A 115,343-nucleotide genomic window follows, 5' to 3' on the forward strand; every position below is an offset into this window, starting at 1 on the left:
ATGGCCCGCTGCAACCGGTGGCCCGGATTGGCCCGATCCGGCTCGGATCCTTGCCCGTTTAATGCTGATTTTTTATTTATAAGTCAATTGCAACATATTGTTTAATAAAGTTTATTATGAATTTATGTTAGGTCTTAACTTAGCCGATCTTTCTCAAGTTTTGCATTAAGGTAGAAATTCTCCTATTGTTGCTAACCCCAAGATGGTTGAGTAAGGAGAGGTTGAGATGAAACGTTGTGCGGGTATTTTTTCCATGGGTTTGATCCTGGTTGGTTTCATGGGTTCGGCAGCGGCTCAGGGGCCATCGGTGCTGGAGGAATTGCGGGCACAGGACGCCGAGCCGGTGCAGTTGGCCATGCGCTCGGGGGGGGTATCCCGCTCCGGCCGTTCCGGCGGCATCAAGGCCGTGATCGACCTGGAAGATCAGGAAATGAAGGTCTATGTAGGCGGTAGCCACGAGTACACCTGGAAGGTCTCCACCGGCAGGGGCGGCTATATCACCCCCAATGGCACCTTCAAGCCGCAGTGGCTCTCACGCATGCACTACTCGCGCAAGTATGATGACGCCCCCATGCCCTATTCGGTGTTCTTCCACAAGGGCTATGCGGTGCATGGCACCACCTCCATCTCCCGTCTCGGCCGCCCCGCCTCACACGGCTGCGTGCGCCTGCACCCGAACAACGCCAAGAAGTTTTTCAACCTGGTGCAAAGGCACGGCAAATCCAATGCCACCATCAGTATCGTAGGCCGGTCCCCGGCCAGCCGCGTGGTCAAGGTACGCGACAGCAGCGATTCACGCCGCTCCAGTCGTTCCAGCTCCAGCCGTTCCAGCGCCAGTAGCGGGCGCTGCCTGGGCTGTAGCAGCATGGCCAATTTCGGCAGCGTACCCAGCATTCACTGATCCAGCCGCGCCATCCCGATCTGCCGACAGGCTCCCAGGGTTTGTTGCCTGGGCTGATATCAAAGGCCAGGGGCCTGAGTGATCATGCAGGAAAATCAGATCTCGGATCAAAACAGCGCGGCGACGGTCTTGCTCGATGGGCATAGGCCCCTGGCGGATGGGCTGTTTATCCGCAGCGCTGGTTGTTTGTTGCGTATCCGCAGCAATTCACCGCCGCTCTTGCGGCGGCTGCGCGGTTACTTCCACTCGGTGTTGGGCGAGCCGGGGCCGGATGCCATGGAGGTGATTGCCATAGAGCGCGAGGCCGTGCAAACAGGCCTGGAGTTTCACCACTGGCGGCGTGAACCGGGCAAGACCGGGCGCAAGGACAGCTATGTGGATCTGCCCCAGGCGCGGTTGATACGCAAGGTCCGCACGGGCATGTTGTTCTTGCAGTGCCAGGATTCACCCATAGCCGCAGGCCCCTGTCTGCGCCACGACAATCAGCTGATCAACTTCATCAACAGCCAACTGATGAACTGGCTGCAACAGCGCCAGTGGCTGATCTGTCATGCCGCAGGCCTGGTCTGGCAGGGCCGGGCACTGGGCCTGGCCGGCCTCTCCGGTGGCGGCAAATCCACCCTGATGCTGCATTTGATGGACCGGCCGCAGATGCGTTATCTGACCAACGACCGCCTGTTTCTGCGTGCCGAATCAAGGCAGGTACAGGCACGGGGTATCCCCAAGCTGCCCAGGGTCAACCCCGGTACCCTGGTGGGCAATCCCCGCCTGAGGCAGTTGGTCCGCCCCGATCAGATCGCCGCCTGGCGGCGGTTGGCGGAGGACGATCTGTGGCAGTTGGAAGAAAAGCACGATGTGTTTCTGGATCGGATCTACGGGCCGGATTGTATCGCCGAGCAGGCCCCCCTGGCCGCCTTCATCGTGCTCAATTGGGATCGCCAGGACACCAGCCCCGTCCTTTTGCAGCAAGTAGAGCTAAACCGGCGGCCGGATTTGCTCGCTGCCCTGATGAAATCCCCCGGCCCCTTTTATCAGGACGCCAGTGGCCGGTTTTTGCAGGCTGATGACACCCAGCCTGCAGAGAAATATCTACAGGCCCTGGCCGGGGTGCCGGTTTATGAGGTGCGAGGGGGTCTGGATTTTCAGGGCCTGATCCCGCAATGTCTGGAGGTACTGGCGTCATGAGTCGAGAGCTGCTGCTGCTGCGTCACGGGAAATCCGACTGGAACAACGACCTGGAGGACTTTTACCGGCCGATCAAGGACCGTGGTAAACGCGGCGCGCAACGGGTAGGCGTCTGGCTGCAGCAACAGGGCCACATCCCGGCCTATGTCCTCAGTTCACCCGCCGTGCGCGCCCTGGAGACCGCGCGCAAATGTATCAAGGCCATGGGTGGGACGGCCGCCGACATTCGACAGGATTCGCGCATCTACGAGGCCAGCCGCGAGCAATTGCTGCAGGTACTGGCGGAGTGCCCGCCGGAGCCGCCCAGCCTGCTGTTGGTGGGGCACAACCCGGGCCTGGAAGAGCTGCTTGTCTGGCTGTTGGGCGATGACCTGCGCCTGCCGGAAGATGGCAAGCTGCTGCCCACCGCTACCCTGGCGCGGCTACAGCTGCCCGATGACTGGACCCGGCTCGGCCCCGGCAGCGCCAGCCTGCTCGACTGTATCCGCCCCCAAGGCCTGCCCAAGAAGTTTCCCTTTGTCACCGAGGCGGGCACCGAATACCGGGATCGTCCGGCCTACTATTACCGGCAATCGGCGGTGATCCCCTATCGCATCTGCAAGGACGGGGTGGAGATACTCCTGGTCAGCTCCAGCAGCGGCCGCCACTGGGTGGTGCCCAAGGGCATCCAGGAGCCGGGCATGAGCCCGCAGGACTCCGCCGCCAAGGAGGCCAGGGAAGAGGCCGGCATCCTCAGCGGCGAGCTGGGCCAACAGGCGTTGGGTGACTACAGCTACAGCAAGTGGGGCAGCCCCTGTCAGGTTCAGGTATATTCCATGCAGGTCAAGCAGATGGTGCCTGATTCGGATTGGGACAGCGGTTACCGTCGGCGCAAATGGGTGTCCAGCGACAAGGTGGCAGGCTTTCTCAAACAGCCGGAACTGGCCGAGCTGGCCCTCAGGCTGGCACGCCAGGTCGGGGTCTGAGGGTCGGGGAAGGATCAGGGCAGGCATTGACCCCGGATTACGCCCTTCGGCAGGTCCTTCGGCAGGCGCTCAGGACAGCGCTGCGCTCCATCCGGCTGACTGCTGATGGCTGACGGCTGATGGCTTTGACTAGGGCCTAAGCAGCCACAAATGTTCTTTTGTAACTATTCAGGGGCGCTTCAATAAAGTGCCCGTCAGAGCCAAGCCATAACTCTCCGAACCAAAAAATCACCTACATTTGCCCTTGACAGCATAGGAAGGCCCATCTATGCTGTGTTCCATCCTCTGTTTGAGAATGGGCTGTTCTCATGAGCAACTACTTTGGTTCCAAAGCGACTTCAGGTCTGTGTCAACCGATCATTGCCCTGATGCCGCCCCACGACACCTATATCGAGACCCATCTTGGCGGTGGCACCATCATGCAGCGCAAGCCACCGGCGCTGCGCAATATTGCCATTGATCTCGATCCGGCTGCACTGGCCCACTTTGAGTGTGACTATCCGATCGAGAAGGTCTGTGGCTGCGCCCATCAGTTTCTCCGCTCGTTCGACTTTCAGGGTCGGGAACTGATTTATTGCGATCCCCCTTATTTGCACCACACCCGCCGTTCCAAACGCCGTTATCGTTTCGAGTACGAGGAAAGTGATCATGTGCAATTGCTGGAACTGCTCAAGCAATTGCCTTGTGCGGTGATCCTCTCCGGCTATCCCTCGGCGCTCTACGACGATCTGCTGGGAGAGTGGCGTACCTTGGAACTGCAGGTGATGAATCAGGCCGGGGTCAGAACCGAGAAGCTGTGGTTCAACTTCACCCCGGACCGGGTGCACTGGCCGAGCTTTGCGGGGCGCAACTTCACGCACCGCCAGAGCATCAAACGCAAGGCACACAGTTGGGGGCGACGCTATCAGGCCATGCCTCCTGCCGAACGGCTGGCGGTACTGTCCTCGATCATGGCGGTGGAAGCCGGCGAAGTGTTCGAGTAGCCCGGCCCATGATAATCGACAACATCCCGGTCGAGCAGACCCTCGAGTCGGTCAGACGGCAGCTCGACGAGGAGAAAAACCTCTCACCGGCGCTGCGTGCATCGCTGGAGCTGCTGCTGACCCTGACCACGTTGCTGTTGAACCGACTGGGTCTCAATAGCCGCAACAGCTCCAAGCCCCCGTCCACTGACCCCAATCGCAAGAAGGCGGGGAAAAACGGCAACAACAATACCCCCGGTGCCCAGAAAGGCCATACGGGCCACCACCTGGAACTGGTCGATGATCCGGACCATGTCGAGTGGCTCCCGGTGGATCGTGCCACGCTTCCCACCGATGGCATCTTCCGGTGTATCGGCTATGAGCGCCGCCAGGTGTTCGATATCCACATTTCCCGGGTGGTCACGGAATATCGGGCCGAGATCCTGGCCGATGCACGGGAGCAACGCGTGGTCGCTCCCTTCCCGGATCATGTCAAGGTCAAGACCCAGTACGCCGCCGGGGTCAAAATCCACTCGGTTTACATGTCGCTGTTCCAACTGCTGCCCTACCAGCGCATCGAGGAGCACTTTGCCGATCAGTTCGGCCTTCCCTTGAGTGCCGGCAGCCTCTACAACTTCAACAAGGAGGTTTACGAAATGCTGGCCCCGTTTGAGGACTGGGCAAAGCGCGAGCTGTCGCGGGCGCTCCTGTTGCATGCCGACGAGACCGGGATCAACATCGGCGGAAAACGCAAATGGCTGCATGTGCTATGCAGTGCCACCCTGACCCTGCTGATGCCCCATGACAAACGCGGTGGCGAGGCCATAGCGGCGATGGGGGTCCTTCCCGGGTACACCGGCACCCTGGTACACGACCACTGGAAGCCCTACTACCAGCTTCTTTGTTACCACGCGTTGTGCAACGCTCACCACCTGCGGGAGCTGGAGCGCGCCTGGGAGCAGGATCAACAGCAGTGGGCCAAACAGGTGCAGGAACTGCTGCTGGAGATCAACAAAGCTGTCGATGAGGCGGGCGGTGTGTTGAACAGCACGCAGGCCGAGGCCTTCCGGGAACGATACCGACAACTGCTCAAAGCGGGACAGATCGAGTGTCCACCACCGGATGAGTCTCAGCGGAAATCGGGACAGCGGGGCCGGCTGAAACGATCCAAATCTCGAAACCTGCTGGAACGGTTGATTCAGTTCGAGACCGATGTCCTGCGCTTCATGGTGGAACGCGACGTGCCCTTTACCAACAATCAGGGAGAACGGGATCTGCGCATGAGCAAAGTTCAGCAGAAGATCTCCGGCTGTTTCCGTTCAGAGCTCGGGGCAAGAATCTTTGCACGCATCCGCAGCTATCTGTCCACCTGCCAGAAAAATGGGGTATCTTCCGAACAGGCATTGCGGCTCCTCTACGAGGGGCGGTGGCCCGATTTCATGGGGATGACCCCTGAATAGTTACGTTCTTTTTAGGATAATCGGCCCAATCTGGAATCCATAGGATGATCGCCGCCCTTATTCGTCACGCCGATTACCGGCAACTGGCAGACACCCCCAGCGCCCACCAGCCCTTTCCCCTGACCGAAAAGGGACGGGCCCAGGCGGCGGCGGCCGCCGGGCAGGTTCAGGCCCTGCTGCACCGGCATGGCTGGCGGCTGGAGCCGGTCATCGATAGCTCCTGCCTGCTGCGTGGTTGGCAGACGGCACAGATACTGGCCGAGCGGCTTGAACAGGAATACGGTTACAGGTGTCAGCTGGAGAGCTTTGAGGATCTGGCCGAGCGCGGCCTGGGCAGCGCCGCCAATCTCAGCCTGCGGCAGATCGAACAGGTGCTGGAGCAGGACCCGCGCTACCCGGTCCCGCCCGCCAACTGGAAGTCAGACAGCCACTATTGCCTGCCCCTTCAGGGTGCCGAATCCCTGCTTCAGGCCGGCCAGCGGGTGGCCCGTCACCTTGAGCAGCGCATGCGGCAACTGCCGCGGTCGGCCCATGATCAGGCCACCCTCAAGCTGTTTGTCGGCCACGGCGCGGCCTTTCGCCACGCCGCCTATCACCTGGGCCTGTTGCGTTTTGAGCAGATTGCCCAACTGAGCATGCATCACTGTCGGCCCCTGTGCCTGGAGTTCGGCCCCATGGGGTGCAGGCGGGTGGCCGGCGACTGGAAACAACGGGGGATAAGGGAGCAGGCACTGGATTAGCCCAGGGGCCGGCCGGGTTTGGTTTGGCTGGCCTACACCTGAACCCCCATTGGCCGTATCATTCCCGCCCATGAGATCCACCGCACCCCCGCTGTTCGGCGTCCTGGACCGCTACCTGATGAGCGAGGTCATCAAGACCCTGTTGGGTCTGCTCTCGGTGCTCATGCTGATCCTCGCCGCCAATACCTTTATCCGCTATCTGGAGCGCGGCACCGCCGGCAACATTGCCCAGGATACGATTTTGATCATGCTCGGCCTGGAGCTGGTCAAGGGCTTTGGCCTGTTGCTCACCACCAGCTTCTTCTTCGCCGTATTGATGACCCTGGGGCGCATGTACCGCGACAGTGAGATGACCGCCCTGCTGGCCGGCGGGGTGGGTCGGCTGCGCATCTTTCGCGCCTATGCCTGGGCCATAGTGCCGGCGATGCTGCTGGCCGGGGCCATGTCCCTGCTGGCCAGGCCCTGGGCCCATCATCAGCTGGCCGAGTACAAGGAACAGCAGAATGATCAGGCCGACATGCTCAATCTGGGGGCGGGCAAATTCAATGAATCCAGCCGTGGGGATCTGATCTTCTACGTCGAGGAGCTGGCCGATGACCGCACCCAGATGCGCAATATCTTCATCCAGCACCGCAACCCCCAGGATTTGGGCATAGTCCGCGCCCGCGACGGTTATCAATACACCGATGCCCAGACCGGCAGCCGCTACATGGTGCTGCGCCAGGGCTACAGATACGACGGCGAGCCGGGGCGGGCCGATTACCGCATCTCCCGCTTCGACAAATACGCCGTGCGCATCGCCGAGGCCGATCCCCAGGCGGTGCAGATGCAGCCCAAGCTGCGTCCCACCGCCGAGCTGTGGGGTTCACCCCAGCTGGCGGATCGCGCCGAGCTGCAGCAGCGCCTGTTCGCCCCCCTCTCGGTGCTGGTGTTCGCCGTGCTCAGCATCCCCCTGAGCCGGGCCCCGCCGCGCCAGGGCATGGGCGGACGCATGGTGCTGGCCCTGCTGGTGTTCTTTATCTATGCCAACCTCGAGGCCCTGTCCGGCAGCTGGATGATCAAGGGCGTCACCCCCGACTGGCTCGGGCGCTGGTGGATTCACCTGCTGATGCTGGCCCTGGCCGGGCTGTTGCTGCTGTTTGACTCCCTGTGGATGGCCGAGCGCAAGCGGAATCTCTCGACCCAGCTACGGGGCCTGCTGCAGGGAGCGCAGCGATGAGGGTACTGGATGGCTACATCGGCCGCCAGCTGCTGCTCGGCACCCTGATGTCCAGCCTGGTGCTGCTCATCCTACTGGGGGTGATGAACCTGTTCAACGAGCTGGAGGACGTGGGCAAGGGCCAATACAGCACCACGGCGGCCCTGATCTACACCCTGCTGACCCTGCCGCGCTACGCCTACGAGCTGTTCCCGGTGATGGTACTGATCGGCAGCCTGGGCGGCCTGGGCAGCCTGGCGGCCAACGCCGAGCTGACCGCCATGCGCTCGGCCGGTATCTCACTAGGGCGCATCATCGGCTCCATCATGCGCACCGGCCTGCTGCTCATGCTCGCCGCCGTGGCGCTGGGAGAGCTGATCGCCCCACCCAGCGAGCAATACGCCCAGCAGATGCGCGCCGACCTGCAGGCCGGTCAGATCACCCTGCGCAGCCAATACGGCTTCTGGGCGCGGGATGGCGCTACCTTCATCAACATCCGCAGCATACTGCCGGGCAACCAGCTGCGCGGCATCTTCATCTATGAGTTTGACCCCCAGGGGCGCCTGCTGCACGCCACCCAGGCCGAACAGGCCAGTTATGGCCAGGGGCTATGGCGGCTTGAGGGAATCCGCCGAACCCACCTGGATGAGACCGGCACCCGGATAGAGTTGCTGGATCAGGCCGACTGGGAATCCATCCTCGACCCCGGCCTGCTGGATGTGGTGGTGGTGCAGCCACACATATTGCCCATCTGGGGCCTGTATCGCTATATCCACTTCCTGCGCGACAACGGCCAGCAGGCACAGCCCTATGAGGTGGCCTTCTGGGGCAAGCTGATGAAGCCCCTGGTCACCCTGGCCATGCTGTTTCTATCGGTGCCCTTCCTGTTCGGCAGCCTGCGCAGCGTGGGCCTGGGGCGGCGCATCTTCGTCGGCACCCTGATCGGCCTGGCCTTTTACATGGGCAACAAGACCATCGCCTACATGGCGCTGGTGTACGGCTTCAACCCCATCCTGACCGCACTGGTCCCCGGCCTGGCGGTCATCGGCATCAGCCTGCTGGCCATGCGCCGGGTGCATTGAACCCTGGCCTCTGCCTGCGCCCCCTGGTTTTACAACCGGCCTGCTTACTCAAGGCCCTCATGCAGAGCCCTGTACTGTAAGATTATTTTTTCGTTGAGTTTTCGTTCTGTCTTTTCATCCAGGGGTGTGGTCGATAAAAGGGAATGGTCAGGCCGCTGACCAAGGCCCGTATTCAATACCGCGCCAGAGTGCATCCAATAGCCCTGAAAGGGAAAGATACGCAAGCCGAGGACGAGCCCCAGGACATCAGCCTCCTTGTAGCGGGGTAGGCTGGAGTCAAACACCAGGAATTCCTGGCCGATGACAAGGTCGTAGAAGCGCACACCCACATCGGGCACCAGCCCCTGCACGCGAAACAAGGAAAAGCGGGCCTTGGCCATCTGCGCCAGCAGGCGGCCTTGATCGGAGTCTGCTGGGTAGCGCTTGCTGTTGAGCATTCGTTGCACATAACTGAATTTGACCCCCTGCGGGCGGAACAGGTAGAGCAGGTAATCGCTGAAGGCATCCGATTCCTCCTCATAGGAAAAGATCAGGGTCTTACGGCCATTAATCTGTTGCAACATATCCAGCCGCTTGGCTGCCTCATGGAGTACCGTTTTGGGCACAAGCCGAAAGATTTCCATGTGCAAATCGCGCAATACCGCAAACAGGCGGCGATATTCCGCAGCCATAGCCTCAAAGTTCTGATTCATGCTCAGCCCTTGCCCTTCTGATACACCTTGCGCCGAAACAGGTCGGTTCGGCGGCTGACCACGCGGTCGATGAACAGCAGGCCGTCCAGGTGGTCCATCTCATGCTGCGCGGCGCGGGCCTCGAAGCCCTCCATGTCGAACTCCAGGGGCTCGCCAAAGGGGTCCTGGGCCTTGAGCTTGATCTGGGTGGCGCGAATGACATTGCCGGTGTAATCCGGCACAGACAGACAGCCCTCGCGCCCCACCTCGTAGCCCTCCCAATGGCTGATTTCCGGGTTGATCAGCACCAGATAACCGTGGTTGGGCACCGGCTTTTTCATTTTGGATACATCCAGAATCAGGATGCGCTGGAAGCGGTTGACCTGGGGCGCGGCTATGCCCACGGCACCGGGCCCGGCCTGGCGCGTCTCCTCCAGGTCGGCGATGAAGGCGCGTAGCTCGTCGTCGAAACGCTCCACCGGCGCCGACTCCTGTTTCAGCCGCTCGTCGGGGATGGTGAGAATCTCAAGAATGGCCATGGCTTATCCGATCAGGGTCTCGATGGGGCTGACATCCACATTCAGCTCGCCCAGGGCGGATACGGCGGCCTCCAGCTCCTCCACCGGGCATTCGCAGTAGCCCTGGATATAGAGGATGTACACCGGCCGCTCCTGGCTGCCGGCCACGTCGGATTCCAGTTCGAGAATATTGAAGCCCTGCTGCGCCAGGGCGCCGGTGACCTGGGCGACTATGCCGGCCCGGTCGGCGCCGTTGACCCGCACCTGCACATTGGGCGCCAGGTGGCGATGCAGGCTGCCACCGCAGGCGTAGCTGTGCAGGTGCAGGCCCATCTGCGCCGCCAGGGGCGCGAGCAGCTGCTCCACATCCCCCTCGCCACGCACCATGAGCATGATGGAGAAGTTGCCACCCAGGCGCATCATCGAGGCCTCGCCCAGGGCAAAGCCGTTTTCAAACAATCTTTGCGTGACCGCCGCCACTATCCCTGGGCGGTCTTCACCCACCAGGGTCAGCATTTGCCATTCGTTCATTGCATAGGCTCCTTAAATCTTGGGACGCAGAGAGCGCAGAGTAGCGCAGAGCACGCAGAGAAGCTAACCGCTCAGGCCATCAGGCCCCTCGCCCCTCAAGGGGAAAGGGAGTGGGCAGTTACACCCCGCGTTCTGTTGGTGTCGGCCGCACCGCGCCAGGGTTTGTCAATCAGGGCTCGATCCAGATCAATGTTGCCATACGCCCGCAGACGCCGTCACGCCGATAGGAGAAAAAATGCTCGGGGTCGCTGTAGGTACAGAGGCCACCGCCGCTGATCTGGTCTATGCCGAGCGTCTGCAGGCGCTGACGGGCAAGCAGAAAAATATCAGCGAAGTATTTGTTAACGGGACTCGGGGCTCGGGACTCGGGACTCGAACAGATAGCCTGGGTTGGGACGTCACCCCTCTCCCCAACCCCTCTCCCCCCAATACCTCTCACCAAGGAGGCGAGGGGCTTAGCCGCCTGTGCAGTTAGGTTTGTGCGACTCGCAGCGTTTTCGAGTCCCGAGTCCCGAGTCCCGAGTCCCGCTGGCACAAACGCCTCTGCCGCCACCGCATCCCGCCGCACAAAGGCCTCGCGCACCTCGGCGCCCACCTCGAAGGCCTGCGGGCCTATGGCCGGGCCGAGCCAGGCGAGCAGCTCCGCAGGTGGGGCGCTGAAGCGGGCTACCGCAGCCTCGATGACACCATCGCAGAGCCCGCGCCAGCCGGCGTGTACCGCCGCCACCTCGCTGCCTGTGCGATCACAGAGCAGCAGCGGCAGGCAGTCGGCGGTCATCACCGCGCAGACCGCGCCCGGATGATTGCTGTAGCTGGCATCGGCCTGGATAGGCAAAAACTCTCTCGGGGGCATTTCCAAGCAGGCCACCTCACAGCCGTGCACCTGCTCCAGCCAGAGGGGCGGGCCGGGCAGGGCCAGGGCCTGCTGCAACAGCGCCCGATTATCCGCCACGGATTGGGCATCATCACCCACATGGGTGGCCAGATTCAGGCCCGCGTAGGGGCCTTGGCTCAGTCCGCCCAGGCGGCTGGTGCTGGCGGCGCGCACCTGGGGCGGCGCGGGCCAGTCCGGTTGCAGCCAGGTCAAGCCCGTGCCCGGATCAGCGAACCCATTAGCGATGCCATTATCGATCAAGCTGGTTGTCGGCACGCAAGGTCTCCAGCAAGTGCTGCATATCCGCCGGGATCGGGCTTTGCCACTCCAGCCATTCACCGCTGAAGGGATGCGCCAGGCCGAGCTGGAAGGCGTGCAGGGCCTGTCGGCGAAAGCCGCGCAGCTGCTCGATCAGCTCAGGGCTGGCCCCGCCCGGCAGCTTGAGGCGGCCGCCATAGACCGGATCACCCAGCAGGGGGTGGCGGATGTGGGCCATGTGTACCCGGATCTGATGGGTGCGGCCGGTCTCAAGCCTAACCTGCAGGTAGCTGTGGGCACGAAAGCGCTCCAGCAGGCGGTAATGGGTGATGGCCGGCTTGCCGTTGGGCAACACCGTCATGCGCTTGCGCTGGCTGGGGTGCCGACCCATGGGCTGGTCGATGCTGCCACCGGTGATGATCTGGCCCTGGGCGATGGCGCGGTACTCGCGGTGGATCTCCCGCGCCTGCAGCTGGGCCACCAGATGGGTATGGGCCTCGGGGCTACGCGCCACCACCAACAGGCCACTGGTCTCCTTGTCGATGCGATGCACTATGCCGGCCCGGGGTACCCGCGCCAGGGCCGGGTCATGATGCAGCAGACCATTGAGCAGGGTGCCATCGGGATTGCCTGCCGCCGGATGCACCACCAGCCCTGGGGGCTTGTCGAGCACCAGAATGGCCTCATCCTCATGCAGGATATTCAACTCAATGGGCTGGGCCTGACAGGCCTCATCGACCTCGAACAGGGGCTCCAGCTGCACCTGCTCGCCGCCGAGCAGCTTATCCCTGGGCCGCAGGGTTTTGCCATCCACCCAGACGCGGCCCAGCCGCACCCATTGCTGGATGCGGCTGCGCGAGTGGTCGGGCAGGAGCTCGGCCAGGGCCTGATCCAGGCGGTGGCCGCCCAGCTCGGCGGGGACCTCCAGGTGAATGCGTTCCTCGGTCATTGGGTTATACTGCGCCCTTTTCAAGCGGATTTCATTATGCAGCGCTTCGTTTCATTCGCCCTTGTCGCACTGCTCCTTGCCGGGGCAATGTCCGGCTGTACCTCCCTGTTCGAGAAGGAGGAGGCAAAGACCCGCAACTGGAGCGCCAGCCAATTCTACAGCAAGGCCTCCAAGGCCCTGGCAGAGGGTGATTACGAGACCGCCATCAAATACTACGAGATGCTGGAGGCGCGTTACCCGTTCGGCAAGTATGCCATGCAGGCGCAGCTGGATGTGGCCTATGCCTATTATCGCGACAGCGAACCGGACGCCGCCATAGCGGCGGCCGATCGCTTCATCCGCATCCACCCCAGCGACCCCCATGTGGATTATGCCTACTACTTGAAGGGCCTGGCCAATTTCAACCGTAGCATCGACTTCATGACCCGCTTCCTGCCCACCGACCTGTCCCAACGGGATTCAGGCGCGGCGCTGGAGTCGTTCAACGACTTTGCCGAGCTGATCCGCCGCTTCCCCAACAGCCAATACGCCGCCGACTCACGCAAGCGTCTGATCTATCTGCGTAACCTGATTGCCCAGCAAGAGGTGCATGTGGCTCGCTACTACATGCGGCGCGGTGCCTACCTGGCCGCCGCCAACCGCTGCAAGGAAGTGGTGGAGAAATACCCGCGCACCCCGGCGGTGGAGCAGGCCCTGGAGCTGATGGTGGACGCCTACACCCGCCTGGAGCTGAAAGACCTGGCCGCCGACGCCCAGCGGGTGCTGGCCTACAACCGCGAGCAGGGGAATTTCAAACAGATGGACAAGCCGGGGGACCCTTCCATCGCCCGGGTGGTATGGGACTACCTGGGGCTGGACGAGAATTAAGGGTTTAGTGTTCCGGTTATCCCGAATGCCGTCCTTCGACAGGCTCCTAGATTCTAAGGCACCAAACCAGCATTCCCCGCCTCCTGCGGCAGATCGAACACCTCGCTCAGCTCGATGTTCAGGCCCTGGCACAGCCCCAGCTCCAGGGTCTCGCGGGCACCTATGATGCGCCCGGTATCGTACTGGCCGGAGGCCTGTAGATGGAACAGCTGGGCATACTGCTCCAGCGGGTCGATCACCAGGTAGCAGGCAACGCCGGCGCGTTGATAGAGGGCCTTTTTCTCGCGCAGGTCCTTGATTGCCGTGGCCGGTGAGAGCACCTCCACCACCAGCTCCGGGGCACCTTCGATGTGGGTCTCGGTGATCTTGTCCGGGTCGCAGACCAGCAACACGTCCGGCTGCACCACATCAAGGTCTGACAGGCGCACATCGGTAGGGGCAATGAAGGGCTGGCAGCCGCTGCCCTGGGTTCTTTGTCTTAACAGGGCAAACAGACTGCCGCTGACCTGCTGATGACGTATGCTTGGCGCAGGTGCCATGGAATAGGCCTGACCGGCAATCAACTCCCAGCGTTCGGAATCGGGCCAGTTCCTGTAGTCATGCCAGGTAAAGCCCTGCTGTTGCGCCAATTCTGCACTCATGTTCTGTTCTCCTGATGAAGGCTGCGCCCCTGAAAGCGCCTGTTTCACGCCAAGTCTAGGGGGATGCCCGGCCTCTGGCAAGAGCCAGCCTGGGCGGATTGGCAGAACCACTACCGGGCGACTTGAAAAACCCCCAAGGCAGCCTCAAATTGGGTATAACTTCAAGAATCCAGGAGCAATTTCCATGAGAATGGACCGTTTGACCAGTAAGTTCCAGATGGCCCTGGCCGATGCCCAGAGCATCGCCGTAGGGCGTGATCATCAATTCATCGAGCCTGCGCACCTGATGCTGGCCCTGCTGGACCAGGAGGGCAGCAGCGTGCGCGGCCTGCTGACCAAGGCTGGGGCCAATGTCAACCAGCTGCGCTCCAGCCTGGGCGAGGCGCTGGACCGCATGGCCGGGGTGCAGGGTGCCGGTGGCGACCTGCATATCTCCAACGAACTGAGCCGCCTGCTCAACCAGACCGACAAGCTGTCCCAGCAGCGCAAGGACCAGTACATCAGCTCCGAGCTGTTCGTGCTGGCGGCGGTGGAGGACAAGGGCGGCCTGGGGGATCTGCTGCGTGCCGCCGGCGCCAGCCAGGAGGCGGTGGCCCGCGCCATCGACGAGCTGCGCGGCGGCCAGTCGGTGGACGACCCCAATGCCGAGGAGCAGCGTCAGGCGCTGGAGAAGTACACCATCGATCTGACCGAGCGCGCCGAGCAGGGCCGCCTCGACCCGGTGATTGGCCGCGATGACGAGATCCGCCGCGCCATCCAGGTGCTCGCCCGGCGCACCAAGAACAACCCGGTGCTGATCGGCGAGCCGGGGGTGGGCAAGACCGCCATCGTCGAGGGCCTGGCCCAGCGCATCGTCAACCACGAGGTGCCCGAGGGGCTGAAGCACAAGCGCCTGCTGTCTCTGGATATGGCCGGGCTGATCGCCGGGGCCAAGTTTCGCGGCGAGTTCGAGGAGCGCCTCAAGGCGGTGCTCAACGACGTGGCCAAGCAGGAGGGTAACATCATTCTGTTCATCGACGAGCTGCACACCATGGTTGGCGCGGGCAAGGCCGAGGGCGCCATGGACGCCGGTAACATGCTTAAACCCGCCCTGGCCCGAGGTGAGCTGCACTGCATCGGCGCCACCACCCTGGACGAGTACCGCAAGTACATCGAAAAGGACGCGGCGCTGGAGCGGCGCTTCCAGAAGGTGCTGGTGGAGGAGCCCAATGTCGAGGACACCGTGGCTATTCTGCGCGGCCTCAAGGAGCGCTACGAGGTGCACCACGGCATCGAGATCACCGACCCGGCGATCATCGCCGCGGCCATGCTGTCGCACCGCTACATCACCGACCGCCAGCTGCCGGACAAGGCCATCGACCTGATCGATGAGGCCGCCTCGCAGATTCGCATGGAGATCGATTCCATGCCGGAGGAAATGGACCGGCTCAACCGCCGTCTGGTGCAGCTGAAGATCGAGCGCGAGGCGCTGAAGAAGGAGCACGACGAGGCGTCGAAAAAGCGTCTGGCCGACCTGCAGGAGCAGATCGACAAGGCCGAGCGTGAGTTCGCCGATCTGGAAGAGATCTGGAAGTCGGAAAAGGCGGCGGTGCAGGGCACCGCGCACATCAAGGAGGAGCTGGAGCGGGCGCGGCTGGAGTTCGACACCGCCCGCCGCGCCAACGATCTGGCGCGCATGTCCGAGTTGCAGTACGGCCGCATCCCCGAGCTGGAAAAGCAGCTGGATATGGCCGCCCAGGTGGAAATGCACGAGACCCGGCTGCTGCGCAACAAGGTCAGCGAGGAAGAAATCGCCCACATCGTCTCCAAATGGACCGGCATCCCGGTGAGCAAGATGCTCGAAGGCGAACGCGACAAACTGCTGCGCATGGAGGAGATGATCGGCCAGCGCGTGGTCGGCCAGACCGAGGCGGTCACCGCCGTGGCCAACGCCATTCGCCGCTCCCGCGCCGGCCTGTCCGACCCCAATCGGCCCAACGGCAGCTTCCTCTTCCTCGGCCCCACCGGGGTGGGCAAGACCGAGCTGTGCAAGGCCCTGGCGGAGTTTCTGTTCGACACCGAAGAGGCCATGGTGCGCATCGATATGTCCGAGTTCATGGAGAAGCACTCGGTGGCACGGCTGATCGGCGCGCCCCCCGGCTACGTTGGCTATGAGGAGGGCGGCTATCTTACCGAGGCGGTGCGGCGCAGGCCCTATGCGGTGATCCTGATGGACGAGGTGGAGAAGGCCCACCCGGACGTATTCAACGTGCTGTTGCAGGTGCTCGACGACGGTCGCCTGACCGACGGCCAGGGTCGCACGGTGGATTTCCGCAACTCGGTGGTGGTGATGACCTCCAACCTGGGCTCGGACCTGATCCAGACACTGGCCGGAGAGGAACGCTACGAGGACATGAAGATGGCGGTGATGGAGGTAGTGGGCAGCCACTTCCGCCCCGAGTTCATCAACCGGGTGGACGAGAGCGTGGTGTTTCATCCCCTGGGTCGCGAGCAAATCCGGCGCATTGCCGACATCCAGATCGGTTATCTGCGCCAGCGTCTGGCAGACAAGGATATTGGCCTTGAGATCAGTCTGCCGGCCCTGGATCGCCTGGGAGAGGCCGGCTTCGACCCGGTCTATGGTGCCCGGCCACTGAAGCGGGCGATCCAGACCCAGCTGGAAAACCCCCTGGCCCAGGCCCTGCTGCGCGGGGAGTTTGGCCCCGGTGACCGGATTTCGGTGGATGCCGGTGAAGCGGCGCTGGTGTTCGAGCGGTCCCAGGGGGGCGAGCGGGTCATCGAGGGCGAGTTGGTGGACTGAGCTGCCACCTTGCAATGGGCTTGGCCCTTCCCAGGCCTCGGCGTGGGAAGGGGCCAATTCAATCATGGCTGAAAGGCGGTTGACGGCGTCCTGGCGAGGTGGGTTGGCTGGCCTCAGCCGAAAGGATTCAGAACATCGATCCCCAGCGCCTTGAAGTCGGCCACATTGCGGGTCACGACTGTCAGTCGGTGTACTTCCGCTGTGGCTGCAATCATGGCGTCTTCGTACAGCGTATCCGATTTGCGGTGCATGAGCCGTGCCCAGGCCCGGAATGCGGGTACATCCATCGGTAATAGGTTATATGCCTCTGCGACCTGCTCCAGCCAGGATTCAATTTCGTTGGCCTTGGCCGCGTCCTGCTCTCGGGTCAGTTCAATGCCCGCCTGAATTTCACCAAGCGTCACGGCTGATAAATGGAGATGTGCATCGTCAATCGACTCAAGCCAGGCGACGATGCCAGCATGGGGCCTGGGTTTGCGCAACTCAGAGACAATGTTGGTATCCAGCAAATACATGGACTCAACCCAATGCCTGAACCTTGCGGCGTTTCAATTTGCTTCGTACCGGCAGCACCAGCTCGGCGCGGGCCTGGTCAGACAGTAGCAGCTGTTTAAGGCTAGGCTTGGCCATATGTTGCAGGTGTCGCCAGGTCTGAATGGGGACCAGTACGGCGGCCTCAGTACCGCGCTGGGTCACCAGTTGCGGACCCTCGGTCAGGCAGGTATCGAGGAATTCGCTGAAACGCGCTTTCGCGTCTTGAGCAGGCCATGTGTGCATTGTCATCCCCTTCAAACCCCTTGTCTGTCCAGATTGCCGATGGGCTTAGGTGTTGTCAAGACAGGCCTTGGTGATTTATTTCGGGCTGCCGCTGCGCCTTGCAATCCTCGGTAGGGACTACAGGGCCCTTCGCAACACCCTGACGGCCTTTTCTATCCTCTGAAAGGTCTGGTCATCGCCGCCCCGATCCGGGTGATGGCGCATGGCCAGGCGGCGGTAGCTTTGTTCAATCTGCTGGCTATCGGCAGCCTCTGTCAGGCCCAGGGCGCGTAGGGCCTGGTCGCGCTGCTCGTCGTTCATATAGCCAGACCAGAAGCGCCCGAGCAGGGTCTCGACGTCCTCCGCCGTGGTTTCCCGCAGTTGGCTCAGGTCCAGGTAATAGGCGCGCAGGGGGTCGGCCCTTGTCAGCCCCTCAAGGCCCTGTTGCCAGGGGTGCAGGCGGATGCGCAGGACGTGGATCTCCAGCTGGCCCTGACGCCGCTGCAACAGCTGGTCGTTGAGCTGGTAGAGGGCGTGAAACAGCAGGAAGTGGGCGCGAAACAGGCTGAGGTTATCGCGGAACAGGGCCGTATCGAACCCTTCCCCCTGGGCCTGCTGCAACCGGCGCAGCAGATCGAATTCCGTTAGGCCTTGGGGGTGCTGTCTGAGCAGCAGCTCCAGTTGTGTCAGCAGGGCCTCAGTCGGCATCGTCCAGCCTGGCCCCCAGGGTCAGCAGGCCGCCCAGGGGCAGGGTATCCCGCGCCGAGCGCACCACTGCCGCCAGGGCCGGGCGCAGTTGCGGATAGCGGAAGGCGAAGCCCGCCGGTTCCAGGCGTACCGAGCGCACGCACTGGCCCGAGCACATGACATCGGCCCCCTCGCCGAAGGCCAGGCGGAGCAGGGACGGCGGCACCGGCGGCAGGGCCGGGCGGCGCAGCACCTGGCCCAGCAGGCAGCTGAACTCGGCATTGCTCAGCGGGTTTGGGGCGCACAGGTGATAGACGCCCTGCATCTGCTCCTGCTTCAAGGCATGCAGGTAGGCGGTCACCAGGTCATCGATGTGGATCCAGGAGAAATGCTGGCTGCCGCTGCCCACCGGGCCACCCAGGCCGAGCATGAAGGGCGGCAGTAGTTGCTTCAGCAGGCCACCATCATGGCCCAGCACCAGGCCCAGGCGGAAGATTAGGGTGCGTACCCCCAGCGCCTCGGCGGCCAGGGCCTCGGCCTCCCAATCGCGGGATAGCTGGCCGAGAAAATCCTGTGCATCCGGGGCGTCTTCCTCGCTGTAGCAGCGCTGCTGGCGGAAGGCACCTATGGCCGAGGTGGAGATGAATAGCGCCGGCGGGGCATCCTTCATGGCCTGCACCAGGCTGCGCGTGGTATCCACCCGGCTGCTGATCATGCGCTGCTTGTAGGCCGCGCTCCAGCGCTTGCTGATCGGCTCGCCGGCCAGGTGGATGACCGCCTGGCAGCCCTGGATCCTGGCCGCCAGCGCCTGGCTGCCAGCGGCAAAATCGGCCCGTCCCAGGCGTATCAGCCGGTGGCCCGAGTCTTCCAGGGCGGAGGCGAGGTGGGAGCCAACGAAACCGCTGCTCCCGGAGAGTGCTATGTTCATGCCCCGATTCTAACCCGGTCGGGGCGGGATTACAGCAGATAATCGATGCTGATGCGGTCGGCGGCGTAGGGGCGGAACCAGGTGTCGGCGTATTCCACATGCAGGGGGTGGTCGCGGTAGCTGGCAATCACCGAGGGGCCGGTAAAGCGCACCAGCCAGCAGAGCTGGAACTGGGCATCCTGTTTTAGCGCCGTGCCGGTAAGCACACGGCGCACGCCGGGGATCTGGCTGAGCACCTTGCGCCCCTGGGCCATGATTTCCGCAGCGCGGGGCTCGGCCTCCAGCGACAGGTTGTAGATGATCAGATGTTCTACCGGCTGCATCAGCGGGCAGGCTCGGCGCAGGCCAGCGGCCTTGTCGGCCGCGCCACAGCCACGGATCCAATCACCGATTTGCGCCGTGCTGACGGCCAGGCCCATGCCGAGCAGGGCCAGCCCCTGTTGCACCAGCGGCGCTGGCTCCTGACCGCTGGCATCGCCCACCAGCAGGGGCCGCTGCCGGGTCCGGTCGGGCCTGATGCGGGTCGCTGCCGCAGCCTCAAGGGCGAGAAAATCCAGCCCCGCAGCGGCATCTGCATCGCGGTCCGGGTCCCAGCGACCACCCAGCGGGATATCACATCCCCGGGCCATCTCCACGGCGGCGGCAAGCTCGGCTGCATCGGCCTCCAGCAGCAGGCCGGTGCAGCCGAGGCGGATGGCCTCGATGGCCTCGGCCCGGCTCCGGGCCTGATCCAGCAGGATCGCCAGGGGCAGGACGGAGTCGGCCGCCGCCGCCTCAATGGCCGCCAGCAACAGGGTCAGGCCGGGAGGGCCGGCGCTGGCGGCATCGACCTGGAGGACCAGGGGTGCATCGCACTGGTCGGCGGCGCGCAGGGCGGCATCCAGGGTATTGAGATCGGTGACGCGGCAGGCGGGCAGGGCAAAGCCCTGGGCCTGGGCCTGGTGGAGCATGGGGCCGAGTTGTTGTAGAGGCATCTGGGTTACCTTGCAGGGTAGGGGTGTTGGCTGAGCCTAGCCGAAGTGAACCGCGCTGGCAAAAAAAGGCCGGGCATGTTCTCGCCATCGGCCCCTGAGCTGCTAATATGGCGGCCTTTTGATGTACGCAAAAACCATGTCGGTCGAGAATCTTACTCCACTGGAAAAACGCGCAGCCCTTGGCCTGGCCGGGGTCTTTGCCCTGCGCATGATGGGCCTGTTCCTGATCCTGCCGGTGTTCGCCCTGTTTGCCGACCGGCTGCAAGGGGCCACGCCGGTGCTCATCGGCCTGGCCGTAGGTGCCTATGGCCTGACCCAGGCGCTGTTGCAGATCCCCTTTGGCGTGCTGTCCGATCGCATCGGCCGCAAGCCGGTGATCATCGGCGGGCTGTTGTTGTTCGCCCTGGGCAGTGCCGTGGCGGCCCTGTCCACCACCATCGAGGGGGTCATCCTTGGCCGTTTTCTGCAGGGCGCGGGGGCCATAGCCGCCGCCATCATGGCCCTGGCGGCGGATTTGACCCGAGAGACCAGTCGCACCCGGGTGATGGGCATGATCGGTGCCAGCATCGGCATGGCCTTCATTGCCTCCCTGATCCTTGGCCCGCTGCTGGCGGTGAACCTGGGGATCGCGGGGATCTTCTGGATCACCGCCATCCTCGCCCTGGGCGGGGTGGCCATGGTCATCTGGTGGGTGCCCAAGCCGGATCACTGCTCCATCCACCGCGAGGCCGAGCCGATCCCGGCCATGCTCGGCCAGGCGATGACCCATCCCAGCCTGTTTCGCCTCAACTTTGGCGTATTCATCCTGCATCTGTGCCTGACGGCGGTGTTTCTGGTGGTGCCGCTGGAGTTGCGTGACCGCTTTGCCCTGGTCACCGCCGACCACTGGCAGCTGTATCTGCCGGTGATGGTGCTGGCCATGGGCCTGATGGTGCCCTTCATCATCATTGCCGAGAAGCGTCAGAAGATGAAGGAAATGCTGCTGCTGGCAATCGCGGTGGCCGGTTTGTCGCTGCTGGCCATGGGCCTGACCGATGGCGGCATCTGGCTGTTTGGCGGCATCATGCTGCTGTTTTTCGCAGCCTTCAATCTGGCCGAGGCGATTGGGCCTTCCTGGGTGTCCAAGGTGGCACCGGCAGAGATGCGCGGCACCGCCATGGGGGCGTTCGCCAGCAGCCAGTTCGCCGGGGCCTTTGTCGGCGGTCTGGGCGGCGGCTGGGTGCGGCACGAATTCGGTGATGCCGGGGTGTTTGTGTTCGCCGCCGGCATGATGCTCATCTGGCTGCTGTTGCTACTGGGCATCCAGCGGCCACGGCACCTGAGTAACTACCTGTTGCCCCTGCAGGGGCTGGACCTGAGCGACCTTGCGGCCCTGCAGCGGCGGTTGTTGGCGGTCCCTGGGGTGGCGGCGGCGCAGATCATCGTCGAAGATGGCGTTGCCTATATGAAAGTGGATAATGCGCAGTTCAATAGCAGCGACCTGGATGGCCTGGTCGGCGTTCAGGTCTGAATCTCAATAAGCGGAGGAGTCTTTATGTCCAAGGGTAGTGTTAATAAGGTCATTCTCATCGGCAATCTGGGCGCGGACCCCGACGTGCGCGCCATGCCCAACGGTAACTATGTGGCAAACATGAACCTTGCCACCACGGAGACCTGGAAGGATCGTAACACCGGCGAGAATCAGGACAAGACCGAATGGCACCGGGTGGTAATGTACCGGCGTCTGGCGGAGATAGCCCAGCAGTACCTGCGCAAGGGCTCGAAGATCTTTGTTGAAGGGCGGTTGCAGACGCGCAAATGGCAGGATCAGAACGGCCAGGATCGCTACATGACCGAGGTGATAGTGGACAACATGCAGATGCTAGACAGCCGAGGCGCGGGCGGCGGTATGCCCGCCAACCCAGGCCCGGCTGCCGCCAACCCCCCTGCATCCCAGTACCCGCCCCAGCAGTCATCCGCGCCCCAGGTGGCGGATCACCCCCAGAACGGCGGCTATGACGGGCCGGAGGACGATATTCCTTTCTAAACAAATCCCTGTATAGCGTCAGGCGTTGCGCAGTATGAGCTGGGCGAATTGATGGGTGCAGTCGTCCTGCAGCCGCTCTAGCAGGGCCTTTTTCTGGCCTTCAGGGTCCGCCAGGGGCGGGTTGAGCTGTTGCAGGGCCAGGTTTTTTACCCCGGCCCGTTGCAGGCTGTCGATCAGTCGGGGCAGGCGATTGTGGTGAAACAGACTGGCATCCAGGGTGATGCGGACCTCGTGCCCGGTCTGGCTGGCCAGCAGCAGCTCCAGGCTGGTCCAGGCGGCCGCGCCGCTGTGCGGCGTGGCGGTGAGATCGGGGTAGTCCTGGGGCAGGGACTTGATGTCCAGGCCGACCCAGTCCAGATAGGGCAGGGCGGCGGCCAGGCGTTCAGGATAGCAGCCGGCGCTGTGCAGGCCGGTTTTGAAGCCCATGGCTTGGATGGCTTGCAGGGCCGGCGTCAGGCCCGGTTGCAGGGTGGGCTCGCCGCCGGAGAAGACAATGGCATCGAGCAGGCCGCGGCGCTGGCCTAGAAAGGCCTCAAGGCCCGGCCAGTCCATGTAGGCATCGGCCTGGCGGGATTGCAGCTCGGGGTTGTGGCAGTAGCCGCAGCGCCAGGGGCAGCCCTGCAGAAACACCACGGCGGCCAGCTCACCGGGGTAGTCGATGCTGGAGAAGGCCTGCAGGCCGCCGATATGGAGGGTTGGGTGCATCTGCTCTGAATTGGATCGCAAAGGACGCAAAGTTTTCAGCTTATGCCAGTCGGGGCGCAGGTAGGAGGGAGCGGCACAGCCGTGACTCCGCTGGCTTTGGCGGCCTGCGCTGCGCCATCGCGACCAAGGTCGCTCCTACAGGGGGTGCTGGCAGGCTTCCGGGGCGCGGAAGTACTGGCGTTCCTGGTGTTCGGACTGCTTGCCGGGGTTCCAGCTGGAGACCGGGCGATGGTAGCCCATGACGCGGGTCCAGACTTCGCAGCGGGTGCGTTCGGCGTCTTTCAATAGGTTGTTTGCTTGTGACATTTCAGGCTCCTGAGATGGTTGATTTGACTTGAATGGATCGGCTGTCCCGGATTCCGCTGCGCTTCATCCGGGCTACATCGTTGCAACTTGTAAAAACTCTTTGCGGTTCTTTGCGTTCTTTGCGTTCCGCATTTTGTCTCCGGCTTCGCTAAGCAGCGCTGCGCTCGCCACCCTCCCGCTGTTTCTTCTCCAGCAACTCGGCATCGCAGCGCGGGCAGAATTCGTGCTCGCCGCTGAGGTAGCCGTGGGTCGGGCAGATGGAGAAGGTCGGCGTGATGGTGATGTAGGGCAGGCGGAAGTTCTCCAGCGAGCGGCGCACCAGGCGTTTGCAGGCATCGGCGCTGGATAGGCGCTCGCCCAGGTAGAGATGCAGCACGGTGCCGCCGGTGTATTTGGTCTGCAGCGCCTCCTGCATGGCCAGGGCCTGGAAGGGGTCGTCGGTGTGGCCCACCGGCAGTTGCGAGCTGTTGGTGTAATAGGGCGCCTCATCGCTGCCGGCCTGAAGAATGTTCGGCCAGCGCTTGCGGTCTTCCTTGGCGAAGCGGTAGGTGGTGCCCTCCGCCGGGGTGGCCTCCAGGTTGTAGAGATGGCCGGTTTCTTCCTGGAACTCGACCATGCGTGCGCGCAGGTGATCGAGAAAGTCCAGGGCGAAGCCGTGGCCCCAGTCCGAGGTGATGTCGTGCTGATCCTGGCTGAAGTTGCGGATCATCTCGTTGATGCCGTTGATGCCGATGGTGGAGAAGTGGTTGCGCAGGGTGCCCAGGTAGCGCTTGGTGTAGGGGAAGAGGCCGGCGTCCATGTGGCGCTGAATGACCTTGCGCTTCAACTCCAGGCTGTTGCGCGCCAGCTCCAGCAGGCGGTCGAGGGCGGCGTACAGCGCCTCCTGGTCACCCTGGTGGAGAAAGCCCAGGCGGGCGCAGTTGACCGTGACCACGCCGAGGGAGCCGGTCTGCTCGGCGGAGCCGAACAGGCCGTTACCGCGCTTGAGCAACTCGCGCAGGTCCAGCTGCAGGCGGCAGCACATGGAGCGCACCATGTTGGGCTTGAGTTCGGAGTTGAGGAAGTTCTGGAAGTAGGGCAGGCCGTACTTGGCGGTCATGGCGAACAGGCGCTCGGCGTTCTCGCTCTCCCAGGGGAAGTCCGGGGTCATGTTGTAGGTGGGGATGGGGAAGGTGAAGGCGCGGCCCTTGGCGTCGCCCTCGCTCATCACCTCGATGTAGGCGCGGTTGATCAGGTCCATCTCCGCTTGCAGCTCGCCGTAGCTGAAGGGCATTTCCACGCCGCCGATCACCGGGATCTGCTCGCGCAGGTCCTCCGGGCAGACCCAGTCGAAGGTCAGGTTGGTGAAGGGGGTCTGGGTGCCCCAGCGTGAGGGCACGTTGAGGTTGTAGATCAGCTCCTGGATGCACTGCTTGACCTGCTCATAATCGAGCCGGTCCTTGCGAATGAAGGGTGCCAGATAGGTGTCGAAGGAGCTGAACGCCTGGGCCCCGGCCCATTCGTTCTGCAGGGTACCGAGGAAGTTGACGATCTGGCCCACGGCGCTGGACAGGTGCTTGGGTGGCGCCGCCTCCACCTTGCCGGGTACGCCGTTGAGGCCCTCGTGCAGCAGGGTGCGCAGGGACCAGCCGGCGCAGTAGCCGGCCAGCATGTCCAGGTCGTGGATGTGGATATCACCCTCGCGGTGGGCCTGGCCGATCTCCGGCGCATAGACGTGGGATAGCCAGTAGTTGGCGATCATTTTGCCCGAGCTGTTGAGGATCAGCCCGCCCAGGGAATAGCCCTGATTGGCGTTGGCCTGCACCCGCCAGTCGGCCCGCTCCAGGTATTCGTTGATCGAGCTGGCCACATCCACCAGGGTGCGGCTGTCGTCGCGCAGGCGTTTGTGCTGGTCGCGATAGGCGATGTAGGCGCGTGCGGTGGCCAGGTGGTTGGCGGCGATCAGGCTCTGCTCGACGATGTCCTGCACCTGCTCGATATCGGCCACGGCATCGGGAAAACGGCGGTGGGTGAGTACCTTGATCACCTGGGCGGCGATCAGGCCAGCCTCGTCGGCACCGAATTCACCACTGGCCTGACCGGCGCGGAGCAGGGCGGATTCGATGCGGCGGCGGTCAAAGTCGGCCAGTTGGCCGTTGCGGCGGCGCACCGCCAGGGGAAGCTGCAGCAGGGGCTGACATGCTGAATTCATCGGCTACTCCGTGTGTTTGCTGAAACCAGACCGGCCAAACCGGGCCGCTGGGGCGACCCGGTCTGGCGGGCGGTTTGATTGGGGAAACACAATATGTTGTGTCTGGGCGGTGATTAGAGCACCACATCTAGTGTTGATCCATTGATGCAGATCAAGTTGGCGGGGTTTTTTTGGGGCTTCGGCTTCGCTCAGCCAGCGCACTGTGCTCAGCCAGCGGCTTGCGCTCGGCCAGCGGATTGTGCTTAGTGGGTGGCCTGGATCAGCTGTTCCAGCTGGGTCAGCAGCTGGTCGCGGCTGTGTTTCAGTTGGGGCAGGAGGTCCTCTGCCTGCTGGCGTTGGCCGATGCTGGCCAGTTGGCAGATCTGTTGGCCCAGATCATGTAGTTGGTGGTGGGATGCCTGGGTGGCCTGGAAGCTGTCCAGGGCCGAGAAATGCTCGCGTCCGTCGCGTTCCACCCATTCCTGGAAGGGGCAGTCCTGCGCGTGCAGGCTGGGGGGCTTGCCGCCGCTGGCGATGTAGTCCTGCACCTGTCTGACCCAGGCGCGGTGGCGGATGGCGGCGGCCAGCAGGGGCTGGTTGAGGCGGTTGACCGGGCGGATGTCGCGCCACTCCGGGTTGGGTCGCCAGGCCTTGACCCAGTCGGCCAGTTGCTCGGCGGGTAGGGGGCGGCTGATGCCATGGCCCTGGGCCAGCTCGCAGTCCAGGCGCAACAGCATGCTGCAATGGGCCTGGGTCTCCGCCCCCTCGGCCACCGCCTCGCGGCCGAAGGCGCTGGCCAGGCCGAGTACGCCCTCCAATACGGAAAGGGCGTCGGGGTCATCCAGCATGTCGCGGACAAAGCCCTGGTCGATCTTCAGGGTGTCGGCGGAGAGGCGCTTGAGGTAGGTGAGGGAGGAGTAGCCGGTGCCGAAGTCGTCCAGGGCAAAGCCTACGTCGATGGCCCGGCATTGCTCGATCAGGCGGGCGGCCTGGTGTATGTCCTCCAGGGCCAGGCCCTCTTCTATCTCGATCTCCAGCCAGCGGCCGACGATGCCGGCCTCCTGCAGCAGATTGGCGACGCGGTGGACGAAGTCGTCCTGCTGCAACAGCTGGGCCCCGACGTTGACGCTCAGGCGCAGACGCAGCCCGGCCTGGTGCCAAAGGGCCAGCTGGGCCAGGGCGGTGCGCATGACCCAGAGGTCGATGTCGATGGCCAGCGGCTGCTCGCGGGCGATGGCAAGAAAGGCATCCGGCAGCAGCAGGCCGCGCTGGGGGTGTTGCCAACGCAGCAGGGCCTCCACGCCGAGCACCTTGCCGGTGTAGAGATTGACCTTGGGTTGGTAGTGCAGCAGCAGTTCCCGCTGCTTCAGGGCCTGATGGATGCGGGACAGGGGTTCGTGGCGTCCCTGCAGGTGGCGGTCTCGCTCGGCGTCGAACAGGCGATAGCGGTTTTTGCCGGATTGTTTGGCCAGATACATGGCGCTATCGGCCTGTTTGAGCAGTTGTTCGGCGCTCACCGGCTGGCCCTGGGGGTAGAAGCTGACGCCCAGGCTGGCGGATACCTGGAGTATCTTCCGGCCCAGGTGGACCGGTTGCGCCGCAGCCGCCAACAGCCGATCCAGCAGGGGTTCCACGTCGCGCTTGCCATGGATGTCGATCAGCAGGGCAACAAATTCATCACCACCGAGGCGGGCCAGGCTGTCGCCCTCGCGTACCGCATCGTGCAGCCGCCGGGAGAGGGTGATTAGCAGTTCGTCACCGGCCTCGTGGCCGTGCTGGTCGTTGATCTCCTTGAACCCGTCCAGGTCGAGAAATACCACCGCCAGCAGGTCATTGCGGCGCTGCGTCTGTAGCATGGCCTGCTGCATGCGGTCGGCCAGCAGGGTGCGGTTGGGTAGGCCGGTGAGGGCATCGTAATGGGCGATGCGCTCCAGCTTATCCTGATGTTCCCTGGCCTGGGTGACATCGGAAAACAGGCCGACATAGTGGTGCAATTGCTGCTCATGGTCGTACACGGCGCTGATGCTCAGCAGTTCGACGAAGATCTCGCCGCTCTTGCGCCGGTTCCAGATCTCGCCGGTCCAGTGGCCCAGCTCCAGCAGGTCGGCCCACATGGCCTTGTAGAACAGGGGGTCGTGGCGGCCGGACTTGAGCAGGCGCGGGTTTTCGCCGATGACATCGCTGCGTTGGTAGCCGGTGATGCGACAGAAGGCCTGGTTGACATCGAGGATGCGGGCATCCGGGTCGGTGATGACTATGCCCTCGCTGGCGTGGGAGAAGACGCTGGCGGCCAGTTGCAGCTGTTTTTGCAGTTGCCGCTCCTGGGTCAGGTCGTTGAACACCAGCAGGGAGAAGCCGTGCTGGCGGCTCATGCTCAGCTCGACGATGCGCTTGCTGCCATCGGCGCACTGGGCCTTGCTGATGATCGGCGTGGTGCGCGGGTCGTCCCCCGCCGCCAGCTGATCCAACCGTTGCAGGGCCTCATGCCAGCGCCCCTGGACCTGACGGCGCTTGTCCGCGTCGGGATAGGCCTGCTGCCACCAGTCATCCAGGGTACGGATCTGGCTGGCGGGGTAGCCGAACAGCTCGCTGAAGCGGTGATTGACCAGGCCGATGTGGCCGACCGCGCTGTCGTCCATCACCAGCATGGCCAGGCTGGAGCTTTGCACCAGGGCGCGGAAGCGCTGTTCGCTGGCGAGCAGGTCCTGCTCCCGTTGCTGGCGCAGTTGCATCTCCCCGTTCAGGGTGCGGGCAAAGCGTCGGCCGAGCAGGTGGGTGGCTGTCCCGCCCAGGGCCACCAGGGCCAGCAACAGCAGGCCCAGGCGCCAGCTTTGCCGATTGGCCAGCCGGTACAGCTGCCCCTCGGGGATGCCGACGTGCAGGCTCAGGCCGTTATCGCCGATGGCGAAGCGGGTGCTGTGCAGGCCGTCGGGCGCTTGCGGGGATGCGCCCAGATCAAACAGGGCGGTGGTGCCATGCAGCAGGCGCAGCTGGCCCTGGGGGAGGTCTTGCAGTGCCTGACGCAGGCCCTCCTCCAGGCCCTGGCCGCTGAACAGCACCAGGTCGTTGCCCACCCGGTTCTGCTCCCGGTCCTGAATCGGCGCGTCCACCAGCACCTGCAGCGGCCCCTGCTCCGGCCTGAAACCGAGCAGTTGCGGTCCCTGGGTGGCGCGGGGGGCCTGGCTCAGCTGCGGCGGCAGGGCCAGGCCGATGCCGGCCAGGGGTCGGCCCCTGGCGTCGAAGCGCCAGACGCCGAGCACCTGGGCGGAGCGCCGTGGTACGTCGCTGAGGATATCGTTGAGCGCCGCGCGGGCGCTGTCCCGGTCCAGCTCGCCTTGGTTGTAACGCATCAGCAGGGCACGCGCCTGGGTGCGGCTGGTGACCTGCACGGCTAGATCCTGCATGCCCCGTATCTGGCTGTGCAGGTGCGCGGCTATGGCCTCGCCCTGGCCCTGAAAATGCGCCAGGGCCTGGCCGCGCAGATTCTGGTGGAAGGGATAGATGATGATGCCGCCGATCAGGCTGGCGAGCAGCGCCAGGCCGATCAGGGTGGTCTTCATTGCCTTGCGATAAAGGCAGACTATGGGGTCATTCCTGAACATATAGTGGGAGGTTAAACGCTTATCGATTCTGGGGGCAAGCGGTTTTCTGATCGATCTGCCGGGAGGCCGCACGGCGGGTCATGCCGAGGCGATAGATCAAGGGTACCAGGCCCAGGGTGAGTACCGTGGAGAAGGCTAGACCCCAGACGATGGCGGTGGCCACCGGGCCCCAGATCAGCGACTTACCGCCCAGCCCGGCGGCCAGGGAGAACAGCCCGGCGATGGTGCTCAGGGAGGTGATCAGAATCGGGATCACCCGCCGCCGTGCGGCATAAAGGGTGGCGTGCAGCAGGCTCATGCCCGCCTCCAGGCGCTGATTGGCGGCGGAGATCAGCACTATGGCCGAGTTTACCGCGATGCCGGCCAGGGCCACCACGCCGTACAGGGTATAGAGGCTCATCGGGTTGCGCGTGACCAACAGCCCCAGCACCACGCCGGTGAAGGCCATGGGCACGGTGCTGAGGATCATCAGCGGCTGCCAGTAGCTCTTGAACTGGGTGCCCAGAACCAGATACATCAGCCCGAGGCCGAACAGGAACAAAAGGCCAATGCTGTCCAGCGCCTCGTAGATGTCGTCCAGCTCGCCGGAGAAGTCCAGATCCAGATTGGGGAACTGCGCCTTCTCCGCCTGCCAGCGCTGTTGCACCAGGCGATTGGCCTGCACTGTGTCCAGCTGCTCCTTGTCCAGGTCGGCCTCGACGGTGATGGCGCGGCGGAAGTTGTAGTGGCGGATATTGCCCAGGGCCTTGCCGCGTTCTTGCTGTAACAGCTGGTTCAGGGGGATGGCCGAGCCATCCGATCCATCTGAGCCATGCGCCAGGGGCAGGCGAAAGGCCAGCAGTTGGTCCAGATCGCGCAGGCTGTCGGGACGGGCGCGTACCCGCACCCAAAGCTCCTCGCCATCGGCGCGCATGCTGGCCGCCAGCTCACCATCGGCCAGCAGGCGCAGGCTGCGGCTTACTTCGATGGGGCTCAGCCCGGCGCGCCGGATGCGGTCATTGTCCAGACTCAGGCGCAGCTCGAAGCTACCGGCGGCGGCATCGTCGGCTATGTCCTTGACGCCGGGGATGGAGGCCAGGATCTGGCGCAGCCGGGCGGCACCCGCGCTGATTTCGTCATAATTATCGCCGCGTACCTTGATCTGGATCGGCTTGGCCGTGGGCGGGCCGCTGTCCAGGCGCAGAAAGGAGATCTCCAGCGGCCCCGGCACCGAGGTGACATCGGCACGCATGGCCTCGATCATCTCATCCACCTCGCGCAGGCCCGCTCGTTTCGGGTTCAGCCCCACCAGGATCTGCCCCAGGTGATCCCCCAGCAGGGGTTCGGTCTCGGTGAACATGTTGCCGCTGTAGCCCACCAGGCTGCGTACCTCGCCTTGGCGCAGGTGGCGGCGCAGTTGCCGCTCCACCTCGCCCACCTTCGCCAGGGTGGCCTGCAGCGGCGTTTCCGCCGGCATTTCGATGTTCACATAAAACAGCCGCATGCTGTCGCTGGCAAAGAAGTCCATGCGCACCAGCCCGGCGCTCAGCCCGGCCAGGGCCAGCAGAAACATGCCAAGCCCGGCACCCAACGCCAGCCGGGGCCAGCGCAGGGCGCGGATCAGCAGGTGCAGGTAGCGGATCTGGATGCGGTGGGTCAGGCGCTGGCGCAGGCGGTGCGCGCGGCTGGGGCGGGCAAAGCCCACCTTGAGGGCGAGGATGTGGGTGGGCAGCATCCAAAAGGCCTCCACCAGACTGACCGCCAGGGCCAGGCTGACCACCATGGGGATCACCTGCATGAACTGGCCGAGGATGCCCGGCAGCAGCATCAGCGGCAGAAAGGCGGCAATGGTGGTGAGTACCGCCGCCAGCACCGGCCGTCCCACCTCGCTCAGGGAATCAAGGCAGGCGGCCAGGGTCTGGCTGCCGCGCTGCAGCCGGTAATAGATGGACTCCACCACCACCACGGCATCATCCACCAACATGCCCAGCACTATGACCACCGCCAGCAGCACGGTGACATTCAGGGTCTCGCCTAGGGCGGCGAGGATCCAGAAGGTGCCGGCCAGGATGAAGGGTATGCCCATGGCGGTGAGCAGGGCGATGCGCGCGCCGAGAAAGGCCCAGCACACCAGAAGCACCAGCAGCAGGCCGATCAGGGCGTTGTTCTGCATCAGCTGGATGGATTCACGGGTGGTGGTGGTCTGGTCGTTGATCAGGGTCAGGCGCACCCCGGTCTGGGCCTCCAGCCGGTTGCGCCCGGCCATGTAGTCCTTAAGCCGTTCCACCAGTTGCAGCATGTTGGCGTTTTCCTGCTTCATCACCGCCAGGGTCACCGCCGGACGGCCCTCGTGCAGGGCCAGAGTGGAGGGCAGTTCGCGCCCGCGTTGCACCTGGGCCACCCGCCCCAGGGGGATCTCCTGGCCAAGGCCCAGAATCGGCCGCCGGGCCAGCTCGGCCGGGTCGGCGCTGGTGCCCAGCAGGCGCACCAGCCAGCTCTGCTGGCCCAGCTGGCGGCTACCGGCGGCCAGATCCTGAAAGAAGGCGGCCACGCTGTCGGCCACCTGGCTGGGTGAGAGGCCGTGGCGCTCCAGGGCCTCGGGATCGAAGTCCACCTGCAACTCGGGCTCGGCCAGGCCCACCGGATCGACCCGATCCACCCCGCTCAGGCGTTCTATGTCCTTTTCGATATTGCGCGCCTGCTGGCGCAGGGTCTCGTCATTGGCCGCGCCACTGACGGCGATCAGGGCCGAGGGGAAGGCATTGGCGCTGGTGATCTCCAGGATCAGCGGGTCTTCCGCCTGGCTCGGCAGCTCGGACTCGGCGTTCTGGATCTCCCGGCGCAGGTCGGCGATGCGCTTGTCGAACTGGCGTTCACCCATGTCCTGAAAGCGCACCAGGATGCTGGAGATGTTCTCGCGGCTGTTGCTGGAGGTGAACTTGATGTCGCGTACCCGGCGGATGGCGTCCTCCAGCGGGTCGGTGACCTTCTGCTCCACATCCAGCGCCCCGGTACCGGGCAGCACCGTGGTGATGATGATCCAATTGAAGTTGATGCTGGGGTCCTGCTGGCGCGGCAGGTTCAGATAGCTGAAGCTGCCCATGGCCAGCACCAGGGCAAAGGTCAGATTGGCCAGGACGTGATTTTGCAGGAATTGAGCGAACATTATTCTGCTGGTTTCGGGCTTGAATCCAGCACCGCATCGCCATCCGTCAAACCCTGGCGGCCCTGGTCGATGAGCAGGCTGTCGCCGGGCAGGTCGATGGCCGCCGGTCTGCCCTCCAAAGCCCCCGGTAACGGCTCAAAGTGGGCCTTGCCTTGCTGGTAGATAAACACCCCGAGTTGCTCGCCACGCCGTTGCAGATAATCGGCCGGCAGATGGGGCTGAGTCAGGCGTCGCAGCAGCCGGCCGCTGGCACCGGGCGGCGGCAGGGGGGGCTTGCCGCTGAAGCTCAGCCGCAGCCGGGTCAGACCGGTTCGCGGGTCGATACTGACAAAGCGCCGCGCTAGCGCCACCGGGTAATCCCGCTGCTGGTGGCTAAAGTGCAGCTCCATAGGTCGATCCAGGAGTTGGTCCTCACCGACCTGGGGCAGGACCTGGGCCTCCAGCTCCAGCTGATCCAGCTGCAACAGCTCGATCAGCGGCGTGCCGGGGCTGGCCAGCTCCGCCTCCGAGGCCAGCCGGGCGGTGACCTGACCGGCAAAGGGGGCCTTGAGCTGGCAGCGCTGCACATTGCGCCGTTGTTGTTCAATGGCGGCCTGCTGGGCTCGGGCCTGGGCGCTCAGGCTATCCAATTCGGTATTTCTCGCCTCGATCTCCTCCTCGGCGATGTTCTGCTGGGATGACAGATTACGCGCCCGGCGCAGACGCTGCTCGGCCCGGGCGATCTGCGTCTGTAACCGTTCCAGCTCGGCCTGCTGCTGCGCCAGGCGCGAGCGGTGATCCCGGCAGTCCAGCTCTACCAGCAGGTCACCTGCGGCCACCTGATCACCCGCGCGCACGGCGATGCGCTCGATGCGGGCGCTGATCTCGGCGGCCAGGCGCGAGCGATTCAGCGCCACCACCTCGGCGGGGTCGGACTGCTCGGGCAGAAACCAGACCGAGGCCAGGGGTAGGGTGGTAACATGCACCCCGTTTCCGTCCCCGGCCAGGACCAGGGGGGCAAACAGAATCAGCAGCAGATAGCGCATGGCAGCGGTTCTCGGATCAAGGGCGGCGCAAGGGTGCAATTCTACCGGCAAACCCAGAGGCCGACACCCTTGTCTTGGCCGCTGTCTATCGGCGCGGGCCAGCCGCGCACTGAGCCCAGCGGAAGCGCCCCAATACCCAGAGCAAACCCATGAGCAGAACCCGCGTCAAGATCTGTGGCATCACCCGTGTCGAGGACGGGCTGGCGGCAGTAGCCGCGGGCGCTGATGCCATCGGCCTGGTGTTCTACCCCCCCAGCCCGCGCTGCGTGACTAGGGATCAGGCCGCTGCCATTGCCCGGGCGATGCCGGCCTTTGTCAGCCTCACCGCCCTGTTTGTCAATGCCGAGGCGGAGTTCATCCGTGAGGTCCTGGCGCAGGCACCGATCGATCTGTTGCAGTTCCACGGTCAGGAATGCCCGGAGTACTGTGCCGGTTTTGGCCGGCCCTACATCCGCGCCCTGAGCATGCAGCCGGGGCTGGATTTATTGGAGCAGCAGCGCCGCTTTGCTGGCGCCCGCGGCCTGTTGCTGGACAGCTACAAGCCCGGCGTGCCCGGCGGCACCGGCGAGACCTTCGACTGGCACCTGATCCCCAAGGCCCTGGCGGGCCAGATCATTCTCGCCGGCGGCCTGACGGCAGAGAACGTCGCCCAGGCCATTGCCGAGGTAAAACCCTACGCAGTGGATGTCAGCGGCGGCGTGGAAGCGGCCAAAGGCATCAAGGATTCTGCTAAGATTGACCGCTTCATGACAGCCGTGCGAGGACCATCCAGCCATGACTGAAGGCATCATCGGTCAGTATCCCGATTCACGGGGGCATTTCGGCCCCTATGGCGGCATCTTCGTCGCCGAAACCCTGATGGCGCCCCTGGACGAGTTGCGCCAGGCCTATGAGCGCTATCGGCAGGACCCGGATTTTCTCGCCGAGATCGACAAGGACCTGCAGGACTACGTCGGCCGGCCCTCGCCGATCTATCACGCCGAGCGCTGGAGCCGCGAGCTGGGCGGGGCGCAGATCTACCTCAAGCGCGAGGACCTCAACCACACCGGTGCCCACAAGGTCAACAACACCATCGGCCAGGCCCTGCTGGCCAAGCGCATGGGCAAGACGCGCATCATCGCCGAGACCGGCGCCGGCCAGCACGGCGTGGCCACGGCAACAGTAGCCGCCCGGCTTGGTCTGGAGTGCGTGGTCTATATGGGCGCGGTGGACGTGGCGCGGCAAGAGGCCAATGTGTTCCGCATGAAGCTGCTCGGCGCCACCGTGGTGCCGGTGACCTCCGGCTCGAAGACGCTGAAGGACGCGCTGAATGAGGCCATGCGCGACTGGGTCACCCATGTGGATAACACCTTCTATATCATCGGTACCGTCGCCGGGCCGCACCCCTATCCGGCCATGGTGCGCGACTTTCAGACCGTCATCGGCCGCGAGGCGCGGGCGCAGATGCTGGCGCGCAACGGCAAGCTGCCCGATGCCCTGGTGGCCTGCGTCGGCGGCGGCTCCAACGCCATCGGCCTGTTCTATCCCTTCCTCGACGATGCCGAGGTGACCATCTACGGCGTCGAGGCCGCTGGTGATGGCCTGGACAGCGGCCACCACGCCGCGCCCCTTTGCGCCGGCCGTCCTGGCGTGCTGCACGGCAATCGCACCTATCTGATGGAAGACCGCGACGGCCAGATCATCGAGACCCACTCGGTCTCCGCCGGTCTCGATTATCCCGGCGTTGGCCCCGAGCACGCCTGGCTCAAGGACAGCGGCCGCGCCAACTACGTGGCCATCACCGATGCCGAGGCCCTGGCCGCCTTCCACAGCCTGACCCGTACCGAGGGCATCATCCCGGCGCTGGAATCCAGCCACGCCCTGGCCTATGCCCAGCAGCTGGCGCCGCGGATGGCGCCGGAACAATCCATCCTGATCAATCTGTCTGGCCGGGGTGACAAGGATATGCACACGGTCGCCGCCCGCGAGGGGCTCAAGCTATGAGTAGACTGGAATCCTGTTTTGCGCGCCTGGCCGAACAGGGGCGCAGCGCCCTGGTGTCCTACATCACCGCCGGCGACCCCCATCCGGATCACAGCCTGGAGCTGATGCGCGCCCTGGTGCGCGGCGGTTCCGATGTCATTGAGCTGGGGGTGCCTTTTTCTGATCCCATGGCCGATGGCCCGGTGATCCAGCGGGCGGTGGAGCGTGCCCTGCAGCACCATGTCTCGATGCAAGACGTGCTGGCCCTGGTCAAGCGCTTCCGCCAGCAGGACCAGACCACGCCGGTGGTGCTCATGGGCTATCTCAATCCCATCGAGGTGATGGGCTTTGCCGCCTTTGCCAGCGCCGCAGCTGCCGCCGGGGTGGATGGGGTGCTGACGGTGGACATGCCGCCGGAGGAATCCGAGGGCCTGGTGCCCGCCCTCCGAGAGCAGGGCCTGGACCCCATCTATCTGCTCGCGCCCACCAGCGATGCCGGGCGCATCCAACGCATCTGCGCCCAGGCCAGCGGCTTTGTCTATTATGTCTCCATCAAGGGCGTCACCGGCGCGGCCCATCTGGATCTGGACGGGGTGCGCGCCAAGGTGGCGGAGATCAAGGCCCAGACCGGCCTGCCGGTGGGCGTCGGCTTCGGCATCCGCGATGCCGCCACCGCCGCTGCCATCGCCAGCGTGGCGGACGCGGTAATCGTTGGCAGCGCCATCGTCAGCCGCATCGAACAGCTGGCGGGTGACCCCCAGGCGATGCTGGCGGACGTGGAGGGCTTCGTCACCGGCCTGCGCCAGGCGATGGATGGCGCGGGTTGAGCATGTTAAAAACTGGGTCGCAAGGGGTTAACAGGAACGCAAAAGACGCAGAGGGTACGCAAAGGACGCAAAGATTTAGAATGAGGGTAACTTCTTGGGCCGTTAAGCCACTCACAGCTTGGTGGGGAAAGGTGGTTGGACGGGCTCAGAGCGGCTTTACGTATTCTGCGTCCTGCTAATCCCGGATTTCGCTTCGCTGCATCCGGGCTACGGCCGTGCGCCTTTTGGAACGCTCTGCGGGCTTTGCGTTCTTTGCGATCCGATTGTTGCTTCCGGTATCGCTGAGTCAGGTATTTACTGTTTGTGAGTCTCGTTTTCAGACTAGGTTAAGACTATGAGTTGGTTCGAAAAATTGGTTCCCAGCCGGATCAGCACCAGCAGTTCCGAGAAAAAGGGCGTGCCCGAGGGGCTGTGGGCCAAGTGCCCCAAGTGCGAGTCCATCCTTTACCGCTCCGAGCTGGAGCGCAATCTGGATGTCTGCCCCAAATGCGGCCACCACAGCCGCATCGGCGCGCGGCGGCGGTTGGAGGTATTCCTGGATGAGGGCAGCGGCGAGGAGCTGGGCGTCGAGCTGGCCCCGGCCGATCCGCTCAAGTTCAAGGACAGCCTCAAGTACAAGGACCGCATCAGCCAGGCGCAGAAGAAGACCGGCGAGAAGGATGCCCTGATCGTGATGAGCGGCAAGCTCAAGGGCAAGCCCCTGGTGGTGGCGGCCTTTGAGTTCAGCTTCATGGGCGGCTCCATGGGCTCGGTGGTGGGCGAGCGCTTTGTGCGCGGCGTCAATCAGGCCCTGGAACAGCGCTGCCCGCTGCTGTGCTTCTCCGCCTCCGGCGGGGCGCGTATGCAGGAGTCCCTGTTCTCCCTGCTGCAGATGGCCAAGACCAGCGCCGCCCTGGGCAAGATGCGCCAGCGCGGCCTGCCCTTCATCTCGGTGATGACCGACCCCACCATGGGCGGCGTCTCCGCCAGTCTGGCCATGCTCGGGGACGTCAATGTCGCCGAGCCCGATGCCCTGATCGGCTTTGCCGGCCCAAGGGTGATCGAGCAGACGGTACGCGAGACCCTGCCCGAGGGCTTTCAGCGCAGCGAGTTTCTGCTGGAGCACGGCGCCATCGACCTGATCATCGACCGGCGCCAGATGCGCGACCGCATGGCCAATCTGTTGGCTATGCTCAATCAGGGTAGTCGGCTGTGAATGGGGACGCAGAGGACGCAAAGCAGCGCAGAGGGCGCAGAGAAGGATGAGGAAGAAGTAGCCCGGATGGAGTGCGGAGAATCCGGGGTTGCGGCTGGGCAGGGCCACACCTAACCTTTGCCCCTCCGAGCATCAGATCAGAATTTCCGGGGCTCGGAGCTCCCAGATTGACAGGCAGCCATGTTGTTTCACAGTAACAATCGACACCTTCCCGTTGACCTCAATCAGGTGATTCACATGCTCATCACAGTCGAGTTTCCTCAACAGTTGCCAGATATGATTCAGTGCTCAGCAGCGGATTTTGAGCGCTAGGCCAAAATGGCAATGGCGTCCAAGTTGTATGAGATGGGTAAGCTATCTTCCGGCATGGCGGCACAGATGCTGGGCATGGGGCGGGTGGAGTTCCTGATGCAATTGGGTCAATACGGCGTTGCCCTGATTGATCTGGATGAAGATGAACTGGCTGGTGACCTGAGTAATGCCTGACAGGGAACGGGTGCTGGTAATCAACAAAATGTGGAAGATCAAATGACAAGCAATCTTCAAAAAGGAAAGATAAAACAATGGAATGATGAAAAAGGATTTGGTTTTATTTCCCCGGAAGGCGGAGAAAAAGATGTATTTATCCATATTTCAGCATTGAAGCAAGCAGGACGACGCCCAATAGTTGGTGATGTTATCTTTTATCAGATTCAAACCGATAATGACGGAAGAATCCGAGCGGTTAATGCTGGGATTGAAGGTGTTAAAAATCTTCAATACAAAGAATCAGATCGAAAGATTGATCACCGAAAAAGAATTGGAAAATCAAGAAATAGTAGTTGGATATCTAAAGGTCTTGCCTTTTCTCTTATTGTGCTATTTGTGATGTTTTTATTCGGCAATTTTTTCACACAAAGCAGAACGCCAAATAATTCAACACCATTCACTGATCATAAAACAGAAGAAAAAATCAGCGAAAACTTTAGTTGTAATGGCAAGGTGTATTGCTCAGAAATGAGCTCATGTGAAGAAGCGCAGTTTTATCTGCTCAACTGTCCCGGCACAAAAATGGATGGCGATGGAGATGGTATTCCTTGTGAGAGTCAATGGTGTGATCGGTAGCCTACCGAAACCTAACCCCGCCCCATGCGCTTTGACACCCCAAACCACTGGCTGAACTGGCTTGAGGGCCTGCACCCCAAGGCGATCGATCTGGGCCTGGAGCGGGTGGCCGAGGTCTGGCGGCGGTTGGCCTTGGATCTGGCCCCGGCGCGGGTGATCAGCGTGGCCGGCACCAACGGCAAGGGCTCCAGCGTGGCCCTGCTGGAGGCCATCTACGGCGCCGCCGGTTACCGGGTGGGCGCCTACACCTCGCCCCATCTGCTGATCTACAACGAGCGCATTCGCCTAGAGGGTCGCCTGGTGACCGATGCCGAGCTCTGCGCCGCCTTCGAGCGGGTGGACCAGACCCGTGGCGAGATCAGTCTGACCTACTTTGAGTTTGGCACCCTGGCGGCCCTGAGCCTGTTTGCCGAGGCGCGGCTGGATCTGGTGATCCTGGAGGTGGGCCTGGGCGGGCGGCTGGATGCGGTGAATATCATCGATGCCGATCTCGCCCTGATCAGCAGCATCGACTATGACCACCAGGACTGGCTGGGCAGCGACATCGATCAGATCGCCCGGGAGAAGGGCGGCATCATGCGTCCCGGCCAACCCGCCGTGTTCAATGGCACCCAGCCGCCAGCCGGGCTGGTGCAGCTGGCCGGGGAGCTGGGCGTGGCGCTCTATCTGGCCGAGAGAGATTATCGAGCGGAGTTCAGCGCCGAGGGCTGGCGCTGGTCGGCAGCGAATCAATCTTACAACCAGCTGCCTCTGCCTGCCTTGCGTGGCCCGCATCAGAGGTCCAACGCCGCTGCCGTGCTGATGGCGGTGCAGTTGTTGCAGGGGCCGCTGCCGGTGGGTGAGCAGGCCCTGGCCCAGGGGCTGCGGCAGGCGCAGGTGCCGGGCCGGTTTCAGCGCATCGGCTTACCGCGCTCGGTCTCGCCGCAGATGGCCGTCGAGGTGGATATCTATCTGGATGTGGCCCACAATCCCCAGGGTGCGCGTGCCTTGGCGGCAAGCCTGGCTGAGCTGCCTCAAACAGGTGCCCTGCTGGCGGTATTCGGGCTGCTGGCGGACAAGGATGCCGCCGGGGTCATAGCACCTCTTTGTGGTCGGGTGGATGCCTGGTTTCTGGGGCGGCCCGAATGCCAGCGTGGCTGCGACCCCCAGCTCCTCGCGCAGGAGCTGCAGCGGCAGGGCTGCGCCAAGGCCCAGGGCTTTGCCCAAATAGCCCAGGCCTTTGCCGCAGCGCGAAGGGCCGCCAGGCCAGGGGACAGGATTCTGGTGTTCGGCTCCTTCTATACAGTATCAGAGGTCATGAGTCTGCTATAATGCCTGAGAAAAACAATACAAGCTTCGGTTAGTTAAAGAATACTTACCCTGCTATGGTGGTGGAACATGCATGATCAACTAAAAAAACGACTCATCGGCGGTGCCGTGCTGGTGGCCCTGGCGGTGATCTTCCTGCCCATGCTGTTGGAAGAGGAATCACCCCTGGATCAGGGCTTTTCTGACCCGGCCATCCCCCCCCAGGGTAGGGATGCACAGGGCTTTGAATCCCGCACCCTGGCCCTGCCCGGCACCCAGGGCGATGCCCCAAGCGGGATAGAACCACTGATTGAACCACCCCCGGTATTTATCCCGGCTCCGGAATCGGATGGGGTGGATGCCGCTCCATCCACAGCGCCCCTGGCCGAACCCGAGCCGATCCGTCCGATCCTGCCCAGGCCAGAGCCGGTGGTGCCCGCGCAGGGGCAAGCGGCAGCCCGGCCAAGCGCCCAACCCGAGCCTGAGACAGGGCCAGAACCCGAACCAGCGCCGCAGCCCGCCGCCCAAACCCAGCCCAAGCCGAAACCCAAACCTGAGCCCAGGCCGACCCCCAAACCAGTGCCCAAACCAGCGCCCAAACCAGCGCCCAGGCCGGCCCCCAAACCGCTGGCCGCTACACCGGATGGCGGCTGGGTGATCCAGGTGGCCAGCGTCACTAACGAGATCCGCGCCAAGCAGCTGGCGGTAAAGCTGCGGGCCAGGGATTACCCGGCCTTTGTGGAGACTGCCGAGGTGGATGGCAGGACCTGGTACCGGGTGCGCGTCGGGCCGGGCCAGGATGCCGGGCGCATGAACGCCCTCCTGTCCCGCCTGCAGTCGGACGCCTTGGTCGAGGGGATGGATCCCAAGGTCATCAGTAACCACTAGGGGTCAGCCATGCCGCGCATTCCTGTTTTTGTTTGCTTCTTGTGGGCGTCATTGCCCCTGACCGGCCCGCTTCAGGCCGAAGGGCAGGGCGATTGGGGCTGCACCGCCAAACCCGAAGGGGGGTGGAACTGCAACTGGAGCGGCCAGGGGGCCCCACCCCAGCCCGCGCCGCCGTCGGTCCCTGCGCCCGTTTCCGCTCCAGTCCAATCCGCGCCAGTGGCCCAGCCGACCGCCCCAATGGCAGCAAGGCAACCGAGTCCGCCGAGCGCGCCGGGGCCAGCGCCCCAGCTACAGCAGGGTTACGGCCAGCCAGGGCCGCAGGGCCAGGTAGCGGCTCAGACCGAGGCCGTGGCCGAAGCGGGTTGGTTGGACCGTGGCCTGAACACCATCAAGGACTGGGTGGGCCTGGATGGCGAGGGCGCGGCCCCAGCCCGGACAAGGGCGGCAGAACCCAGGCCACTGCCGGGGCTTGAAGACCTGCAACCCGGGCCTTCCCATGCCCCGGCCCCGCAGCAGACCCCCGCCAACCCGCCTGCCGCGCAGACCTGGGCGGCCCCGGCGGCGTCCTTTGCGCCCGACAACCCGGGTCAACCCAGCCCGCCAATGGTCGATCGGCCCGTACTTGAACCCGAGCCGCAGCCTCAGCCCTTGGCCAGCCAGACCCCCGTAACAGGTGCGCAGGGCGGTGGTTTTGCCCCCTGGACAACCCTGAAGCGCTGGATGGGTCTGGAGCCTGCCACACAACCCCTGACCCGGTCGGACAGCCCGGCACCCGTGGTGGAGGGGGCCGCCCCCCAGGAACCGGTCAGGGCACCGGCCAAAGCTCAGACCAGAACGCCGCCCCAATCTCGACCCAAATCCCAGGCCCCATCTCAGTCGCGACCCCAGGCCAGGCCCCAGGTTAGACCCAGGCCGACCCCGGTCGAGTTCAAGCCCCTGCCGGGGGATGAGCGTAAGATCCATGTGGTACAGATCCAGTCGGCCTCGCAGCGGGCCGGGCTTGAGGCCCTGAGCGCTCAGCTGGGTCTGGGGGCAAAGGCCTGGATCCACGAGGAGCAGCGCAACGGCGCGCCCTGGTTCAGCCTGTTCTATGGCCGCTACGGGACGCTCAACCAGGCTCTGGATGCCATGCAGGCCCTGCCCCGTGCGGTGCAGCAACGCGGCCCCTGGGTACGCAAGCTGGAGCTTGCGCCCTGAAATGGCCTCTGTAGCCCGGATGTAGCCAAAGCGCCGTCCTTGCTTCGACAGTGCTCAGCACAGGAAGCCTGTCGAAGGGTGCCAAAGCCGAGGATGCCGGAAGGGACCCTTGCCCTCTATCCGGGCTACAACCTGCCCGTTGCTGCTATGACTTGCACGCCAATCGGTGATAATCGGCACAATTGGCAATCAAAAATCCATGCCCACCCCTGGAGATACAAGTGACCCTCAACTGGCTTGACTATGGCATCATCGCGATCATTCTGCTGTCCAGCCTGGTCAGCCTGTTTCGCGGCTTTGTGCGCGAGGCCCTGTCCCTGGCCTTCTGGGTGCTGGCCTTCTGGGTGGCGCAGATGTTCTTCCGCGAGCTGGCCGTACCCCTGGGGCAGTGGATTCAGGTGCCCTCGCTGCAATTGGCGGCGGCCTTTGCCATCATCTTTTTCAGCGTACTGCTGCTGGGCGGGCTGATCACCTACATCATCGCCAAGCTGATCGACGCCACCGGCCTGAGCGGTACCGACCGCCTTATCGGCGTGCTCTTCGGCGCGACCCGGGGTGCCCTGCTGGTGGCCGGTCTGGTGCTGCTGGCGGGTCTGACGGCCATCCCCCAGGACCCCTGGTGGCAGCAGTCTCAACTGGTGGGCCATTTCGAGGAGCTGGCGGCCTGGTTGCGCGGTCTCTTGCCCCCGGATATCGCCGAGCGCATTCGCCTGGGCGGCGAGCAGCTGATTTCCCCTGGCGGTGCGCCGCCCCCTCCTCACCCCCCACAGCCACCAACAGGTGCGAGGTAAGTATGTGCGGTATTGTTGGAATCGTCGGCCGTTCGCCGGTCAGTCAGTCGCTCTATGATTCCCTGCAGATCCTGCAACATCGGGGTCAGGATGCGGCGGGTATAGTCACCTGCGACAACAAGCGCCTGCATCTGTGCAAGGACAATGGCCTGGCACGGGATGTATTCAGCCATGAGCGTATGCTCGGCCTGCGCGGCAACATGGGCATAGGCCATGTGCGTTATCCCACGGCGGGCTGCTCTTCGTCGGCCGAGGCGCAGCCGTTTTACGTCAACTCGCCCTTCGGCATCACCCTGGCGCACAACGGCAATCTGACCAATGCCGCCGAGCTGAAGCAGGAGCTGTTCCGCGAGGACCTGCGCCACATCAACACCGAATCCGATTCCGAGATCCTGCTCAATGTCTTCGCCCACGAGCTGCAGGCGGTGACCAAGATGGATGTCGATGAGGACGATATCTTCAAGGCTCTGAGCGGGGTCTATCGGCGCTGCCGGGGCGGTTATTCCGCTGTGGCCATGATCCCTGGGGTGGGCATCCTGGGCTTTCGCGATGCCTTTGGCATACGCCCCATCGTATTTGGCCGACGCGAGACCGACGCGGGCGATGAGTACATGATTGCCTCCGAGAGCGTGGCCCTGGACACCTTGGGCTTTGATCTGATCCGCGACCTGCGCCCCGGCGAGGGGGTGTTCATCGACATCCAGGGCAACCTGCACAGCCGCATCTGCGCCGAGCAGACCCTGCTCTCGCCCTGCATTTTCGAGTTTGTCTATTTCGCCCGGCCGGACTCGGTGATCGACGATATCTTCGTCCACAAGGCCCGCTCGCGGATGGGCAAGCGGCTTGCCCACAGCATAGAAAAACGCTGGGCAGGCAAAGACATAGACGTGGTCATCCCGATCCCCGACACCAGCCGCACCGCCGCCCTGCGGCTGGCCAATACCCTGGGGGTGCGCTACACCGAGGGCTTCATCAAAAATCGCTACATCGGCCGCACCTTCATCATGCCCGGACAGAAGGTGCGCAAGAAGTCTGTGCGCCAAAAGCTCAATGCCATCGATCTGGAATTCAAGAACAAGAACGTGCTGCTGGTGGATGACTCCATAGTGCGCGGCACCACCTCGCGCCAGATCGTACAGATGGCGCGCGAGGCCGGGGCGCGCAAGGTGTTCTTCGCTTCGGCGGCACCGCCGGTGCGCTTCCCCAATGTGTATGGCATCGACATGCCTGCCGCTAGGGAACTGGTGGCCTTTGATCGCAGCGAGGATGAGATCGGCCGCCTGGTGGGGGCCGATGGCATCATCTACCAGACCCTGGAAGACCTCACCCTGGCCTGCCAGAAGAAGGGCAAGACCAAGGTGGACCGCTTTGAGGCGGCGGTATTCAACGGCGACTACGTCACCGGCGACGTCACCGCCGACTACCTGGCGCAGCTGGAGATGGACCGCAACGACAAGGTCAAATCTGGCAACGACCTGGCCGGGCAGAAGGTGATTGATTTGCATAATAAGGCTTGAAGAAGCTGCCAGCTTTCAGCGGCCAGCTTTCAGCCGTCAGCGGCCAGCCTTTGCATAGGGCGGCCCGTGGCCGCCGTGCCTGCGGTGCGCAACCCAATCACGGCTGGCTTGGCGGCGGGCGCGTGGGAGGTCGGCTCTGCCGGGCGAAGGAGGCACTGCCAGGTCGCGCAGCAAGCTGCCCTCCCACAGACTCCGTTAAAGCTGGCCGCTGATGGCTGACTGCCGACCCTACTCAACCAGCAAAAGGTAGCAACATGTTTGATAACGATGGCGAATGGGATATGGCCACCCTGGCGGTGCGGGCCGGTCAGGTACGCAGCCAGGAGTCCGAGCATGGCGAGGCCATCTTTCCCACCTCCAGTTATGTGTTCGCCAGCGCCGCCGAGGCCGCCGCGCGCTTTGCCGGCGAGATCCCAGGCAACATCTACTCCCGCTTCACCAACCCCACAGTACGCACCTTCGAGCAGCGCCTGGCGGCCATGGAGGGGGCCGAGGCCTGCGTCGCCACGGCATCCGGCATGGCGGCCATCCTCGCCCTGTGCATGGGCCTGCTGCGCTCCGGAGACCACCTGGTCGCCTCGCGCAGCATCTTCGGTACCACGGTGATCCTGTTCAACAAATACCTGGCCCGCTTTGGCATAGAGACCAGCTTTGTCGATCTTACCGACCTGTCCCAGTGGCAGGCGGCCCTGCGCCCCAATACCCGGCTGCTGTTCCTGGAGACCCCCTCCAACCCCCTCACCGAGGTGGCGGATATCCGCCAGCTGGCCGACCTGGCCCACGACCAGGGTGCCCTGCTGGCGGTGGATAATTGCCTCTGCACCCCGGTGTTGCAGCGGCCGCTGGCGCTGGGGGCAGACATCATCATCCACTCGGCTACCAAATACCTGGACGGCCAGGGCCGCTGCGTCGGCGGGGCCGTGCTGGGCGATGCCAAACAGGTGGGTGAAGAGGTGTTCGGCGTACTGCGTACCTGTGGCCCGAGCATGAGTCCGTTCAATGCCTGGGTGTTTCTCAAGGGGCTGGAGACCCTGCAGGTCCGAATGCAGGCCCATTGCCGCAATGCCGACGAGCTGGCGCGGCGGCTGCAGGACCATCCCCAGGTGGAGCGGGTCTATCACCCCAGCCTGGAGTCCCACCCCCAGCATGGGCTGGCGCAGCGGCAGCAGGCGGGCTCCGGCGGCGTGCTTGCGTTTGATATCAAGGGCGGGCGCGAGGCCGCCTGGGGCGTGATCGATAGCACCTGCCTGCTGTCCATCACCGCCAACCTGGGCGATGTGAAGAGCACCATCACCCACCCCGCCACCACCACCCACGGCCGCCTGAGTCCTGAGGAGCGTCAGCAAATCGGCCTGGGCGAAGGCCTGCTACGCCTCTCCGTGGGCCTGGAGTCCATCGAGGATATCTGGAACGATCTGTTGCGCGGGTTGAATCGATCAGCCTAAGGATCACGGGGCGAGCAGGGCCGCCCCAGAAAATGAACGTCTGCTCGCCCTTGATCCTTAGTACGCAGCCGGGAGGAGGCTGGTCGGCTCACTCATGCTCGTGGCCGGCTACGTGCAGGTAGCTGGTGGGGCTTTTGCTGTCTTGGATCTGAAAGCTGTAGCTGCCGGGCTCGAAGCGGCCCAGATAGGCGGTCTTGCCTGGCGGGTAGCGGCCCGGATAGACATTCTGGCCGGAGATAAGCCAGTCCTTTTTTCCCTTGGGGGTGCGCAGAAAGACCTCACAGGGGGAGCCGGTACAGATGCGCGAGTCGCCCGGCCTGAGCACGACGGAATCAAAGTTATTGTCATGGGCCGGTGGCGTGGCGCAGCCGGTCAGGGCCACTCCCAGGGCTAAGATCAAGGCCGGGGTGAGGCCGATGCGGCTTGGCTGTATCATATCCACTTGCCAATCCTCAGGGCAGCCTGAGTTCAAAGCAGCTGCCCGGCAGTTGCCGGTTGTTGTATAGCTTGATGCTGCCCTGGCGGCCGTGGGCGCTGTGCAGTCGGGCCACCTGATCGGCAAAGTAGAGGCCTAGCTGGGTGCGGCCGTTGCTGAAGGACTCCTCGTGGCTGTCCTGTTCCAGGGCGTCGAGCATGGATTGGGGGTAGCCGTTGCCGTCGTCTTCGATACGGATCACCAGATAGTCGTCCTCCTGACTGGCGCTCAGGCGAATCTTGCCCTTGGCGTAACGCTGGGCGTTGCCTATGGTGCTGTTGAGCACGCCCCGCACCATGTCCTCATCAAAGAAGCCGCACAGGTAGGGGTCGCAGTCGTATTCCATCGTCAGTCCGAGGGAGTCGGCAGTGGATTGGTTCTCGGCGATGAGCTCGCTGAGCAGGTCGTCCACGTTGATCTCCTGGATGGAGAGCATGATCTGATTGACCCCCATCTTGTACAGGGTGAGCAGCTGGATCATGTTGTTGTTGGCCCGCTGCACCTCGTTTTTCAGCATGCAGCCCTTGTCTTTGTCCTGGATCTTGTTGTCCGGATTGTCCAGCAGTTCATCTAGGTTGTTGCTGATGATGCCCAGGGAATTCTTGATGTCATGGATGCTGGAGGCAAGAATATCGGAAAAGTTCATGGTCGCTCACTCCTTGTCATTGCTTGATCGTGCCGGGTTCTTTAGTTTTGAAATGGACCGCTCGGGTCTCCCTCGAACCAGGTCTCACTGGTTGTGCGCCAGTTGCTGCAGGCGGGGAATCAGGCTGCTCAGGCGCCAGTCATCCGGGGCCATGCGCCTGACCCGCTCGATGAATCGGTTGGCGGCATTCAGATCCTCCTTGTTGTTGCCCTGGGCCTCCATTTTCATCAGACAGGCCTTGGCGGCGTTGAGGTTGATGGTTTTGTTGCTGGGCAGCTCATCGGCGGCATCGTGCAGCAGATGGATGGCCTCGTCCAGGCGGCCCTCGCGAATCAGCTTGACGCCCTTGTTGTTCTTGCGGAACACGTCCTTGCGGATGTCTTCAATCATCTGTTCGGGGGCATCGCTCAGGCCGCTGGCCTTGAGCACCTGACCCACGGCCCCGAGCAGGCTGTCATCGTCGTGGTTGTTGGCCACCACCGTGCGCAGCAGGCTGTTGGCCCTGTCGTTCTGGCCCAGTTGGGAACAGGCCGAGGCCATCTCCAGCCCCAGTTTACCGGTGGCACCGTGTTCGAACTGGGATAAGACCCCCTCGGCCTTTTGCAGTTCTTCCGCGGCACCCTTGGTGTCACCCTGATTCTGCTTGATCACGGCCTTGGTGGTGGCCTGATAGAATTCGGCCTCGGGGTCGTCAGGGAAGCTCTTGGCCAGATCCTGGACTACCTTGAGGGCATCCAGGTGCTTGTTGTTGGCGCTCTTGGACTTGGCCAGTCCGGAGAGGGCCGAGGGGTGGCTGAATACCGAATGCTGACCAAAGCTGACGGCCCGGTTGTAGGCCTTTTCGGCCAGCTCGGAGTTGCCGTTCTGCAGGGCCAGATCCCCCAGTTGATGCTGACGGCGAACCGCCTTGGGAGAGAGCTTGACAGCTCGGCTCAGGGTGGCCTCGGCGGTGGCTAGGTCGCCCTCGATGGTCTGTATCTTGGCCAGCCAGTCGAAGGCGGCAACCAGGTAGGGGTATTCCTCGATCATGCCCTGGAACAGGGTCTTGGCCTCGGCGTATTGCTTCTTGGAAAACAATACCTTAGCCTTGCCCAGCCTGGCCCAGGCCATGTCGCGGGCCTGTAGCGCCTGGTCGTAGATGTCCAGGGCATCGTCATAGCGACCGGCCTGAATCGAGATTTGGGCCTTGATCTTCTGCAGGTCGGGCAGGTTTTTCGGATTTTTGGCGATCATGGCGTTGAGCAACGCCAGCGCCTTGGGGTAGTTGTTGCTGGTGAGTGCGTCATTGACCGGTTGCAGTACGTGCTTGCGCTCGAACAGACGGGTCAGGCGGGTGCGCAGCAGTTCCTTGTTGAAGGGCTTGGACAGATAGTTGTCCGGCTCGTGCTCGACGGCGCTCATGACCATCTCGCGAGTATTTTCGGCGGTGATCATGATGAAGATGGAGTGCAGCCCCAAAAGCCCCCGGTGGCGGGCCTCTTCCAGTACCTGCTGGCCGTCCTTGCCCGGACCCAGGTTATAGTCGCACAGGACGACATCAAAACGGCGCTTGGCCAGCAGGGCTATGGCCTCCTCACCTGTGGTGGCAACACTGATGTCCTTGGCGGGTACGCCCAGCCCCTGGAGGATGGATTTGACCATAGAACGCATGGCGGGGAAGTCGTCCACCGCCAGATATTTTAGGCCAATGAAAGGGTTATCTATTGCCATTAGTAGCTTGTGTGGATCTTGGGTGCTGTGTTCAGAGTCAGGATTGGCAACCACTCAGGCCAATCATCCCTCGTCCCATGGCATTGCAGGGGCGAATATCAGCTATGTTAATCGAATAAGCGCAATAATCTAGCAGCTTTATGTGGATTTTTCCTCAAATGCGTAGGGCAGGGGCAGAATTTTCAGCTCAGGCCCGCTCAGGCTGGCCAGATGCAGGGGGCCATCGGCCTGGCTGATCTCCAGCACGGCGAGCAGCTCCCATTGGCCGTCGGCCTCGCTCGCTGCCGCTTCCACCACCCGCCCGGCACCCTGGCCCGAGGTGCTGTGGGGGGAGAAGATCTCCATCCCCGGCAGCACCGGCTCGGCGCTGGCGAGCCGGGCGCGGTACATGCGACGCTTCAGCTTGCCCAGGTATTGCATGCGCGCCACCACCTCCTGGCCGGTGAAGCAGCCCTTGGTAAAGCTCAGGCCATTGACCAGCTGCAGGTTGGCCATCTGCGGCACGAAGGCCTCCACCGTTGCCTCATGCACCACCGGCTCGCCGGCGCGAATGGCCAGCAGCTTCCAGCTCTCGACATCCCCCGGCCGGGCCGCTTCGCTCAGCCGTTGCCAGAGTCCGGCGGCCTGCTGGGGGTCGGCCAGCAACAGAAAGCGCGGCCGGTTCTCTGCTGGGTTCTCCGCCAGACTTCCCATCAGGCGCAGGCAGCACAGGCCCTCTTGCTGAATACAATCATCCACCCCCTCTGGCACCTGGCCCAACAGCTGTTGCAGCAGGGCCTCGGCACCCGCGCCGGCCAGGCCCATCTGGCGCCAGTCGGCGCTGGCGTCGCGCAGGCTGACCTTGGCGCGCAGCACATGCATCTGCAGGCGCTGGCGCAGGGGCTCAAGCCGCTCTGACGGCAGCTGCAACAGCCAGCCCTTAGCCGCCGGGATGACGCGAAACAGCGCCAGCATACGCCCCTTGGGGGAGCACAGGGCGCTGAGCTGGCTGCGATGGGGGCCAATCTCGCGGCTGTCGTTGGTGAATTGGCCCTGCATAAAGCTCAGGGCGTCCTCGCCCTCAACATGGATCAGGCCCAGGTGGCTCAGATCATAGAGGACGCAATCGGGCAGGCTGGATGATGGGGGGGTGTTCATGGATTTTGCTCCCTCGGGTCAGGGTGGGTGGGGCGAGTGCGGTATGATAGCCGACCAAACTTGAGAATACTGAGATTACATGAGTCCGGAAAAGCTGCAAATCAACGCCCTGGTGCTGTATAAGGGCCATCCCGCACGCATTCTAGCCCTTGCCGATAAGGTGGAAATCGAACTGGAGGGAGGCAAGACCAAACGGGTACGCGACAAGGACGTGATCCTGCTGCACCCAGGTCCGCTGCAGCAACTGCAGGGCCTGCCCGGCGAGGCCGCCGATGTCACCGAGGCCTGGGAGCTGCTGGAGGGTGAAGAGAGCCGCTTTGCCGATCTGCTGGAGCTGGTGTTCGAGCGGCCCGGTCCGGCCCAGGCCTGGTCACTCTGGCTGAGCCTGGCCGAGGGGCTCTGGTTCGAGGGTGATATCAACGCCCTCAGGCCGCGTAGCGCCGAACAGATCGCCGCTGATCGCGCCGCCCGCGAGGAAAAGGCGCGCAAGGAGCAGGAATGGGCCGATCTGCTGCAGCGCCTGCAACAGCGGCAGATACTAGCGGAAGATCGGGGCCAGCTGAGCGAGGTGGAGCGCCTGGCCCTGGGTCAGCTGGCGCAGAGTCGTATCCTGGAGGCGCTGGGCATTGCCGCGACGCCGGAAAACGCCCACCGTCTGCTGGTGGAGCTGGGCTACTGGCCCGATCATCAAAACCCCCATCCAGGGCGTCAGGGCGTGCCGCTGGACTCGCCCCAGCTGGAGCCGGGGGAGCTGCAGCAGGAGCCGCGCCAGGACCTGACCGAGCTGACCGCCTGGGCCATAGACGACGAACACAGCAATGACCCGGACGACGCCATCAGCTTCGATGGCGACCGCCTCTGGGTGCATGTGGCCGATGTCGCCGCCCTGGTGGTGCCGGACTCGGCGCTGGATCAGGAAGCCCGCAGCCGGGGCGCCAATCTCTATCTGCCGGAAACCATCAGCCACATGCTGCCGCCGCCCCTGACCGAGATGCTGGGACTGGGGCTGCAGGAACGCTCACCGGCCCTATCCATCGGCCTTCGCCTGTCGGAGGCGGCCGAGCCTGTGGACATAGCCATCTGCGCCAGCCACATCCGCGCCACGCGCATCAGCTATGCCGAGGCCAACCGACGCCTGGAGCAGGAGCCCTTTGCCAGCATCCGCAGCCTGACCGAGCGCTACCGCGCCCGTCGTCAGCAGGCCGGTGCCGTGGGGCTGGACCTGCCCGAGGTGAGCCTGCGGGTGATCGACGGCAGGCCGCAGATTAAACCCCAGGAGAAGCTGGACAGCCGGGAGATGGTCACCGACGCCATGCTCATGGCCGGCGAGGCGGTGGCCAGTTATTGTCTGCAACACCAGATTGCCGTGCCCTTTGCCGTGCAGGCCCCGCCGGATGAGTTGCGCAGCCCCGGCAGCCTGGCGCAGATGTACGCCTACCGGCGTTTCTTCAAGCCGACCCGCTCGCAGACGGAGCCGGGCCTGCACTCCGGGCTGGGCCTGCAGCGCTATGTGCGCGCCACCAGCCCGCTGCGCCGCTATCCCGACCTGCTGACGCATCAGCAGCTGCGTGCCCATCTGGCCGGGCGCGAGCCCCTGAGCCTGGAGCAGGTCTCCCTGCGTGCCAGCCAGTCCGACGAGGGCAGTTTTTTGCGCCGCCGCACCGAGCGCCTGTCCAACCAGCACTGGAAGCTGGTCTGGCTGCGGCAGAATGCCGATTGGCAGGGCGAGGGGGTGGTGGTGGAGCAGGGCGAACGGCACATGGTGGTGATGATCCCCGAGCTGGCCTTTGAGGCCCGCATGCGCCTCAAACCTGAATACAGCCTGGATCAGGCGGTACGGATGAAGGTGCGCGAGATCAATCTACCCGAGCAGCTGGCCTATTTTCGGTTGTTATAATTTGGTGACTCGGGACTCGGGACTCGGGACTCGGGACTCGGCAGGCTCCGTAGCCCGGATTTCGTTTCGCTGCATCCGGGCTACCACTTTGCACCTCTGAGCGCCAGTTCGGAATTTCCGGGGCTCGGAGCTCCCAGGACAATGGCGTCAACTTAGCGCGAAAGCGCTGGCTGAGCGAACGGCTTAAGCAGCCCGTAAATGTCTTAAGTTGACGCCATTGGGCCTGGAGCGGGCCATGCCCTGCTGCCAGTTGTGTTCATTCGCGTTCATTCGCGGACTTAAATCTAATAACCACCTCAACTTCAACGCTATCTTCAACCCTTTCTGGCCCTTAACCCATGTCCCCATTCATCGAACAACTCAGCAAACGCCGCACCTTCGCCATCATCTCCCATCCGGACGCCGGCAAGACCACCTTGACGGAAAAGCTGCTGCTGTTCGGCGGTGCCATTCAGCTGGCCGGTACGGTCAAGGGGCGCAAGGCCGCCCGTCATGCCACCTCGGACTGGATGAAGATGGAGCAGGAGCGCGGCATCTCGGTGACCTCCTCGGTGATGCAGTTTCCCTACAACGGCCGCGTGGTCAACCTGCTCGACACCCCCGGTCATGAGGACTTCTCCGAGGACACCTACCGCACCCTCACCGCCGTGGATTCGGCGCTGATGGTGATCGACGTCGCCAAGGGTGTCGAAGAGCGCACCATCAAGCTGATGGAGGTGTGCCGCATGCGTGCCACCCCCATCCTCACCTTCATCAACAAGCTCGACCGCGAGGGCCGCGATGCCATGGAGCTGCTGGACGAGGTAGAGAGCGTGCTCGGTATCCAGTGCGCCCCGGCCAGCTGGCCCATCGGCATGGGCAAGCGCTTTCGCGGCGTCTATGACCTGCGCACCGATACCACCCACATGTTCAGCCCCACCCACGGCGGCAAGATCCAGCAGGGCGAGCTGATCATCGGCCTGGACAACCCGCGCCTGGATGAGCTGGTGGGCGATCAGGCCGATGAACTGCGCACCGAGGTGGAACTGGTGCGCGGTGCCAGCCACGCGATCGACCATGCCGCCTACCTGCGCGGCGAGCAGACGCCGGTGTTTTTTGGCTCGGCGATCAACAACTTTGGCGTCAAGGAACTGCTGGATGCCTTTGTCGATTACGCGCCGCCACCGCTGCCGCGCAAGACGGTGCAGCGCCTGGTCGATCCTGCCGAGGAGAAAATGACCGGCTTCGTGTTCAAGATTCAGGCCAACATGGACCCCCAGCACCGCGACCGCGTCGCCTTCTTCCGCGTCTGTTCCGGCAGCTACCGCAAAGGGATGAAGCTCAATCATGTGCGCCTGGGCAAGACGGTGCAGGTGGCCAATGCCGTCACCTTCCAGGCCGACGAGCGCGCCCAGGTGGAGGAGGCCTGGCCGGGTGACATCATCGGCCTGCACAACCACGGCACCATGCAGATCGGCGATACCTTCACCGAGGGCGAGAACCTCAAGTACGAGGGCATCCCCTTCTTCGCCCCCGAGCTGTTCCGCCGCGTGGTGCTGAAAGACCCGCTGAAAGGCAAGCAACTGCTCAAAGGCATATTGCAGCTCTCCGAAGAAGGCGCCACCCAGAGCTTCCGACCCCTGAAAAACAACGACCTCATCCTTGGTGCCGTCGGCGTGCTGCAGTTCGAGGTGGCGGCGCAACGGCTCAAGGACGAATACAACGTCGAGGCGGTGGTGGAGGCAGTCGGCATAGCCACCGCCCGCTGGATACAATGCGATGACAGCAAGATGCTGGAGCAATTCCGCAGCAAGGCCCACGACAATCTGGCCCTGGACGGCGATGATCAGCTGGTCTATCTCGCCCCCACCCGGGTCAACCTGCAACTGGCCCAGGAGCGCTGGCCGGACATCCACTTTCTGGCCACTCGCGAGCTTTAACCCAGAGGACAGAGGGCAAAAGACAGAGGGTAGAGCACGGAGGGGGAGCATTAGCCATAGACTCATTTCATATTGGACAAGGCTCGGAATAACTCCTGAGCGGCTTTCCGTGGCATAATACCGGGCTGCTTGCCAGGGTCGAGCCGGTCGTTGTGGCCTGGGGTCCTGGGTACCGTTCGGGGATCCGCGCCGCATGAATGAGCTTTTCGCCTTCTACCATTCCCTGGGAATCAGCCCGGAAGAGCTGGAGCTGGGCCTGCGCGTCCTGTTTCAGGTGTTGCTGCTGACCTCCTCGGCGGTGTTTTCCGGCTCAGAGACGGCGCTGTTTTCGCTTAGCCGCATCGATCTGCAGCGCCTGCGCCAGACCCGCAACCGGTATTCCGAGAGCGTGCACGCCATGCTCGACGAGCCGCGGCGGCTGATCATCTCCATCCTCTGCGGCAATGAGCTGGTGAACATCGCCTCGGCGGTGAACATGACCGGCATCCTGCTGCTGCTCTACGGCAGCGAGGATACGGTATGGATCAACATCCTGGTGATGGTGCCGCTGCTGCTGCTGATCGGCGAGGTCACCCCCAAGACCATCGCCGTCAACTACCCGCTGGAGTTCACTACCCGCCTGTCGGCCAGGATCTTGCCGCGCTGGATTATTCTGATCACGCCGCTGCGCGAGGCGGTGCGCATGGTCGCCGATCGCATCACCACCTGGCTGGTGGGTGAGGGCGTGAGTCGGCAGAATATCCTCAAGCCCGACGAGTTTCGCACCCTGCTGGAAGAGGGTGAGGAGACCGGGGTGATCGACGCCACCGAACGGGTGCTGATCGGCAACCTGCTGGAGGCCACCGAGACCGACATCTCCCGCATCATGACGCCGGGGCCGCGCATCCGTTTTCTGGATGCCGACCTGCCGGTGCCCGAGATGATCGAGCGGTTCCGCGAATACTGCCACCCACGGGTACCGGTGTATCAGGGTCACTGGGACAATGTCATCGGCTTCATCCACTCCGAGCAGATCCTCAAGCTGGTGCGCGGCGGCGGCGATCTCAGCCAGGTGACCCTGGAGATGATCCTCAAGCCGGCCCACTTCGTGCCGCCGACCAAGAAGGTGGACGAGATGTTCGACTACTTTCAGGCGCACAACACCCGCATCGCCATTGTGCTGGGCGAATACGGCGAGGTGCTGGGGCTGGTGACCCTGAAGGACGTGCTCACCTTCATCTTCGGCGAGATCTCCGGCAAGATGGAGGAAGAGGACTACAGCACCGGCGAGGAGGGCGGCTGGCTGGTGCCCGGCGACATGCGCCTGGGCGATTTCTACAACCTGGCGAACATCGATCTGGACGATCCGGTGATGGCCACCGTCGGCGGCGTGGCCTTCCGCCTGTTTGACCGCCTGCCCCGCGAGGGGGATCGGGAGGTGCACGAGGGCTGCGAGTTCATCGTCAAGGAGGTGCAGGGCCTGCGCATCAGCCAGCTGCTGATCCGCAAGGTGACCAAGGAAGGGGTCGATGAAGAGGCCCCAGCAGCGGATGGGGCGGATGCCGATGAAACGGCGCTGGCAACCGCCGAGACCGCCAATGAGACCCCCAGCGAGCCCCCCAACACGCCCCCTGGCGAGCAGGAGAAAATCTGATGGATCTGGCCATTGTCATCCCCCTGATCATTGTCTTTCTGCTGCTCAAGGGCTTCTTCTCCGGCTCCGAGATCGCCATGGTCAACTCGGACAAGCTCAAGCTGCGCCACCAGGCCAAGATCGGCGACAAGGGTGCCCAGCTGGTGCTCAAGCTGTTCAAGAAGCCCGATGTGATCCTCGGCACCACCCTGGTGGGCACCAACATTGCCACGGTGACCATCTCTACCCTGGGGGCGCTGCTGTTCATCGAGCTGTTCGGCTCTAATGGCGACCTCATCTCGGTGCTGGTGATGACCCCCATACTGCTCATCCTCGGCGAGGTGGTGCCGAAGAGCATCTTCCAGCAGAAGGCCGATGGCATTGCGGTCAAGGCCATCTACGGCCTGCGTTTTTTCTCTTTGCTGTTCTATCCGGTGATCTTCGTCTTCAGCGGCGTGGCGCGTACCTTCACCCGCCTGGTCGGCGATGGCACCGTGCCCCAGCACCTGTTCATCACCCGCGATGAACTGCGCGTGCTGCTGGATGTATCGGACACCTCCAGTGGCCCCTCGACCATTGATCGCAAGCGCATCCGCCGCATCATCCGCTTTGCCGATACCACCGTGGGCGAGGCCATGATCCCCCTGGCGGATGTCTATGGCTTCAACGAGTCGCGCAACATGAAAGAGGCGATCCGCATCGTCATGCGCCACGGCTACAACCGCCTGCCGGTGTACCGGGGTAACATCACCAACGTCAAGGGCGTGCTCACCCTGAGCACCTGGGATTTGATGAAGCCGGACCTGGCCGACGAGCCCATCTCCAACTACGTGCAACCGGCGCTGTTTCTTTCCCCCAAGCAGACCATAGACCGCGCCCTGCCCAAGTTGCAGGCGCGGGACGATCACATGGCGGTGGTGGTGGACGAGTTTGGCTCGGCCATCGGCATACTCACCATGGAGGACGTGTTCGAGGAGGTGGTGGGCGAGATCGATGTCGGTTACGACTTCGACGAATACCACCCCAAGCAGCGCGTGTACATAGAGCATGAATCCGAGACCTCGCACCTGATGAGCGGGCGTATGCCCATCTCCGAGATCAACGATATCCTCTATGTCCATTTCCCCGTGGGCGAGGCCCACACCGTGGGGGGGCTGATCATCAGCCGCCTGCGCAAGATCCCCAGCGCCGGTGATTTCATAGAAGAACAGGATTACCGGCTGACCGTGCTGGAGGCCGATGAGCGATCGGTCATCCGGGTGCGCGTTGAACGCTTGTTATGAGGTAGATATGAGCAAATTGCTGCAGCCCGCCGAACTGGGCCTGGAACTCAAGGCCGACAACGCCATTGTCTGGCATGAGGATGACCTCTACCTGCTGGATCAGCGCCTGCTGCCCCAGCGCGGGGCCTTCCTGCCCCTGCGCAGCCTGACCGAGGTGGCCAAGGCGATCCGAGACATGGTGGTGCGCGGTGCCCCGGCGATTGGCGTCACCGCCGCCTACGGCCTGGTGCTGGCGGCCCGTGAGCGCTATGCCGAGAGTCCCATCGGCTGGTTTGAGCTGATGCAGCAGGACTTTGACCAGCTGGCCGCAGCCCGGCCCACGGCGGTCAACCTGTTCTGGGCCATAGAGCGTATCCGGGGCCTGGCCCAGGGCCTGGACGGCAACCCGGAAGGACCGCTGCTGGCCGAGGCGCGGCGCATCCACGCCGAGGATATCGCCGCCAACAGGCGCATCGGCGATCTGGGCGCGGACCTGATCCGCAAGCCCACCGCCATCATCACCCACTGCAACGCCGGTGCCCTGGCCACCGGCGGCTACGGTACCGCCCTGGGGGTGATCCGCTCGGCCCATGCCCAGGGCAAGGTGGAGCGGGTCTATGCCGACGAGACCCGGCCCTGGCTGCAGGGAGCCCGACTCACCGCCTGGGAGCTGGTGCAGGACGGCATCCCGGTCTCCCTGATGGCCGATGGCGCAGCGGCGGCGCGTATGCGCGAGGGCGGCATCGGCTGGGTGGTGGTGGGCTCGGACCGCATTGCCGCCAATGGCGATGTGGCCAATAAGATCGGCACCTACGGCCTGGCCATTGCCGCCCGTCATCACGGGGTCAAATTCATGGTCGCCGCGCCCACCTCCACCATCGACATGGGGCTGACCAACGGCGGCATGATCCCCATCGAGACCCGTGCCTCGGACGAGGTCTTCAGCTGCGGCGGCCAGCGCGTCGCCAGCGAGGGTGCCCACGCCTGGAACCCGGTGTTCGACGTCACCCCGGCGGAGCTGGTGGACGCCATAGTCACCGAGAAGGGCATAGTCCTCAAGCCGGACGCGGGCAAGCTGGCGCGGCTGGTGCAGAAGGGGTGATCGGGACTTAAGCTTCGGGATTCGGGACTCGGGACTCGGGACTCGAAATTTGCCACGGATGTTTAATCCTAACTCCGTGCTCTCTGCGTCCGGCTTAGGCCGCTGCTAAGGCATATCCAGACTGTCATCCCGGTCGGTCTGTGGTAAAATTCGCAGCTCGATAAATCAAATAAAACAGCTGATTCAGGACATTTCCCCTCCATGACCGCCTCCACGAGCGAATTTGCCAAAGAAGTCCTCCCGGTCAATCTCGAAGACGAAATGCAGCAGTCCTACCTGGACTACGCCATGAGCGTGATCGTCGGGCGCGCCCTGCCGGATGTGCGCGACGGACTCAAGCCGGTACATCGCCGGGTACTGTTCGCCATGAGCGAGCTGGGCAACGACTGGAACAAGGCCTACAAGAAATCGGCCCGCGTGGTGGGTGACGTCATCGGTAAATACCACCCCCATGGCGACACGGCGGTGTACGACACCATAGTGCGCATGGCGCAGCCCTTCTCCATGCGCTACATGCTGATCGACGGCCAGGGCAACTTCGGCTCGGTGGACGGCGATGCACCCGCCGCCATGCGTTACACCGAAGTGCGCATGGCCAGGATCGCCCACGAGCTGCTGGCGGACATCGACCGCGAGACGGTGGACTTCCTGCCCAACTACGACGGCTCTGAGTACGAACCGGCGGTGCTGCCGGCCAAGTATCCCAATCTGCTGGTGAACGGCTCGGCCGGTATCGCCGTGGGCATGGCCACCAATATCCCGCCGCACAACCTGAACGAGATCATCGCCGGCTGCATCGCCATGATCGAAGACCCGGAGATCGGCGTCGATGGCCTGATGCAGCACATCCCCGGCCCCGACTTCCCCACCGCCGGCTTCATCAACGGTGCCCGTGGCATCCACGAGGCCTATCACACCGGCCGTGGCCGCATCTATGTACGCGCCCGCACCCAGATCGAGGAGATGGACTCCGGCCGCCAGCGCATCGTGGTCAATGAGCTGCCCTATCAGGTGAACAAGGCCAGGCTGCTGGAGAAGATCGCCGAGCTGGTCAAGGAGAAAAAGATCGAAGGCATCAGCGAGATGCGCGACGAGTCGGACAAGGACGGCATGCGCATGGTGATAGAGCTGCGCCGGGGCGAGGTGGCCGAGGTGGTGCTGAACAACCTGTTCCAGCACACCCAGATGCAGAATGTGTTCGGCATCAACATGGTGGCCCTGGTGGACAACCGGCCGCGCATCCTCAACCTGCGCGAGATGCTGCAATACTTCCTGCGCCACCGGCGCGAGGTGGTCACCCGCCGCACCCTGTATGAGCTGCGCAAGGCGCGGGAGCGGGCGCATATCCTGGAAGGCCTGGCGGTGGCCCTGGCCAACATCGACGAGATCATCGAGCTGATCAAGGCCTCCGCCAGCCCGGCTGAGGCCAAGCAGGGCCTGGTCGGACGGCTGTGGCAGTCCGGCACCCTGGAGGCCATGCTGGAGCGCGCCGGGGCCGACGCCTCCCGCCCCGAGGACCTGGCCGAGGGCTTCGGCCTGACCCCGGAGGGCTATCGCCTCACCGAAGCGCAGGCCCAGGCGATCCTGGATCTGCGCCTGCAGAAGCTCACCGGCCTGGAAAAGGACAAGATCCTCGCCGAATACGCCGAGATCCTGGAGCGCATCGCCGAGCTGCTGCTGATCCTCTCCAGCGTCGAGCGCCTGATGCAGGTGATCCGCGAGGAACTGGAGGCGATCCGCGATCAATTTGGCGACAAGCGCCGCACCGAGATCATCCAGGACCGCCTGGATCTGACCCTGGAAGACCTGATCACCGAGGAAGACGTGGTGGTGACCCTGTCCCATCACGGCTATGCCAAGTCCCAGACCCTGGATACCTACCAGGCGCAGAAGCGCGGTGGCAAGGGCAAGCTGGCCACCACCACCAAGGATGAGGACTTCGTCGAGCAGCTGTTCATCGCCAACACCCACGACACCATCCTCTGCTTCTCCAGCCGCGGTCGGGTCTATTGGCTCAAGGTCTATGATCTGCCCCAGGGCAGCCGCAACGCCCGCGGCAAGCCCATGGTCAATCTGCTGCCGCTGGAAGATGGCGAGCGCATCAACGCCGTGCTGCCGGTGCGCGAGTACCTGGAAGACCGCTATGTGTTCATGGCCACCGCCTCCGGTACGGTGAAGAAGACCGCCCTGCAAGACTTCTCCCGCCCGCGCAGCGTCGGCATCATCGCCGTCGATCTGCGCGAGGACGATCAACTCATCGGCGTGGACATCACCGATGGCGAGCGCGACGTCATGCTGTTTACCTCCGCCGGCAAGGCGGTGCGTTTCCACGAATCCGAGGTGCGCGCCATGGGCCGCACGGCCAGCGGGGTGCGCGGCGTGCGCCTGGGCGAGGGCCAGAGGGTGATCTCCCTGATCATCGCCGAACCGGGTCGCGATGTGCTCACCGCCAGCGCCCAGGGCTACGGCAAGCGCACCGCAGTGGAAGAGTTTCCGCGCAAGGGCCGTGGTGCCATGGGGGTGATCTCCCTGATCACCAACGAGCGCAACGGCGAGCAGGTGGGCGCGGTGCTGGTGGACGAGAGCGATGAGATCATGCTCATCACCAACGGCGGAACCCTGGTACGCACCCGCGTCAGCGACGTCTCCCGCCTCAGCCGCAACACCCAGGGCGTCACCCTGATCCGCCTGAGCAAGAACGAGCGCCTGATCGGCATAGAACGCATCGAAATGCTCGAAGGCGAGGGCGACGAGGGCGAAGCTGAGGCCAGCGGCGACGAAGAGGAATAAATCTTTTGGGACGCAGAGGGCGCAAACGACTGCATGGATGCAGGAGGTAGAACGAAGTAGGATGCCCGAGTCGAGGAGCGCAGAGAACGCAAAGAGTTAGAAAAGTTGCAAATCTGTAGCCCGGATGGAGCGCAGCGGAATCCGGGATTGGGATGATGCAGATTCACTCATATTACTCTGCGTCCTCTGCGCTTCTTTGCGGTCTCTGCGTCCCAATTTAGCGTTCATTTGCGGACTAATAATCTAATAAATCTCAACAATTCAAGGGGGTAATCTGATGTCGCGCGTGTTCAATTTCAGTGCCGGGCCGGCCATGTTGCCGGAAGCTGTGCTCAAGCAGGCCCAAGAGGAGATGTCCGATTGGCAGGGAACCGGCATGTCGGTGATGGAAATGAGCCATCGCGGCAAGGAGTTCATGTCCATCGCCGCCCAGGCCGAGGCCGATCTGCGTGAGCTGATGGCCATCCCCGCCAACTACAAGGTGCTGTTCCTGCAGGGCGGTGCCTCCAGCCAGTTCGCCATGATCCCGATGAACCTGCTCGGCGACAAGGGCAAGGCCGACTACATCAAGACCGGCTCCTGGGGCAAAAAGGCCATCGCCGAGGCCAAGCGTTTCGCTCAGGTCAATGTTGCCGCCGACAGCTCCGCCGAGTCGGGCAAGTTCACCCATGCCCCGGCGCAGGACGAACTCAAGCTCAGCGCCGATGCCGCCTACGTGCACTACACCCCCAACGAGACCATCGAGGGGGTCGAGTTCGGCTATGTGCCGCAGACCAAGGGCATCCCCCTGGTGGCGGATATGTCTTCTACCATCCTGTCGCGACCCATCGACGTCAGCCAGTTCGGCCTGATCTACGCCGGGGCGCAGAAGAACGTCGGCCCGGCCGGCCTGACCCTGGTGATCCTCCGCGAGGATCTCATTGGGTACGCTAAGGAGGGTACGCCGACCATGTTCGACTACAAGACCCATGCCGATAACGACTCCATGTACAACACCCCGCCCACCTATGCCTGGTACCTGGCCGGCCTGGTGTTCCAGTGGCTGAAGGGGCAGGGCGGTCTGGCGGGCATGGCCGAGATTAACCAGCGCAAGGCGCAGAAGCTCTACGCCGCCATCGACGGCTCGGATTTCTACGCCAACCCGGTGCGCCCGGATTGTCGCTCCTGGATGAACGTGCCCTTCACCCTGGCCAACGCCGATCTGGACAAGGCCTTCCTTGAAGGCGCGACCAAGGCCGGCCTGACCACCCTCAAGGGCCACCGCTCGGTGGGCGGCATGCGCGCCAGCATCTACAACGCCATGCCCGAGGCAGGCGTGGATGCCCTGGTGCAGTACATGGCCGAATTCGAACGCACCCAGGGTTGATCTTTTCGTCAGGACGCAGAGATCGCGGAGAAGCGCAGAGCACGCAGAGACTTAATTGTTTTCGCGCAAAAACAACTTTAACTCTGCGCTCTCCGCGCTTCTTTGCGTCCTCTGCGTCCAAAATTAAGGGTTAAAAATAATGTATAAGATTTTGACGTTGAACAATATTTCCGTGGCTGGGCTGGAGCGTTTGCCGCGGGAGCGCTATGAGGTGGCCTCGGAAATCAGCCATCCCGATGCCATTTTGCTGCGCTCGTTCAAGATGCACGAGATGGAGATCCCGCCGAGCCTCAAGGCGGTGGGCCGGGCCGGTGCCGGGGTGAACAACATCCCAGTGGATAAGATGACCGCCGCTGGCGTGCCGGTGTTCAACGCCCCCGGTGCCAATTCCAATGCGGTGAAAGAGCTGGTGATTGCCGGCATGTTGCTGGCCTGTCGCAACATCGCCCAGGCCTGGGATTTTGCACGTAACCTGGAGGGGGATGACGCCAGCATCAACAAGCAGACCGAGGCGGGCAAGAAGAACTTCGGCGGCTACGAGCTGCCCGGCCGCACCCTGGGGGTGATAGGCCTGGGTGCCATCGGCGTGCGGGTGGCCAATGCCGCCATCGCCCTGGGCATGAAGGTGGTGGGCTTCGACCCCGGCATCACGGTCAAGGGTGCCTGGCAGCTGGACGCCGCAGTGCAGCAGGCCAACAGCGTGGATGATCTGCTGGCCCGGGCCGATTTTGTCACCTTCCATGTGCCCCTGATCGAGGCCACAGCCAACCTGATCAACGCCGATCGTTTGAAGATCATGAAAGATGGCGTGGTCATCCTCAACTTCGCCCGTGGCGGCATAGTGGATGATGCAGCGGTGCTGCCGGCCCTGGACAGCGGCAAGGTCTATGCCTATGTCTGCGACTTCCCCACCAATCAGATCAAGAACCACCCCCGCGTGGTCTGCCTGCCCCATCTGGGTGCCTCCACGATAGAGGCCGAGGATAACTGCGCCATCATGGTGGCCGATCAGGTGCGTGACTATCTGGAAAACGGCAACATCATCAACTCGGTGAACTTCCCCGAGATCGTCCTGCCACGTAACACCGGCGTGCGCCTGGCGATTCTCAACCGCAACGTGCCCAACATGGTGGGGCAGATCTCCACCGACCTGGGCAATTCCGGGATCAACATCATCGACCTGCTGAACAAGTCCCGTGGCGACGTGGCGGCGACCCTGCTGGACCTGGACAAGGCCCCGGAGCAGAGCCTGCTGGACGAACTGCTGGGTATCGAAGGGGTGCTCTCGGTACGCTGCCTGGGTTGCGGTAAATAAAGTCCGCAAATGAACGCATTGGTAGCTTTCAGCCCTCAGCATCCAGCATCCAGCAGCCAGCTTGCTATTCACCCAATCCAAGCTGACCGCTGGCAGCTGAAGGCTGGCGGCTCGGCATGCTAATCTAAACACCATGTCAGACAACGAAATTCGCACCGTTCGCCAGCAGATTGATCAGATCGATCAGGATCTGCTGCGCCTGCTCAGCCAGCGTGCCGGCTGCGCCCTGGAGGTGGCGCGGATCAAGCAGGCGCTGGACCCTGAGGTGAATTTCTATCGCCCCGAGCGCGAGGCCCAGGTATTGCGCTCGGTGATGCAGGCCAACCCCGGCCCGCTGGCGGATGAGACGGTGGCCTGGCTGTTTCGTGAGATCATGTCCGCCTGCCTGGCTTTGGAGCGGCCGCTGCAGGTGGCCTACCTGGGGCCGGCGGGCACCTTCACCCAGGCGGCTGCCCTCAAGCACTTTGGCCATGCGGTGGAGGCGCGGCCGGTGGCCTCCATCCCCGATATCTTTCGCGAGGTGGAGTCGGGCAACTGCCAGTACGGCCTGGCCCCGGTGGAGAACTCCAGCGAGGGGGTGGTAACCCACACCCTGGACAGCTTCGTCAACTCGCCGCTGCATATCTGTGGCGAGGTAATGCTGCGCATCCACCACCACCTGCTCAGTCTGAGCCCGCAACTGGCGGCGGTGCGCAAGGTCTATTCCCACCAGCAATCCCTGGCCCAGTGCCGGGGCTGGCTGGACCATCATCTGCCCCAGGCCGAGCGCGTGGCGGTGGCCAGCAACGCCGAGGCGGCACGGCTGGCGGCGCAGGAGGGTGAGGGGGTAGCGGCCATTGCTGGCCAGAGCGCCGCCGAGATCTACGCCCTGCCGCAACTGCACGGCAACATCGAGGACGACCCGGCCAACACCACACGCTTTCTGGTCATCGGCCGGGAGCAGGTCGGCCCCAGCGGCAACGACAAGACCTCACTGCTGCTATCGACCCGCAACGAGGCCGGTGCCCTGCATCGGCTGCTTGCCCCCCTGGCACAGAACGGCATCAGCATGACCCGCATCGAATCCCGCCCCTCCCGACGCAGCGCCTGGGACTATGTCTTTTTTATTGACGTCCTCGGCCACCAGCAAGACCCCACACTGGCCGCCGCCCTGGACCAGCTCAGGCCCCAGGCGGCCCTGTTCAAGGTGCTCGGCTCCTTCCCCCGCGCCCTGCTGTAGCCGCCGAGCCGCTGCAACTCAGTACCCTTGCGCAGCGACACAAGACTCTGTCTTCTGTCCTCTGTCTTCTGTCTTCTGTTTAGGCCGATAGATGGCAAAGTTGTTCTTGCCACCGCGTTTGATCTGGTACATGGCTTCGTCGGCCAGGCGCAGCAGGTCTTCGCTGGTATAGGCGTGTTGCGGGTAGAGGCTGATGCCTATGCTGACGCCAATGCTGCAACTGTTTTTCTTGCAGGCAAAGGGCTCGCCTATGGCCTGGATGATGTCCTGGGCAATGCGGTCCACCGGGCTCAGGTCGCTCAGATGGGCGCAGGCCACGGCAAACTCATCGCCGCCGATGCGCGCCACCATGTCCTCCTCCCGCACCTGGGCCTGGATGCGGCGGCCGGTCTCCTTGAGTACCTGATCGCCGATCTCGTGGCCCAGGTTGTCGTTGACCGCCTTGAAGCCGTCCAGGTCGAGAAACATGATCGCCACCAGGGTCTTCTCGCGCTGGGCGCGATTGAACAGGCCGGCGCAGAATTCGTGCAGCATGGCCCGGTTGGGCAGGCCGGTGACCAAGTCGTGGCGGGCCATGTGGCGTAGTCGGCGATTGGCCTCTTCCAGCTCCCGGGTGCGCTCGCGTACCCCCTGCTCCAGGCGTTCGTTGATCTGGATCAGGCTGGCCTCGGCCTGCTTTTGCAGGCTGATATCGGCCAGTACGCCGATGAATACCGGCTCGTTATCGATGCGGATCTCGCTGACGCCCAGTTGCAGCGGCACCCTCTGACCCTGTTTGTGCAGCCCCTCCACCTCCCGGCCGGTGCCGATGATGCGCCTCTGGCCAGTGTGCAGATAGCGCTGCATGTAGCCATCGTGGGCCTGGGCGTGGGGCTCGGGCATGAGCAGGGACAGGTTTTTACCGATCAATTCATGGCAGGAGTAGCCAAAGATGTGCTCGGTGGCCTTGTTGCAGGAGAGGATCTCGCCCCGGCGGTTGGCGGTGATGACGGCGGCAAAGATGTTGTCGCGGATGCTCTGTTCCTGACACAGGCTGTGGTTGAGGGCGCGCAGTATGCCGCTGATGCGCCGGACCACGCGATGACCTATGCCGATACTGACCAGCAGGCCCAGCAGGCACAGTGCCAGGATGATGTTGATCTGCCGCTGGCCATTCTGTTTGGCCTGCTGCAAGACCTGGTTGGCCAGATCGCGCTGTTGCTGGGCAAACTGGTCCAGTCGGCCACTCACCTGGCGCTGACCGGGGATGACCTCCTCGATCATGTGCTGCCGGGCCTGCTCGAACGCATCCTGGTTCATCAGTTCGATGACCCGGTAGTGGTGTACCCCGACCTGGCGCACCAGGCTTTTCAATTGTTGCAGGAAGGCCTGGTCATGCCGCTGCAGGGGCTGGGCCTCCAGCTGTTCCAGGGTGGAGAAGAAGGCCGAGCCCTGGGCGCGCACCTGCATGAAGAGTTCGTCACGCTCGAAGGGGTCTTCGGTGAGGACCAAGGCGTACAGGCGCAGGGAGCGCTCCTGGCTGACATGACGCAGTTGGTTGGCCAGGGCGGCGGTCAGTTCATGCTGTTTCTGGGCCTGGTTGAACTGCTCCAGCAGGTGGGCAAAACCCAGCAGACCGGCACCGATCAGCACCAACAGCAGGAGGATGATGGTGCCGAAGCCAAACACCAGCAGGCGGCGCGGGTCGGCGGGGGGCTGGGGCAGGTTCATCTGGACTCACCCTTGAGGGCTTGTGTCTGTCCGCTCTGCCATCCCCTCTGGCACAGGGAGGCCGGGCCATCTCTCCTGCTTGCAACGGCTGCCCTGGGCGGGCGGGGAGGGCGGCGGATTATCCTACACAAAAACTGCCGATGGTCGCTGTGGTCAGGCTGAGACATGGCATGATTCCCTTATGGTCGGGCACGGTATTCAGAGTATCCCCAATTTATCAATGGAATTCAATAGACAGAGGATAGCAGAATAGGGCAGGCCTTGCCCGCCGCAGCGCCATCCGCGCAAGGCTTGGCCACCGGCATCGGCCCATGCCCTTTGGGCTAAGCCGACCCGTTACCTCCCTGTTCAACTCCACGAACTCCATGCGCCCTTGCGTTCTTCACGCCCGGCGCGGCATACGCCGCCTTCTGCCGCAGATAGCTCTCCATCAGGCCCTGGGTCACCGCCTCATCGTAGGGCTTGAGGCCGCTCACCAGCAGCTTCTTGAAGCCCTGCCCCACGGTCACCCCGTCGGCCTTGATGCTGAACGCCAAGCGCACATCGCCGCGCTTGCCCTTCACCTCCAGCCGATGCTCGGCGTGCTCCAGTTTCGGTTCAGAGAAATCCAGATGGTCCAGCCGTACCGACATGCTCTCGTAGATCACCAGCGGCCGTTCAGGGTTGATCATCACCCCCTGCTCACGCAACAGGGGCACCAGCACATGGGGGAAGTTCTGCCCGGAAAAGGCCACATAGCTACAGGCCATAGCGCGCACCAGATCGGCGTCCCGGCTGCTTTCACCCTCCCGCTCCACCCGCAGGCAAATACGCTCCCGCGTGTCGGTCACGGCAAAGCGGGGCTCGGCATGGGCGGGAAAATGCAGTACCGTATCCCCGCCCACCATGCCCGAAAAGGTGAAACACATGCCCTGGCTCAGGCCGTAGCGTTGCAAGACGAGGGCAAACAGCAGGTCGCCCGGTACGCAAAAGCGCTTGGCATCGGGGTCGTGGATGGGATTGAAGTCGCCAGCAACCTCTTTGGCAAAACGGCTGGCCTGGTCTGGGCTGATACGCACGCCGTCGGCGGCTTCATGGTAAAAAGGCTCAAGAAACATGCTGCAATCCTGCTTTGATCATGATCAAGCGGCGCAGTATAACCCCTTCCTCTACCCGGTAGGTCACCGAAACGGAGCAGCGCATGAACAAAAGCAGGCCCAGCGGCAGCCATTTCCTTGACAGCGTCAACCGCATGGTGGATCGCGCCGTTACGGCATCCGGTCTGGAGGCCGACATCGCCGAGGCGATCAAGGTGGGCACGGATGTTCTGCAGGTCAATTTTCCGGTCAAGATCCGTGGCCGCCTGGAGCTGTTCTCCGGCTGGCGCGCCGTACACAGCACCCATCGTCTGCCGGTGAAGGGCGGCATCCGCTACGCCCCCAACGTCGATCAGCACGAGATCGAGGCCCTGGCCGCCCTGATGACCTACAAATGCGCCATAGTCAATGTACCCTTCGGCGGCTCCAAGGGCGGGCTCAAGCTGGACCCCTGCCAGTACGACCGCGATGAACTACAGATCATCACCCGCCGCTTTGCCCGCGAACTGGCCACCAAGGGCTACCTCAGCCCGGCACTCAACGTACCCGCCCCGGATGTGGGCACAGGCCAGCGCGAGATGGCCTGGATTGCCGACACCTACAAGCACCTCTACCCCGATGATATCAATCACGTTGCCTGCGTCACCGGCAAGCCGGTGGAGCACGGCGGCATTCGCGGCCGCACCGAGGCCACCGGGCGTGGGGTGCAATATGCCCTGCGGGAATACTTTCGCCACCCCAGTGAGGTCAAGCGCGCCGGCCTGGTCGGCGGCCTGGAGGGCAAGCGCATCATCGTCCAGGGGCTGGGCAACGTCGGCTACCACGCCGCCGCCTTCCTGGCCAAGGAGGATGGGGCCAAGATCACCGTCATCATCGAACAGGACGGTGCCCTGATCAACGAACAGGGGCTGGACGTGGATCAGGTCTATCGCTACAAAAACGAACAGGGCGGGGTAAAGGGCTATCCCGACGCGCAATACCACAGTGATGGTGCCAAACTGCTGGAACACGAGGCCGACATCCTCATCCCCGCCGCCCTGGAAGAGGTCATCCGCAGCGACAACGCCGCCCGTATCCGCGCACCGCTGATCATCGAGGCGGCCAACGGGCCGATCACCTACGAGGCCGACCAGATACTCCAGGACAAGGGCTGCATCATCATCCCCGACGCCTACGCCAACGCCGGCGGGGTGATCGTCTCCTTCTTCGAATGGGTACGCAACCTCAGCCATATCCGCTTTGGCCGCCTGGAACGCCGCTTCGACGAAAGCCGTGGCAAACACATCATAGACGCCATCGAATCGGCCAGCGGCTCCACCGTACCCAGCTGGATCGCCAACCAACTCAACCGTGGTGCCGACGAATTCGACCTGGTCCGCTCCGGCCTGGACGACAGCATGCGCATGGCCCTGCAGGAGATCATTGAGATACGCAATGACCACGAGAAAGTGGAAGACCTGCGCACCGCCGCCTACGTCATCGCCCTGAACAAGCTCTCCCGTTCCTACCTGGACATAGGCGTGTACTGATGCAAAATGCAGCCAGCTTGCCCAACCCCACAGCGGCCACTATACTGCACCCCCTTGCACCAACCCCTCCCTCCGACGCCAATGTAGCTCAGTCGGTAGAGCAACTGATTCGTAATCAGTAGGTCGCCGGTTCGATTCCGGCCATTGGCTCCATAAAATCAGGCACTTAGGTAATACAATCAACCCAGACAAAAACCTATGTAAGCACCATGTAAGCAACTAAATTGCTCAGGTATTGCGGGTTCAGGGGTTGCTGCCAGCCTCAACCAAGAGAAAACCCACTGTTATCTTGATCAAATTTTGACCAATTGAAGGGGCAGCAAAACAAAATGGGGGTAGATTTGGGGGTATTTTTCAAAATCAGCTTGTGAATTTCTTATATTTTACAGCTTCTTATTTGCTTAATTCGACTCCTCCCACAGCGTCGAATTGAGATTTTCAGCGTTCTAGCCAGTCTTTGCGCCAAAAACACGCTTTAGCCTCTCATCGCTTTCGGTCAAAAACAGGCTGGAAACTGCCCTATCCCTGCATAAAGGTATCTTGGAAGGTAGCTTAGCTGTCAGCCATCAAGATAATAAGCTAATAAATTCAGCGCATTATATCTAAATAATGGCGGAGTTTGTCTCCGCTAACTGCCGCATCCCGGCCCAGCAGGTCCTGGAAGGAACCGAAATAGACGACGGGGTTCTTGCTGTCAATCTGCGTTGGATCGCTGCCGGACGAGCGTGAAAGGTACTGCCAGCCATCGAAATCCCTGTGCGATTCCAGGTCCGTTTGCCAAGCGTCCTCGACGGCGGGCTTGAAGGTGACCACGAGCACGCGCCGGGCACCAAGCTGCTTGGCCAGCTGATAGCAGGTGAAGGTTTTGCCAAAGCGCATCTTGGCATTCCAGAGAAAGCGCGGTGTGGCCTTTGGGTTCTCTGCCCAGATGGAGTTGAAGTAGTCGAAGGTCTTTGCCACGGCCTCGGCCTGTTCCTGGCGCATGGGGAAGTCTTGATGGTGTCTGGCGCTGATTTTCTGGCCCGTGCACAACTCGGCCAGCACGCTGTGCACGTCCTCCACCGAGCAGCGCATCCACTCCAGCTCGACGTTGGCAAAGCCTTTTTTGATCAGCGCAGCGCGGACCTCATGGTCGGTCAACAGGCTACCATCTGCGCGTTCGGCGGATTCATCCAGCTCGATACGGTAGTTCTTGATGGCGGCGGTCTTGAGTTGCTCGGCGACGCGCTGCTTGACGTCACGGCTGGTCTGGCCGACCTTGAGCAGCCCTTGATGGGCGGCATCGGCAATGCTGTAGGCGTAGATGCGGGGGCGGGCCTGGGGTTTGGGAGCGAGAATTTGCTCGATGCTGGGCCCGATGCTGGGTTTAGCCATCGGCACGATACTCCAGGGCCAATTCAATCAGGCGGCGCTCCTTTTCCAACTCCCGTTGCAGTTGGTCTTCCGTCGGCAGGTTGGGCAGGTATTTGGAAGCAAAAATCTGTTGGCTCTCCTGCAGAATCGAATACTTGGCCACGGCCTCGCTCTTGTCTGAGCAGAGCAGCAGGCCAATGGTGGGGTTGTCGCCGGGGACCTTGAAGCGGTCTTCATAGAGCCGGACGTAGCCATCCATCTGGCCGATGTCGGCGTGGCTCAGCTTGCCGATCTTCAAATCGATCAGCAGGAAGCATTTGAGCACGTAGTTGTAGAACACCAGGTCGATGAAGAAGTCCTCGTCACCAAAGCGGATGTGCTTTTGCCGGGCAACAAAGGAGAAGCCCTTGCCCAGCTCCAGCAGGAAGTGCTGCAGGTTGTCGATGATGGCCTGCTCCAGTTTGTTTTCATGCAGGCTGGGGGAATCAGGCAGGCCGAGGAATTCCAGCACCATGGGTGACTTGAGCACGTCAGCTGGCTGCATTGGCTCACCCGGCAGCCGCTCCCGGCCCTGGGGCCGCAGGCCCTGGTCGCCGTGATTGGCGATAGTACGCTCGTAGTAAAAGCTGTGAATTTGCCGCTCCAATTGCATCTTGGACCAGCTACATTCGCTGGCCTCGCGCTCGTAGAAATCGCGGGCCGCTTGATTCTCCACTCGCATCAGGGCGCGGTAGTGGGACCAGCTGAGGTGTGGCGAGAAGCCCGGCGCGGCTTCGCTGGCCTGTGACTGAGGCATCGCCAAGGCTGATTTAGTACCCGGCAGGTACTGTTTTGCCTCAGGTGCGACCGGCCGCATGCTATCAGGGGTGTCTCAGAGGGTGCTTGCAACGGGCCAGGGGCCGACAAGCGCCGCAGGCTGCGGGGTGACTGGCCGTGGGATTGCTCATAGTGGGATAGCCCCTGGTGGCTTTCCACTCCGGTGTAGCGCAGCGAGGCATCTTCGTAGCGGCGGAAGGCGAAGACGGCCTGGTTTATCTGCTCTGTATTGAATACCCGGAGGCGGACCAGCAGTTAGGGACCTAGTTTCAGTGCAGGGCCTCGCTGCGAAGCCTGGCCACTTCCGTCACTGGCAAGCCGGTGATCTCGGCGATGGTTTGATCGTTCATGTCGGTGCGAGCGATCAGGTTGTGGGCGGTTTCACGTTTGGATTTCTCGGCACCAAACTGTTCGCCCTCCATCCGGCCCTTGTTCAGCAGGTTTTCTCTCAAGGTCTCAAGATTCTCTGCCAGCATGTCTTTGTTCTCCGTCAGGCTGTTGAGTTGGTCCAGGTTGATTTGCGCGTCCAGATAGTGCAGGTGGCGCTTGATCCAGCGGGTGAGTATTTCGTCCATGCGCTGTTTGTTCGGGTCCGCCTGGATCAGGGCAACGATGCGATCCACCGCCCGTTGCAGGGCGTCGATGTCGGCGGCGGCATTCTCGATGCCGAAGACACCGCTCAGCAGGCTTTGGCGCTGCGCCAATTCTTCTTCCGTGTAGCGACCCTCATCAATCAGATAATAGCGCAGATGGGGCTGATAGACCCGCAGAAACTGCGGTGGTTCCGGTCGGATCAGCTGGTAGATGTCTTCCTTGGCGTTCCAGCGTTTGGAGCCGTTGTAGAGGACGATGGGCAGCACCGGTGGCAGGCCACGCTTGAGGTTGGTCTTTTTGCTCTTGAGTAGGTGGTCGTAGAAGCAGACCAGGTAGTGCATCAGGCGCAGGGCCATGGGATAGATGACGGTGGACTGGAACTCCAGCAGCAGGTAGAGAAAGACGCGCAGGCGCAGGCCCTTCCAGCTGACCTGTACCGACCAGACCCGATCTTCGAACTTTTCCTGAAACAGCGGGGTAACGTAATTGCCGCTGTGGTTTTCCAGGGTGCTGAAGTCCATCAGTTCAGCGATCTCGGGTGGCGCGAAGCCTTCGATCAGCTGCTGGACGAACTCGGGGTGGCTGAAGAGTTCCTTGTAACCAGTGTCGTGGTGGTTGTGGTTCATGGGTGCTGGTTGGGACCGGATGGGAATTGGGATAGGCGCAGTATAGCCCGTTCATGGCACCTGCTCAGCTGAGCATCGATCCGCGCAGCGCGTGGGAACGAGAAAAGTAACAAACGCCACCCTTGAGCCCAACGCCAGGAAAGACATCGGCCGCACTGAGATAATCGTCGATCGAACGAACACGATCATCGGACAGCATGGACTCACGAAATTCATCAAGGCCCTTGCCACCGGCAAACCAGCGTGAGGGAATGACCAATGATAAGTAACGCGGTCTTAACTGTTTTGCCTGTTTTACAAATAACTGGTAAATGGGCGCAGCGCTAGTGCCATAACCGCCATCATTCAACTGGTACGGCGGGTTGCCAATGATCACGTCAAACTGCATGTCAGCTCCAAACAACTCGGCAAGGCGAGTCTTGATTGTGTCGGTGTGAATGAAGGCGTAGGCGTGAGACTCCAGCCCCTCGCCCCGGTCGAGGGCCGCCTGGCTGGCGGGGCGCGGTGCGACGAATGCAGGCCGGGCAGGACCTGCACCACGCCAAAGCCCCCGAGCAGGGACGCTGGGGGGATCAAACAGACGGACGGGCTGGACCCGGACGGGCCAGCACGGCCACCACAGATCAGGTGCTGCGCTCCACACCGTGCACGTGCCTGCTCATCCCCTATCCTGCAGCGACTGGGGAATATCGGGGCATCCCCCTTTTAAAGCCAGATCCCATCCTTCTAGATCAATGGTGGTACGTCCCCTATTTGACTAGACGTCTTTCATATTCCGGGGTGGCCGGCTTGCCCCATGATCGTTAGGCCAGGTGGCGAGGTTAGGGACCTAGTTTCAGTGTAGGGCCTCGCTGCGAAGCCTGGCCACTTCCGTCACTGGCAAGCCGGTGATCTCGGCGATGGTTTGATCGTTCATGTCGGTGCGAGCGATCAGGTTGTGGGCGGTTTCACGTTTGGATTTCTCGGCACCAAACTGTTCACCCTCCATACGGCCTTCCATACGACCTTCCATACGACCTTCCATACGACCTTCCATACGACCTTCCATGCGGCCCTTGTTCAGCAGGTTTTCCCTCAAGGTCTCAAGATTCTCTGCCAGCATGTCTTTGTTCTCCGTCAGGCTGTTGAGTTGGTTCAGGTTGATTTGCGCGTCCAGGTAGTGCAGGTGGCGCTTGATCCAGCGGGTGAGTATTTCGTCCATGCGCTGTTTGTTCGGGTCCGCCTGGATCAGGGCAACGATGCGATCCACCGCCCGTTGCAGGGCGTCGATGTCGGCGGCGGCATTCTCGATGCCGAAGATACCGCTCAGCGGGCTTTGGCGCTGCGCCAATTCTTCTTCCGTGTAGCGACCCTCATCAATCAGATAATAGCGCAGATGGGGCTGATAGACCCGCAGAAACTGCGGTGGTTCCGGTCGGATCAGCTGGTAGATGTCTTCCTTGGCGTTCCAGCGTTTGGAGCCGTTGTAGAGGACGATGGGCAGCACCGGTGGCAGGCCACGCTTGAGGTTGGCTTTTTGCTCTTGAGTAGGTGGTCGTAGAAGCAGACCAGGTAGTGCATCAGGCGCAGGGCCATGGGATAGATGACGGTGGACTGGAACTCCAGCAGCAGGTAGAGAAAGACGCGCAGGCGCAGGCCCTTCCAGCTGACCTGTACCGACCAGACCCGATCTTCGAACTTTTCCTGAAACAGCGGGGTAACGTAATTGCCGCTGTGGTTTTCCAGGGTGCTGAAGTCCATCAGTTCAGCGATCTCGGGTGGCGCGAAGCCTTCGATCAGCTGCTGGACGAACTCGGGGTGGCTGAAGAGTTCCTTGTAACCAGTGTCGTGGTGGTTGTGGTTCATGGGTGCTGGTTGGGACCGGATGGGAATTGGGATAGGCGCAGTATAGCCCGTTCATGGTGCCTGCTCAGCTGAGCATCGATCCGCGCAGCGGATCAGCTGGGTTCCCACGCAGCGCGTGGGAACGAGAAAACTTGCGCAGTGCTCGTTTGCTCCCCATGGGACGCAGAGGTCGCAAAGGACGCAGAGAAATACACGGACTGGGGCAGGATTGGCAGGCTGCCCCCTGGGTTTCCTGGCCTCGGCCTTTGCAGGAAATGTAACCCCCTGATTTGGCGGAGCAATGTTCCGCAGCGCGGATCACCTGCGTTCCCACGCAGCGCGTGGGAACGAGAATTGAGTGTATCTCACTTCTGATATTGCGCCAGTATCAGCCCTTGGCCTTCTTCAGTTCCACCACGTTGTCGGCATTGCCGATACCGCCAGCGGCCAGCATGGCGGCGGTGGCCCTTTCCATGCTGGCCCTGATCGGGTCGATGCTCAGCCGGGCATAGATCGCGGTCGTATTGACATTACGGTGGTTCAGGCTCTTGCCGATAACGCTCAGGCTTGCGCCTGTTGCGGCCTACCAGCTGCCGAGACTCGACAAATGGTGAATACCGCAGCCAAGTTGCCGGTAATGCGGCATTGTCAAGCCGTATTCTGCACTCAAGTCCGATAAAATTATTGGGCTTTATTGATGTTATCGATACTAAACAAGCCGCCTGCCCGGTGCCCAATCCGGTATGATAGTCCAGTCCTCTGGTTGGACTGACATAGCCCCTATCTGTAACTATTCAGGGGTCATCCCCATGAAATCGGGCCACCGCCCCTCGTAGAGGAGCCGCAATGCCTGTTCGGAAGATACCCCATTTTTCTGGCAGGTGGACAGATAGCTGCGGATGCGTGCAAAGATTCTTGCCCCGAGCTCTGAACGGAAACAGCCGGAGATCTTCTGCTGAACTTTGCTCATGCGCAGATCCCGTTCTCCCTGATTGTTGGTAAAGGGCACGTCGCGTTCCACCATGAAGCGCAGGACATCGGTCTCGAACTGAATCAACCGTTCCAGCAGGTTTCGAGATTTGGATCGTTTCAGCCGGCCCCGCTGTCCCGATTTCCGCTGAGACTCATCCGGTGGTGGACACTCGATCTGTCCCGCTTTGAGCAGTTGTCGGTATCGTTCCCGGAAGGCCTCGGCCTGCGTGCTGTTCAACACACCGCCCGCCTCATCGACAGCTTTGTTGATCTCCAGCAGCAGTTCCTGCACCTGTTTGGCCCACTGCTGTTGATCCTGCTCCCAGGCGCGCTCCAGCTCCCGCAGGTGGTGAGCGTTGCACAACGCGTGGTAACAAAGAAGCTGGTAGTAGGGCTTCCAGTGGTCGTGTACCAGGGTGCCGGTGTACCCGGGAAGGACCCCCATCGCCGCTATGGCCTCGCCACCGCGTTTGTCATGGGGCATCAGCAGGGTCAGGGTGGCACTGCATAGCACATGCAGCCATTTGCGTTTTCCGCCGATGTTGATCCCGGTCTCGTCGGCATGCAACAGGAGCGCCCGCGACAGCTCGCGCTTTGCCCAGTCCTCAAACGGGGCCAGCATTTCGTAAACCTCCTTGTTGAAGTTGTAGAGGCTGCCGGCACTCAAGGGAAGGCCGAACTGATCGGCAAAGTGCTCCTCGATGCGCTGGTAGGGCAGCAGTTGGAACAGCGACATGTAAACCGAGTGGATTTTGACCCCGGCGGCGTACTGGGTCTTGACCTTGACATGATCCGGGAAGGGAGCGACCACGCGTTGCTCCCGTGCATCGGCCAGGATCTCGGCCCGATATTCCGTGACCACCCGGGAAATGTGGATATCGAACACCTGGCGGCGCTCATAGCCGATACACCGGAAGATGCCATCGGTGGGAAGCGTGGCACGATCCACCGGGAGCCACTCGACATGGTCCGGATCATCGACCAGTTCCAGGTGGTGGCCCGTATGGCCTTTCTGGGCACCGGGGGTATTGTTGTTGCCGTTTTTCCCCGCCTTCTTGCGATTGGGGTCAGTGGACGGGGGCTTGGAGCTGTTGCGGCTATTGAGACCCAGTCGGTTCAACAGCAACGTGGTCAGGGTCAGCAGCAGCTCCAGCGATGCACGCAGCGCCGGTGAGAGGTTTTTCTCCTCGTCGAGCTGCCGTCTGACCGACTCGAGGGTCTGCTCGACCGGGATGTTGTCGATTATCATGGGCCGGGCTACTCGAACACTTCGCCGGCTTCCACCGCCATGATCGAGGACAGTACCGCCAGCCGTTCGGCAGGAGGCATGGCCTGATAGCGTCGCCCCCAACTGTGTGCCTTGCGTTTGATGCTCTGGCGGTGCGTGAAGTTGCGCCCCGCAAAGCTCGGCCAGTGCACCCGGTCCGGGGTGAAGTTGAACCACAGCTTCTCGGTTCTGACCCCGGCCTGATTCATCACCTGCAGTTCCAAGGTACGCCACTCTCCCAGCAGATCGTCGTAGAGCGCCGAGGGATAGCCGGAGAGGATCACCGCACAAGGCAATTGCTTGAGCAGTTCCAGCAATTGCACATGATCACTTTCCTCGTACTCGAAACGATAACGGCGTTTGGAACGGCGGGTGTGGTGCAAATAAGGGGGATCGCAATAAATCAGTTCCCGACCCTGAAAGTCGAACGAGCGGAGAAACTGATGGGCGCAGCCACAGACCTTCTCGATCGGATAGTCACACTCAAAGTGGGCCAGTGCAGCCGGATCGAGATCAATGGCAATATTGCGCAGCGCCGGTGGCTTGCGCTGCATGATGGTGCCACCGCCAAGATGGGTCTCGATATAGGTGTCGTGGGGCGGCATCAGGGCAATGATCGGTTGACACAGACCTGAAGTCGCTTTGGAACCAAAGTAGTTGCTCATGAGAACAGCCCATTCTCAAACAGAGGATGGAACACAGCATAGATGGGCCTTCCTATGCTGTCAAGGGCAAATGTAGGTGATTTTTTGGTTCGGAGAGTTATGGCTTGGCTCTGACGGGCACTTTATTGAAGCGCCCCTGAATAGTTACCCCTATCTTTAGTCCATTCAGCCCCAATCTCCCTTTGTGACGCGGTTGGCAAAACCGGCAATTTCATTGCAAAATCAGCGAAATCGCTCATACTTAGGGCTGTAGGCAGTAGCAAAGCAAGTAATCAATATGAAGCAGTCGGCATTCACCCTCATAGAACTCATGGTCACGGTGGCCGTGCTGGGCATTGTCTCGGCCATTGCGGTGCCCTCCTATCAGACCATGACGCGCAACAACCGCGCCCTGAGCCAGAACAACAGCTTGGTGGCGGCCCTCAATTACGCCCGCAGCGAGGCCGTCAAGGGCGGGCGCGACATCAAGGTGTGCCCGCGCAATACCGCCGGTACCGCCTGCCAGGCGGACGGCAACTGGGCCGATGGCTGGCTGGTGCTGGATGAGGCCAACCCTTGCGTTGCCGGTGGCACCGCCCCCTGCGTCCTGCGCGCCTTCGAGCCACTCACCGGCAGCACCGCCCTCACGGCCACCAAGACCAGCGTCAGCTATCTGGCCAGGGGCCGGGCGCTGGAAGAGGTCACCTTTACTCTCAAGCCCAACGGCTGTAGCGGCACCGAGCAACGTACCATCACCGTGCTTGGCATGGGGCGCGTTGCCTCAGACAAGGAGACCTGCTCATGAGGCGATTTGGCGGCTTTTCCCTGATCGAGGTGCTGATCAGCCTGGTCATCTTCAGCGTTGGCCTGCTCGGCCTGGCCGCCCTCCAGGCCACGGCGCTGAAACAGAACAGCACCGCCTGGGTGCGCTCCCAGGCCACCCAGTTCAGCTACGACATCGCCGACCGGATGCGCGTCAATCTGGCGGCGGCGCGTAACGGCGACTACGACTCCGACTACCCCAACACCGCCCCCAGCTGCAACCCCAGCCTGGCACCCAGCGGCACCCTGGCGCAACAGGACCTGGCGGAATGGCGCAACCTGCTGGCCTGCTGGTTGCCAGCAGGCGAGGGCGCGGTGGCCCGCTCGGGTAATACCTTCACCATCAGTGTGCGCTGGTGTGATGAGCTGGACAAGGACTGTACCCCGGAAACCGCGGGCGGCGATGCCAAGCTCCAAGAATTCAGCTTTGAGACCGAGCTATGAATACCTCAACTCCAATCAAGGGTCGGCGTCATCAGGGGGGGCTCTCTCTGGTGGAGATCATGGTCGCCCTGGCCCTGTCCCTGCTGCTCACCCTGGTGGTGGGCAACCTCTTTGTGCAGAACAAGCGCTCCTACAGCTTTCAAAGCGAGTTTGGCCGCATTCAGGAGAATGCCCGCTTTGCCGTGGAGCAGATGGCCTTTGATACGCGCATGGCGGGTTATTACGACTGTGATATCAGCGGTACTAAAATAGCAAATGTTCTACAAGATTCATCGGGTAGCCCTTTCCTTTTTGATGTATCCCAAGCAACCAGAGCCTATCCAGAAGGATCAACAGAAGTACCTGCATCCCTTGGCGTTACAGCAGGTGAGGTACTGGTTTTAAATATGTCGGACCCTAATGGAGCTGAGTATAAAACCACAAGTCCTGGACCCTCCCCAGGATCAGCAACAATAAACCTTGTAGATGATCATGATCTTGAAAAAGGTGACATCGTAATGATCACTGATTGTAGTAAATACACTGCAATATATATGAATACAAGTACAAATAAGCAGAATTTGAATCACAACGATGGGAATGAGGTGAATGGCATACAGAACTGCACTAAAAGCCTTTTTGCCTTGGGTGATTATGGAGATTGCAATGCAGGTATCATTGCTGAGAATGATCTGAAGGATTATCCCGACGCTACATTTCAAGATGATACTTTAAGGTTAATTTCATTTATTACCTATACCTATTACTTGGCACCAGGTTCTCAAGATGCCAGCAGGACAAGTCTTTACCGGATCAGATCAGGTAAAGATGGCGCTACAGAAGAATTGGCCGATGGTGTAGAAGATATGTTCTTCAGTTTTGCCATTGATACAGATGCGGATTCAGTGCCAGATGCATACAAAACCACACAGGAAATGATAGCTGATGGAGAAGACTGGAATGATGTGTATGGTATTCAGATAAACCTGCTTTTCGCCAGCAATGGTAACCTGCTGGATACCGACAAGAAATATTCATGGAAGGGGATAACCAAAGAGGACCGTCGCCTGCGTCAGGTGGTGACATCTACCGTTGGCGTCCGTAACAAACTGAATTGAGGTGCAACCTATGTATTTGCCCCAAATATCAAGCCCGCCAACCCCTGCACGACAAGGGGGCATGGTGCTGGTCACCACCCTGATCTTTCTGGTCATCATGACCATGCTGGGCCTGGCCTCGGTGCAGGGCAACAGCCTGCAGGAGCGCATGGCGGGTAATAGCAGGGACCTGAATTTGGCGTTTCAGGCGGCAGAGGCGGCGCTGAGAGCAGCAGAGGATGAGGTTCGCAATAATGACATAGAGGTGGGTAGTCAAAGTCATGTTATTGCTGATGTCAGTAAAGAAGACCCACCGATTAGCCCATCTAGCGTAACCTATTGGTACGCCGAGCTGGAGAAGGATACCGCCAAGTCGGTAAGTGTCAGTCAGGTAGCCAGTGCACCTGCTTATATCATTGAGGTGCTTGATCCACCAAGTGGTAGCGGAGGGGCTAGTGCCAGCAATGAAGTGGTTGATGCTGCCTTTGAAGCGCAACCATCTGAAGAAGGCCTTGATAATACCTATCGCATCACCAGCCGTGGCGTGGGTGCCACCGAAGGCGCGTCGGTCATTTTGCAATCCACCTTTGCTCTGCCCCCAACATCACCCTAAATCTCAATATATCTGGTCGGGAGCTACATTATGCATAGCGCAAGACAAACTGTTGGGCCTAAGTTGCTATCTTATAACCTATCAATTATTTCATTTATAGTCTGTTCATTGCTGCTGTCTGTAATGGCCTATGCTAGCTGCCCTGAAATTACTATTGAGACAACTATAGAAAGAAATTCTTCCTGGAAGAAAATTGCGAGAGAGGACGTACCCGATCTTGAGTCAGTCACCTCTTATACAGGTTTTGTTGATGGAGGATTTTCAAACTCATGCAAGGTTACGCTTCTTAATGATGCTGATGATCTTCTCAAATATAGGCGCTGTGCTGCTGCGACGGTTTCCCTGACTGGCCCTGCTGCATCTTGCGCCCCATCAAGTACAGGTGATGTCTCCCAGACCCCCTTGTTTCTTGGGGGCGCTGATGTTCCTGGCAATTTGTTGCTAGTCCCCTCAGTGGAATGGCCTACAGTGAATAGTGTTGCGAATCTGGGTGCTTATAACCCTGACAATGAATACACAGGGTATTTTGATTCCTATAAGTGTTACGACTACAGCTACAGCAGCACGGAGGCTGACCGGCATTTCTACCCCAGCAGTACCACGGAAACACGTACGTGCTCTGGCAAGTGGAGTGGAAACTTCCTCAATTGGGCAGCTACACAAACGATAGATCCTTTTCGTTCGGCCCTTACGGGCGGTCATAGGGTCAAGGACACTTCCACGGAAACTTGGCTGGAAAAGGCGCGCCATGATGGCCAAGGGGGTACTGGACTTTATCCCAATCGTAGATTGCCAGAGTCTGGCAATGGTGCAAGCCTAGTCAGTGGTGCCACGCCCTTTAATGCCAATTGGCTGCAAATGCGTATTCAAGGACTGGGTAATAAAATGCGATTTCGGTTGGATAATAGTGGTGTTGACACTAGCGTAACCGCCTACAATCCTTCTATGGCTATTAGCAAGGACAAGGCTTACGAAGTCAGCATAAGGGTTAAGGTATGCGTGTCAGGAATGCTGGAAGGGAATTGCAAACAATACAGTCAGGGCTATAAGCCAGAGGGCTTGCTACAGCAAAATGCGGCCAAACTTAGATATGGCATTTTTGGCTACCTGAATGATTCCAATATGAAACGAGACGGTGCCGTACTCAGGGCGCAGCAGAAAATGGTTGGGCCTACGCGGAAGAATGCTCAGATGGATGTGGAGGATAACCCAAACCAGGAGTGGGACCCCGTTACCGGCGTATCGATCAGTAACCCCGATGCCGATGATGCATCGGCTTCTAGCTCTGCTTTGGGAATTACCATCAATAATAGTGGTGTGATCAATTATCTGAATAAATTTGGCCAGCTGACTACAAACAACAACAAGAGTTATGATCCTGTTGGCGAGCTTTACTATGCCGGTCTGAGGTATCTTAAAAATCAGGGTAATGTGTCTGCTTATACCAGCATGTCAGGTGCTTCAACCAGCGACAAAAATAAATGGGCCGATGGATTTCCTGTTATAACTACCTGGGTTGACCCTATGCAACACAGTTGTCAAGCCAATGTGATGCTGGGTATAGGGGATATTTATACCCATAGGGATAAAAATCTTCCAGGCAGTAGTTGCACCAGTGATGAACCAAGTAAGCCCTCTGAGGTATCATCGGATAGCACTGTCAATGTGGTAACCGAGACCAATAAAGTAGGTCAGATGGAAGGCATAGGCAATATTGGCAGCAAATGTAACTTTACTGGACGTAATAACTCAGCCTTTATGGCAGGTTTGGCTTGGCATGCCAAGACCAGTGATATTCGTCCTGACTTGGATGGTACGCAAAGGGTTTCCACTTACTGGGTGGATGTGCTTGAGGCGCTTTCGCTGGAAGGCATGGCTAGAAACCAATTTGCACTTGCAGCCAAGTACGGTGGTTTCAATCCGCCCGCAGACTTTGATCCAGCCACATGGGGCACAGATTCTTTACCTGAGGCTTGGTGGCATACCAATGGTGAAACCCTGACCCCCTTTGGCTCCAGAGGAAATGGTCAGGCCAGTTTCAAACGTCCAGATAATTTCTTCCTTGCCGGTGAGGCTGGGGCTATGGTGCAAAGCCTGAAAAGTGCTTTTCAAAATATCATAGAAGAAACCACGGGTAACTTTTCTGCGGTCGCGGCCAGTACTGCAGAGCTTAAGACAGATACCATGGTATTCCAGGCGCGCTTTGACAGCACGGACTGGAGTGGTGAGTTGATCGCTTATGGTTTCGATCCCACAGCAGAAAATCCTTTTAGCCTAAAATGGAATGCAGCTGAGCAGATACCAGAGGCTGCTAATCGCAAAATTGTAAGTTTTAACCCAGATACCAATGCAGGTATTGATTTCCAATGGAGTCAGCTGAACAGTACGCAAAAGACCCAGCTTAATGATACCGAGGAATTGCTGAACTATTTGCGCGGTGATTCCAGCGAAGAAGTGAGCAATGGTGGTGACTACCGCGATCGCAGTGTTTTATTGGGCGACATTGTCAACTCCAGTCCTGTGTATGTTGATGTTAATCTCGATTATCGCTACACCGATGATCTTCAATCTGGATATGCCGATTTCAAAGCATCGCTTGAAGACACGCCCGCAATGATTTATGTCGGAAGTAATGATGGCATGTTGCATGCTTTTAAGGCAACGACAGGTGAAGAATTATTTGCCTATGTACCCAATGCTGTATTTCCGAATTTAGCGGAGTTGGGTAAGTCTGCCTATAACCACAAGTATTTTGTTGATGGAGATATTTTTGTTGGTCACGCCTATATTGCTGCTAGAGGCGGTTGGCGGACGGTGTTGGTTGGTGGTTTGGGTGCTGGGGGTAAGGCTATCTATGCCCTGGATATAACCAATCCAGAGGGGTTTAGCAAAACAGACGTACTCTGGGAGTTCAGCCATGCTGACCTGGGTTACAGCTTCGGCAGACCAACCATAGCACCCATGGGTAATGGTGAATGGGCGGTCATACTGGGCAATGGATACCAAAGTAGTTTAGGTAAGGCCAGTCTGTTTGTTTTGGATGTGGCTGATGGTAGCTTGATCAAGCAGATTGATCTTGACACTAGCGGAGGCAACGGTCTGTCTGCACCTGTTACTGTGGCCAATGATAGTCGTCAAATTATTCATGCCTTTGCAGGTGATCTTAAGGGAAATATGTGGCGCGTGGATTTCTGTAGTAGTTGTGATGGCACCAATCCTAATTTTATCAGCAACCAATGGGAACCCAGTTGGTCTTCTGGCGGTGATCCCGCACCACTGTTCACTACGCCGGATAATAGGCCAATAACCAGTAGGCCTGCCGTTGGTAAACATCCTGATGGTGGTTATATTGTTTTCTTTGGAACCGGCAAGTTTTACGAAACCGGAGATAATATAATCGGCAGCAGTCCTGCTATTGAGGCGTTTTACGGATTGCGTGATGCGGATGGCCCTATCAGCGGGGTTAGTGAACTGCTGGAGCACAGCATTGGTTGGCAGGGGACTGGTCTGGATCGCAGTCTGCGTGTTACCAGCTCCACAGAAGAGGAGCCTTTCTTGATCACTCCAACCGGATCAGAAAAAGGTTGGTATCTACCTTTGATCTACAACAGTGTCCAGGAATCCGAGCGTGTCGTTGCCGAGCCTGTACTTAGAAATGGAAGGATAATTTTTGTGACAATGGTTCCGAATCCCGACCCTTGCGGCTATGGAGGAAGTGGTTGGTTGATGGAACTGAGGGCGACAGATGGTTCTAGGCTGACGGATGTGGTATTTGATTTGAACAATGATGGTGAGTTTGATCAAGAGGACATGATAGAGCTAGATGGCGAGCTGGTTCCGCCGGTTGGTCTGATGCCGGGGAATGGTGATGAGCCCTCAATACCCCCAGAAGTACCTGCTATCATCGGTGATGGAGCCAAGGAATATAAGGTAGGATCAACCAGTAGCGGTGCTCTCTATAAAGAAACCGAATCTGGGCGAGGTGGGAAAGAAGATATGGTTCGTGGTTCCTGGAGGCAGTTGCAATGATGCCTACTAAAAAGTATGTCGGCTTCACCCTGATTGAGCTGATGATTGCCGTGGCCGTCATCGGCATACTCGCCGCCATTGCCCTGCCCAGCTACCGGGAGTATGTGCTGCGTACCAACCGGGCCTATGCCAAGAGCGCCCTGCTCAATACGGCCCAGGCCATGGAGCGCTGCTATACGGTGGGCTATAACTATGCGGCAACGGACTGCACCGGTCTGGTACCCAGCGGCATGACCTCGCCGGAGGGCTATTACAGCATCACCTTCGCCAGCGGTCAGCCGACCCAGGCCACCTTTATTCTGCAGGCGGCACCGGTCAGTGGTGGACCCCAGGTGGGCGATAAGTGCGGCACCTTTACCCTGAACCAGGCCGGTAGTCAGGGGGTCAGCGGCGCGACGCTGTCAGCAGCGGATTGCTGGGGGCGTTGATGCTGAGTTTGGCGGTTAGGCCATAGTTCGTGATTTGTAACTACTCCGGTGGTTAGGCCCCCCGCCCCCCTTTGCAAAAGGGGGGGGTTGACCGCCCCCATGATCGTTAGACAGATACAGGATGCCAAGCCTGGTCTTGCGTCAAACCTTGTCCACCCGCTGATAGTCTGCCGAATCGCGCAGTGCGCCAGACCCCAGATGATAGATGGCCTGCATGAACCCCAGCCCAACCCCGTCATGGGTTAGAATCCGGTCTTATGGGCACAGCTAGGGCCGTTGCGGCCAATCCCGTGGAACAGATACGCCAGTGGCGCTCGGAGTTGTTGACCCGGCGTCAGGCCTTGTTGCGCCTGGCCGGTGGCAGCCTGGCCTTGCTCATGCCCCTGCCCGTGCAGGCGACCCTATCCGAGGCGGATAGTTGGCGCATCATCGATGCCGTGCAGCAGCGCCTGTTGCCCAGCGAGCCTGAATCACCGGGTGCCAGGGAGATCAATGCCCTGGGCTATCTGCGCTGGCTGGTGGCGGACACCAAGCTGGATGCCGAAGAGCGCGCCTTTTTGTTGCGTGGGGCCGGTTGGCTGGAGGATCTCTGTGTTCAGCGACTGGGGCAGGGCTTTGTTCATTTGAGCAATGAACAACAGGGGCAGATGCTCACCGAGGTGGCCCAGAGCGAGGCGGGGGAGAACTGGATCAACAGCCACCTGAGCTATCTGCTGGAGGCCCTGCTGAGCGATCCCATCTACGGCGGTAACCGGGATGAGCAGGGTTGGCGCTGGCTGGGGCACCGGCCAGGCTTTCCCCGGCCCAACCGCGATAATTGCTACAAGGCGGGCCAATCCTGACCCTGTGCGGTTGGAGGCCAAAAATTGGAACGCAAAGAGCGCAAAGGGTTGCAAGGGTTGTAGAGCCTTAGCCCGGATGGAGTGTAACGGAATCCGGGGGTGGTCCTAATTTGCGATAATCGGCGTAATCCGCGGTTTATTATGATGAAAATACACTACTTGATCTGTAACACTCGGCCTCATCCGCGGTTTCTCGGCTGATGGCGCAGGATTTTGATGTCTGCGTGATTGGCAGCGGCGCTGGCGGCGGTCCGGTGGCCTGGGCCCTGAGCCAGGCGGGGTATTCGGTGCTGGTGCTGGAGAAGGGGCCTTGGTTCCGCGAGGCGGACTTCGCCAAGGATGAGCTGGCCTGCTGTCGGCGCAGCCACTACACGCCCAATCTGCGCGATGAACAGCATGTGCTGGAGGATGCGGACGGGCAGGGCGGTTGGGATGCCGTGCCCACGGGCGAGTCGGGGCGGGATTTCTGGAACGGCAGCCTGGTAGGCGGTTCGAGCAACCTGATGTCGGGCTTTTTCCATCGCATGAAACCCAAGGACTTTCGCCTGCTCAGCGAATACGGCCCTATCGCCGGGGCCAATCTGGCCGACTGGCCCATAGATTATGCCGATCTGGAGCCCTATTTCACCCGTGTCGAGAGCCTGGTGGGGGTATCGGGCCAGGCCCGGCCGCACAGCCAGCTGGAGCCGCGCTCCACCCCGGATTTCCCTCTGCCGCCGACGGCAGAGCATCCGGTGGCGAGCTGGATCGACCAGACCTGTGAGCGGCTTGGCCTGACCCCAGTGCGGGTGGCGCGGGCCATCTTGCCGCAGCCCTATCAGGGGCGCGATGTCTGCTCTTACAGCGGCTATTGCGGTAGCTACGGCTGCAATACCGCCGCCAAGGGCAGTGCTCGGGTGGCCTTTATCGAGCCAGCCCTGGCCAGCGGACGTTGCCAGCTGCGCCCCAACAGCCCGGTGCGCCGCTTGATCAGCGATGCAAAAGGCCGGGTGCGCGAGGCCGAGTATCTGGATGCCCAGGGCCAGCCGCAGCGGGTAAGGGCCCAGGTGTTTGTCGTTGCCTGTCAGGCCATAGAGAGCGTGCGCCTGCTGCTGGCCAGCCCAGGCCCGGCCCACGACCAGGGGCTGGGCAACAACAAGGGCCAGCTGGGGCGCAATCTGGTGTTCTCCGCAGGCGGTGCCGGTGGTGGCTATTTCACCTACGCCAAGCTGGACCCGGTCAGACAGGCCCAGTTGCGTCTGCTTGGGCCCTTTGTCAACCGCGCCTTGCAGCATTGGTATGAGATCGATGATCCGGCCTTTGCGCCGGGGCCGGCCAAGGGCGGCACCATCGAGTTTCTCATGGCCCATCCCAACGCCATTCCCCTGGCCCGCAGCGCGGCCAGTGCAGACGGCAAGCCGCTTTGGGGCCTGCCGCTGAAACGCAAGCTGGAGCGCTGGTTCAGCGAGGACCGCAAGCTCAGCTTCGAGGTATTCAATGACTGGCTGCCCAACGATGATTGCTTTGTCCGCCTGGACCCGGCGCTGAAGGACAGGTGGGGTATGCCGGTGGCGCGGGTGCGCCTGGGTGCCCATCCCCATGACCTGAGGGTAGGGCGTTACCTGGCCGAGCAGGGCGAGCGGGTGCTCAGGGAGATGGGCGCGGACTGGGTCAGCTCCAGCGTCAGCGCCGCGCCGCCACCCAATCTGGTGGCCGGTGGCTGCCGCTTTGGTACGGATCCGGCCCACTCGGTGCTGGACCCGGACTGCCGGGTCTGGGGGGCGGAGAATCTGTTTGTCTCTGATGCCTCTTTTATGCCCACTGGCGGCAGCGTGCCCTATACCTGGACCATCTACGCCAACGCCCTGCGGGTGGCGGAGCGGATTGCCGATCAGCTGGTGGTGCCGAATTTCAGGACGTAGATGTCACGTCCACCTTTTTCAAACGGGGGAATCCCCCCTAGCCCCCCCCCTTTTGCAAAGGGGGGACTTACCGCTGGCCCCTTTTGCAAAGGGGGGGATTTGCCGCTGGCCTCCCCCTTTATCAAAGGGGGATTGAGGGGGATTTGAGGTACAGCCTTCCCTTTGGGGGCTATCCGTTGGGTTGACAGCTACTTCAGATAATTGACCACAAAAACGGCGGCGGCCACGGTGATGCCCAATGACCAGAACATGAAGCGGTCCATGCGCCGGATGATCTCATCGAAACGTTTGTCCACTTGTTCGAAGCGCTTATCTACTTGTTCAAAACGTTTTTCCACCTGCTCAAAGCGTTTGTCCACCTGCTCAAAACGTTTATCCATGTCCGTCCGTAACTGAATCATTTCCTGCCGCAGGTCTTGATCGAGGTGGGCGAAGTGGTTGGTCTGCGCCTTTAATACCAGGATGATCATTTCTTCCGGCCGCAGCGCCTCTCCCGCCGTCAGACGGGTAAAGATCTGCCTGGACTGAGCATCCAGCCATTCGTCAAATAGATTGTCATCGAACATGATGGGATTCCTTGTTTGGCGTTCGCTTGGCACTCAGGCATGATTCTAGCCCCCAAACAAGGCTCAGCCAAAGCGATTCCGGGTGGCCCATTCCTTGTCCTTGCGCCAGGGGCACTAAACTGCGGGTTTTGCGGTAAAGTAGCCGTCTGATCTCTCACGCGTTGGAAAGACCCAGAGCCATGCCCCAGGAGCCGACTGATATCCGTGATCAAGGGCCCAGCCCGGACCCCAGGCAGACGGATGAAGACAATCTTGAACACCATATCCTTGCCACCGAGCGCAAGGGCAGGGCGCAGGACGCCTATGCCGATGATTATCTGCGCCTGCAGGAGAGCGAGCGGCGCTTTCAGGCCACCTTCGATCAGGCTGCCGTGGGCCTGGCCCATGTGGACCCGGACGGTAACTGGCTGCGGGTCAATCGCAAGCTCTGCGCCATCCTGGGCTACAGCGAGAAAGAACTGCTCGGCAAGACCTTTCACGAGATCACCCACCCCGATGACCTGGATGCCGATCTGGACCAGATTCAGCGCATGCTTACCGGCACCATCGACAGCTACAGCATGGAGAAGCGTTACATCCGCAAGGACGGCTCTCGGGTCTGGGTCAATCTCACCGTCGCCCTGATCTGGACCCCGGAGCGCACGCCGGATTATTTCGTCTCGGTGATCGAGGACATCGACCGGCGCAAGCAGGCCGAGCTGGCCTTGCAGCTAAGCGAGCGGCGCTTTCGCGACCTCACCGAGAACCTGACCGACTGGGTCTGGGAGATCGACGCCGAGGGCCGCTACAGCTACCTCAGCCCCGGTATCGAGGCGGTGCTGGGCTATGCCCCGGAGGAGTTGCTCGGGCGCAGCCCCTTTGAACTCATGCCCGCGGGGGAGGCGGAGCGGGTGCGGGCCTTGTTCGCCCACTACTACAGCCACAAGCAGGCCTTCCAGGAGTTGAAGAACATCAATCTTCACAAGGACGGGCGCGAGCTGGTGGTGCTGACCAGCGGCCTGCCCATCCTGGATCAGGCGGGGAACCTGCTGGGCTATCACGGTACCGACCGGGACATCACCGAAGCCAGCCGTACCCAGCAGGCCCTGGAGCAGGAGCGCCTGCGCTTGCAGGCCTTTTTGCAGACCGCCAGCGACGGCATCCATGTGATCAATACCCAGGGCCTGCTGGTGGAGGCGAATGACGCCTTTCTCAACATGATCGGCCATGGTCAGGATGCCATCGGCAGGCTGCACGTATCCGACTGGGATCCGGTCATGGTCGGGGCCAACTTTGCCCACAAGCGCGATGAGTTGGTCAATGAACGCAAGATGCTCCTGTTTGAAAGCCGTCACCGCCGTGCCGATGGCAGCTATCTGGATGTGGAGGTCAATGTCAATGCCCTCAAGGTGGGCGACGAGTGCCTGCTGTTTGCCTCCTCGCGGGACATCACCGAGCGGCTCAACCAGCAGCGCCAGTTGCAGGAGCTGAACCGCAACCTGGAGGCCCTGGTGGCCGAGCGCACCCGTGAGTTGAAGCAGGCCAAGGAGCAGGCCGAGCAGGCCAGCCAGGCCAAGAGCAACTTCCTGGCCAATATGAGCCATGAGATACGCACCCCGCTGGGGGCCGTGCTGGGCCTGGCGCGGATGGGGGCGCGGGACAATCTCGACCGTCAGGTGGGCGATGTGTTCGAGCAGATCCTGGAGTCCGGCGACCATCTGCTCAAGGTGATCAACGATATCCTGGACTTCTCCCGTATCGAAAGCGGTCAGATGCAGTTGGAGTGGATCCCCTACCAGCTGCCCAAGCTGGTCGATCACCTGTTGGAGCTGATGCGGCCCAAGGTGCAAAGCCGGGGCCTGCAACTGAAGCTGGAGATGGACCGCCAGCAGCCTGCCTGGGTACGAGGCGACCCCCACCGGCTCAACCAGATCCTGCTCAACCTGCTGGGTAACGCCATCAAGTTCACCGAGCGCGGCGAGGTCGGCCTGAGCATCCAGCGCCAGGGCGATGAGACCCTGTTTCAGGTGCGCGATACCGGCATCGGTATGACCGAGACCCAACGCGCGCGCCTGTTCCGCTCCTTCGAGCAGGCGGACAGCTCCACCACCCGGCTCTACGGCGGCACCGGGCTGGGCCTGTCCATCAGTCGCAATCTGGCGCAGTTGATGGGCGGTGATATCCGGGTGGAGAGCGCACCGGACCAGGGCTCCTGTTTTACCCTCAATCTGCCCCTGCAACAGGCCGAGCCCGAGGCCATGCCCGCCGTGGAACATGCCCAGGGTCCGGCCGCATCGCGCCTGGCCGGGCTGCGCCTGTTGGCGGCGGAAGACGTGGAGATCAATCGCTTTATCCTGCAAGACATGCTGGAGCACGCCGGGGCCGAGGTGGTGTTTGCCGAGAACGGCATGCAGGCCCTGGGCACCATCGCCCGCGAAGGGGCCAAGGCCTTCGATGCCGTGCTGATGGACATACAGATGCCCATCATGGACGGCTATCAGGCCAGCAAGCGTATCCGCACCATTGCCCCGGACCTGCCCATCATCGGTCTCACCGCCCATGCCCTGAAGGAGGAGCGGGAGCACTGCCTGGCCGTGGGCATGGTGGATCACGTCACCAAGCCGATCGAGGAGGAGGTGCTGATGGAGGCCCTGATTCGGCATTGCCGACCTAACGGACATGGGGCGGACAGCGCCACCCCGGAACCTGAAACATCTGTTGGCGGCTCCGGGACTCGGGACGCGGGACGCGGGACTCGAAATTTGCCACGGATGTTTCACGGTAACGATCAGGGGGCGGAGAATCAGGCAGCTGTCGAGGGCGGCGCGACTCAGGACGTTGGATTCGGGGCTGGCTTGCCAGCATCCGTGGCTGAAGCGGAAGGGCTGCAGGCCACGCCCGATCAGGGTCTGATCGACTGGGCCCAGGTCAAGGCCAAGTATGCCAAGCGCGAGGGCCTGCAGGCCAAGCTGGTGCGCATCGCCCTGGATCAGGTAGAGCCGCTGCCCGAGACCCTGCGCCAGCTCGCCGAGGGAGAGGATTACGCCAGTTGTGCCTTCCAGGCCCATCTGCTGAAGAATGTCGGCGGCAATATCCCCGCCCCCAGACTGGTGGAACTGGCCCTGGCCACAGAGCAGGCGGCCCGCGCCGAGCAGCCCCAGTGCTTCGACCAACTGCGCCAGCTGGCCGATCTGACCCAGGCCTTTGCCGAGGAGTTGCAGCAGTGGCTGGCCTGAGCCAGCGGCCAGCCCTGGGGGCTCCGAGCGCTGGCTCGGACGGGGTTTTCTCTGCTCCAGCCCGTAGCCCGGATGCAGCGAAGCGGAATCCGGGAGGCCTTGCCCAACACAGGAGCGCCTACCCAGGGGCCACCCCGGATTCCGTTGCACTTCATCCGGGCTACGACCATCCGGTCGCTGAGGTGACTGCCAATCCAAGCCAGGCGCTAAGTCAGAGACCCCGCCCTTGAGCCTGATCCGCGCCCTGGCCAAGGTCAGCAGCAACACCCTGGTGTCCCGGGTGCTGGGCTTTGTGCGTGACCTGGTGTTGGCCCATGTGTTTGGCGCCAACAGCCACACCGATGCCTTCTTCGTCGCCTTCAAGATCCCCAACTTCATGCGCCGCCTGTTCGCCGAGGGGGCCTTCGCCACCGCCTTCGTGCCGGTGCTCAGCGAATACAAGGTCAAGCGCTCCTTCGCCGAGCTGAAGGCCTTTGTCGATACGGTGGGCGGCAGCCTGGGGCTGGTGTTGCTCGGGGTGACCCTGGTTGGGGTGGCCGGCGCGCCCCTGCTGGTGATGGTGTTCGCCCCCGGTTTTGCCGATGACCCCGGCAAGCTGGAGCTGGCCGGACAGATGCTGCGCCTGACCTTCCCCTACCTGTTGTTCATCTCCCTCACCGCCTTTGCCGGCGGCATACTCAATGCCTATAACCGCTTTGCCATACCGGCCTTTACCCCGGTGTTGCTCAACCTGTCCCTGATCGGCTGCGCCCTCTGGCTGGCGCCGAGGATGCAGGAGCCCATCGTCGCCCTGGCCTGGGGGGTGCTGATTGCCGGCATCGCCCAGCTGACCTTTCAGCTGCCCTTTCTCAACAAGCTGAGGCTGGTACCCCGGCTCCGGGTGAATTTTCGCGATGAGGGGGTGCGGCGTATCCTGCGCCTGATGCTACCGGCCCTGTTTGGGGTGTCGGTGACCCAGATCAGCCTGCTGCTGGATACCCTGATCGCCTCCTTTCTGATCAGCGGCTCCATCTCCTGGCTGTATTATTCGGATCGACTGATGGAGTTCCCCCTGGGCATCATCGGCGTGGCCCTGGGCACGGTGATCCTGCCCAATCTGTCCCACCGCCATGCCGAGGCCTCGCCCGAGGGCTTCTCCCGCGCCATCGACTGGGGCCTGCGCTGGGTGCTGCTGCTGGGCCTGCCGGCCAGCGTCGGCCTGGTCCTGTTAGCCGAGCCGATCATCGCCACCCTGTTCCAGTCGGCGGTGTTCACCCCGGCCGATGTGGCCATGACCCAGCGCAGCCTGATGGCCTATGCCCTGGGCCTGCTCGCCTTTATCGCCATCAAGGTGCTGGCCACCGGCTACTATGCCCGACAGGACACCAAGACCCCGGTGAAGATCGCCATCAAGGCCATGGCAGTGAATATGCTGCTGAATATACTGCTGGTGTTCCCCCTGGCCCACGCCGGGCTGGCCTTGGCTACCAGTCTTTCTGGCATGTTAAATGCCTTTCTGCTCTACCGAGGCCTGCGTCTGGCCCAGGTCTATCTGCCCCTGCCCGGCTGGCGCGAGCGTATCGGCCGCGTCCTGCTGGCCACCCTGCTGATGGGCCTGCTGCTCTGGTTTGGCGCTAAGGAAGTGGGTGATTGGGTCGAAATAGAGCGTGAGCAACGCATCTGGGGCCTGCTGCTGCTGGTCGGTGCCGGTGGTGGCAGCTATTTTCTGCTGCTTTGGCTGCTGGGCATAGGCAAAAGGGATTTTACGGATCAGGGGGCAGAGGACAGATGACAGGGGACAGGGGACAGGGGATAGAGGGTATAAGATCGCGCAGCGACACAAAAGTCTGTCTTCTGCTTTGAATTGAGGTACTTGGCTTGAACAAATCCGCGCCGCAACGGCAGACGCAACCCGCACCAGGGGCCTTGCACGGGCCGGCCCAGGCAATCGATGAGTTTCTTGAGACCCTGCTGGAGCCGGTGCGGGAGTATCACCCCCGGCAGGAGGCCCTGGCCCGGCAGCGACAGGAGCAAGAGGAGCAGCAGGGGCAGCAGACGGCCTTGAGGCCACCTGATGTGCTGACGCCGGCGGTTGTGGCCCTGCCGCAGGTGGCGCTGGAGGTGCCGCTGACCGAGCGGGTGGAGGACAGCGAGATAGAAACCCGTGTCGAGATTTCGACGCCCTTGCCCGCCTATGCCGAGCAGCCCTTTCAGTGCCTGCTATTCCGTGCTTCGGGCAACGACTTCGCCATCCCCCTGGTGACCCTGCACAGCATCGTCAAACAGACCCGTGCCCCGGCCACGCTGCCCGGTCAACCGGCCTGGCATGCTGGCCTGTTGCTGCATCGGCAGCAGCGCATCGGCCTGGTCGATCTGGGTGTATTGCTCACCGGCGCGCCCGCCACTGGGCCGAGCCCCTTTGTGGTGATCCTGGGCGAGGGCCGCTTCGGCCTGCTCTGCACCGAGATCTTTCGCCCGCAGACGATCAACCCGGATCAGGTAAAGTGGCGCCAACAACGCAGGGATCGCCCCTGGATGATGGGCACTTTGCGCGAACAGCTCTGTCCGCTGATCGACACCCAGGCCCTGCTGGACAGGCTGGAGACAGGGTAGTGGGCGCAAAGTGGCACGTTCTGTGCATTTTCTGTCAGCAAAGGCGGATACCCCGGTAGGTCATCGCCAGGCGTCCAGAAATTGACAACAAGAACAGTCCTTAACCTTACACAGGAACACCATTATGAGCTCGGCAGGCCATGATCAATCCAATGATTTCACCATTCAGCTGGTCACCTTCAAGCTGGAGGAAGAGACCTACGGCGTCAACGTCATGCAGGTGCAGGAAGTGCTGCGTGTTACCGAGATCGCCCCGGTGCCCGGTTCCCCCCCGTATGTGCTGGGCATCATCAATCTGCGCGGCAACGTGGTCACCGTCATAGATACCCGCAACCGCTTCGGCCTCAACCCCGGCGAGGTGACCGACAACAGCCGCATCGTCATTATCGAGGGCGAGGGTCAGGTGGTCGGCATACTGGTGGACAGCGTCGCCGAGGTGGTGGAGCTGCGCGAGTCGGAGATCGACGTCGCCCCCAATGTGGGCAATGAAGAGACCGCCCGCTATATCCAGGGGGTCCACACGCACAAGGGCAATCTGCTTATTGTGGTGGATATCAACAAGCTGCTCAGTGATGAGGAATGGGCCGATTTGGGTAGTTTTTAGTGGCCTGTGTTGCATGAACAACAAGCCGAACCCCGACCCTCAAGCGGTAAAAGATCGTTAGATAGGTACAGAAATGACAATTTATTGGCTGGCCTTTGCCTCATTTGCCCTGATTTCCTTTCTTGGGCTGATCTATCTGCAGAACCTGATCCACCGTCAGGAGCGCGAGCTGGTCAGTCTCAAGCGGGAAATGCGCACCTTGACCGGCAACCTCAGCGCCCAGTGTGATACCGGCTCGGGCATGAACCGGCGCCTCAATATCATCGAGGGCGACATGCGCCAATGGCGCGAACAGATGGACGAGTTTCAGCAGATACAGCAGGAATGGCAGCAGGAGCGCGAACAGGAGCAGGCCCAGCGCAGTCAGGAGCAGCCCTACGGCGAGGCCATCTATCTGGTGCATCAGGGGGCCAGCGTACAGCGCCTGATGGACGAGCTGGGCCTGTCCCGCAGCGAGGCGGAATTGCTCTACCGGGTACACGGCATCCGCGCCGCAGCCTGAACCGGAACAGTGCCTGCCTGTCCTACCCCGATCATCCACCGGCAAGCCCAAGGCTATAGGAGCGGCCTTGGCCGCTTAAACCTATATTCCTCAGTTAAGCCACAGAGACACAGACGACTCCAGGGCCACCGATGATCCAGTCATCGGTTTGGCATGACCTACCTCCTCCGTCCATGGAGTCGTCTGTGGCTCTGTGGCCAAATGCTCTTTTTAGGTTAAAAAGTTTGAAGTTTGAAGTCATGAGCCCTTCGGGCGTTTTTTAGAATCGCGGGCAAGCCCGCTCCCACAAGGCAAGCCCGTTCCCGCCAGGCCTACCCTACTGATGCGGTGGGGAATGTCCAGCTTGGGCTGGAACAAATGGGTAATGCTCCCATGCCTTCGCTGAACAGCAGGCGGCCCTGCCTGGCCGCCAATCCAGGGGGCCTTCGCCCCAATCCCTCCCTTACTCAGTTCCTGCCCAGCAAGGCAGGGCGGTGTGCCCCCGGCTTGCCCCGACCCCGGTTTTGCGTCTGGGTCGGACCCGAGCGGCGCGGCTTGTGGACCGCGCCGGGTTCGGCTTGCGCCGGGCGCGAGCGGTTGCCATCTGATCGCGTGCCGGAGCGGCCCGGTTGTTGCGCATCGGTGTGGTGCCCGTTTCGCGGACGCGCGGCAGTCCCATTACGGCCGTTATTGCCACCTGAGGTGTTACCACGGGCGGCGTTGTTTCGGCCCTGGCGGCCTTGCTGGATGGGCTCTGGCCTGATGCTGGGGTCCGGCTCGTAGCCGGCCAGCTGCACCCTGGGCAGGTCGCGCTTGAGCAGGCGTTCTATGTCGCGCAGCAGCCGGTGTTCATCCACGCAGACCAGGGAGATGGCCTCGCCCTGATTGCCCGCCCGGCCGGTGCGGCCGATGCGGTGTACATAGTCCTCGGGCACATTGGGCAGCTCAAAGTTCACCACATGGGGCAGCTGATCTATATCCAGGCCACGGGCGGCGATGTCGGTGGCCACCAGGACGCGGATATCACCGCTCTTGAACCCGGCCAGGGCCTTGGTACGCGCCCCCTGGCTCTTGTTGCCGTGGATCGCGGCGGCACTCAGGCCGTCCTGCTCCAGTTGCTTGGCCAGGCGGTTGGCACCGTGCTTGGTGCGGGTAAATACCAGCACCTGACGCCAATTACCCTTGCCGATCATCTCGCTGAGCATCTCCCGCTTGCGCTCCCGGTCCACCGGGTGCACGGTCTGGGCGATGCGCTCGGCGGTGGTGTTGCGTGGGGTCACCTGGATGAACTCGGGGTGGTCGAGCAGGCCCTCGGCCAGCTTGCGGATGTCGTCCGAGAAGGTGGCGGAAAACAGCAGATTCTGGCGCGTGGCGTTGCTTGGCAACAGCCTGAGCACCTTGCGGATATCGTGGATGAAGCCCATGTCGAGCATCCGATCCGCCTCGTCCAGCACCAGGATCTCCACCTGGTTGAGTTTGACCGTATTCTGGCTGACGTGGTCCAGCAGGCGCCCTGGGGTGGCCACGAGGATATCGACGCCCTCACGCAATTGTTTGATCTGCGGATTGATCTTCACGCCACCAAAGACCACGGTGGATTTCAGCAGCAGGTGGCGGCCGTAATTGGCCACGCTCTCGCCCACCTGGGCAGCCAGTTCCCGGGTCGGGGTCAGGATCAGGCAGCGCAGCGGCCGTTTCGGCTCCATCTCCAGCGGGTTACTGTGCAGGCGTTGCAACAGGGGCAGGGTGAAACCTGCGGTCTTGCCGGTGCCGGTCTGGGCCCCGGCCAGCAGGTCTTTGCCCTGCAGGATGATGGGGATGGCCTGACTTTGGATGGGCGTAGGGGTGGTGTAGCCCTGTTCGGTAACAGCGCGCACAAGTTCGGCCGAGAGGCCGAGGTCGGAAAATGACATCAGAGAGATAGCTCCAGGAGGGTGCCCAACCTGCGGCGCATCGGCGGCCAGGCTCCGGTCAGGGCGAAAAAGGGATGGTCCAAGGGGGAAGGTTCGCAGGCCATGGAAAGCAGGCGGAACACAAGCCAGGGAGATTGTTCGCAACGGCCCAAAGGCCGAGCCGAGTGCCAACCGGGTGAGCACTCGAAGCCGCGCAGCATACGCCAAAGCGAGGGACTTGTCCGCTTTTTTGTGTTGGCCCTGTGTCGGGAAGGGGTAGAGATCCGGGTCCAGGGGTCAAGGTCGTGAGCCCCGAGCACGGATAATTTTCTGATAGTTTTCCTGTCAATTGTCCTCCCCCCTATGTGGGGTCTTTCGGTTGCGGCCTTTTAACGCTTGCGTTGCCAATTTCAACCGCGATAAGATCAGGCTGTCCTAAAAAACAAGATCAAAAAGAGCGGGATATAATTAAATTAGAATATTCTGAAGTACATGCTCGATCCATGGCATGGCGTCCAATTCAATCAGATCAAGGGGTATCAGGTATGACCGGAATGACCAAGCAAATTCATTCACATTGCATAGCAAAACTATTGCTTGCGCTGCCACTGCTGGTGGCCCTGCTCGGGGTACAGGCCCAGGCCGCCGAGGAGCCGATGCACCACGTCAGCTCAGAGACCTGCAAGCTGTGCCACAAGGAGATCTACAAACAGTGGAAGGGCTCCATGCACGGCAACAGCAACGCCCTGACCGACCCCATCCACGGCACCTTCTACAAAAAAGTCGTTGGCGATCCCACCCAGGAAGGGGTGAAGATGAAGAACGGTAAATATCCCGTCTGCCTCAACTGCCACGCCCCCAATGCGGCGCGTGACGGCAAGACCAAGCTGGACGCCATGCCCGCCTATCACGAGGGCGTCAACTGCGTCGCCTGTCATACCCTGAGCAACTTCAAGGGGGTCAAGACCGCCGATGGCAAGCTGCGTCTGGGCATCAAGGCCTATGAACTGAAAGACAGCATCCAGGCCCCGGCCGGTGCCGGTTCCGCCCTGGACAAGATGAAGGCTGCCAGCGATGACCTGTTCGGCGGTGCCCTGGCCGGAGATGGCGATCAAAAGCCCAATCCCCATCTGGGCGAGCCGGTAGAACTGGACGGCAAGCAGATCCCGGCCCTGAGCATGGAGCAGAACGGCCAGCAGATGAAGACCTCCGATGCCTGCATGGGCTGTCACGATCAGCGTCCCAACGGCAAGGGCGTGCCCCTGTGCGCCACAGGTGATGAATACGTCGCCAGCGGCAGTAAGGTGGACTGTCTCGCCTGCCACATGCCCATCGCCAACGGCATGGCCGACCACAGCATGGGCGGCGGACACGACCCGGCCATGCTCAAGCGCTCTGTGCTCATGACCCTGGATGCCAAGGCCGAGGGCGATGCCATCAAGGCCGCCGTGTCGCTGCAGAACAAGCTGCCCCACAACCTGCCCACCGGTGCCCCGTTCCGCAACATCTTCCTCAAACTGACCGCCTACGATGCCAGTGGCGAGGTGGTCTGGCAGAACGCCAAGGGCCATCCGGCCAAGGAAGACCCCCAGGCCTACCTGTGGAACATGCTGCAAGACGACGAGGGCAAGTTTGCCCTGCCGCCGGTGGCCACCAAGCTGGGCCCGGACACCCGTCTCAAGCCGTTCGAGACCCGCGTGCTGAACTACGCCATCCCCGCTCAGGGGGTCGCCCTGGTGCGTGCCGAGCTGTACTACAACCTGCTCTGGCCCGGTCTGGTGAAGAAGTTCACCCACCTGCCCACCGAACTGACCGACCCGGTCAAGATGGCCGCCACAGAGGTCAAGTTCTAACCCAGCCGTCCGCAGCCCCGCCTTGCCCTGTCTGTTGGCAGGGCAGGGGGCTGCGCTCAGTCAGCCCAACCCCCATTGATCGGTCGATAGGAGCATGCCGCCGTCATGTCTGCCCCCTTGCGCGCCTGCCTGGCCCTGTTGTTTCTCAGTCTGTTGGCCCCGCCCCTGTTGGCTGCCAAGGTCAAGCTGGACCCCTCTCATTGGGGACTGGAGGGTGGCGAGGAATGCGTCAAGTGCCACAGCAAGACCTCGGCGGGCATAGTCCTGCAATGGCGCGATAGCGCCCACGGCAAGGAGAACGTCAACTGCCTCGACTGCCATCAGGCCGATGCCGCCGAGGTGGACGCCATCGAGCATGAGGGTTTCACCATAGCCACCATAGTCTCGCCCAAGGACTGTGGCCGCTGTCATGAACAGGAGGAGAAGCAAAACAGCAGTTCGGTGCATGTCAACGCCATCGACCTGCTGGGCCGCGCACACCCCTTCCTGGCCCAAGACCTGGGCGGTCAGGCCGCAGCCGATGCCAGCTGCGCCCAGTGTCATGGCGCAAAGGTCGAGGTCCGCGGCGATGGCAGCCTTGATCCCGCCACCTGGCCCAACTCCGGTATAGGCCGCATCAACCCCGATGGCTCCAAGGGCTCCTGCTCGGCCTGCCATGGCCGTCACAGCTTCTCCAAGGCACAGGCGCGCCAACCGGAGGCCTGCACTGTCTGTCATCAGGGCCTGGACTCACCGGACAAAGAGGTATTCGAGGCCTCGCCCCATGGCCGCGCCTACGCCAGCCAGAAAGACAAAATGAACCTGGATTCAGATAGCTGGGTAGCAGGCAAGGACTATGCCGCCTCGGCCACCTGCGTGACCTGCCACATGGGTGCGGCGGGCAAGCTGCCCTCCGGCCACGATGTCGGCCTGCGCAGTGCCTGGAAGCTGAATCGACCGGTGTCTGAACAGCAGCACCTGGTGCTGTTCGAGGACGGCGACAAGCGTACCCTGCTGGCGTCTGAGCCCAAGCCCGCGCGCGGCGCGATGATGCCGAAATACGACGGTACCGAGGCCAAGGTCAAGCTACTGGTACCGGCCGACCGCAGGCGCAAGGCGATGACCCAGGTCTGTCTGGAGTGCCATGCCAAGAACACCATCGAGGGCTTCATGCAGCAGTTCGATTCGGTAATCGAGCTGTACAACGCCAAGTTTGGCCGCCCGGCCCAGGCCATCATGGCCGACCTGTATGAACAAGGCCTGCTCAGCCCGGCACCCTTCGATGAGCCACTGGAGCTGACCTACTGGCGCCTGTGGCACGATGAAGGCGTGCGCGCCCGCCACGGTGCCGCCATGATGAGCCCAGAGCATACCGGCTGGCAGGGCATGCACCAGCTGGGGCAGAATTTCTATGGCCAATTCCTGCCCCAGGTCCGCGCCCTGGGCAAAGCGGCCGAGGCCCTGATCCAACAGCACCTGCAAGACCGGCCCGAACACGCCTGGCTAACCCAGGGGGCAGACACCCAGACCCCGGCCCCTGAGGTGCTCGGCGTCGGCAACAGGGATGCCGAGCCATGAGTAACCCACTGGCCCTGGAGTTCATCAGTCGGCGCATCGTCCTGGCCATGGTGGTCTCGGGTCTGTTTGGCATGTTGTTCGTCTTCATGCTGATCGAATTCGATCACCAGACCAGCACCGAGGCATTCTGCACCAGCTGTCACTCCATGGAGCTGGTGGCCCAGCCCTATCGGGAATCGGCCCACTACAACTCGCCCTCCGGCATCCGCGCCAGCTGTGGCGACTGCCACGTCTCCGAGGGCCTGATCGCCGCCACCCTGGACCACATCATAGGTGCCAGAGACCTGTACAAGCAGATCTTCGGACCGGAGTATGACAACCCCGTGGTCAACCTGCTGCACATGCCCGAGGCATCCTTCAGCACCCGCGATTGGTTCCGTGAACGCGATTCGGCCACCTGCCGCAAGTGCCACACCCAGAAGATCATCAGCGGCCGCCGCGCCGACACTCTGGAGATCCACAACGAGGGGGCCGAGGGCAAGACCTGCATCGACTGTCATTACAACCTGGTACACCGTAAGGTGCCGGACAAGCAGGTATTCAAGCGTGATGCCTGGAACCTCATGGTGGAGCAGGAATTTGGCCTGGAACCGGGCACGGCGGAGCAAATCCACCAAGGCAAGATTCCCCCGCCCGCGATCAAGCAAGAGAACTGAACATGCGTAAATTATTGATGTTTGGCTGTCACCAGATGCGCGAGGGCATAGGCTTCTCCTTCGCCTTCTTCGCCGCCGGTGCCATCATGATGCTGGCCGGCCTGAAGCTGATCCCCAGCGTGGCGAATATCAACCACATCTTCACCGTCATCGGCATGTTGCTGTTCTTCTTCGCCCCGCTGATCCTGATCTCCACCTTCCTGCTCACCGTCATCCCCGGCCTGCGCAAATACACCGACGACTGCGACTGAATCCGCCTCAACTCAGGCCGCTATCACCAGACCAAGGCTTGGGGTAGAATGGCCCCGCCAGCCCAAGCCTGGCACATCAGTGACAGCAACCCGCAGACCCACCCCAGACCAGACAAGCTTGGTCCGGGCCTGCACACAGGCTCCTAGAGCCGCAAAACCTCAAGCGAAAGTGGCGGAATTGGTAGACGCGCTGGATTTAGGTTCCAGTGGGGCAACCCGTGGGAGTTCGAGTCTCCCCTTTCGCACCAATGGGTTGGTGTGAAACATCCGTGGCAACTCCCGATTCCCAAGTCCCGAAACGGCCCAGAATTGTTTTGAACATTGGCCCCGATTTTTCGTTGCGTAGGCCAACTCAGCGCCTCAAAATCATGAAAATTTGTTCTCGCTCTTCCACCTTGCTCGCTACGGGCACCTAAACCCGACAGGCTCCTAGGGGCCGGGGTGCCTGGCTCATTGAGCAATGGCATCGGCTCAAGCCGTTACTGTGAAAGTCGCGAAGCGCTCGTTTGCTCCCCTCTCCCCCCCCGTGAGGCGACCGCATGGCCACCGATGACTGGATAATCGGACCATCTTTCGCAGGTGATGTCCCCTGCCTGTGGTGTTAATCTGATGGGGGCAGAGTCTGTGGTCTGAGCAAATGAGCGGAAGATTCATCACCATCGAAGGCATTGAGGGCGCGGGCAAGAGTACCTGCATGGCCTTTTTGCGCCAATACATCGAGCGGCAGGGCCTGGCGGTGGTGGAGACCCGCGAGCCCGGCGGTACGCCCCTGGGCGAAGACCTGCGTGCCCTGCTGCTGGGCCACAAACACCAGGGCATGAGCGCCAAGGCCGAGTTGCTGCTGATGTTCGCCGCCCGCGCCGAGCACCTGCAGCAGCGGATCAAGCCCGCCCTGGCACGGGGTGACTGGGTGCTGTGCGACCGCTTTACCGATGCCACCTACGCCTATCAGGGTGCCGGTCGCACCCTCTCGGCCAAGCGGGTGGAGCAGATCGAGGACTGGGTGCAGGGGCCGCTGCGGCCCGATCTGACCCTGCTGCTGGATATTCCGGTGGAGCTAGGGCTGGAGCGGGCCGGCAAGCGCTCCACGCCGGATCGCTTTGAGGCCGAGTCCCTGGCCTTTTTTCGGGCCGTGCGTCAGGCCTACCTGGACATAGCCGCAGCCCAGCCCGAGCGGGTCAAGCGGGTGGATGCCAGCCTATCCCTGGGCGAGGTTCAGGGGCAGCTGGCCGAACTGATCGATGCCTTGCTGGATAGCCCCAAATGACCGATTTTCTTCCTTGGCAACAGGCCCAATGGCGACAATTGCAGCAGGCCCGGGGGCAGGGGCGCATTCCCCATGCCCTGTTGCTCAGCGGGCCTGCGATGACCGGCAAGCGCCGCTTCGCCCAGGCCTTTGCCGAGGGCCTGCTGTGCCGTACCCCCACGCCCGAGCACCTAGCCTGTGGTGTCTGCGACAACTGCCAGCTGGTCCGGGCCGGCACCCATTCTGATCTGGTCTTTCTTGAGCCGGAGGAGTCGGGCAAGCAGCTGAAGATCGGCACCATCCGTGAGTTTATCGGCAGCGAGCCCCTGTCCACTCAAGGTGGCGGCTACAAGCTCTGCATCCTGGACCCGGCCGATGCCCTAAACACCGCCGCCGCCAATGCCCTGCTCAAGACCCTGGAGGAACCCAGCCCCAGCAGCTTGCTGCTGCTGATCAGCTCGCAGCCTGGTCGGTTGCCGGTCACCATCCGCAGCCGCTGCCAGCGGCTCGACTTTCCCCTGCCGCAGTACCAAGCGGCGCTGGACTGGCTGGCAGGGCAGGGCAGTGGTGACTGGCCGACCCTGCTGGCGGTGGCCGCCGGGGCACCGTTGAAGGCCCTGCAGTTGGCGGGGGAAGGGGTGCTGGAGCGGCGCTCGGTTATATTGCAGCAGGTGCTGGGGCTGCTGGAGGGGCGTGCCGATCCCCTTCAGGTGGCCGAGCAATGGAGCAAGGCGGACGTCCCCCAGCTGCTGGATTGGCTGGCCAGCCTGCTGCTGGACCTGCTGCGCCTGCGGGTCGATCCGGCCCTGACCACGCCGTTCAACCCCGACATGCGCCAGGCCCTGGTGCAACTGGCCCCGCGCCGCAGCGAGCGGGATTGGCACGAACTGGCCCAGGAGTTGATTCAACTGCGCAAGTCGATTACCTCTCAGCTGAACTTGCAGTTACAATTGGAACGATTATCGATCGGCCTGGCCGCTGCGGCGGCCCACACAAGGGGAGGGCGCTGAACCATGAGTATGCCGGGAGGCCAAAAGGGGATACTGTCTCTGAGCATCAAGGACAAGAATGCCCTGTACGCGGCCTATATGCCCTTCGTCAAGAACGGTGGCCTGTTCATTCCCACCACCAAACGCTATCAGTTGGGCGAGGAGGTGTTCATGCTCCTGTCCCTGATGGAAGAAACCGAGCGCATCCCGGTGGCGGGCAAGGTGGTCTGGATCACCCCGGTGGGTGCCGAGGGCAACCGCTCCCACGGCATTGGGGTGCAGTTTGGCGAGCAGGACGAGGGCAACGCCCGCAACAAGATCGAAGGCTACCTGGCCGGTGCCCTGCAGGCCGATCGGCCGACGCACACCATGTAAAGTTTGAAGGTAAGTACTCAGGCCATTAGGCCCCTCACCCCTTTGAATAAACGACTGTAGGGATGTCTCAGGTGGAACAGCTGTGGAAACTACCTCAGCCCTTGGCGACCGGTTATTGCCCCTAACCGAAGGGGGTTTAATGGGTAGAGAATTGACCTCCCCCTTTGCAAAAGGGGGATTGAGGGGGATTCTGGCTGAAGAAATCCCCCCTACCCCCCTTTGTAAAGGGGGGAATTAGTTGACCTCCCCCTTTGCAAAAGGGGGATTGAGGGGGATTCTGGCTGAAGAAATCCCCCCTACCCCCCTTTGCAAAGGGGGGAATTAGTTGACATCCCCCTTTGCAAAGGGGGGAATTAGATGCTCTGTCCTTAGAGATGAGAGTGGGCGAGTAGTTACGTTTGAAGTTTGAAGGTGACGCCTTGCCCCCTCTCCCCAACACATCTCTCCAAGGGGCGAGGGGCTTAACCGCCTAATTTTTGTAATCTTTGCGTTCTTTGCGTCTCCTTTGCGCTCTTTGCGTTCCTGTTTTAGGTAAATCCCATGTTCACTGATTCCCACTGCCACCTCGATCGGGTCGATCTCAGGCCCTATGGCGGCGATTTCTCCATCTTTCTGCAGCAGACCCGCGCCGCTGGGGTAGGGCGCATGCTTTGCGCCGGTATTGATCTGGACCGCTATCCGGGCATGTTGGACCTGGTGGAGGGCAGGGAGGATATCTTCATCTCCGTCGGGGTACACCCCAACGAGCCCGACCGGCGCACGCCGGAGCCTGAGGAGTTGGTGGAACTGGCCCGTCATGGGCAGAATGTCGCCATCGGCGAGACCGGGCTGGATTACTTCCATAGCAAGGGCGATCTGGACTGGCAGCAGCAGCGCTTTCGTAACCACATCCGCGCCGCCAAACTCTGCGCCAAGCCGTTGATCATCCACACCCGCGAGGCCCGTGAGGACACCATAAGAATCATGCGCGAGGAGGGCGCGGAGCAGGTCGGCGGGGTGATGCACTGCTTCACCGAGAACTGGGCGATGGCCGAGCAGGCGCTGGAGATGGGCTTTTACATCTCCTTCTCCGGCATAGTCACCTTCAAGACCGCCGAGGACCTGCGCGAAACCGCCAAGCGCGTACCCCTGGAGCGCATCCTGATCGAGACCGACTGTCCCTACCTGGCCCCCGTACCCCACCGTGGCAAGCCTAACGAACCCAAATACGTCGCCCTGGTCGCCCAATGCCTGGCGGACCTGAGACAAATGCCCCTGCAAGACATGATGGAGCAGACTAATCAGAATTTTGACAGGCTGTTTTTAAACTTTTTTATTTGTGCGTCTTCAAATGGGCCTTGAGATGGCTGCAGATCTGTCTCAACACCTCGACCCTGGCGTATTTCTTGTCATTGCCCGGCACTATGATCCAGGGGGCCAGGTTGGTGCTGGTACGCACCACCATCTCGTTCACCGCGTGCTTGTATTCGTCCCATTTCTCCCGGTTGCGCCAGTCTTCCTCGGTGATCTTGTGGGCCTTGTAGGGTATCTTTTCCCGTTCCTTGAAGCGGCGTAGCTGTTCATCCTTGTCGATGTGCAGCCAGAACTTCAGCACCAGGGCACCGTTATCGATCAACTGGCCCTCAAAATCATTGATTTCGTTATAGGCCCGGCGCCACTCGTGCTCGCTGGCAAAGCCCTCGACCCGCTCCACCAGTACCCGGCCATACCAGGAGCGGTCGAAGATACTGACCCGACCGGCAGCGGGCACATGCCGCCAGAAACGCCACAGATACTGATGTTCGCGTTCCTCGTCATTGGGCGCGGCGATGGAGATATAGCGGTAGAGGCGGGCATCAATGGCGCTGGTAAAGCGGCGGATGGCCCCGCCCTTGCCGCCGGCATCCCAGCCCTCGAACACCAGTACCGTTGCCAGCTTACGATTGTAGGCCTCCCATACCAGTTCGTTGGCCTCTTCCTGCAGGGCCTCCAGTTGCTTGCGGTAGTCGTCCCGATCCAGGCCTTTGCTCAGATCGATGCGATCCAGGATCGTCGTCTGGGCCTCGGCGGAGAGTGGGGCATCCGGCTCGGCGTTGGGGTTGTCTTCGCTGTTAATCTGGCAGTTGTTCTGGCGCAGGGCCATGTGTTTGCGGGCCACGGTGAGCAGGGTGCGGGCGGTGGTCAGGTCACGGTAGCGGTTGTCGCTGGCCTCGACGATGTACCAGGGGGCAAAGCCGTAATCGGTATGCCGGATCAGCCGCTCGGCAATCCTTTCATAGTCCTCATAATGCTGGCTGAATTGCTTCTTTTTGGGCAGCATTTTCCAGCGGCTGCGATCGTCCCGGGAGAGATCCTTGAGACGCTTGCGCTGGTCCTTTTCCGACATGTGGTACCAGAACTTGAGTATTAAAGCGCCGTCTTCGCTAAGCATACGCTCGATGCCGGCAATGCGGCGAAATTCCGCGCTCAGGCGCTCATCATCCCAGTTGCCCAACACCCGTTCTTCGATCAGCTTCTGATACCAACCGCCAAAGAAGATGGCGATCTCACCGGAACCGGGCAGATTGCGCCAAAAGCGCCAGAAGCGCGGGTGATCCCGTTCTTCATCGGACTCCTGCCAAAAGGCGTAGGTGGCAATGCCACGGGCATCCATCCACTCATTCAGACGATTGACCACCTCACCCTTGCCGGCCCCTTCAACGCCGGTGATGATCACAATGATGCGGCTTTTACCGCTCTCCTTGAGTTCCCGCTGCATGGCCAGCAGCTCGGTGCGCAGGTCCACTTCCTGCTGTTTGAAATCGGATTTACTGACCTTGCGCTGGAGTTTTGCTGCTTCAAACATCGGCTGGGTTCCTCATCGGCGGTTGGCTGTCGGGGGCAAGGCCTTGCCCTGCTGTGTCATGGGCATGTAATAGTAGCCCCTAAGTCTGCTTGGAACAAAATAAAACGGCCTTCCCGAAGGCATCTGTGTTGGGCTGTTCCGAGGCGTGTCGTTTACTGTGAAAGTCGTGAAGCGCTCGTTTGCTCTCCCTCCCCCGGGAGGCGACTGCATGGCCACCGCCCCACACCTAGCTCAGATAGGTGTGGGGTCGCCCCATGATCCTTAGGTTGTTCATGGCCAGGCCCCATGTCTGCGCCGGGCCGAATGGGAAAGGCGGCGCTACAACCCATCCAGATAGCGTTCGGCGTCCAGGGCGGCCATGCAGCCGGTGCCGGCCGAGGTGACCGCCTGGCGGTAGTTGTGGTCGGCCACGTCACCTGCGGCGAACACGCCGGGGATGCTGGTCTGGGTGGCGTTGCCCTCGATGCCGCCCTGGACCTTGAGATAGCCGTTGTTCATTGCCAACTGGCCCTCGAAGATGCCGGTGTTGGGCGAGTGGCCGATGGCGATGAATACACCCATCAGGTCGATATCCTGGATCTCGCCGCTCTGCACATGCTTGATACGCATGCCGGTGACGCCGGTGGCATCCCCCAGGACCTCATCCAGCACATGGTTCCATTCGATGCTCACCTTGCCCTCGGCGGCCTTGGCCTGGAGGCGTTCGGCCAGTATCTTTTCCGAGCGGAAGGCATCGCGTCTATGCACCACAGTGACATGGGCGGCGATATTGGCCAGGTAGAGGGCCTCCTCCACTGCGGTGTTGCCGCCGCCAATCACAGCGACCTTTTGATTCTTGTAGAAAAAGCCGTCACAGGTGGCGCAGGCGGAGACCCCCTTGCCCTTGAAGGCCTCCTCTGAGGGCAGGCCCAGGTAGCGGGCGCTGGCCCCGGTGGCGATGATCAGGGCATCGCAGCTGTACTGGGTCGAGTCACCCTTGAGGCGAAAGGGGCGCTGGCTCAGGTCCACCTGGTGGATGTGATCGAACAGGATCTCCGTGCCCATCTTCTCGGCGTGCAGGCGCATGCGCTCCATCAGGTCTGGCCCCTGAACCCCGTCCGGGTCGCCGGGCCAGTTTTCCACGTCTGTGGTGGTGGTCAGCTGGCCACCCATCTGCATGCCGGTGACCAGCACGGGCTTGAGGTTGGCGCGGGCGGCATAGACGCCAGCGGTGTAACCGGCCGGGCCGGAGCCCAGGATCAGCAGCGGACAGTGTCTGGTTTCACTCATGGAGAAGGCTCCTCTGAACAGGTTGATCGCGGACGGGGTGGTCCCGCCGATGTGGGCGCAGTTTAACAGATCACCTCGGCAGTCCGTGCCGCAGCGCGGCCGCTTTTTCCCGATATCTATAAAGGGCTGGATTTTAGCGGGCAAGGAGTCTAGAATTGATCTAAGATAAAACTCGTAACTAACGAATTTATTTAAAAATGACTATATTCACACAAGTACTGCAATCGCAACGGCCGGTTTTGCCGACCCTGATGGTTTTCATGGGCAAACGGCTCAGGGAGGCGGTGTTGCTGTTGAGTCTGGCGGCGGCCTTGCTGCTGCTGCTGGCCTTGCTCAGCTATTCACCGGCCGACCCGGGCTGGTCTTTCACCGGTCATGCCGCCGAGGTGAAGAACCTGGTGGGGCGGGTGGGTGCCTGGTGTGCCGATATCGGCCTCTATCTGCTGGGCTTTGCCGCCTACCTGCTGCCGCTGGTGCTGGTCTGGCTGGGTTGGAATTATTACCGCAATCCCCGCGATGAGTCGGCGCTGGATCATTTTCCCTTCAATATCATCCGCTGGGTGGGGCTGGTGCTGGGCCTGCTCGGCGCGGCCGCCTTTGCCGCCGCGCAGATGCCGGGGGTGATGGCCAGCCTGCCGATGGAGGCGGGCGGCATTCTGGGTCGGTTGATTGCCGCCCTGGTGTTGCCCCATCTCGGCGTTGTGGGCGGCTCTGTGCTCATGCTGGCGGCCCTGTTGCTGGGGGTGACCCTGTTCACCGGGCTGTCCTGGGTGGCATTGATGGAATACCTGGGCAGCGGCGTGCTGCATCTGCTGGGCCGCCTGGGGGAGGGGGACTGGCCGCGTTTACGCCTGCCCTCCCTGGGGTTGCGTCTGCCGCGCTGGCATCTGCCCCGGCTGCGCGTCTCCTTGCAAGCCTCGGGTGATCAGGCTGCCGAGCCCGGTCCTGAGCCCAGAGAGACGAAGGAGCCGACCCTGCGCCTGAACCGGGAGTTGATCGAGGAATTCATGGATGAGCGTATCGAGCCAACGCTGACCGAGACGGCACCTCAAAAACTGGTGGTCAATGAGCGGGCAGACGCCCATTCGGTGCCGGTTGAGGACCTGCCCGGTCTGGCCACCACGGCCTCCTTCGTGCGCATGATGAAACAGAGCGTGGCCGGTGACGGGCAAAGAAAAAACCAGCGCCGCACCATTACCCATACCCGGCTGCCCCAGGTCGCCTCAGGTGAATTGCCGGGCCTGGGTCTGCTGGACAAGGCACCGCCGCGTATCGGCGGTTACAGCAAGGAGACCCTGATCGAGATGTCGCGTCAGGTGGAGGAAAAGCTGGCTGATTTCGGCGTCAAGGCCGAGGTGGAGGAGGTACATCCCGGCCCCGTGGTTACCCTGTTTGAGCTGCAATTGGCCCCCGGCACCAAGGCCAGCAAGGTCACCGGCCTGTCCAACGACCTGGCCCGTTCCCTGTCCACCAGCCGGGTGCGGGTGGTGGAGGTGATTCCGGGCAAGACCACCATCGGCCTGGAGATCCCCAATGAACAGCGTGAGACCGTCTATCTGCGCGAGATCATGGGCTCCCGCGTCTATCAGGAGTCTGAGTCCCTGCTTACCCTCTGCCTGGGTAAGGACATCGGCGGCGAGCCGGTGGTGGCCGATCTGGCCAAGATGCCCCACGGCCTGATCGCCGGCACCACAGGCTCGGGCAAGTCGGTGGCGATCAACGCCATGATCCTCAGCCTGCTGTACAAGGCCTCGCCGGAGGATGTGCGTCTGATCATGGTGGATCCCAAAATGCTGGAGCTGTCGGTATATGAGGGCATTCCCCACCTGCTCACACCGGTGGTGACCGACATGAATGAGGCGGCCAATGCCCTGCGCTGGTGCGTGGCGGAGATGGAGCGGCGCTACAAGCTGATGGCCTCGCAGGGGGTGCGCAACATCAAGGGTTACAACCGCAAGGTGGGCGATGCGATCAGCGCCGGCGAGCCGATTCCCGACCCCTTCTTCAACCCGGCCATGGCGCTGGAGGTGGACGGGGTGCCGACCCTGGAGAAGATGCCCTACATCGTGGTGGTGATCGACGAGCTGGCGGACATGATGATGGTGGTGGGCAAGAAGGTGGAGGAGCTGATTGCCCGCCTGGCGCAGAAGGCCCGCGCCGCCGGTATCCACTTGCTGCTGGCCACCCAGCGGCCCTCGGTGGATGTGATCACCGGCCTGATCAAGGCGAATATCCCCACCCGCCTGTCGTTCCAGGTCTCCTCGCGCATCGACTCGCGCACCATACTCGATCAGATGGGCGCGGAGAACCTGCTTGGCCACGGCGATGGCCTCTATCTGGCACCAGGCGGCAGCGTGGTGAAGCGGGTACACGGTGCCTTCGTCGATGACCACGAGGTACATGCGGTGGTGGATTTTCTCAAACAGACCGGCCAACCCGATTATCTGGATGAGATCCTGCAGGAACCCAGCGAGGCCATCCCCGGTCTATCCCCAGCGGCGGCCGGGGTGGATGTGGAAGACGCCGATCCCCTGTACGATGAGGCGGTGGAGTTCGTTATCCAAAGCCGCCGGGCATCCATATCCAGCGTGCAGCGCAAGCTGAAGATCGGCTACAACCGCGCCGCCCGGCTGATCGAGGAGATGGAGCGGGTCGGCCTGGTCTCGGCCCCGGAGCACAACGGCAACCGCCAGGTGCTGGCACCGCCGGCCTATGAGGATTGAGCGGCCAGCGGTCAGCGGTCAGCTATCAGTCATCAGCAGCTGAAGGCTGGCAGCTGGCCGCTGATAGCTGTGAACCTTCTATCGAGGACAACCCATGCGTGGTCTGATTATCCTGTTTTTGCTTATCCTCAGCCTGGAGGCCCAGGCCGATGGCATTGCCGATCTCAAGGCCTTTATCGCCGGTCTTACGACGTTTCAGGCGGATTTTGTGCAGACCGTGCGCCAGGGCCGCAAGGAGCAGCGCGAAAGCGGCGTGCTCACCCTGAAGCGGCCCACCCGCTTCCGCTGGGACTACCTCAAGCCCCATCCGCACATGGTGCTGGCCGATGGCTTTCACGTCTGGGTGTATGACAAGGAGCTGGAACAGGCCTCGCGCCAGCCGCAGAAAAAGGCCGTGTCCGGCACCCCGGCCCAGGTGCTCACCGGCGATGTGCCGGTGGAGCAGACCTTTGTTATCAGCGCCTTGCCCGGTCAGGGCGATCTCAGCTGGGTCAGGCTGGTGCCACGGGACAAGGACAGCCAGTACGACTACATCAAGGTGGCCCTGCGTGACAGGCAACTGGCGCGTATGGACATAGTCGATAAGCTGGGGCAGACCACGGAGATCGAATTTGCCAAGATCAGGCGCAACCCCGAGGTGCCCTGGGACTTCTTCATCTTCGAGGTACCCAAGGGCGTGGACCTGATCGACGATCAGTCCGAGGAATAGGCATGTCGCCCGCAGACGGCGACCTGTTTGCCGCTCAGGCGCAGCCGGACCGACCCCTGGCCGATCGTATGCGCCCGGTCAGCCTGACCCAGTTCATCGGTCAGGAGCACCTGCTCGGGCCGGACAAGCCCCTGCGTCAGGCCATAGAGTCCGGCCGCCTGCACTCGATGATCTTCTGGGGCCCGCCGGGCACCGGCAAGACCACCCTGGCGCATATCATCGCCCAGCAGTGCAACGCCGCCTTCCTCAGCCTCTCTGCGGTACTCGCCGGGGTCAGGGAGATCCGTCAGGCGGTGGAGCAGGCCCGGCAGACGCGCCAGGCCAGCCAGCGCGCCACCGTGCTCTTCATCGACGAGGTACACCGCTTCAACAAGGCGCAGCAGGATGCCTTTCTGCCCCATGTCGAGGATGGCACCCTGGTGTTTGTTGGTGCCACCACGGAAAACCCCTCCTTTGAGCTGAACAATGCCCTGCTTTCCCGCGCCCGGGTCTATACCCTCAAGCCCCTCGACAGCGAGACCCTGACGCGCATCCTGGGCAACGCCCTGGAACGGGAACAGGGCCTGAACGGCCGCCTGCAGGCTGATCCGGCGCAGCTTCGGCTGATCGCCGAGGCGGCCGATGGCGATGCCCGTCGGGCGCTGAACCTGCTGGAGATCTGCAATGATTTGAGCGAGGACGGACGGCTGCGCAACGCGGTGGTAGAGGAGGTGTCCAGCGGCCAGCTGCGCCGCTTCGACAAGGGCGGCGACCTGTTCTACGACCAGATCTCCGCCCTGCACAAGTCCGTGCGCGGCTCCTCGCCCGATGGGGCGCTGTACTGGTTCTGCCGCATGATCGATGGCGGCTGCGACCCCCTCTATATCGCCCGCCGCATCCTGCGCATGGCCAGCGAGGACATAGGCAACGCCGACCCCCGCGCCCTGCAGATCGCCCTGGATGCCTGGGATGTGCAGCAGCGCCTGGGCAGCCCCGAGGGCGAACTGGCCCTGGCCCAGGCCCTGGTCTATCTGGCCTGCGCCGCCAAGAGCAACGCCGTCTATCTGGCCTACAAGGCGGCCATGCAGGATGCCCGTCAATCGGGCAGCCTGGAGGTGCCGATCCACCTGCGCAACGCCCCCACCAGGCTGATGAAGGAGCTGGGCCACGGCAAGGCCTACCGCTACGCCCACGACGAACCCGAGGCCTACGCCGCCGGCGAGACCTACTTCCCCGAGGGGCACCCCCAGCCCAGGTACTACCAGCCGGTAAACCGCGGCCTGGAGATCAAGATCGGCGAAAAGCTGGTCCATCTGCGGCAGTTGGATGAGCAGAAAAAGGGGAAGTTTGAGGTTTGAAATTCCCCCCTTTTACAAAGGTGGGCCAGGGGGATTTTGCAAAGGGGGACCTGATTACCCCTGTATCTCAACCATTATCTCGGCTTGGCTTGCCGGTGGGAGCGGGCTTGCTGGCGATTCCAGCCGCTTGCTGATCGGGGTGGGACAAGTGGGTAATGTTGCCGATAATTAACCTGTCGCGCAGCGACGCAAAATTCTGTCTTCCGTCCTCTGTCCTCTGTCTTCAGGCAACGGCATAGGGCGGGCCGCCCTGTGCAAGCCCCTGCTTCACTTCTCCAGCGGCGTGGCCCCATCCCAGTCCTCCGGGGGTGCCTGTTGCAGCCTCTGGATGCGCGGGATAAATACCTTCGGCAGGGGGTCTTCGGGATAGTCCTGCTGGATCTTGCGCCATTGGGCCTCGGCCTCGGACCAGTGTTGCGACAGGTAGGCGTTGAGGGCCTGGTAGGTCATTTCCGTCAGGCTGAGGTCGTCACAGGGGGTGTAGATCTTGATCGCCTTCTGCTTGCCCTTGACCTTGACCCAGTCCACCGGGCGTATGCCCAGGGCACCATCCAAACGCTTCGCCGTGGCCTCGGACAGCAGCACCGGGGTGCCGTAGTGCTTGTTTACCCCCTCCAGGCGCGAGGCCAGGTTCACCGTATCGCCCAGGGCGGTGTAGTCGAAGCGGTCCTCCGAGCCCATGTTGCCGACGATGGCATCGCCGGTATGCACCCCGACGCGCATCTTCAGCCCCGCTGCTCCCATCTCGGCCAGCCGGTCCTGTAGGCCGAGCAGGCTTTTTTGCATGTCCATTGCCGCCAGGGCACCGTGCTTGGCATGTTCCGGGTCATCCAGGGGCGCGCCCCAGAAGGCCATCACCGCATCGCCGATGAATTTATCCAGGGTGCCGCCGTGGCGGTGTACCACTCGGGTCATCTCCGTTAGATAGAGGTTCATCACCTCGGCGATCTGCTCCGGGCTGAGCCGTTCCGACAGGGAGGTAAAACCGGCGATGTCGGAGAACAACAGGGTGAGTTCCTTCTTCTCACCGCCGACCTTGAGGTTGTCCTTGTTGTCGATCATCTTCTCCACCACCTGGGCGGAGACGTATTTGGAGAAGGCCAGCTTGATCACCTGAGAGCGCTGGCGCTCGCTGACGTAGGAGCTGATGCCTACCCCCAGGTACATGATGATGAGCGAGGTCAGGCTGTAGCTGAGGTCGATCCAGATATTGGCCTCGCTCAGCCGCCAATAGGATAGATAGGCCGCAGCCAGCATCAGCACCAGCACCAGCAGGGCGCTGCGCAGCACATGAAACCAGATGATCAGGGGCAGGGCGAGCAGTATCACCAGGCTGAAGGTGAGGAGGGTCCAGGGCCGTTCGATGGGCAGGACTGCCTGGCCCATGAGGGCGTTTTCGATCAGGGTGGCATGGATCTCCACGCCGGAGGTGAGCAGGCCGCTGCTGAGCAGGAAGGGGGTGGCGAACATATCCGCCTGGGCCGAGCCGGTCTCCACCCCGCTGCGCACGTCCCGCCCCACCAGCACGATCTGGTCCTTGAAGAAGTCCGGCGGGATCGAGGCATCGCCATTGAGTACCTGATAATAGGAGATCATGGGAAAGGTGTGGCTCGGCCCCAGGTGGCGAATCCAGGCCCCCTCGGGCACGGCTGGTTCCTCCACGATTCCCGGCTGCATGCTGATCAGGGTGCGGATTACCTGGCGCCAGAAGGCATCCGGTTGCAGGGGGAATTGACGGATCACCCCATCGCCATCCAGGTTGATGGTGGCCAGGCCGGTGGCCGCCCCTGCCAGGTTGAACAGGGGCAGGGGATCGACGCGAATCCATTGCCGGGTCATGGCGGTCTCGTGGTAGGCGTGATCCGCCGCCAGCACCACGGCCCCGAAGGTGTTCTCTATGGCCTCGGCCAGGGCCTTGTCCTGCTCCGGCTCGGAGGCCTCGGGAAACATGATATCGAAGGCCACCACGGCGGCCCCGGCCTCCATCAGATTGTCCAGCAGTTGGGCATGCAGGCCGCGCGGCCAGGGCCACTGGTCGCCAATCTGGGCAAAAGAGGCCTCGTCGATGCGTACTATGGTGATGGGCAGCAGGGACTTGTGCGGCGCGGCGGCCAGGGTGGCCAGGTCAAACAGCTTGGCCTCCACCAGCTTCCAGCTGGGCACATAGCTCAGGGCAAGGCTACAGGCCCAGGCGATACCGGCCCAAAGCAGCGCCAACTTGATTCGGTTGCTCATCTGTAGTGCTTATGTCTTGCCTGATTACCCATGCGCCTCAGCCATTATTTTGCTTGTCCCTGACCCCTGGCCACCAGTCTAAGTCCGAGCGCGCCTGAAGGCCACAGGCATGGGGCGGCCAAAGCCGTTCACTGAGCGGAGCCAAAGCCGTTCACTGAGCGGAGCCAAAGCCGTTCACTGAGCGGAGCCGAAGTGAACGGCCCAAGCTCCACTCTACCCCAACAGGGCACAGGCAAAACATCCCGCCCCATGGCGGTACAATGCCCGCTTTTCACAGGAACCCACAACCCATGAGCATTGTCCTCAGCACCGAGGCACCGCACAAGGACAGGCGTGACCTGCATAACCTCAAGTCCATGTTGCCCTACCTCTGGGAATACCGGGGCCGCGCCCTGTTTGCCCTGGCCTGCCTGCTGGTGTCCAAGGTAGCCAATGTCGGCATCCCGGTGGTGATGAAGGACCTGGTGGATTACCTGGAGCAGACCGACAAGGCCCTGCTGCTGATGCCCTGGATGCTGCTGCTGGCCTACGGTCTGCTGCGCCTGGGCAATTCCCTGTTCAACGAGCTGCGCGATGCGGTGTTCGCCAAGGTGCGCTATCGCGCCATGCGCCGGCTTTCCACCCGGGTGCTGCATCATCTGCACGCCCTGTCCCTGCGCTTTCATCTGGAGCGCCAGACCGGTGCCCTCAGCCGCGACTTGGAGCGCGGCACCCGCTCGGTCAGCTCCATCCTCAACTACATGGTGTTCAGCATCCTGCCCATGCTGGTGGAATTCAGCCTGGTGGCAGCGGTGATGCTGAGCCAATACGACCCCATTTTCACCCTGGTTACTTTCGGTGCTGTGGCGGTCTATGTTGCCTTTACTCTGGCGATCACCGAGTGGCGCATGGAGTATCGCCATCAGATGAACCGGCTGGATTCCGAGGCCAACAATCAGGCCTTCGACAGCCTGATCAACTACGAAACGGTGAAATACTTCGGCAACGAGCCCATGGAGCTCAATCGCTACGACAACACCCTGGCGGACTGGGAATTCAACGCGGTCAAGAGCCAGACCTCCATGTCCCTGCTCAACTTTGGCCAGGGCGCGATCATCGCCCTGGGGGTGAGCCTGATCATGATCCTGGCCACCCAGGGCGTGGTGGATGGCGAAATGAGCATCGGCGACCTGGTGCTGCTCAACGCCTTCATGCTACAGCTGTTCATCCCGCTCAACTTCCTCGGCGTGGTTTATCGCCAGATCAAATACGCCCTGGCGGACATGGACCGGGTATTCAAGCTGCTGGAGACCGAGCCGGAAATCCGCGATGCCGCCGATGCCGAGCCGCTGCAACTCAGCCGGGGTGAGATCCGCTTCGAGCAGGTGGATTTCGGCTACAACCCGGACCGGCAGATCCTGCACGGGGTGGATTTCTGCGTACCGGCTGGGCAAAAAGTGGCGGTGGTGGGCCACAGCGGCGCGGGTAAATCCACCCTGTCTCGCCTGTTGTATCGCTTTTATGAGGTGAGCGGCGGCCGCGTACTGATCGATGGCCAGGATCTGCGCCATCTGACCCAGGCCAGTCTGCGCGAGGCCATCGGCATAGTCCCGCAAGACACGGTACTGTTCAACAACAGCATCTACTACAACCTCGCTTACGGCCGCCCCGATGCCAGCCGGGAAGAAATCGAACGGGCCGCCGAGCTGGCGCACATCCGCACCTTCATCGAGAGCCTGCCCCAGGGCTGGGATACCCTGGTCGGCGAGCGCGGGCTGAAGCTCTCCGGCGGCGAGAAGCAGCGCGTCGCCATCGCCCGCGCCATGCTCAAGCGG

91 protein-coding genes, 2 tRNA genes and 3 pseudogenes (1 of these 96 only partly in view) are annotated in these 115,343 nt (G+C 62.0%); 61 read left to right on the forward strand and 35 right to left on the reverse strand.

The genetic code is table 11. From position 1 onward, the window contains the following. Nucleotides 1–355: 355 nt before the first annotated feature. From D5125_13990 to lptG, 8 genes are all read left to right on the forward strand, one after another. Complete coding sequence (locus D5125_13990; protein ID QFY91172.1) at nt 356–901, forward strand: L,D-transpeptidase; 546 nt, start codon at nt 356–358, stop codon at nt 899–901. 84 nt (nt 902–985) lie between these two features. Next, on the forward strand, nt 986–2,086 hold the full coding sequence (locus tag D5125_13995) for an HprK-related kinase B (protein QFY90501.2): 1,101 nt from the start codon (nt 986–988) through the stop codon (nt 2,084–2,086). Further along, the gene (locus D5125_17155) at nt 2,083–3,051 is read left to right on the forward strand and encodes a histidine phosphatase family protein (protein QPB72170.1); all 969 of its coding nucleotides are present in this window, start codon (nt 2,083–2,085) and stop codon (nt 3,049–3,051) included. Before D5125_13995 ends, D5125_17155 begins: the two co-directional genes overlap by 4 nt. Before the next feature lie 308 nt (nt 3,052–3,359). Next, nucleotides 3,360–4,034, forward strand: coding sequence for a DNA adenine methylase (locus tag D5125_14005; protein ID QFY90502.1), 675 nt, complete (start codon nt 3,360–3,362; stop codon nt 4,032–4,034). An 8-nt stretch (nt 4,035–4,042) separates the two neighbouring features. Continuing rightward, nucleotides 4,043–5,473 (forward strand): IS66 family transposase, encoded by a 1,431-nt coding sequence (locus D5125_14010; protein QFY90503.1) that lies wholly within the window; start codon nt 4,043–4,045, stop codon nt 5,471–5,473. Between the two features lie 44 nt (nt 5,474–5,517). After that, nucleotides 5,518–6,213, forward strand: coding sequence for a histidine phosphatase family protein (locus D5125_14015; GenBank protein ID QFY90504.1), 696 nt, complete (start codon nt 5,518–5,520; stop codon nt 6,211–6,213). 70 nt (nt 6,214–6,283) lie between these two features. Continuing rightward, nucleotides 6,284–7,432 carry an LPS export ABC transporter permease LptF gene (gene lptF, locus D5125_14020; protein ID QFY90505.1) on the forward strand — a complete coding sequence of 383 codons (1,149 nt, stop codon included), beginning with the start codon at nt 6,284–6,286 and terminating at the stop codon, nt 7,430–7,432. Then, nucleotides 7,429–8,493 carry an LPS export ABC transporter permease LptG gene (lptG, locus tag D5125_14025; GenBank protein ID QFY90506.1) on the forward strand — a complete coding sequence of 355 codons (1,065 nt, stop codon included), beginning with the start codon at nt 7,429–7,431 and terminating at the stop codon, nt 8,491–8,493. The genes lptF and lptG overlap by 4 nt, the downstream gene beginning before the upstream one ends. A gap of 44 nt (nt 8,494–8,537) precedes the next feature. On the opposite strand, the gene D5125_14030 is transcribed toward lptG, so the two are convergent. The 5 genes from D5125_14030 to rluD all read right to left on the reverse strand — a co-directional run bounded on the left by D5125_14030 (nt 8,538) and on the right by rluD (nt 12,294). Further along, nucleotides 8,538–9,185 carry a hypothetical protein gene (locus D5125_14030; GenBank protein ID QFY90507.1) on the reverse strand — a complete coding sequence of 216 codons (648 nt, stop codon included), beginning with the start codon at nt 9,183–9,185 and terminating at the stop codon, nt 8,538–8,540. Nucleotides 9,186–9,187: 2 nt separating this feature from the next. Beyond that, nucleotides 9,188–9,703 (reverse strand): peptide deformylase, encoded by a 516-nt coding sequence (gene def / locus D5125_14035; protein ID QFY90508.1) that lies wholly within the window; start codon nt 9,701–9,703, stop codon nt 9,188–9,190. A 3-nt stretch (nt 9,704–9,706) separates the two neighbouring features. Then, nucleotides 9,707–10,213 carry an ACT domain-containing protein gene (locus tag D5125_14040; protein QFY90509.1) on the reverse strand — a complete coding sequence of 169 codons (507 nt, stop codon included), beginning with the start codon at nt 10,211–10,213 and terminating at the stop codon, nt 9,707–9,709. Nucleotides 10,214–10,382: 169 nt separating this feature from the next. Further along, a complete protein-coding gene (locus tag D5125_14045) occupies nt 10,383–11,300 on the reverse strand; it encodes a laccase domain-containing protein (protein ID QFY91173.1) in 918 nt (305 codons plus the stop codon). Between the two features lie 37 nt (nt 11,301–11,337). After that, the gene (gene rluD, locus D5125_14050; protein ID QFY90510.1) at nt 11,338–12,294 is read right to left on the reverse strand and encodes a 23S rRNA pseudouridine(1911/1915/1917) synthase RluD; all 957 of its coding nucleotides are present in this window, start codon (nt 12,292–12,294) and stop codon (nt 11,338–11,340) included. A gap of 36 nt (nt 12,295–12,330) precedes the next feature. On the opposite strand from rluD, the gene D5125_14055 reads away from it, so the two are divergent. Then, the gene (locus tag D5125_14055; protein QFY90511.1) at nt 12,331–13,161 is read left to right on the forward strand and encodes an outer membrane protein assembly factor BamD; all 831 of its coding nucleotides are present in this window, start codon (nt 12,331–12,333) and stop codon (nt 13,159–13,161) included. A 53-nt stretch (nt 13,162–13,214) separates the two neighbouring features. Here the strand turns inward: D5125_14055 and D5125_14060 are convergent, their stop codons facing one another. Then, entirely contained in the window at nt 13,215–13,802 is a 588-nt protein-coding gene (locus tag D5125_14060) for a Uma2 family endonuclease (GenBank protein ID QFY90512.1), read from the reverse strand. A gap of 184 nt (nt 13,803–13,986) precedes the next feature. Between D5125_14060 and clpB the strand changes: the two genes are divergently transcribed. Further along, nucleotides 13,987–16,602 carry an ATP-dependent chaperone ClpB gene (clpB, locus tag D5125_14065; GenBank protein QFY90513.1) on the forward strand — a complete coding sequence of 872 codons (2,616 nt, stop codon included), beginning with the start codon at nt 13,987–13,989 and terminating at the stop codon, nt 16,600–16,602. 113 nt (nt 16,603–16,715) lie between these two features. Here clpB and D5125_14070 read toward each other — a convergent pair whose 3' ends face one another. The 5 genes from D5125_14070 to D5125_14090 form a co-directional block, all read right to left on the reverse strand. Beyond that, complete coding sequence (locus tag D5125_14070) at nt 16,716–17,117, reverse strand: type II toxin-antitoxin system VapC family toxin (GenBank protein ID QFY90514.1); 402 nt, start codon at nt 17,115–17,117, stop codon at nt 16,716–16,718. Between the two features lie 4 nt (nt 17,118–17,121). Continuing rightward, entirely contained in the window at nt 17,122–17,379 is a 258-nt protein-coding gene (locus D5125_14075) for a type II toxin-antitoxin system Phd/YefM family antitoxin (GenBank protein QFY90515.1), read from the reverse strand. 117 nt (nt 17,380–17,496) lie between these two features. Next, nucleotides 17,497–18,066: a DnaJ domain-containing protein gene (locus D5125_14080; GenBank protein ID QFY90516.1), complete on the reverse strand. Its 570-nt coding sequence runs from the start codon at nt 18,064–18,066 to the stop codon at nt 17,497–17,499. After that, nucleotides 18,056–18,973, reverse strand: a complete 918-nt coding sequence (locus D5125_14085; GenBank protein ID QFY90517.1) for a TIGR01777 family protein — start codon at nt 18,971–18,973, stop codon at nt 18,056–18,058. Before D5125_14085 ends, D5125_14080 begins: the two co-directional genes overlap by 11 nt. A 29-nt stretch (nt 18,974–19,002) precedes the next feature. Beyond that, nucleotides 19,003–19,947, reverse strand: coding sequence for a class II fructose-bisphosphate aldolase (locus tag D5125_14090; GenBank protein ID QFY90518.1), 945 nt, complete (start codon nt 19,945–19,947; stop codon nt 19,003–19,005). A 208-nt stretch (nt 19,948–20,155) separates the two neighbouring features. On the opposite strand from D5125_14090, the gene D5125_14095 reads away from it, so the two are divergent. Both D5125_14095 and ssb read left to right on the forward strand, forming a co-directional pair. Further along, a complete protein-coding gene (locus tag D5125_14095) occupies nt 20,156–21,457 on the forward strand; it encodes an MFS transporter (GenBank protein ID QFY91174.1) in 1,302 nt (433 codons plus the stop codon). Nucleotides 21,458–21,481: 24 nt separating this feature from the next. Beyond that, complete coding sequence (gene ssb / locus D5125_14100; GenBank protein ID QFY90519.1) at nt 21,482–21,973, forward strand: single-stranded DNA-binding protein; 492 nt, start codon at nt 21,482–21,484, stop codon at nt 21,971–21,973. Nucleotides 21,974–21,991: 18 nt separating this feature from the next. Here the strand turns inward: ssb and D5125_14105 are convergent, their stop codons facing one another. From D5125_14105 to D5125_14130, 6 genes are all read right to left on the reverse strand, one after another. Continuing rightward, on the reverse strand, nt 21,992–22,678 hold the full coding sequence (locus D5125_14105) for an anaerobic ribonucleoside-triphosphate reductase activating protein (GenBank protein QFY90520.1): 687 nt from the start codon (nt 22,676–22,678) through the stop codon (nt 21,992–21,994). Between the two features lie 135 nt (nt 22,679–22,813). Further along, complete coding sequence (locus D5125_14110) at nt 22,814–22,984, reverse strand: hypothetical protein (protein QFY90521.1); 171 nt, start codon at nt 22,982–22,984, stop codon at nt 22,814–22,816. A gap of 148 nt (nt 22,985–23,132) precedes the next feature. Further along, nucleotides 23,133–25,175 (reverse strand): ribonucleoside triphosphate reductase, encoded by a 2,043-nt coding sequence (locus tag D5125_14115; protein QFY90522.1) that lies wholly within the window; start codon nt 25,173–25,175, stop codon nt 23,133–23,135. Nucleotides 25,176–25,417: 242 nt separating this feature from the next. After that, nucleotides 25,418–28,714, reverse strand: coding sequence for an EAL domain-containing protein (locus tag D5125_14120; GenBank protein QFY90523.2), 3,297 nt, complete (start codon nt 28,712–28,714; stop codon nt 25,418–25,420). Between the two features lie 61 nt (nt 28,715–28,775). Then, nucleotides 28,776–31,901: an efflux RND transporter permease subunit gene (locus tag D5125_14125; GenBank protein ID QFY90524.1), complete on the reverse strand. Its 3,126-nt coding sequence runs from the start codon at nt 31,899–31,901 to the stop codon at nt 28,776–28,778. Continuing rightward, nucleotides 31,901–32,926 (reverse strand): efflux RND transporter periplasmic adaptor subunit, encoded by a 1,026-nt coding sequence (locus tag D5125_14130; protein ID QFY90525.1) that lies wholly within the window; start codon nt 32,924–32,926, stop codon nt 31,901–31,903. Before D5125_14130 ends, D5125_14125 begins: the two co-directional genes overlap by 1 nt. 149 nt (nt 32,927–33,075) lie before the next feature. Between D5125_14130 and D5125_14135 the strand changes: the two genes are divergently transcribed. From D5125_14135 to D5125_14190, 12 genes are all read left to right on the forward strand, one after another. After that, nucleotides 33,076–33,708 (forward strand): phosphoribosylanthranilate isomerase, encoded by a 633-nt coding sequence (locus D5125_14135; protein ID QFY90526.1) that lies wholly within the window; start codon nt 33,076–33,078, stop codon nt 33,706–33,708. Further along, nucleotides 33,701–34,909 (forward strand): tryptophan synthase subunit beta, encoded by a 1,209-nt coding sequence (gene trpB, locus D5125_14140; protein ID QFY90527.1) that lies wholly within the window; start codon nt 33,701–33,703, stop codon nt 34,907–34,909. Before D5125_14135 ends, trpB begins: the two co-directional genes overlap by 8 nt. Continuing rightward, entirely contained in the window at nt 34,906–35,715 is an 810-nt protein-coding gene (locus tag D5125_14145; GenBank protein QFY90528.1) for a tryptophan synthase subunit alpha, read from the forward strand. Before trpB ends, D5125_14145 begins: the two co-directional genes overlap by 4 nt. A gap of 334 nt (nt 35,716–36,049) precedes the next feature. Beyond that, on the forward strand, nt 36,050–36,910 hold the full coding sequence (locus D5125_14150) for an acetyl-CoA carboxylase carboxyltransferase subunit beta (GenBank protein ID QFY90529.1): 861 nt from the start codon (nt 36,050–36,052) through the stop codon (nt 36,908–36,910). Between the two features lie 318 nt (nt 36,911–37,228). Further along, nucleotides 37,229–37,396 carry a UPF0175 family protein gene (locus D5125_14155; GenBank protein ID QPB72171.1) on the forward strand — a complete coding sequence of 56 codons (168 nt, stop codon included), beginning with the start codon at nt 37,229–37,231 and terminating at the stop codon, nt 37,394–37,396. A 42-nt stretch (nt 37,397–37,438) separates the two neighbouring features. Then, on the forward strand, nt 37,439–38,014 hold the full coding sequence (locus D5125_14160; protein ID QFY90530.1) for a cold shock domain-containing protein: 576 nt from the start codon (nt 37,439–37,441) through the stop codon (nt 38,012–38,014). A gap of 24 nt (nt 38,015–38,038) precedes the next feature. Then, nucleotides 38,039–39,325 carry a bifunctional tetrahydrofolate synthase/dihydrofolate synthase gene (gene folC, locus D5125_14165; protein QFY90531.1) on the forward strand — a complete coding sequence of 429 codons (1,287 nt, stop codon included), beginning with the start codon at nt 38,039–38,041 and terminating at the stop codon, nt 39,323–39,325. A 66-nt stretch (nt 39,326–39,391) separates the two neighbouring features. Then, entirely contained in the window at nt 39,392–40,189 is a 798-nt protein-coding gene (locus tag D5125_14170; protein ID QFY90532.1) for an SPOR domain-containing protein, read from the forward strand. A gap of 237 nt (nt 40,190–40,426) precedes the next feature. Continuing rightward, the gene (locus tag D5125_14175; GenBank protein QFY90533.2) at nt 40,427–41,386 is read left to right on the forward strand and encodes an SPOR domain-containing protein; all 960 of its coding nucleotides are present in this window, start codon (nt 40,427–40,429) and stop codon (nt 41,384–41,386) included. Between the two features lie 221 nt (nt 41,387–41,607). Beyond that, nucleotides 41,608–42,177, forward strand: a complete 570-nt coding sequence (locus tag D5125_14180) for a CvpA family protein (GenBank protein ID QFY90534.1) — start codon at nt 41,608–41,610, stop codon at nt 42,175–42,177. 2 nt (nt 42,178–42,179) lie between these two features. Continuing rightward, nucleotides 42,180–43,694, forward strand: coding sequence for an amidophosphoribosyltransferase (purF, locus tag D5125_14185; GenBank protein ID QFY90535.1), 1,515 nt, complete (start codon nt 42,180–42,182; stop codon nt 43,692–43,694). A gap of 254 nt (nt 43,695–43,948) precedes the next feature. Further along, the gene (locus D5125_14190; GenBank protein QFY90536.1) at nt 43,949–45,139 is read left to right on the forward strand and encodes an O-succinylhomoserine sulfhydrylase; all 1,191 of its coding nucleotides are present in this window, start codon (nt 43,949–43,951) and stop codon (nt 45,137–45,139) included. A gap of 88 nt (nt 45,140–45,227) precedes the next feature. On the opposite strand, the gene D5125_14195 is transcribed toward D5125_14190, so the two are convergent. The 4 genes from D5125_14195 to D5125_14210 form a co-directional block, all read right to left on the reverse strand. Further along, entirely contained in the window at nt 45,228–45,581 is a 354-nt protein-coding gene (locus tag D5125_14195; protein QFY90537.2) for a hypothetical protein, read from the reverse strand. Nucleotides 45,582–45,591: 10 nt separating this feature from the next. Beyond that, a complete protein-coding gene (locus D5125_14200) occupies nt 45,592–46,260 on the reverse strand; it encodes a HAMP domain-containing histidine kinase (GenBank protein QFY90538.1) in 669 nt (222 codons plus the stop codon). Nucleotides 46,261–46,344: 84 nt separating this feature from the next. Further along, on the reverse strand, nt 46,345–47,970 hold the full coding sequence (locus D5125_14205) for a tetratricopeptide repeat protein (GenBank protein QFY90539.1): 1,626 nt from the start codon (nt 47,968–47,970) through the stop codon (nt 46,345–46,347). Between the two features lie 138 nt (nt 47,971–48,108). Next, a complete protein-coding gene (locus D5125_14210; GenBank protein ID QFY90540.1) occupies nt 48,109–49,107 on the reverse strand; it encodes a folate-binding protein YgfZ in 999 nt (332 codons plus the stop codon). Nucleotides 49,108–49,186: 79 nt separating this feature from the next. Between D5125_14210 and D5125_14215 the strand changes: the two genes are divergently transcribed. The 9 genes from D5125_14215 (at nt 49,187) to pheA (ending at nt 63,589) form a co-directional block, all read left to right on the forward strand. Next, the gene (locus D5125_14215; GenBank protein ID QFY90541.1) at nt 49,187–51,004 is read left to right on the forward strand and encodes an RNB domain-containing ribonuclease; all 1,818 of its coding nucleotides are present in this window, start codon (nt 49,187–49,189) and stop codon (nt 51,002–51,004) included. A gap of 338 nt (nt 51,005–51,342) precedes the next feature. Next, nucleotides 51,343–52,923 (forward strand): peptide chain release factor 3, encoded by a 1,581-nt coding sequence (locus tag D5125_14220; protein QFY90542.1) that lies wholly within the window; start codon nt 51,343–51,345, stop codon nt 52,921–52,923. Nucleotides 52,924–53,116: 193 nt separating this feature from the next. Beyond that, complete coding sequence (locus D5125_14225) at nt 53,117–54,556, forward strand: HlyC/CorC family transporter (GenBank protein ID QFY90543.1); 1,440 nt, start codon at nt 53,117–53,119, stop codon at nt 54,554–54,556. Then, on the forward strand, nt 54,556–55,818 hold the full coding sequence (locus tag D5125_14230) for an HlyC/CorC family transporter (GenBank protein QFY90544.1): 1,263 nt from the start codon (nt 54,556–54,558) through the stop codon (nt 55,816–55,818). The genes D5125_14225 and D5125_14230 overlap by 1 nt, the downstream gene beginning before the upstream one ends. A 7-nt stretch (nt 55,819–55,825) precedes the next feature. After that, entirely contained in the window at nt 55,826–56,899 is a 1,074-nt protein-coding gene (mtnA, locus tag D5125_14235; GenBank protein ID QFY90545.1) for an S-methyl-5-thioribose-1-phosphate isomerase, read from the forward strand. 201 nt (nt 56,900–57,100) lie between these two features. Beyond that, complete coding sequence (gyrA, locus tag D5125_14240; GenBank protein QFY90546.1) at nt 57,101–59,689, forward strand: DNA gyrase subunit A; 2,589 nt, start codon at nt 57,101–57,103, stop codon at nt 59,687–59,689. Nucleotides 59,690–59,966: 277 nt separating this feature from the next. After that, nucleotides 59,967–61,055, forward strand: a complete 1,089-nt coding sequence (serC, locus tag D5125_14245) for a 3-phosphoserine/phosphohydroxythreonine transaminase (GenBank protein QFY90547.1) — start codon at nt 59,967–59,969, stop codon at nt 61,053–61,055. A 139-nt stretch (nt 61,056–61,194) separates the two neighbouring features. Continuing rightward, on the forward strand, nt 61,195–62,370 hold the full coding sequence (locus tag D5125_14250; GenBank protein ID QFY90548.1) for a phosphoglycerate dehydrogenase: 1,176 nt from the start codon (nt 61,195–61,197) through the stop codon (nt 62,368–62,370). A gap of 133 nt (nt 62,371–62,503) precedes the next feature. Further along, the gene (pheA, locus tag D5125_14255; protein ID QFY90549.1) at nt 62,504–63,589 is read left to right on the forward strand and encodes a prephenate dehydratase; all 1,086 of its coding nucleotides are present in this window, start codon (nt 62,504–62,506) and stop codon (nt 63,587–63,589) included. A gap of 18 nt (nt 63,590–63,607) precedes the next feature. On the opposite strand, the gene D5125_14260 is transcribed toward pheA, so the two are convergent. Together D5125_14260 and D5125_14265 are read right to left on the reverse strand one after the other, a co-directional pair. After that, nucleotides 63,608–65,299: a diguanylate cyclase gene (locus D5125_14260; protein QFY90550.1), complete on the reverse strand. Its 1,692-nt coding sequence runs from the start codon at nt 65,297–65,299 to the stop codon at nt 63,608–63,610. 323 nt (nt 65,300–65,622) lie between these two features. Next, complete coding sequence (locus D5125_14265; GenBank protein QFY90551.1) at nt 65,623–66,396, reverse strand: DUF3581 domain-containing protein; 774 nt, start codon at nt 66,394–66,396, stop codon at nt 65,623–65,625. A 134-nt stretch (nt 66,397–66,530) separates the two neighbouring features. On the opposite strand from D5125_14265, the gene D5125_14270 reads away from it, so the two are divergent. After that, nucleotides 66,531–67,904 carry a Glu/Leu/Phe/Val dehydrogenase gene (locus D5125_14270; GenBank protein ID QFY91175.1) on the forward strand — a complete coding sequence of 458 codons (1,374 nt, stop codon included), beginning with the start codon at nt 66,531–66,533 and terminating at the stop codon, nt 67,902–67,904. A 77-nt stretch (nt 67,905–67,981) separates the two neighbouring features. Further along, a tRNA-Thr gene (locus D5125_14275) sits at nt 67,982–68,057 on the forward strand. A 435-nt stretch (nt 68,058–68,492) separates the two neighbouring features. Here the strand turns inward: D5125_14275 and D5125_14280 are convergent. The 7 genes and pseudogenes from D5125_14280 to D5125_14315 form a co-directional block, all read right to left on the reverse strand. Beyond that, entirely contained in the window at nt 68,493–69,278 is a 786-nt protein-coding gene (locus D5125_14280; protein ID QFY90552.1) for a GIY-YIG nuclease family protein, read from the reverse strand. Beyond that, nucleotides 69,271–70,113 carry a DUF1016 family protein gene (locus D5125_14285; protein QFY90553.1) on the reverse strand — a complete coding sequence of 281 codons (843 nt, stop codon included), beginning with the start codon at nt 70,111–70,113 and terminating at the stop codon, nt 69,271–69,273. Before D5125_14285 ends, D5125_14280 begins: the two co-directional genes overlap by 8 nt. Before the next feature lie 229 nt (nt 70,114–70,342). Continuing rightward, the gene (locus D5125_14290) at nt 70,343–71,293 is read right to left on the reverse strand and encodes an Rpn family recombination-promoting nuclease/putative transposase (GenBank protein QFY90554.1); all 951 of its coding nucleotides are present in this window, start codon (nt 71,291–71,293) and stop codon (nt 70,343–70,345) included. A gap of 103 nt (nt 71,294–71,396) precedes the next feature. Next, nucleotides 71,397–71,789: pseudogene (locus D5125_14295) on the reverse strand (Eco57I restriction-modification methylase domain-containing protein). Between the two features lie 339 nt (nt 71,790–72,128). After that, nucleotides 72,129–73,138 (reverse strand): annotated as a pseudogene (locus tag D5125_14300) (Rpn family recombination-promoting nuclease/putative transposase). A 769-nt stretch (nt 73,139–73,907) separates the two neighbouring features. Continuing rightward, nucleotides 73,908–75,338, reverse strand: a complete 1,431-nt coding sequence (locus tag D5125_14310; GenBank protein ID QFY90555.1) for an IS66 family transposase — start codon at nt 75,336–75,338, stop codon at nt 73,908–73,910. Between the two features lie 8 nt (nt 75,339–75,346). Next, nucleotides 75,347–76,021 carry a DNA adenine methylase gene (locus D5125_14315; protein QFY90556.1) on the reverse strand — a complete coding sequence of 225 codons (675 nt, stop codon included), beginning with the start codon at nt 76,019–76,021 and terminating at the stop codon, nt 75,347–75,349. 277 nt (nt 76,022–76,298) lie between these two features. On the opposite strand from D5125_14315, the gene D5125_14320 reads away from it, so the two are divergent. The 8 genes from D5125_14320 (at nt 76,299) to D5125_14355 (ending at nt 86,155) form a co-directional block, all read left to right on the forward strand. Further along, nucleotides 76,299–76,805: a GspH/FimT family pseudopilin gene (locus D5125_14320; GenBank protein QFY91176.1), complete on the forward strand. Its 507-nt coding sequence runs from the start codon at nt 76,299–76,301 to the stop codon at nt 76,803–76,805. After that, a complete protein-coding gene (gene pilV, locus D5125_14325) occupies nt 76,802–77,266 on the forward strand; it encodes a type IV pilus modification protein PilV (GenBank protein ID QFY90557.1) in 465 nt (154 codons plus the stop codon). Before D5125_14320 ends, pilV begins: the two co-directional genes overlap by 4 nt. Then, nucleotides 77,263–78,363, forward strand: a complete 1,101-nt coding sequence (locus D5125_14330) for a PilW family protein (GenBank protein ID QFY91177.1) — start codon at nt 77,263–77,265, stop codon at nt 78,361–78,363. Before pilV ends, D5125_14330 begins: the two co-directional genes overlap by 4 nt. A 61-nt stretch (nt 78,364–78,424) precedes the next feature. Further along, nucleotides 78,425–78,955 carry a pilus assembly protein PilX gene (locus D5125_14335; protein ID QFY90558.2) on the forward strand — a complete coding sequence of 177 codons (531 nt, stop codon included), beginning with the start codon at nt 78,425–78,427 and terminating at the stop codon, nt 78,953–78,955. Nucleotides 78,956–79,078: 123 nt separating this feature from the next. Further along, the gene (locus D5125_14340) at nt 79,079–82,984 is read left to right on the forward strand and encodes a pilus assembly protein PilC (GenBank protein ID QFY90559.2); all 3,906 of its coding nucleotides are present in this window, start codon (nt 79,079–79,081) and stop codon (nt 82,982–82,984) included. Further along, a complete protein-coding gene (locus D5125_14345) occupies nt 82,981–83,412 on the forward strand; it encodes a type IV pilin protein (protein QFY90560.1) in 432 nt (143 codons plus the stop codon). The genes D5125_14340 and D5125_14345 overlap by 4 nt, the downstream gene beginning before the upstream one ends. A gap of 257 nt (nt 83,413–83,669) precedes the next feature. Next, nucleotides 83,670–84,254, forward strand: a complete 585-nt coding sequence (locus D5125_14350; protein QFY90561.1) for a gluconate 2-dehydrogenase subunit 3 family protein — start codon at nt 83,670–83,672, stop codon at nt 84,252–84,254. Nucleotides 84,255–84,454: 200 nt separating this feature from the next. Continuing rightward, the gene (locus D5125_14355; protein ID QFY90562.1) at nt 84,455–86,155 is read left to right on the forward strand and encodes a GMC family oxidoreductase; all 1,701 of its coding nucleotides are present in this window, start codon (nt 84,455–84,457) and stop codon (nt 86,153–86,155) included. A gap of 188 nt (nt 86,156–86,343) precedes the next feature. Here D5125_14355 and D5125_14360 read toward each other — a convergent pair. After that, nucleotides 86,344–86,535, reverse strand: a pseudogene (locus tag D5125_14360) (hypothetical protein). A 365-nt stretch (nt 86,536–86,900) separates the two neighbouring features. On the opposite strand from D5125_14360, the gene D5125_14365 reads away from it, so the two are divergent. From D5125_14365 to D5125_14385, 5 genes are all read left to right on the forward strand, one after another. Then, nucleotides 86,901–89,936, forward strand: a complete 3,036-nt coding sequence (locus D5125_14365; GenBank protein ID QFY90563.1) for a PAS domain S-box protein — start codon at nt 86,901–86,903, stop codon at nt 89,934–89,936. Between the two features lie 226 nt (nt 89,937–90,162). Next, complete coding sequence (gene murJ / locus D5125_14370) at nt 90,163–91,707, forward strand: murein biosynthesis integral membrane protein MurJ (protein QFY91178.2); 1,545 nt, start codon at nt 90,163–90,165, stop codon at nt 91,705–91,707. An 86-nt stretch (nt 91,708–91,793) separates the two neighbouring features. Then, nucleotides 91,794–92,528: a chemotaxis protein CheW gene (locus tag D5125_14375; protein QFY90564.2), complete on the forward strand. Its 735-nt coding sequence runs from the start codon at nt 91,794–91,796 to the stop codon at nt 92,526–92,528. Nucleotides 92,529–92,652: 124 nt separating this feature from the next. After that, complete coding sequence (locus tag D5125_14380) at nt 92,653–93,132, forward strand: chemotaxis protein CheW (GenBank protein QFY90565.1); 480 nt, start codon at nt 92,653–92,655, stop codon at nt 93,130–93,132. 73 nt (nt 93,133–93,205) lie between these two features. Continuing rightward, nucleotides 93,206–93,634, forward strand: coding sequence for a DUF2802 domain-containing protein (locus D5125_14385; GenBank protein ID QFY90566.1), 429 nt, complete (start codon nt 93,206–93,208; stop codon nt 93,632–93,634). 446 nt (nt 93,635–94,080) lie between these two features. Here D5125_14385 and D5125_14390 read toward each other — a convergent pair whose 3' ends face one another. Continuing rightward, a complete protein-coding gene (locus D5125_14390) occupies nt 94,081–95,526 on the reverse strand; it encodes a DEAD/DEAH box helicase (protein QFY90567.1) in 1,446 nt (481 codons plus the stop codon). 533 nt (nt 95,527–96,059) lie between these two features. Between D5125_14390 and D5125_14395 the strand changes: the two genes are divergently transcribed. The 9 genes from D5125_14395 (at nt 96,060) to D5125_14435 (ending at nt 103,773) form a co-directional block, all read left to right on the forward strand. Next, on the forward strand, nt 96,060–97,358 hold the full coding sequence (locus D5125_14395; GenBank protein QFY90568.1) for a cytochrome c family protein: 1,299 nt from the start codon (nt 96,060–96,062) through the stop codon (nt 97,356–97,358). Nucleotides 97,359–97,463: 105 nt separating this feature from the next. Next, entirely contained in the window at nt 97,464–98,915 is a 1,452-nt protein-coding gene (locus tag D5125_14400) for a hypothetical protein (protein ID QFY90569.1), read from the forward strand. Further along, nucleotides 98,912–99,571, forward strand: coding sequence for a NapC/NirT family cytochrome c (locus D5125_14405; GenBank protein QFY90570.1), 660 nt, complete (start codon nt 98,912–98,914; stop codon nt 99,569–99,571). Before D5125_14400 ends, D5125_14405 begins: the two co-directional genes overlap by 4 nt. A 2-nt stretch (nt 99,572–99,573) precedes the next feature. Further along, nucleotides 99,574–99,822 carry a hypothetical protein gene (locus D5125_14410; GenBank protein QFY90571.1) on the forward strand — a complete coding sequence of 83 codons (249 nt, stop codon included), beginning with the start codon at nt 99,574–99,576 and terminating at the stop codon, nt 99,820–99,822. A 163-nt stretch (nt 99,823–99,985) separates the two neighbouring features. Continuing rightward, a tRNA-Leu gene (locus tag D5125_14415) sits at nt 99,986–100,070 on the forward strand. A gap of 389 nt (nt 100,071–100,459) precedes the next feature. Further along, the gene (locus D5125_14420; protein QFY90572.1) at nt 100,460–101,089 is read left to right on the forward strand and encodes a dTMP kinase; all 630 of its coding nucleotides are present in this window, start codon (nt 100,460–100,462) and stop codon (nt 101,087–101,089) included. Beyond that, nucleotides 101,086–102,078, forward strand: coding sequence for a DNA polymerase III subunit delta' (locus D5125_14425; GenBank protein ID QFY90573.1), 993 nt, complete (start codon nt 101,086–101,088; stop codon nt 102,076–102,078). Before D5125_14420 ends, D5125_14425 begins: the two co-directional genes overlap by 4 nt. Nucleotides 102,079–102,087: 9 nt before the next feature. Then, entirely contained in the window at nt 102,088–102,432 is a 345-nt protein-coding gene (locus D5125_14430) for a PilZ domain-containing protein (GenBank protein ID QFY90574.1), read from the forward strand. A 540-nt stretch (nt 102,433–102,972) separates the two neighbouring features. Further along, the gene (locus tag D5125_14435; protein QFY90575.1) at nt 102,973–103,773 is read left to right on the forward strand and encodes a TatD family hydrolase; all 801 of its coding nucleotides are present in this window, start codon (nt 102,973–102,975) and stop codon (nt 103,771–103,773) included. On the opposite strand, the gene pap is transcribed toward D5125_14435, so the two are convergent. Continuing rightward, on the reverse strand, nt 103,745–105,256 hold the full coding sequence (pap, locus tag D5125_14440; GenBank protein ID QFY90576.1) for a polyphosphate:AMP phosphotransferase: 1,512 nt from the start codon (nt 105,254–105,256) through the stop codon (nt 103,745–103,747). The genes D5125_14435 and pap overlap by 29 nt on opposite strands. Before the next feature lie 318 nt (nt 105,257–105,574). Beyond that, nucleotides 105,575–106,525: a thioredoxin-disulfide reductase gene (gene trxB, locus D5125_14445; protein QFY90577.1), complete on the reverse strand. Its 951-nt coding sequence runs from the start codon at nt 106,523–106,525 to the stop codon at nt 105,575–105,577. Between the two features lie 197 nt (nt 106,526–106,722). Here trxB and D5125_14450 point away from each other — a divergent pair, with 197 nt between their 5' ends. The 3 genes from D5125_14450 (at nt 106,723) to D5125_14460 (ending at nt 111,294) form a co-directional block, all read left to right on the forward strand. Then, nucleotides 106,723–109,248, forward strand: a complete 2,526-nt coding sequence (locus D5125_14450) for a DNA translocase FtsK 4TM domain-containing protein (protein ID QFY91179.2) — start codon at nt 106,723–106,725, stop codon at nt 109,246–109,248. 94 nt (nt 109,249–109,342) lie between these two features. Continuing rightward, a complete protein-coding gene (lolA, locus tag D5125_14455) occupies nt 109,343–109,957 on the forward strand; it encodes an outer membrane lipoprotein chaperone LolA (protein QFY90578.1) in 615 nt (204 codons plus the stop codon). A 2-nt stretch (nt 109,958–109,959) separates the two neighbouring features. Continuing rightward, nucleotides 109,960–111,294: a replication-associated recombination protein A gene (locus D5125_14460; GenBank protein QFY90579.1), complete on the forward strand. Its 1,335-nt coding sequence runs from the start codon at nt 109,960–109,962 to the stop codon at nt 111,292–111,294. 267 nt (nt 111,295–111,561) lie between these two features. Here the strand turns inward: D5125_14460 and D5125_14465 are convergent, their stop codons facing one another. After that, nucleotides 111,562–113,529 carry an adenylate/guanylate cyclase domain-containing protein gene (locus tag D5125_14465; GenBank protein ID QFY90580.1) on the reverse strand — a complete coding sequence of 656 codons (1,968 nt, stop codon included), beginning with the start codon at nt 113,527–113,529 and terminating at the stop codon, nt 111,562–111,564. A 290-nt stretch (nt 113,530–113,819) separates the two neighbouring features. Between D5125_14465 and D5125_14470 the strand changes: the two genes are divergently transcribed. Beyond that, nucleotides 113,820–115,343: the 5' portion of an ABC transporter ATP-binding protein/permease gene (locus D5125_14470; GenBank protein ID QFY90581.1), read on the forward strand. It continues 327 nt past the right edge of the window; 1,524 of the gene's 1,851 nt are visible here — the first part of the coding sequence; its start codon is at nt 113,820–113,822; the stop codon falls past the right edge of the window.

Origin of the sequence: gamma proteobacterium SS-5 (assembly GCA_009497875.2) — a bacterium.
GTDB classification, from domain to species: domain Bacteria; phylum Pseudomonadota; class Gammaproteobacteria; order Chromatiales; family Chromatiaceae; genus Magnetovirga; species Magnetovirga frankeli.

Bases quoted from the DNA above. Each gene is read 5' to 3' on its own strand.
- D5125_14410 (QFY90571.1), top strand. From the start codon at position 99,574: ATGCGTAAATTATTGATGTTTGGCTGTCACCAGATGCGCGAGGGCATA.
- D5125_14110 (QFY90521.1), bottom strand. From the start codon at position 22,984: ATGTCACAAGCAAACAACCTATTGAAAGACGCCGAACGCACCCGCTGC.
- D5125_14310 (QFY90555.1), bottom strand. From the start codon at position 75,338: ATGATAATCGACAACATCCCGGTCGAGCAGACCCTCGAGTCGGTCAGA.
- D5125_14385 (QFY90566.1), top strand. From the start codon at position 93,206: ATGACAATTTATTGGCTGGCCTTTGCCTCATTTGCCCTGATTTCCTTT.
- lptG (QFY90506.1), top strand. From the start codon at position 7,429: ATGAGGGTACTGGATGGCTACATCGGCCGCCAGCTGCTGCTCGGCACC.
- D5125_14015 (QFY90504.1), top strand. From the start codon at position 5,518: ATGATCGCCGCCCTTATTCGTCACGCCGATTACCGGCAACTGGCAGAC.
- D5125_14085 (QFY90517.1), bottom strand. From the start codon at position 18,973: ATGAACATAGCACTCTCCGGGAGCAGCGGTTTCGTTGGCTCCCACCTC.
- rluD (QFY90510.1), bottom strand. From the start codon at position 12,294: ATGACCGAGGAACGCATTCACCTGGAGGTCCCCGCCGAGCTGGGCGGC.
- lptF (QFY90505.1), top strand. From the start codon at position 6,284: ATGAGATCCACCGCACCCCCGCTGTTCGGCGTCCTGGACCGCTACCTG.
- D5125_14400 (QFY90569.1), top strand. From the start codon at position 97,464: ATGTCTGCCCCCTTGCGCGCCTGCCTGGCCCTGTTGTTTCTCAGTCTG.
- D5125_14390 (QFY90567.1), bottom strand. From the start codon at position 95,526: ATGTCATTTTCCGACCTCGGCCTCTCGGCCGAACTTGTGCGCGCTGTT.
- D5125_14380 (QFY90565.1), top strand. From the start codon at position 92,653: ATGAGCTCGGCAGGCCATGATCAATCCAATGATTTCACCATTCAGCTG.
- mtnA (QFY90545.1), top strand. From the start codon at position 55,826: ATGAGCAAATTGCTGCAGCCCGCCGAACTGGGCCTGGAACTCAAGGCC.
- D5125_14145 (QFY90528.1), top strand. From the start codon at position 34,906: ATGAGTAGACTGGAATCCTGTTTTGCGCGCCTGGCCGAACAGGGGCGC.
- D5125_14420 (QFY90572.1), top strand. From the start codon at position 100,460: ATGAGCGGAAGATTCATCACCATCGAAGGCATTGAGGGCGCGGGCAAG.
- D5125_14210 (QFY90540.1), bottom strand. From the start codon at position 49,107: ATGAACACCCCCCCATCATCCAGCCTGCCCGATTGCGTCCTCTATGAT.
- D5125_14340 (QFY90559.2), top strand. From the start codon at position 79,079: ATGGCCTATGCTAGCTGCCCTGAAATTACTATTGAGACAACTATAGAA.
- D5125_14220 (QFY90542.1), top strand. From the start codon at position 51,343: ATGTCCCCATTCATCGAACAACTCAGCAAACGCCGCACCTTCGCCATC.
- D5125_14115 (QFY90522.1), bottom strand. From the start codon at position 25,175: ATGAATTCAGCATGTCAGCCCCTGCTGCAGCTTCCCCTGGCGGTGCGC.
- D5125_14450 (QFY91179.2), top strand. From the start codon at position 106,723: ATGACTATATTCACACAAGTACTGCAATCGCAACGGCCGGTTTTGCCG.
- D5125_14105 (QFY90520.1), bottom strand. From the start codon at position 22,678: ATGCACCCAACCCTCCATATCGGCGGCCTGCAGGCCTTCTCCAGCATC.
- D5125_14010 (QFY90503.1), top strand. From the start codon at position 4,043: ATGATAATCGACAACATCCCGGTCGAGCAGACCCTCGAGTCGGTCAGA.
- D5125_14215 (QFY90541.1), top strand. From the start codon at position 49,187: ATGAGTCCGGAAAAGCTGCAAATCAACGCCCTGGTGCTGTATAAGGGC.
- folC (QFY90531.1), top strand. From the start codon at position 38,039: ATGCGCTTTGACACCCCAAACCACTGGCTGAACTGGCTTGAGGGCCTG.
- pap (QFY90576.1), bottom strand. From the start codon at position 105,256: ATGTTTGAAGCAGCAAAACTCCAGCGCAAGGTCAGTAAATCCGATTTC.
- trpB (QFY90527.1), top strand. From the start codon at position 33,701: ATGACTGAAGGCATCATCGGTCAGTATCCCGATTCACGGGGGCATTTC.
- gyrA (QFY90546.1), top strand. From the start codon at position 57,101: ATGACCGCCTCCACGAGCGAATTTGCCAAAGAAGTCCTCCCGGTCAAT.
- D5125_14175 (QFY90533.2), top strand. From the start codon at position 40,427: ATGGCAGCAAGGCAACCGAGTCCGCCGAGCGCGCCGGGGCCAGCGCCC.
- D5125_14200 (QFY90538.1), bottom strand. From the start codon at position 46,260: ATGAACTTTTCCGATATTCTTGCCTCCAGCATCCATGACATCAAGAAT.
- D5125_14080 (QFY90516.1), bottom strand. From the start codon at position 18,066: ATGCCGACTGAGGCCCTGCTGACACAACTGGAGCTGCTGCTCAGACAG.
- D5125_14170 (QFY90532.1), top strand. From the start codon at position 39,392: ATGCATGATCAACTAAAAAAACGACTCATCGGCGGTGCCGTGCTGGTG.
- D5125_14160 (QFY90530.1), top strand. From the start codon at position 37,439: ATGACAAGCAATCTTCAAAAAGGAAAGATAAAACAATGGAATGATGAA.
- D5125_14120 (QFY90523.2), bottom strand. From the start codon at position 28,714: ATGAAGACCACCCTGATCGGCCTGGCGCTGCTCGCCAGCCTGATCGGC.
- D5125_14465 (QFY90580.1), bottom strand. From the start codon at position 113,529: ATGAGCAACCGAATCAAGTTGGCGCTGCTTTGGGCCGGTATCGCCTGG.
- D5125_14335 (QFY90558.2), top strand. From the start codon at position 78,425: ATGGTGCTGGTCACCACCCTGATCTTTCTGGTCATCATGACCATGCTG.
- D5125_14365 (QFY90563.1), top strand. From the start codon at position 86,901: ATGCCCCAGGAGCCGACTGATATCCGTGATCAAGGGCCCAGCCCGGAC.
- D5125_17155 (QPB72170.1), top strand. From the start codon at position 2,083: ATGAGTCGAGAGCTGCTGCTGCTGCGTCACGGGAAATCCGACTGGAAC.
- serC (QFY90547.1), top strand. From the start codon at position 59,967: ATGTCGCGCGTGTTCAATTTCAGTGCCGGGCCGGCCATGTTGCCGGAA.
- trxB (QFY90577.1), bottom strand. From the start codon at position 106,525: ATGAGTGAAACCAGACACTGTCCGCTGCTGATCCTGGGCTCCGGCCCG.
- D5125_14270 (QFY91175.1), top strand. From the start codon at position 66,531: ATGGTGGATCGCGCCGTTACGGCATCCGGTCTGGAGGCCGACATCGCC.
- D5125_14435 (QFY90575.1), top strand. From the start codon at position 102,973: ATGTTCACTGATTCCCACTGCCACCTCGATCGGGTCGATCTCAGGCCC.
- D5125_13995 (QFY90501.2), top strand. From the start codon at position 986: ATGCAGGAAAATCAGATCTCGGATCAAAACAGCGCGGCGACGGTCTTG.
- D5125_14190 (QFY90536.1), top strand. From the start codon at position 43,949: ATGTTTGATAACGATGGCGAATGGGATATGGCCACCCTGGCGGTGCGG.
- D5125_14005 (QFY90502.1), top strand. From the start codon at position 3,360: ATGAGCAACTACTTTGGTTCCAAAGCGACTTCAGGTCTGTGTCAACCG.
- D5125_14075 (QFY90515.1), bottom strand. From the start codon at position 17,379: ATGCACACATGGCCTGCTCAAGACGCGAAAGCGCGTTTCAGCGAATTC.
- D5125_14230 (QFY90544.1), top strand. From the start codon at position 54,556: ATGGATCTGGCCATTGTCATCCCCCTGATCATTGTCTTTCTGCTGCTC.
- clpB (QFY90513.1), top strand. From the start codon at position 13,987: ATGAGAATGGACCGTTTGACCAGTAAGTTCCAGATGGCCCTGGCCGAT.
- D5125_14350 (QFY90561.1), top strand. From the start codon at position 83,670: ATGGGCACAGCTAGGGCCGTTGCGGCCAATCCCGTGGAACAGATACGC.
- D5125_14345 (QFY90560.1), top strand. From the start codon at position 82,981: ATGATGCCTACTAAAAAGTATGTCGGCTTCACCCTGATTGAGCTGATG.
- D5125_14130 (QFY90525.1), bottom strand. From the start codon at position 32,926: ATGCGCTATCTGCTGCTGATTCTGTTTGCCCCCCTGGTCCTGGCCGGG.
- D5125_14425 (QFY90573.1), top strand. From the start codon at position 101,086: ATGACCGATTTTCTTCCTTGGCAACAGGCCCAATGGCGACAATTGCAG.
- D5125_14355 (QFY90562.1), top strand. From the start codon at position 84,455: ATGGCGCAGGATTTTGATGTCTGCGTGATTGGCAGCGGCGCTGGCGGC.
- D5125_14060 (QFY90512.1), bottom strand. From the start codon at position 13,802: ATGAGTGCAGAATTGGCGCAACAGCAGGGCTTTACCTGGCATGACTAC.
- D5125_14030 (QFY90507.1), bottom strand. From the start codon at position 9,185: ATGAATCAGAACTTTGAGGCTATGGCTGCGGAATATCGCCGCCTGTTT.
- D5125_14250 (QFY90548.1), top strand. From the start codon at position 61,195: ATGTATAAGATTTTGACGTTGAACAATATTTCCGTGGCTGGGCTGGAG.
- D5125_14395 (QFY90568.1), top strand. From the start codon at position 96,060: ATGACCAAGCAAATTCATTCACATTGCATAGCAAAACTATTGCTTGCG.
- D5125_14040 (QFY90509.1), bottom strand. From the start codon at position 10,213: ATGAACGAATGGCAAATGCTGACCCTGGTGGGTGAAGACCGCCCAGGG.
- D5125_14260 (QFY90550.1), bottom strand. From the start codon at position 65,299: ATGAACCTGCCCCAGCCCCCCGCCGACCCGCGCCGCCTGCTGGTGTTT.
- D5125_14315 (QFY90556.1), bottom strand. From the start codon at position 76,021: ATGAGCAACTACTTTGGTTCCAAAGCGACTTCAGGTCTGTGTCAACCG.
- lolA (QFY90578.1), top strand. From the start codon at position 109,343: ATGCGTGGTCTGATTATCCTGTTTTTGCTTATCCTCAGCCTGGAGGCC.
- D5125_14125 (QFY90524.1), bottom strand. From the start codon at position 31,901: ATGTTCGCTCAATTCCTGCAAAATCACGTCCTGGCCAATCTGACCTTT.
- pilV (QFY90557.1), top strand. From the start codon at position 76,802: ATGAGGCGATTTGGCGGCTTTTCCCTGATCGAGGTGCTGATCAGCCTG.
- D5125_14225 (QFY90543.1), top strand. From the start codon at position 53,117: ATGAATGAGCTTTTCGCCTTCTACCATTCCCTGGGAATCAGCCCGGAA.
- D5125_14405 (QFY90570.1), top strand. From the start codon at position 98,912: ATGAGTAACCCACTGGCCCTGGAGTTCATCAGTCGGCGCATCGTCCTG.
- D5125_14265 (QFY90551.1), bottom strand. From the start codon at position 66,396: ATGTTTCTTGAGCCTTTTTACCATGAAGCCGCCGACGGCGTGCGTATC.
- D5125_14205 (QFY90539.1), bottom strand. From the start codon at position 47,970: ATGGCAATAGATAACCCTTTCATTGGCCTAAAATATCTGGCGGTGGAC.
- purF (QFY90535.1), top strand. From the start codon at position 42,180: ATGTGCGGTATTGTTGGAATCGTCGGCCGTTCGCCGGTCAGTCAGTCG.
- D5125_14285 (QFY90553.1), bottom strand. From the start codon at position 70,113: ATGCGGCCGGTCGCACCTGAGGCAAAACAGTACCTGCCGGGTACTAAA.
- D5125_14430 (QFY90574.1), top strand. From the start codon at position 102,088: ATGCCGGGAGGCCAAAAGGGGATACTGTCTCTGAGCATCAAGGACAAG.
- def (QFY90508.1), bottom strand. From the start codon at position 9,703: ATGGCCATTCTTGAGATTCTCACCATCCCCGACGAGCGGCTGAAACAG.
- D5125_14150 (QFY90529.1), top strand. From the start codon at position 36,050: ATGAGTTGGTTCGAAAAATTGGTTCCCAGCCGGATCAGCACCAGCAGT.
- pheA (QFY90549.1), top strand. From the start codon at position 62,504: ATGTCAGACAACGAAATTCGCACCGTTCGCCAGCAGATTGATCAGATC.
- D5125_14280 (QFY90552.1), bottom strand. From the start codon at position 69,278: ATGGCTAAACCCAGCATCGGGCCCAGCATCGAGCAAATTCTCGCTCCC.
- D5125_14055 (QFY90511.1), top strand. From the start codon at position 12,331: ATGCAGCGCTTCGTTTCATTCGCCCTTGTCGCACTGCTCCTTGCCGGG.
- ssb (QFY90519.1), top strand. From the start codon at position 21,482: ATGTCCAAGGGTAGTGTTAATAAGGTCATTCTCATCGGCAATCTGGGC.
- D5125_14070 (QFY90514.1), bottom strand. From the start codon at position 17,117: ATGTATTTGCTGGATACCAACATTGTCTCTGAGTTGCGCAAACCCAGG.
- D5125_14460 (QFY90579.1), top strand. From the start codon at position 109,960: ATGTCGCCCGCAGACGGCGACCTGTTTGCCGCTCAGGCGCAGCCGGAC.
- D5125_14135 (QFY90526.1), top strand. From the start codon at position 33,076: ATGAGCAGAACCCGCGTCAAGATCTGTGGCATCACCCGTGTCGAGGAC.
- D5125_14155 (QPB72171.1), top strand. From the start codon at position 37,229: ATGGCAATGGCGTCCAAGTTGTATGAGATGGGTAAGCTATCTTCCGGC.
- D5125_14320 (QFY91176.1), top strand. From the start codon at position 76,299: ATGAAGCAGTCGGCATTCACCCTCATAGAACTCATGGTCACGGTGGCC.
- D5125_14290 (QFY90554.1), bottom strand. From the start codon at position 71,293: ATGAACCACAACCACCACGACACTGGTTACAAGGAACTCTTCAGCCAC.
- D5125_13990 (QFY91172.1), top strand. From the start codon at position 356: ATGCGCTCGGGGGGGGTATCCCGCTCCGGCCGTTCCGGCGGCATCAAG.
- D5125_14090 (QFY90518.1), bottom strand. From the start codon at position 19,947: ATGCCTCTACAACAACTCGGCCCCATGCTCCACCAGGCCCAGGCCCAG.
- D5125_14330 (QFY91177.1), top strand. From the start codon at position 77,263: ATGAATACCTCAACTCCAATCAAGGGTCGGCGTCATCAGGGGGGGCTC.
- D5125_14095 (QFY91174.1), top strand. From the start codon at position 20,156: ATGATGGGCCTGTTCCTGATCCTGCCGGTGTTCGCCCTGTTTGCCGAC.